Origin of the sequence: Rummeliibacillus pycnus, assembly GCF_044359855.1 — a bacterium.
In the GTDB taxonomy this organism is placed as follows: domain Bacteria; phylum Bacillota; class Bacilli; order Bacillales_A; family Planococcaceae; genus Rummeliibacillus; species Rummeliibacillus pycnus_A.
In genome coordinates this window covers 1,153,430-1,268,772 of record NZ_CP132291.1, presented here as the reverse complement: position 1 = coordinate 1,268,772, position 115,343 = coordinate 1,153,430, and the positions used below count along the sequence as shown (strand labels likewise).

General features: G+C 35.8%; 117 protein-coding genes, 1 pseudogene and 1 other annotated feature (2 of these 119 running past the window's edge). Of the genes and pseudogenes, 100 read left to right on the top strand and 18 right to left on the bottom strand.

What is annotated here, in order from left to right; translation table 11 throughout:
* The 16 genes from mnmA to mtnN all read left to right on the top strand — a co-directional run.
* Positions 1-327: the final stretch of a tRNA 2-thiouridine(34) synthase MnmA gene (mnmA, locus tag Q8X41_RS06350; protein ID WP_397539410.1), read on the top strand. The gene continues 795 nt to the left of window position 1, outside the view; only the last 327 of its 1,122 coding nucleotides appear in the window; the start codon falls outside the window, past its left edge; the stop codon is at positions 325-327.
* Positions 328-341: 14 nt separating this feature from the next.
* Positions 342-1,001, top strand: a complete 660-nt coding sequence (locus Q8X41_RS06345; protein ID WP_397539409.1) for a tetratricopeptide repeat protein — start codon at positions 342-344, stop codon at positions 999-1,001.
* A gap of 19 nt (positions 1,002-1,020) precedes the next feature.
* Entirely contained in the window at positions 1,021-3,498 is a 2,478-nt protein-coding gene (locus Q8X41_RS06340; protein WP_397539408.1) for an ATP-dependent RecD-like DNA helicase, read from the top strand.
* 88 nt (positions 3,499-3,586) lie between these two features.
* Positions 3,587-3,793, top strand: a binding site (T-box leader).
* Between the two features lie 246 nt (positions 3,794-4,039).
* The gene (alaS, locus tag Q8X41_RS06335) at positions 4,040-6,703 is read left to right on the top strand and encodes an alanine--tRNA ligase (RefSeq protein ID WP_397539407.1); all 2,664 of its coding nucleotides are present in this window, start codon (positions 4,040-4,042) and stop codon (positions 6,701-6,703) included.
* Positions 6,704-6,777: 74 nt separating this feature from the next.
* The gene (locus Q8X41_RS06330; protein WP_102691244.1) at positions 6,778-7,047 is read left to right on the top strand and encodes an IreB family regulatory phosphoprotein; all 270 of its coding nucleotides are present in this window, start codon (positions 6,778-6,780) and stop codon (positions 7,045-7,047) included.
* A complete protein-coding gene (ruvX, locus tag Q8X41_RS06325) occupies positions 7,047-7,466 on the top strand; it encodes a Holliday junction resolvase RuvX (protein WP_397539406.1) in 420 nt (139 codons plus the stop codon). Before Q8X41_RS06330 ends, ruvX begins: the two co-directional genes overlap by 1 nt.
* A gap of 9 nt (positions 7,467-7,475) precedes the next feature.
* Positions 7,476-7,766 (top strand): DUF1292 domain-containing protein, encoded by a 291-nt coding sequence (locus Q8X41_RS06320; protein WP_397539405.1) that lies wholly within the window; start codon positions 7,476-7,478, stop codon positions 7,764-7,766.
* A gap of 33 nt (positions 7,767-7,799) precedes the next feature.
* Positions 7,800-8,093: a DUF1292 domain-containing protein gene (locus Q8X41_RS06315; RefSeq protein ID WP_397539404.1), complete on the top strand. Its 294-nt coding sequence runs from the start codon at positions 7,800-7,802 to the stop codon at positions 8,091-8,093.
* Positions 8,094-8,234: 141 nt separating this feature from the next.
* Complete coding sequence (gene mltG, locus Q8X41_RS06310) at positions 8,235-9,353, top strand: endolytic transglycosylase MltG (RefSeq protein ID WP_397539403.1); 1,119 nt, start codon at positions 8,235-8,237, stop codon at positions 9,351-9,353.
* Between the two features lie 272 nt (positions 9,354-9,625).
* A complete protein-coding gene (locus Q8X41_RS06305) occupies positions 9,626-10,258 on the top strand; it encodes an O-methyltransferase (RefSeq protein WP_397539402.1) in 633 nt (210 codons plus the stop codon).
* Between the two features lie 6 nt (positions 10,259-10,264).
* Positions 10,265-11,194 carry a peptidase U32 family protein gene (locus Q8X41_RS06300; protein WP_397539401.1) on the top strand — a complete coding sequence of 310 codons (930 nt, stop codon included), beginning with the start codon at positions 10,265-10,267 and terminating at the stop codon, positions 11,192-11,194.
* A gap of 15 nt (positions 11,195-11,209) precedes the next feature.
* Positions 11,210-12,484, top strand: a complete 1,275-nt coding sequence (locus tag Q8X41_RS06295; RefSeq protein ID WP_397539400.1) for a U32 family peptidase — start codon at positions 11,210-11,212, stop codon at positions 12,482-12,484.
* Positions 12,484-13,122: a uridine kinase gene (gene udk, locus Q8X41_RS06290; protein WP_397539399.1), complete on the top strand. Its 639-nt coding sequence runs from the start codon at positions 12,484-12,486 to the stop codon at positions 13,120-13,122. The genes Q8X41_RS06295 and udk overlap by 1 nt, the downstream gene beginning before the upstream one ends.
* Positions 13,123-13,405: 283 nt before the next feature.
* Entirely contained in the window at positions 13,406-13,882 is a 477-nt protein-coding gene (gene greA, locus Q8X41_RS06285; protein WP_397539398.1) for a transcription elongation factor GreA, read from the top strand.
* A 203-nt stretch (positions 13,883-14,085) separates the two neighbouring features.
* Positions 14,086-14,910 (top strand): YrrS family protein, encoded by an 825-nt coding sequence (locus Q8X41_RS06280; protein ID WP_397539397.1) that lies wholly within the window; start codon positions 14,086-14,088, stop codon positions 14,908-14,910.
* 86 nt (positions 14,911-14,996) lie between these two features.
* Positions 14,997-15,689: a 5'-methylthioadenosine/S-adenosylhomocysteine nucleosidase gene (mtnN, locus tag Q8X41_RS06275; RefSeq protein ID WP_397539396.1), complete on the top strand. Its 693-nt coding sequence runs from the start codon at positions 14,997-14,999 to the stop codon at positions 15,687-15,689.
* A gap of 326 nt (positions 15,690-16,015) precedes the next feature.
* Here the strand turns inward: mtnN and sigK are convergent, their stop codons facing one another.
* Both sigK and pssA read right to left on the bottom strand, forming a co-directional pair.
* Complete coding sequence (gene sigK, locus Q8X41_RS06270) at positions 16,016-16,714, bottom strand: RNA polymerase sporulation sigma factor SigK (protein ID WP_397540210.1); 699 nt, start codon at positions 16,712-16,714, stop codon at positions 16,016-16,018.
* Between the two features lie 103 nt (positions 16,715-16,817).
* Positions 16,818-17,357: a CDP-diacylglycerol--serine O-phosphatidyltransferase gene (gene pssA, locus Q8X41_RS06265; protein ID WP_397539395.1), complete on the bottom strand. Its 540-nt coding sequence runs from the start codon at positions 17,355-17,357 to the stop codon at positions 16,818-16,820.
* Positions 17,358-17,449: 92 nt separating this feature from the next.
* Between pssA and Q8X41_RS06260 the strand changes: the two genes are divergently transcribed.
* The 12 genes from Q8X41_RS06260 (at position 17,450) to Q8X41_RS06205 (ending at position 27,050) form a co-directional block, all read left to right on the top strand.
* Positions 17,450-18,232 (top strand): phosphatidylserine decarboxylase, encoded by a 783-nt coding sequence (locus Q8X41_RS06260; RefSeq protein ID WP_397540209.1) that lies wholly within the window; start codon positions 17,450-17,452, stop codon positions 18,230-18,232.
* 76 nt (positions 18,233-18,308) lie between these two features.
* Positions 18,309-18,812 (top strand): YqeG family HAD IIIA-type phosphatase, encoded by a 504-nt coding sequence (locus Q8X41_RS06255; RefSeq protein ID WP_397540208.1) that lies wholly within the window; start codon positions 18,309-18,311, stop codon positions 18,810-18,812.
* A complete protein-coding gene (gene yqeH, locus Q8X41_RS06250) occupies positions 18,812-19,915 on the top strand; it encodes a ribosome biogenesis GTPase YqeH (RefSeq protein ID WP_397539394.1) in 1,104 nt (367 codons plus the stop codon). Before Q8X41_RS06255 ends, yqeH begins: the two co-directional genes overlap by 1 nt.
* 11 nt (positions 19,916-19,926) lie before the next feature.
* Positions 19,927-20,760, top strand: coding sequence for a shikimate dehydrogenase (gene aroE / locus Q8X41_RS06245; protein ID WP_397539393.1), 834 nt, complete (start codon positions 19,927-19,929; stop codon positions 20,758-20,760).
* A gap of 4 nt (positions 20,761-20,764) precedes the next feature.
* Positions 20,765-21,070 (top strand): ribosome assembly RNA-binding protein YhbY, encoded by a 306-nt coding sequence (gene yhbY, locus Q8X41_RS06240; RefSeq protein WP_397539392.1) that lies wholly within the window; start codon positions 20,765-20,767, stop codon positions 21,068-21,070.
* Positions 21,071-21,082: 12 nt separating this feature from the next.
* The gene (locus Q8X41_RS06235) at positions 21,083-21,655 is read left to right on the top strand and encodes a nicotinate-nucleotide adenylyltransferase (RefSeq protein WP_397539391.1); all 573 of its coding nucleotides are present in this window, start codon (positions 21,083-21,085) and stop codon (positions 21,653-21,655) included.
* On the top strand, positions 21,642-22,223 hold the full coding sequence (gene yqeK, locus Q8X41_RS06230; RefSeq protein WP_397539390.1) for a bis(5'-nucleosyl)-tetraphosphatase (symmetrical) YqeK: 582 nt from the start codon (positions 21,642-21,644) through the stop codon (positions 22,221-22,223). Before Q8X41_RS06235 ends, yqeK begins: the two co-directional genes overlap by 14 nt.
* Positions 22,220-22,570 (top strand): ribosome silencing factor, encoded by a 351-nt coding sequence (rsfS, locus tag Q8X41_RS06225; protein WP_397539389.1) that lies wholly within the window; start codon positions 22,220-22,222, stop codon positions 22,568-22,570. Before yqeK ends, rsfS begins: the two co-directional genes overlap by 4 nt.
* On the top strand, positions 22,567-23,304 hold the full coding sequence (locus tag Q8X41_RS06220; RefSeq protein ID WP_397539388.1) for a class I SAM-dependent DNA methyltransferase: 738 nt from the start codon (positions 22,567-22,569) through the stop codon (positions 23,302-23,304). Before rsfS ends, Q8X41_RS06220 begins: the two co-directional genes overlap by 4 nt.
* Before the next feature lie 70 nt (positions 23,305-23,374).
* Positions 23,375-24,082, top strand: coding sequence for a helix-hairpin-helix domain-containing protein (locus Q8X41_RS06215; RefSeq protein WP_397539387.1), 708 nt, complete (start codon positions 23,375-23,377; stop codon positions 24,080-24,082).
* Positions 24,083-24,171: 89 nt separating this feature from the next.
* On the top strand, positions 24,172-24,753 hold the full coding sequence (locus Q8X41_RS06210) for a ComE operon protein 2 (RefSeq protein WP_397539386.1): 582 nt from the start codon (positions 24,172-24,174) through the stop codon (positions 24,751-24,753).
* A gap of 116 nt (positions 24,754-24,869) precedes the next feature.
* A complete protein-coding gene (locus tag Q8X41_RS06205) occupies positions 24,870-27,050 on the top strand; it encodes a DNA internalization-related competence protein ComEC/Rec2 (RefSeq protein WP_397539385.1) in 2,181 nt (726 codons plus the stop codon).
* A 22-nt stretch (positions 27,051-27,072) separates the two neighbouring features.
* Here the strand turns inward: Q8X41_RS06205 and Q8X41_RS06200 are convergent, their stop codons facing one another.
* Complete coding sequence (locus Q8X41_RS06200; RefSeq protein ID WP_397539384.1) at positions 27,073-27,207, bottom strand: YqzM family protein; 135 nt, start codon at positions 27,205-27,207, stop codon at positions 27,073-27,075.
* A 165-nt stretch (positions 27,208-27,372) separates the two neighbouring features.
* Here Q8X41_RS06200 and holA point away from each other — a divergent pair, with 165 nt between their 5' ends.
* Positions 27,373-28,383 carry a DNA polymerase III subunit delta gene (gene holA / locus Q8X41_RS06195; protein ID WP_397539383.1) on the top strand — a complete coding sequence of 337 codons (1,011 nt, stop codon included), beginning with the start codon at positions 27,373-27,375 and terminating at the stop codon, positions 28,381-28,383.
* A gap of 130 nt (positions 28,384-28,513) precedes the next feature.
* Here the strand turns inward: holA and rpsT are convergent, their stop codons facing one another.
* Positions 28,514-28,762: a 30S ribosomal protein S20 gene (gene rpsT / locus Q8X41_RS06190; RefSeq protein ID WP_397539382.1), complete on the bottom strand. Its 249-nt coding sequence runs from the start codon at positions 28,760-28,762 to the stop codon at positions 28,514-28,516.
* Between the two features lie 163 nt (positions 28,763-28,925).
* Here rpsT and gpr point away from each other — a divergent pair, with 163 nt between their 5' ends.
* From gpr to Q8X41_RS06030, 32 genes are all read left to right on the top strand, one after another.
* Positions 28,926-29,933 (top strand): GPR endopeptidase, encoded by a 1,008-nt coding sequence (gene gpr / locus Q8X41_RS06185; protein ID WP_397539381.1) that lies wholly within the window; start codon positions 28,926-28,928, stop codon positions 29,931-29,933.
* 52 nt (positions 29,934-29,985) lie between these two features.
* Positions 29,986-30,819, top strand: coding sequence for a stage II sporulation protein P (spoIIP, locus tag Q8X41_RS06180; protein ID WP_397539380.1), 834 nt, complete (start codon positions 29,986-29,988; stop codon positions 30,817-30,819).
* A gap of 60 nt (positions 30,820-30,879) precedes the next feature.
* A complete protein-coding gene (lepA, locus tag Q8X41_RS06175) occupies positions 30,880-32,715 on the top strand; it encodes a translation elongation factor 4 (RefSeq protein ID WP_397539379.1) in 1,836 nt (611 codons plus the stop codon).
* Between the two features lie 286 nt (positions 32,716-33,001).
* The gene (locus Q8X41_RS06170; RefSeq protein ID WP_397539378.1) at positions 33,002-33,142 is read left to right on the top strand and encodes a hypothetical protein; all 141 of its coding nucleotides are present in this window, start codon (positions 33,002-33,004) and stop codon (positions 33,140-33,142) included.
* Between the two features lie 142 nt (positions 33,143-33,284).
* On the top strand, positions 33,285-33,515 hold the full coding sequence (locus Q8X41_RS06165; protein WP_397539377.1) for a hypothetical protein: 231 nt from the start codon (positions 33,285-33,287) through the stop codon (positions 33,513-33,515).
* A 794-nt stretch (positions 33,516-34,309) separates the two neighbouring features.
* Positions 34,310-35,443: a radical SAM family heme chaperone HemW gene (gene hemW / locus Q8X41_RS06160; RefSeq protein WP_397539376.1), complete on the top strand. Its 1,134-nt coding sequence runs from the start codon at positions 34,310-34,312 to the stop codon at positions 35,441-35,443.
* A gap of 99 nt (positions 35,444-35,542) precedes the next feature.
* Complete coding sequence (hrcA, locus tag Q8X41_RS06155) at positions 35,543-36,568, top strand: heat-inducible transcriptional repressor HrcA (RefSeq protein WP_397539375.1); 1,026 nt, start codon at positions 35,543-35,545, stop codon at positions 36,566-36,568.
* A gap of 25 nt (positions 36,569-36,593) precedes the next feature.
* On the top strand, positions 36,594-37,169 hold the full coding sequence (gene grpE / locus Q8X41_RS06150; protein ID WP_397539374.1) for a nucleotide exchange factor GrpE: 576 nt from the start codon (positions 36,594-36,596) through the stop codon (positions 37,167-37,169).
* A 45-nt stretch (positions 37,170-37,214) separates the two neighbouring features.
* The gene (gene dnaK / locus Q8X41_RS06145) at positions 37,215-39,044 is read left to right on the top strand and encodes a molecular chaperone DnaK (protein WP_397539373.1); all 1,830 of its coding nucleotides are present in this window, start codon (positions 37,215-37,217) and stop codon (positions 39,042-39,044) included.
* A gap of 433 nt (positions 39,045-39,477) precedes the next feature.
* Positions 39,478-40,596 (top strand): molecular chaperone DnaJ, encoded by a 1,119-nt coding sequence (gene dnaJ, locus Q8X41_RS06140; protein WP_397539372.1) that lies wholly within the window; start codon positions 39,478-39,480, stop codon positions 40,594-40,596.
* Between the two features lie 18 nt (positions 40,597-40,614).
* On the top strand, positions 40,615-41,553 hold the full coding sequence (gene prmA, locus Q8X41_RS06135) for a 50S ribosomal protein L11 methyltransferase (protein WP_397539371.1): 939 nt from the start codon (positions 40,615-40,617) through the stop codon (positions 41,551-41,553).
* Between the two features lie 18 nt (positions 41,554-41,571).
* On the top strand, positions 41,572-42,309 hold the full coding sequence (locus Q8X41_RS06130; RefSeq protein ID WP_397539370.1) for a 16S rRNA (uracil(1498)-N(3))-methyltransferase: 738 nt from the start codon (positions 41,572-41,574) through the stop codon (positions 42,307-42,309).
* 15 nt (positions 42,310-42,324) lie between these two features.
* Positions 42,325-43,659, top strand: a complete 1,335-nt coding sequence (gene mtaB / locus Q8X41_RS06125) for a tRNA (N(6)-L-threonylcarbamoyladenosine(37)-C(2))-methylthiotransferase MtaB (protein ID WP_397539369.1) — start codon at positions 42,325-42,327, stop codon at positions 43,657-43,659.
* An 84-nt stretch (positions 43,660-43,743) separates the two neighbouring features.
* The gene (locus Q8X41_RS06120; RefSeq protein WP_397539368.1) at positions 43,744-44,628 is read left to right on the top strand and encodes an N-acetylmuramoyl-L-alanine amidase; all 885 of its coding nucleotides are present in this window, start codon (positions 43,744-43,746) and stop codon (positions 44,626-44,628) included.
* 408 nt (positions 44,629-45,036) lie between these two features.
* On the top strand, positions 45,037-45,705 hold the full coding sequence (gene deoC / locus Q8X41_RS06115; protein WP_397539367.1) for a deoxyribose-phosphate aldolase: 669 nt from the start codon (positions 45,037-45,039) through the stop codon (positions 45,703-45,705).
* 118 nt (positions 45,706-45,823) lie between these two features.
* On the top strand, positions 45,824-45,997 hold the full coding sequence (gene rpsU / locus Q8X41_RS06110) for a 30S ribosomal protein S21 (protein ID WP_004227078.1): 174 nt from the start codon (positions 45,824-45,826) through the stop codon (positions 45,995-45,997).
* Positions 45,998-46,190: 193 nt separating this feature from the next.
* A complete protein-coding gene (locus Q8X41_RS06105; RefSeq protein WP_397539366.1) occupies positions 46,191-48,182 on the top strand; it encodes an ABC1 kinase family protein in 1,992 nt (663 codons plus the stop codon).
* Between the two features lie 214 nt (positions 48,183-48,396).
* Complete coding sequence (locus Q8X41_RS06100; RefSeq protein ID WP_397539365.1) at positions 48,397-49,026, top strand: NfeD family protein; 630 nt, start codon at positions 48,397-48,399, stop codon at positions 49,024-49,026.
* 10 nt (positions 49,027-49,036) lie between these two features.
* Positions 49,037-50,047 carry a flotillin-like protein FloA gene (gene floA, locus Q8X41_RS06095; RefSeq protein ID WP_397539364.1) on the top strand — a complete coding sequence of 337 codons (1,011 nt, stop codon included), beginning with the start codon at positions 49,037-49,039 and terminating at the stop codon, positions 50,045-50,047.
* 30 nt (positions 50,048-50,077) lie between these two features.
* Entirely contained in the window at positions 50,078-50,530 is a 453-nt protein-coding gene (locus tag Q8X41_RS06090; protein ID WP_397539363.1) for a hypothetical protein, read from the top strand.
* Between the two features lie 50 nt (positions 50,531-50,580).
* Positions 50,581-50,820 (top strand): hypothetical protein, encoded by a 240-nt coding sequence (locus Q8X41_RS06085; RefSeq protein ID WP_397539362.1) that lies wholly within the window; start codon positions 50,581-50,583, stop codon positions 50,818-50,820.
* Positions 50,821-50,825: 5 nt separating this feature from the next.
* Positions 50,826-51,944 carry a sporulation protein YqfD gene (locus Q8X41_RS06080; RefSeq protein WP_397539361.1) on the top strand — a complete coding sequence of 373 codons (1,119 nt, stop codon included), beginning with the start codon at positions 50,826-50,828 and terminating at the stop codon, positions 51,942-51,944.
* A gap of 2 nt (positions 51,945-51,946) precedes the next feature.
* On the top strand, positions 51,947-52,903 hold the full coding sequence (locus Q8X41_RS06075) for a PhoH family protein (protein WP_397539360.1): 957 nt from the start codon (positions 51,947-51,949) through the stop codon (positions 52,901-52,903).
* A gap of 232 nt (positions 52,904-53,135) precedes the next feature.
* Positions 53,136-55,265 (top strand): HD family phosphohydrolase, encoded by a 2,130-nt coding sequence (locus tag Q8X41_RS06070; RefSeq protein WP_397539359.1) that lies wholly within the window; start codon positions 53,136-53,138, stop codon positions 55,263-55,265.
* A 16-nt stretch (positions 55,266-55,281) separates the two neighbouring features.
* A complete protein-coding gene (ybeY, locus tag Q8X41_RS06065) occupies positions 55,282-55,770 on the top strand; it encodes an rRNA maturation RNase YbeY (protein WP_397539358.1) in 489 nt (162 codons plus the stop codon).
* Complete coding sequence (locus Q8X41_RS06060) at positions 55,757-56,119, top strand: diacylglycerol kinase family protein (RefSeq protein WP_397539357.1); 363 nt, start codon at positions 55,757-55,759, stop codon at positions 56,117-56,119. Before ybeY ends, Q8X41_RS06060 begins: the two co-directional genes overlap by 14 nt.
* 9 nt (positions 56,120-56,128) lie before the next feature.
* The gene (locus tag Q8X41_RS06055; protein ID WP_397539356.1) at positions 56,129-56,536 is read left to right on the top strand and encodes a cytidine deaminase; all 408 of its coding nucleotides are present in this window, start codon (positions 56,129-56,131) and stop codon (positions 56,534-56,536) included.
* On the top strand, positions 56,523-57,434 hold the full coding sequence (gene era / locus Q8X41_RS06050) for a GTPase Era (RefSeq protein WP_397539355.1): 912 nt from the start codon (positions 56,523-56,525) through the stop codon (positions 57,432-57,434). Before Q8X41_RS06055 ends, era begins: the two co-directional genes overlap by 14 nt.
* 23 nt (positions 57,435-57,457) lie before the next feature.
* Positions 57,458-58,279, top strand: a complete 822-nt coding sequence (gene recO, locus Q8X41_RS06045; protein ID WP_397539354.1) for a DNA repair protein RecO — start codon at positions 57,458-57,460, stop codon at positions 58,277-58,279.
* A 204-nt stretch (positions 58,280-58,483) separates the two neighbouring features.
* Positions 58,484-58,804 carry an ArsR/SmtB family transcription factor gene (locus Q8X41_RS06040; RefSeq protein ID WP_397539353.1) on the top strand — a complete coding sequence of 107 codons (321 nt, stop codon included), beginning with the start codon at positions 58,484-58,486 and terminating at the stop codon, positions 58,802-58,804.
* Positions 58,805-58,819: 15 nt separating this feature from the next.
* The gene (locus Q8X41_RS06035; protein ID WP_397539352.1) at positions 58,820-59,773 is read left to right on the top strand and encodes a cation diffusion facilitator family transporter; all 954 of its coding nucleotides are present in this window, start codon (positions 58,820-58,822) and stop codon (positions 59,771-59,773) included.
* A 179-nt stretch (positions 59,774-59,952) separates the two neighbouring features.
* Complete coding sequence (locus Q8X41_RS06030; RefSeq protein WP_397539351.1) at positions 59,953-60,660, top strand: class I SAM-dependent methyltransferase; 708 nt, start codon at positions 59,953-59,955, stop codon at positions 60,658-60,660.
* 21 nt (positions 60,661-60,681) lie between these two features.
* On the opposite strand, the gene Q8X41_RS06025 is transcribed toward Q8X41_RS06030, so the two are convergent.
* A complete protein-coding gene (locus tag Q8X41_RS06025; RefSeq protein ID WP_397539350.1) occupies positions 60,682-61,524 on the bottom strand; it encodes a DUF2268 domain-containing protein in 843 nt (280 codons plus the stop codon).
* A gap of 180 nt (positions 61,525-61,704) precedes the next feature.
* Here Q8X41_RS06025 and Q8X41_RS06020 point away from each other — a divergent pair, with 180 nt between their 5' ends.
* The 7 genes from Q8X41_RS06020 (at position 61,705) to Q8X41_RS05990 (ending at position 69,712) form a co-directional block, all read left to right on the top strand.
* On the top strand, positions 61,705-62,004 hold the full coding sequence (locus Q8X41_RS06020) for a hypothetical protein (RefSeq protein ID WP_397539349.1): 300 nt from the start codon (positions 61,705-61,707) through the stop codon (positions 62,002-62,004).
* Positions 62,005-62,307: 303 nt separating this feature from the next.
* On the top strand, positions 62,308-63,804 hold the full coding sequence (locus Q8X41_RS06015; protein ID WP_397539348.1) for a class I adenylate-forming enzyme family protein: 1,497 nt from the start codon (positions 62,308-62,310) through the stop codon (positions 63,802-63,804).
* Between the two features lie 759 nt (positions 63,805-64,563).
* On the top strand, positions 64,564-65,712 hold the full coding sequence (locus Q8X41_RS06010; RefSeq protein WP_397539347.1) for an acyl-CoA dehydrogenase family protein: 1,149 nt from the start codon (positions 64,564-64,566) through the stop codon (positions 65,710-65,712).
* On the top strand, positions 65,709-66,776 hold the full coding sequence (locus Q8X41_RS06005; RefSeq protein ID WP_397539346.1) for an acyl-CoA dehydrogenase family protein: 1,068 nt from the start codon (positions 65,709-65,711) through the stop codon (positions 66,774-66,776). Before Q8X41_RS06010 ends, Q8X41_RS06005 begins: the two co-directional genes overlap by 4 nt.
* 12 nt (positions 66,777-66,788) lie before the next feature.
* Positions 66,789-67,598: an enoyl-CoA hydratase/isomerase family protein gene (locus Q8X41_RS06000; RefSeq protein ID WP_397539345.1), complete on the top strand. Its 810-nt coding sequence runs from the start codon at positions 66,789-66,791 to the stop codon at positions 67,596-67,598.
* A 106-nt stretch (positions 67,599-67,704) separates the two neighbouring features.
* Positions 67,705-68,862 carry a CaiB/BaiF CoA transferase family protein gene (locus Q8X41_RS05995; protein WP_397539344.1) on the top strand — a complete coding sequence of 386 codons (1,158 nt, stop codon included), beginning with the start codon at positions 67,705-67,707 and terminating at the stop codon, positions 68,860-68,862.
* 76 nt (positions 68,863-68,938) lie between these two features.
* Positions 68,939-69,712, top strand: coding sequence for an IclR family transcriptional regulator (locus tag Q8X41_RS05990; protein ID WP_397539343.1), 774 nt, complete (start codon positions 68,939-68,941; stop codon positions 69,710-69,712).
* A 105-nt stretch (positions 69,713-69,817) separates the two neighbouring features.
* Here the strand turns inward: Q8X41_RS05990 and Q8X41_RS05985 are convergent, their stop codons facing one another.
* From Q8X41_RS05985 to Q8X41_RS05955, 7 genes are all read right to left on the bottom strand, one after another.
* The gene (locus Q8X41_RS05985; RefSeq protein WP_397539342.1) at positions 69,818-70,006 is read right to left on the bottom strand and encodes a FeoB-associated Cys-rich membrane protein; all 189 of its coding nucleotides are present in this window, start codon (positions 70,004-70,006) and stop codon (positions 69,818-69,820) included.
* Positions 70,007-70,025: 19 nt separating this feature from the next.
* Positions 70,026-72,038, bottom strand: a complete 2,013-nt coding sequence (gene feoB, locus Q8X41_RS05980; protein ID WP_397539341.1) for a ferrous iron transport protein B — start codon at positions 72,036-72,038, stop codon at positions 70,026-70,028.
* Entirely contained in the window at positions 72,035-72,262 is a 228-nt protein-coding gene (locus Q8X41_RS05975) for a ferrous iron transport protein A (protein ID WP_397539340.1), read from the bottom strand. The genes feoB and Q8X41_RS05975 overlap by 4 nt, the downstream gene beginning before the upstream one ends.
* Before the next feature lie 848 nt (positions 72,263-73,110).
* Complete coding sequence (locus Q8X41_RS05970; RefSeq protein ID WP_397539339.1) at positions 73,111-74,403, bottom strand: ABC transporter permease subunit; 1,293 nt, start codon at positions 74,401-74,403, stop codon at positions 73,111-73,113.
* A complete protein-coding gene (locus Q8X41_RS05965) occupies positions 74,404-75,501 on the bottom strand; it encodes an ABC transporter permease (RefSeq protein WP_397539338.1) in 1,098 nt (365 codons plus the stop codon).
* Between the two features lie 11 nt (positions 75,502-75,512).
* Entirely contained in the window at positions 75,513-76,385 is an 873-nt protein-coding gene (locus Q8X41_RS05960; protein ID WP_397539337.1) for an ABC transporter ATP-binding protein, read from the bottom strand.
* Positions 76,386-76,812: 427 nt separating this feature from the next.
* A complete protein-coding gene (locus tag Q8X41_RS05955) occupies positions 76,813-78,195 on the bottom strand; it encodes a glycine--tRNA ligase (RefSeq protein WP_397539336.1) in 1,383 nt (460 codons plus the stop codon).
* Positions 78,196-78,512: 317 nt separating this feature from the next.
* Between Q8X41_RS05955 and Q8X41_RS05950 the strand changes: the two genes are divergently transcribed.
* From Q8X41_RS05950 to Q8X41_RS05910, 9 genes are all read left to right on the top strand, one after another.
* A complete protein-coding gene (locus Q8X41_RS05950; protein WP_397539335.1) occupies positions 78,513-79,151 on the top strand; it encodes a helix-turn-helix transcriptional regulator in 639 nt (212 codons plus the stop codon).
* Between the two features lie 12 nt (positions 79,152-79,163).
* A complete protein-coding gene (locus Q8X41_RS05945) occupies positions 79,164-79,979 on the top strand; it encodes a pyruvate, water dikinase regulatory protein (RefSeq protein WP_397539334.1) in 816 nt (271 codons plus the stop codon).
* Between the two features lie 230 nt (positions 79,980-80,209).
* On the top strand, positions 80,210-82,033 hold the full coding sequence (dnaG, locus tag Q8X41_RS05940) for a DNA primase (RefSeq protein WP_397539333.1): 1,824 nt from the start codon (positions 80,210-80,212) through the stop codon (positions 82,031-82,033).
* A gap of 33 nt (positions 82,034-82,066) precedes the next feature.
* On the top strand, positions 82,067-83,215 hold the full coding sequence (rpoD, locus tag Q8X41_RS05935; protein ID WP_397539332.1) for an RNA polymerase sigma factor RpoD: 1,149 nt from the start codon (positions 82,067-82,069) through the stop codon (positions 83,213-83,215).
* 90 nt (positions 83,216-83,305) lie between these two features.
* Positions 83,306-83,872, top strand: a complete 567-nt coding sequence (locus Q8X41_RS05930) for a hypothetical protein (protein ID WP_397539331.1) — start codon at positions 83,306-83,308, stop codon at positions 83,870-83,872.
* A 744-nt stretch (positions 83,873-84,616) separates the two neighbouring features.
* On the top strand, positions 84,617-84,694 hold the full coding sequence (locus tag Q8X41_RS05925) for a hypothetical protein (protein ID WP_397540207.1): 78 nt from the start codon (positions 84,617-84,619) through the stop codon (positions 84,692-84,694).
* 636 nt (positions 84,695-85,330) lie between these two features.
* Positions 85,331-85,708 carry a cytochrome c550 gene (gene cccA / locus Q8X41_RS05920; protein WP_397539330.1) on the top strand — a complete coding sequence of 126 codons (378 nt, stop codon included), beginning with the start codon at positions 85,331-85,333 and terminating at the stop codon, positions 85,706-85,708.
* A 180-nt stretch (positions 85,709-85,888) separates the two neighbouring features.
* Positions 85,889-86,581 carry a tRNA (adenine(22)-N(1))-methyltransferase gene (locus Q8X41_RS05915; protein WP_397539329.1) on the top strand — a complete coding sequence of 231 codons (693 nt, stop codon included), beginning with the start codon at positions 85,889-85,891 and terminating at the stop codon, positions 86,579-86,581.
* 2 nt (positions 86,582-86,583) lie between these two features.
* Entirely contained in the window at positions 86,584-87,702 is a 1,119-nt protein-coding gene (locus tag Q8X41_RS05910; RefSeq protein WP_397539328.1) for a Nif3-like dinuclear metal center hexameric protein, read from the top strand.
* 113 nt (positions 87,703-87,815) lie between these two features.
* Here the strand turns inward: Q8X41_RS05910 and Q8X41_RS05905 are convergent, their stop codons facing one another.
* Both Q8X41_RS05905 and vrrA read right to left on the bottom strand, forming a co-directional pair.
* Positions 87,816-88,799 carry a 4-hydroxy-3-methylbut-2-enyl diphosphate reductase gene (locus Q8X41_RS05905; protein ID WP_397539327.1) on the bottom strand — a complete coding sequence of 328 codons (984 nt, stop codon included), beginning with the start codon at positions 88,797-88,799 and terminating at the stop codon, positions 87,816-87,818.
* Positions 88,800-88,878: 79 nt separating this feature from the next.
* Positions 88,879-89,811 carry a VrrA/YqfQ family protein gene (gene vrrA, locus Q8X41_RS05900; RefSeq protein ID WP_397539326.1) on the bottom strand — a complete coding sequence of 311 codons (933 nt, stop codon included), beginning with the start codon at positions 89,809-89,811 and terminating at the stop codon, positions 88,879-88,881.
* A gap of 163 nt (positions 89,812-89,974) precedes the next feature.
* Between vrrA and Q8X41_RS05895 the strand changes: the two genes are divergently transcribed.
* Entirely contained in the window at positions 89,975-91,273 is a 1,299-nt protein-coding gene (locus Q8X41_RS05895; protein WP_397539325.1) for a DEAD/DEAH box helicase, read from the top strand.
* Between the two features lie 17 nt (positions 91,274-91,290).
* On the top strand, positions 91,291-92,181 hold the full coding sequence (locus Q8X41_RS05890; protein WP_397539324.1) for a deoxyribonuclease IV: 891 nt from the start codon (positions 91,291-91,293) through the stop codon (positions 92,179-92,181).
* A 138-nt stretch (positions 92,182-92,319) separates the two neighbouring features.
* Here Q8X41_RS05890 and Q8X41_RS05885 read toward each other — a convergent pair.
* Positions 92,320-92,406, bottom strand: a pseudogene (locus Q8X41_RS05885) (N-acetyltransferase); the annotation flags it as partial.
* A gap of 100 nt (positions 92,407-92,506) precedes the next feature.
* On the opposite strand from Q8X41_RS05885, the gene Q8X41_RS05880 reads away from it, so the two are divergent.
* The 17 genes from Q8X41_RS05880 (at position 92,507) to Q8X41_RS05800 (ending at position 110,730) form a co-directional block, all read left to right on the top strand.
* Positions 92,507-94,093, top strand: a complete 1,587-nt coding sequence (locus Q8X41_RS05880) for an amidohydrolase (protein WP_397539323.1) — start codon at positions 92,507-92,509, stop codon at positions 94,091-94,093.
* Between the two features lie 177 nt (positions 94,094-94,270).
* Positions 94,271-95,029 carry an aminoglycoside phosphotransferase family protein gene (locus Q8X41_RS05875; protein ID WP_397539322.1) on the top strand — a complete coding sequence of 253 codons (759 nt, stop codon included), beginning with the start codon at positions 94,271-94,273 and terminating at the stop codon, positions 95,027-95,029.
* Positions 95,030-95,248: 219 nt separating this feature from the next.
* A complete protein-coding gene (locus Q8X41_RS05870; RefSeq protein ID WP_397539321.1) occupies positions 95,249-96,763 on the top strand; it encodes a 4-hydroxyphenylacetate 3-hydroxylase family protein in 1,515 nt (504 codons plus the stop codon).
* Between the two features lie 204 nt (positions 96,764-96,967).
* Positions 96,968-98,833 carry a XylR N-terminal domain-containing protein gene (locus Q8X41_RS05865; protein ID WP_397539320.1) on the top strand — a complete coding sequence of 622 codons (1,866 nt, stop codon included), beginning with the start codon at positions 96,968-96,970 and terminating at the stop codon, positions 98,831-98,833.
* Between the two features lie 45 nt (positions 98,834-98,878).
* Positions 98,879-99,346, top strand: a complete 468-nt coding sequence (locus Q8X41_RS05860) for a GNAT family N-acetyltransferase (RefSeq protein WP_397539319.1) — start codon at positions 98,879-98,881, stop codon at positions 99,344-99,346.
* 19 nt (positions 99,347-99,365) lie between these two features.
* Positions 99,366-100,055 (top strand): Type 1 glutamine amidotransferase-like domain-containing protein, encoded by a 690-nt coding sequence (locus tag Q8X41_RS05855; RefSeq protein ID WP_397539318.1) that lies wholly within the window; start codon positions 99,366-99,368, stop codon positions 100,053-100,055.
* Entirely contained in the window at positions 100,052-100,546 is a 495-nt protein-coding gene (locus Q8X41_RS05850) for an NUDIX hydrolase (protein ID WP_397539317.1), read from the top strand. The genes Q8X41_RS05855 and Q8X41_RS05850 overlap by 4 nt, the downstream gene beginning before the upstream one ends.
* A gap of 86 nt (positions 100,547-100,632) precedes the next feature.
* A complete protein-coding gene (locus tag Q8X41_RS05845; protein WP_397539316.1) occupies positions 100,633-101,082 on the top strand; it encodes a DinB family protein in 450 nt (149 codons plus the stop codon).
* 12 nt (positions 101,083-101,094) lie between these two features.
* The gene (locus Q8X41_RS05840; RefSeq protein WP_397539315.1) at positions 101,095-101,748 is read left to right on the top strand and encodes a hypothetical protein; all 654 of its coding nucleotides are present in this window, start codon (positions 101,095-101,097) and stop codon (positions 101,746-101,748) included.
* Positions 101,749-102,292: 544 nt separating this feature from the next.
* Positions 102,293-102,913: a TetR/AcrR family transcriptional regulator gene (locus Q8X41_RS05835; RefSeq protein WP_397539314.1), complete on the top strand. Its 621-nt coding sequence runs from the start codon at positions 102,293-102,295 to the stop codon at positions 102,911-102,913.
* A 98-nt stretch (positions 102,914-103,011) separates the two neighbouring features.
* Positions 103,012-104,154, top strand: a complete 1,143-nt coding sequence (locus tag Q8X41_RS05830) for an acyl-CoA dehydrogenase family protein (RefSeq protein WP_397539313.1) — start codon at positions 103,012-103,014, stop codon at positions 104,152-104,154.
* 34 nt (positions 104,155-104,188) lie between these two features.
* Positions 104,189-105,832: an AMP-binding protein gene (locus Q8X41_RS05825; protein WP_397539312.1), complete on the top strand. Its 1,644-nt coding sequence runs from the start codon at positions 104,189-104,191 to the stop codon at positions 105,830-105,832.
* 12 nt (positions 105,833-105,844) lie between these two features.
* The gene (locus Q8X41_RS05820; RefSeq protein WP_397539311.1) at positions 105,845-107,200 is read left to right on the top strand and encodes an acetyl-CoA carboxylase biotin carboxylase subunit; all 1,356 of its coding nucleotides are present in this window, start codon (positions 105,845-105,847) and stop codon (positions 107,198-107,200) included.
* A 75-nt stretch (positions 107,201-107,275) separates the two neighbouring features.
* Complete coding sequence (locus Q8X41_RS05815) at positions 107,276-107,488, top strand: acetyl-CoA carboxylase biotin carboxyl carrier protein subunit (RefSeq protein WP_397539310.1); 213 nt, start codon at positions 107,276-107,278, stop codon at positions 107,486-107,488.
* Entirely contained in the window at positions 107,488-108,396 is a 909-nt protein-coding gene (locus Q8X41_RS05810; RefSeq protein ID WP_397539309.1) for a hydroxymethylglutaryl-CoA lyase, read from the top strand. The genes Q8X41_RS05815 and Q8X41_RS05810 overlap by 1 nt, the downstream gene beginning before the upstream one ends.
* The gene (locus Q8X41_RS05805; protein WP_397539308.1) at positions 108,396-109,175 is read left to right on the top strand and encodes an enoyl-CoA hydratase; all 780 of its coding nucleotides are present in this window, start codon (positions 108,396-108,398) and stop codon (positions 109,173-109,175) included. Before Q8X41_RS05810 ends, Q8X41_RS05805 begins: the two co-directional genes overlap by 1 nt.
* A gap of 16 nt (positions 109,176-109,191) precedes the next feature.
* Positions 109,192-110,730, top strand: coding sequence for an acyl-CoA carboxylase subunit beta (locus Q8X41_RS05800; protein WP_397539307.1), 1,539 nt, complete (start codon positions 109,192-109,194; stop codon positions 110,728-110,730).
* Positions 110,731-110,847: 117 nt separating this feature from the next.
* Here the strand turns inward: Q8X41_RS05800 and Q8X41_RS05795 are convergent, their stop codons facing one another.
* Complete coding sequence (locus Q8X41_RS05795; protein WP_397539306.1) at positions 110,848-111,093, bottom strand: hypothetical protein; 246 nt, start codon at positions 111,091-111,093, stop codon at positions 110,848-110,850.
* A 103-nt stretch (positions 111,094-111,196) separates the two neighbouring features.
* Here Q8X41_RS05795 and Q8X41_RS05790 point away from each other — a divergent pair, with 103 nt between their 5' ends.
* Genes Q8X41_RS05790 through Q8X41_RS05780 form a run of 3 tightly spaced genes read left to right on the top strand, consistent with a single transcriptional unit; the run spans position 111,197 to position 113,257 of the window.
* Positions 111,197-111,970 (top strand): metal ABC transporter ATP-binding protein, encoded by a 774-nt coding sequence (locus Q8X41_RS05790; protein ID WP_397539305.1) that lies wholly within the window; start codon positions 111,197-111,199, stop codon positions 111,968-111,970.
* Positions 111,967-112,815 carry a metal ABC transporter permease gene (locus Q8X41_RS05785; RefSeq protein ID WP_397539304.1) on the top strand — a complete coding sequence of 283 codons (849 nt, stop codon included), beginning with the start codon at positions 111,967-111,969 and terminating at the stop codon, positions 112,813-112,815. Before Q8X41_RS05790 ends, Q8X41_RS05785 begins: the two co-directional genes overlap by 4 nt.
* Before the next feature lie 16 nt (positions 112,816-112,831).
* Positions 112,832-113,257, top strand: a complete 426-nt coding sequence (locus Q8X41_RS05780) for a Fur family transcriptional regulator (protein ID WP_397539303.1) — start codon at positions 112,832-112,834, stop codon at positions 113,255-113,257.
* 910 nt (positions 113,258-114,167) lie between these two features.
* On the opposite strand, the gene Q8X41_RS05775 is transcribed toward Q8X41_RS05780, so the two are convergent.
* Positions 114,168-114,389 (bottom strand): hypothetical protein, encoded by a 222-nt coding sequence (locus tag Q8X41_RS05775; RefSeq protein WP_397539302.1) that lies wholly within the window; start codon positions 114,387-114,389, stop codon positions 114,168-114,170.
* Between the two features lie 252 nt (positions 114,390-114,641).
* Here Q8X41_RS05775 and Q8X41_RS05770 point away from each other — a divergent pair, with 252 nt between their 5' ends.
* Positions 114,642-115,121, top strand: a complete 480-nt coding sequence (locus Q8X41_RS05770; RefSeq protein ID WP_397539301.1) for a hypothetical protein — start codon at positions 114,642-114,644, stop codon at positions 115,119-115,121.
* A gap of 60 nt (positions 115,122-115,181) precedes the next feature.
* Here Q8X41_RS05770 and Q8X41_RS05765 read toward each other — a convergent pair whose 3' ends face one another.
* Positions 115,182-115,343: the end of a hypothetical protein gene (locus tag Q8X41_RS05765; protein WP_397539300.1), read on the bottom strand. 411 nt of this gene lie beyond the right edge of the window; 162 of the gene's 573 nt are visible here — the last part of the coding sequence; the start codon falls outside the window, past its right edge — the gene reads right to left on this strand; the stop codon is at positions 115,182-115,184.

The following is a 115,343-nucleotide window of genomic DNA, read 5'->3' as shown; positions in this document are numbered from 1 at the left end:
GAAAGAAACGTGCTATTAGTTGGCCAAAACTTCTACAATGATAAGCTCTTCTCTACAAGTTTAACTGCAGTGAAAACAAGTTTTACAACGCATCGCGAAATGCCGAAGAAATTTAATGCAACAGCTAAATTCCGCTATCGCCAAAAGGATGTACCGGTAGAAGTTGAACTTGTCGGTGAAGATAAATGGCTAGTAACCTTTAGCGAACCAACTCGTGCAATTACACCAGGACAATCTGTCGTTTTATATGACGGAGACGAATGTCTAGGTGGAGCAACCATTGATGAAGTATTTAAAAATAACGATAAATTAACATATGTTGGGTAACAGAGGTGAACAAAGTGGATTATAACGAAGAAGGCGTAAAAGCAGTTCAAGAAAAAAGATATGAAGATGCTGCAAAAGCATTCACACAAGCCATTGAAGCAAATCCAGAAGAACCTGTAGGTTATATTAATTTTGGTAATCTACTAGCTTCGATGGATGATATTGAACGTGCAGAACGCTTTTTCCAAAAAGCAATAACGTTAGATGAAAATGCAGCAACAGCATATTACGGTTTGGCAAATCTATATTATAATTCTGAGCGCTATATGGAAGCAGCAAAGCTATACGAACGTTCAATTCGCAATGGTATTGAAGGAGCAGATGCTTATTATATGCTTGGCAAAAGCTTTGAACATGAAGATCAACCAAAATTAGGTTTACCTTACATGCAACGTGCAGCAGAACTTGCTCCAGAAGATTTACAAATTCGATTAGCTTACGGTATTATATTATGCACATTAGAATTATTTGAACCAGCAGAAAAAGAATTACAATATGTCATCGATACGGATTGGAACAATGCAGATGCTCATTATAATCTAGGGGTACTTTACGCTGTTTCATCTGAACGAATTGAAGATGCGATGTATCATTTAAAACAAGCATTTACTTTACAACCTGAATTTGAACAAGCTCTTTATATCCATGACATGCTTGCGATGAAAAATAACTAATTGAAAGAAGGGGACAGTGTTGACTGAAAATTTATCATTATTTACAGACGAACAGCTTTTTATCGTCGGTCGACCTGTCGTCACTATTTTTCATAACGCTCAAAATTTATTTTCAATTGTGAAATTGAAAATTCAAGAGACGAATACAGATTACAAAGAAAAAGAGATCATCGTTACAGGTTATTTTCCAACAGTTGCTGAAGAGGCTTTATATCGCTATACAGGTCAATTAAAGCAACATCCAAAATACGGCCTACAGTTTCAAGCTGATACTTTTGAAAAAGAGATTCCAGCCACTGAAACTGGGGTCGTTCAATATTTAGCTAGTGATTTATTTCCAGGTATCGGTCATCGTACTGCCGAGACCATTGTGAAAAAGCTAGGTCCTAATGCGATTAAAGTGATTATCGAAAATCCTGATGCTTTAGATGAAATTCCACGATTAACAGAAGACAAAAAGCAAACCCTTCGCTCTGTGCTCGAACAAAACCTCGGACTTGATCGCATTATGATTCAACTAAATGAGTGGGGATTTGGTGCTCAAATTGCAGTTCGAATCTATCAAACATATGAAGGCGAAACACTCCAAATATTACAGAAGAATCCGTACCGTTTAATTGAAGATATTGAAGGTATTGGCTTCCAACGTGCAGATGAGCTAGGGGCAAGATTACATATAACAGGTAATCACTCAGATCGTATAAAAGCATCTATCTTGCATCTTTTAAATGTTGCCGCATTATCAGAAGGGCATGTATTTTTAGATGCAAAAGAAATTATCCCGCAAGCGAAAAAACTATTAGAATCCAGTCAACTATGCACTATTGATTATGATGATATTTCCAGATGTATTATTGAGCTAGGTGAAGACGGCAAAGTGTGTGGAGAAGAGACAAGAATTTATATGCCTTCTCTCTACTATTCAGAAATAGGTATTGCAACTAAAATCACTGAACTTGCACAAAAAAACGAAGAACATTCTGCGTTCCCGTCATCCGAAATCCGTAAAAGAATAGGTGATGCTGAGGAACGTTTTGGTGTTTCATATGCTGAAACGCAAATTGAAGCAATCGAAACAGCGATTAATTCAGCTGTTATGATTTTAACAGGTGGTCCTGGTACTGGTAAAACAACAGTTGTTCGAGGAATTGTTGATGTATACGCAGAATTACATGGGCTATCTCTTAATCCAAAAGAATATGCTGCTAAAGACGAAGACTTCCCAATTGTTTTAGTAGCACCTACAGGTCGTGCAGCAAAACGACTAAGTGAATCGACGGAATTACCAGCAATGACAATACATCGTTTGCTGGGCTTTACCGGTCAAGAAAAAGAAGAGGATTCGGAACGTGAAGTAGCGGGCCGTCTGATTATTGTCGATGAAATGTCAATGGTAGATACTTGGCTTGCCAATCAATTATTGAAGGCATTAAACGATGATTGCCAAGTGATATTTGTAGGAGACCAAGATCAATTGCCACCAGTAGGCCCAGGACAAGTGCTTAAAGATTTACTCGCATCAAAAGCGATCCCAACTGTAGAGTTGAAGGATGTATACCGTCAATCTGAAGGATCTTCTATTATTGAATTGGCCCATCAGATGAAACAAGGTGAAATACCTCAAGATCTAACTGCTAAAACGAGCGACCGTTCTTTTATCCGTGCAGGGCAAGAACAAATTGCAGATGTTGTTGGTCAAGTTGTAAAAAGTGCGGTCAAAAAAGGCTTCTCGATTCATGATGTGCAAGTATTAGCACCAATGTACCGAGGAAATGCTGGTATTGATGCAATGAACAAAATGTTGCAGGAGCTTATTAATCCAAAAGCAAGTGAAAAGACTAAAGAGATTGCATTTGGTGACACAACTTATCGTATAGGAGATAAAGTTTTACAACTTGTCAATCAGCCGAATAATAATGTCTTTAACGGAGATATGGGTGAAGTTATTTCTATCATTAAGGCAAAGGAAACAGTTGAAAAAACAGATTTACTAGTCGTTTCTTTTGACGGTATTGAAGTGACTTACCAAAAAGGTGACTTAAATCAGCTAACTCTTGCTTACTGTTGTTCGATTCATAAATCACAAGGTAGCGAGTTCCCTATGGTTATAATGCCGATTGTTCGCAGTTATTCAAAAATGCTTCGAAAGAATTTACTTTATACAGGCATTACGCGCGCGAAGAATTTTCTTATACTTTGCGGAGAACCGGATACTTTTATTTATGGATTTCAACGAACAGATGATTTACAGAGACATACAAGTCTTTCAGATCGTTTAAATAATGATCAACCGGAAGCTGAAACGACAAAAGTTGATGAAGAAAATAGTGATGGAATTTCTTCAAAATCAGAAGAAGAACAATTAATGCAAGAAACTTCAGTAGAAGTTAACGATGGTGAGCCAGCAAAACTAACCGTAGAAAACGTCAATTTCATTCATCCTATGATTGGTATGAAAGGGATTAGCCCATACGACTTTATGGTGAATGAGAATTGACATAATGACTTGCATTTTTTAAAATAAGTATGAGTAAAGTCGGAGATAAATCGTTTTCGGCAAATGTACTATATTAAGAAACCCTATAATTAAATCGTTGATGGAAAAAAGTACTTTTTGGAAAGTGTACAGAAAGAGGTTCCTGGGCTGTGAGAACCTTCACTTACCATTTTGGAAAAGCTCGTCCTGAGTGCAGTCAAAAACTGCCGTTTACCGCGTTAAGGTCAATCGAGAGATAATAGTGCAAACTATTATAATTAGGGTGGTACCGCGAAAATTAACCTTCGTCCCTGTTACAGTGGATGAGGGTTTTTTTATTGTATTTGGTCTGTTAAATGATATTGGTGATTTTTTTATGCATCTTACTTAGGCGAAAGGCGGCGACTCCTGCGGGAAAGCGAGGCAAACGAGACCCCATAGAGAGCGTAGAGAACGAGGAGGCTCGTTGGTTCGCCCGCGGAAAGCGTCCGCCTGTAGCGAAACGGATAAAATATCAACAGTGTTGTTAAACAAAGCCATAGTATTAAAGGAGGAAATATTCATGCAAACATCTGCAGAAATTCGTCGTAAATTCATTGAATTCTTCGAAGAAAAAAATCATAAACAAGAACCAAGTATGCCACTTGTTCCAATTAATGATGCGTCATTACTTTGGATTAACTCTGGTGTAGCAACTTTAAAAAAATACTTTGATGGTTCAGTTATTCCTGAAAATCCACGTATTACAAATGCTCAAAAAGCAATTCGCACAAATGATATTGAAAACGTAGGTAAAACAGCACGTCACCATACATTCTTTGAAATGCTTGGGAACTTCTCAATCGGCGATTACTTTAAAAAAGAAGCAATCCACTATGCTTGGGAATTTTTAACTGATTCTAAATGGATGGACTTTGATGGGGAAAAATTATCTATTACAATCCATCCTGAAGACCAAGAAGCATACGATATTTGGAAAAATGAAATTGGTATTCCTGAAGAACGCTTAATCCGTCTTGAAGGTAACTTCTGGGATATCGGTGAAGGTCCAAGTGGTCCAAACTCTGAAATTTTCTATGATCGTGGCGAAAAATACGGCAATGATCCAAAAGATCCTGAACTATATCCAGGTGGAGAAAACGAACGCTATCTTGAAATTTGGAACCTTGTGTTCTCTCAATTTAACCATAATCCAGATGGTACCTATACTCCACTGCCAAAACAGAACATTGATACAGGTATGGGGTTAGAACGTATGGCTTCAGTAGTACAAGATGTCCCTACTAACTTTGATACAGATTTATTCATGCCGATCATCGGAAAAATCGAAGAATTTGCTAATCGTACTTACAAACGTCCTGGCGAAATTGAATTAAGTGAAATCTTCGGTAGTGATGAAGATATTAACACGCCGTTTAAAGTAATCGCAGACCATATTCGAACAGTAGCCTTTGCTATCGGTGATGGTGCGCTTCCTTCAAATGAGGGTCGTGGTTATGTATTACGTCGTTTATTGCGTCGTGCAGTACGTTATGCAAAACAAATTGGTATCGAAAAACCGTTTATGTTCGAACTAGTACCAACAGTTGGCGACATTATGGTAGACTTCTACCCAGAAGTAAAAGAAAAAGCAGAATTTATCGCACGTGTAATTAAAAACGAAGAAGTACGTTTCCATGAAACACTTCATGATGGATTAGCTATTTTTAACGAAGTGGTAGAAGCACAAAAAGCAAAAGGTGAAACAGAGATTCCAGGAAGAGATGCCTTCCGTTTATATGATACTTATGGCTTCCCAGTAGAGCTTACTGAAGAATATGCTGAAGAAGTTGGTATGACAGTAGATGAAGAAGGATTCAATGATGAAATGGAAGCACAACGTGAACGTGCTCGTAATGCACGTCAAGATGTTGATTCTATGCATGTACAATCAGAAGTATTGGCTAACTTAACTCAGCAAAGCACATTCGTCGGCTATGAATCATTAGAAGCCCATACAACAGTTGCTGCAATGGTTGTAGGTGGTCAAGAGGCAAAAAGAGCTTCAGAAGGTGAAGAAGTATTAGTTATTTTAGCTGAAACGCCATTCTATGCCGAAATGGGTGGACAAGTTGCGGATCACGGTACCATTTCAAATGATTCATTTACAGCATTTGTGAAAGATGTTCAAAAAGCACCAAATGGTCAAGCTTTGCATACAGTCACTATCGAATCTGGTGAAATGAATGTTGAAGATAAGGTATTGGCAAAAGTGGATCGCGCTGAACGTAATTTAACAGTCAAAAACCACACAGCAACTCACCTTTTACAACGTGCATTAAAAGATACACTAGGTGATCATGTTAACCAAGCTGGTTCATATGTAGGTCCAGATCGTTTACGTTTTGACTTCTCACACTTCGGAGCAGTTACAAAAGAAGAGCTAGAAACAATTGAACGTAGTGTCAATGAAAAAGTATGGGAAGACATTCCTGTAGTAATCGAAGAAATGTCAATCTCAGATGCAAAAGCAATGGGTGCTATGGCCTTATTCGGTGAAAAATATGGTGATGAAGTACGAGTTGTTCAAGTATCTGATTACTCAATTGAACTTTGCGGTGGTATTCACGTTAAACGTTCTTCTGAAATAGGTTTCTTTAAAATTGTTTCTGAAGGTGGTATTGGTGCTGGTACTCGTCGTATCGAAGCCGTTACGGGTCAAGCAGCATATCTTGCAGCAAAAGAAGAACAACGTATTCTTGAACAAACAGCTAGTCTACTTAAAGCAAATCCAAAAGATTTAGTTGCTCGTGTTGAAGGTTTACAACATGATTTAAGAGAACAACAACGTGAAAATGCTTCACTTTCTGCTAAAATAGCTGGTGCTCAAGCATCTAATATTCTGTCTGCAGCGCAACAAATTGGTGAAGTAACTGTTCTTGCTACAAAAGTAGATGCAAAAGACAACAACCAATTACGTCAATTAATGGACGATTTGAAAGTAAAAATGGATAATAGTATTATCGTTCTCGGCGCAACTGCTGGTGACAAAGTTATGCTTTGTGCAGGTGTGACAAAAGATATAGCTGGTGGGAACTATCATGCAGGTAATATCGTTAAACATGTAGCTGAACTTTGCGGCGGTAAAGGTGGCGGTCGTCCTGATATGGCTATGGCTGGAGCAAAAGATGGCTCTAAATTGGTAGAAGCTTTGGATTCTGTGTATAATTATGTAAAATCTATTTAAAAGGTAGTAAGAATCAGGTATACTATCAATGAACAGATTTATAATTTCAACAACTTTAAAGTGAGGTGCTGAGCATGAGTAAGTTTGATCAAACGATGAAATTTAATTTCCCGGAAGAATCTATGGAACAAGAAGTAAGAGAAACCATGCTTCATGTTCATGCAGCACTAGAAGAAAAAGGGTATAATCCAATTAACCAAATCGTTGGTTACCTATTATCAGGGGATCCTGCTTATATCCCGCGTCATCAGGAGGCTCGTAACAAAATTCGTAAGCTTGAACGTGACGAAATTTTAGAGGAACTTGTAAAGTTCTATATCAAGAAGAATAACGAGGCAAAATGATGAGAATAATGGGTTTAGATGTTGGCTCCAAAACAGTTGGAGTAGCAGTTAGTGACGCACTTGGTTGGACTGCCCAAGGTATTGAAACTGTGAAAATCGATGAAGAGAACGAAGAATTTGGTATTGAACGAATTCGAGAACTCGTCCAACAATATGGAGTGACGGAATTCGTTGTCGGATTCCCGAAAAACATGAATAATACAATTGGTCCTAGGGGTGAGGCTTCAAAGGCATATGCAAAGCTGCTAGAAGACACATTTGCTATGCCTGTTACACTCTGGGATGAACGATTAACAACGATGGCTGCGGAACGTCTGCTAATAGAAGCAGATGTTCGACGCAAAAATCGAAAAAAAGTCATTGATAAAATGGCTGCGGTCATGATCCTTCAAGGTTTTTTGGACCGAAAACAATTATGAGGTGAAAAAATGGAAGAAGAATTTGAACAACGTCACATCACAATCGTTGATGATGAAGGAAATGAACAGCTTTGCGAAGTACTTCATACATTTGACTCTGAAGAGTTCGGAAAATCATATGTACTTTATTCTGTAATTGGTTCTGAAGACGAAGATGGAATAGTAGAAATCTTTGCTTCAGCATTCATCCCTTCAGAAGACGGCACAGATGGTGAATTATCACCAATCGAAACGGAAGAAGAATGGGATTTTATCGAATCAGTCATTGAAGAACTTGATGAAGATATCGAAGCAGAATAAGTAACATAAATAATTTGAAGAGGTGACCTAATAATGGCACATGAACACGAACACGATCACGAACATATTGTTGCTGTAGACGAAAACGGAAACGAACAAGTATACGCAGTACTTTATACTTTCGATTCTGAAGACTTCGGAAAATCATATGTTCTATATTATAAAGAAGGCGCAGAAGCAGGCGAAGAAGTAGAAATTTTCGCATCTGCTGTTGTTCCAGCTGAAGATGGTGAAGGCGGAGAACTTGTTCCAATCGAAACAGATGAAGAATGGGATATGGTTGAAGAAGTATTAAACACTCTTGATGCTGAATTCGGCGAAGAGTAATTGATACAAGTCGCCAAAGCGGAATGAGTTTTTAGCATTCCGCTTTTTTTATTTGATAGCGGAGGGTGCTTTAAAAGCTAGAGTCCGTAGTTGGATAGAATAATTAAAGCGAAGTATACTCTTCTTAAAGGAGGACATGTAGTGGGTACGAACTCGACAAACCAAGATAAAATAAATAAATTAAAAGAACGACAGGCAGAAAAGAAAATCGTTAGAAAAATAACATTAACAATATCCGGGATAATAGTTGCTCTTGCACTTATTCTGGGGATAAGTATGTATTTTTACGTTTCTAGTGCTTTAAAGCCAGTAGATGAAAATGCTACTAAATCGATAAAAGTAGAATTGCCTATCGGTTCTTCAATTGATACAATTGCTCAAACATTAGAAAATAGAGGCATTATCAAAAATGCAAAGGTTTTTAAATATTACACCAAATTCAAAAACGAGTCAGAATTTCAAGCGGGTACATATAAATTGACCCAAGCTATGACGATTGATGAAATTATCCAAAGTTTGAAAACTGGTAAAGTATATCGCCAACCAGTTTTTACAATTACAATACCTGAAGGATTGACAATTGACGAAATTGCTGATCGTGTAGCAAAAAGTACGAATTACTCAAAAAAAGAATTTATGGATTTAGTGACAAGTAAAGCGTTTATAAATGATATGAAAAAGAAATATCCCAATACAGTTACAAAAGCTGTAGATAACAAGAAGATTCGCTATGCACTTGAAGGATATTTATACCCTTCAACCTATCCATTCTTTGAACAAAATCCAAAGCTTGAAGAAATAGCTGAACAAATGGTGGCTCAAACTGACGAAGTCGTTACTTCATACTCAGCACAATTGAAACAAAAACACATGTCTGTGCATAAATTCTTAACTTTTGCCTCTTTACTAGAACGTGAGGCAACAGCAAAAACCGACCGTGAAACAATTGCGAGTGTATTCTATAACCGACTTGACAAGAAAATGCCATTACAAACTGACCCAACTGTTTTATATGCACTAGGTGAACATAAATCTCGTGTTTTATATAAAGATTTAGAAGTGAATAATCCATACAACACTTATAAAAACACCGGATTACCACCTGGTCCGATTTCCAATGCCGGCAAAGAATCATTAGAAGCAACCATTAATCCTGCTGAAACGGATTATTTATACTTTGTAGCTGACAAAAAAGGAATCAACCATTTCTCAAAAACATATGATGAACACTTAAATAAAGTGGAAAAAAGTATTAAGTAACTGTGATAGAAGAAGGGCGACTCTCGCTTTTCTTCTATTTTCATGATAAGATAAAGTGTATTTTTATAAAAAAGCGGTGGTGGCTCCATTCAAGGACGATAGCCAATGTGTGCAATGTCGTGTCGTAACGGCTATCTGACTCGTATTCTGTGCCCTCCGAAGCTCATTTGAAAGTCCGAATCGAAAGTGTGTTTTAAGCTTTCGACAGAAGAACTGAGATGCCAGGAGAGTATAGTCACCGAAGCTGGAAGAAATTTAGGAGTGAGCGATGTATGGCTATTTCGGATGCATATACAAAATCCTTCATTCAACCACGATCTGTATTGCTTATGGAGATGGAACAATTTGCAGAAGAAAATTTTGTTCCTATTATGCAATTACCAGCGATTGAAATCTTACTTCAAATGCTTCGTATACAAAATCCCGCCACAATCTTAGAAATCGGTAGCGCAATTGGTTATTCAGCAATTCGAATGGCAGAAACATTGCCAAAATCTAAAATTGTAACAATTGAACGTGATGAAACACGGATTGAACAAGCAAAGCAATTTCTTTCTAGATCCACAGTGAAAGATAATATTGAGTTGCTTGAAGGAGACGCGTTAGAAGTCGATGCCCAAAGCATGTACCCATCATATGATGCTGTTTTTATTGATGCGGCGAAGGGACAGTATAAAAAGTTTTTTGAAAAATATAGCCCACTAGTAAAAAAAGGCGGTATTTTATACATCGATAATATGTATATGCACGGTCTTTCGAACTTAGATATGAAAGATGTACCGAAAAGAAAAAGAACAATGATTAGAAACTTACACCAATTTGCGGAATGGATTATTGCGAATCCAGAATATCAATCTACATTCTTCCCTGTTGGTGATGGTTTATTGATTTGTATTAAGAGGTGACCACTTATGAAGAAACCTGAATTACTCGTGACACCACAATCTGTAGAACACATTAAAGCACTTATCCAAGCGGGAGCAGATGCTTTTTTAATAGGTGAACAACAATTTGGTTTACGTTTAGCAGGAGAATTCACTATTGAACAAGTTAAAGAAGCAACAAAATTGATACATGACGCAGGTAAAAAAGTGTATGTAGCCATGAATGCGATTTACCATAATGACCGCGTTGACGGCCTTGTACCATATATGCAGAATTTAGCGGAAATTGGCGTCGATGCAATTGTCTTTGGCGACCCCGCTATTATTATTGCGAAACGTGAAGCTGGCATAGAAATCCCATTACATTGGAGTCCAGAAACAATTGCAACAAACTGGTTCCAAGCAAATTATTGGGGGAAACGTGGAGCAACTCGTGCTATTCTTGCACGTGAACTTAGTATGGAAGAAATCGTCGAGATTAAAGAGAATGCTGAAGTTGAAATCGAAGTACAAGTACATGGTATGACTTGTATGTTCCAATCAAAACGTCCACTACTTGGCCATTATTTCCTGTATGAAGGAAAAGCGATGGAAGTTGGAAATCGTAAAGAAGCACGTAATATGTTCTTACATGACAAAGAACGTAATAGCAAATACCCAATATATGAAGATTTAAATGGTACACATATCTATAGTCCGAATGATATGTGCATTATCGATGAATTAGATGAATTATTTGAAGCTGACATTGACTCATTTAAAATCGAAGGTGTATTGCAAACCGAAGACTATGTTGTAACGGTTACAGAATGTTATCGAAAAGCAATTGATGCATTTACTGATTCACCAGATACTTATTTTGATATTAAAGAAGAATTATTAGCGAAAATTGAAGAGATTCAACCAGAGCTTCGCCCACTTGATACTGGCTTCTTCTTTAAAGAAACCGTTTATTAGGAAGGAGGAGACCACATGACATTATTACAAAATGATAATATTAGTGAAATTCGTGATGGCAAGAGAGTTATCGTCAAAAAACCTGAGCTATTAGCTCCTGCAGGTAATTTAGAAAAATTGAAAATTGCTGTTCACTACGGAGCAGATGCTGTGTTTATCGGTGGACAAGAGTTCGGTCTTCGTTCCAATGCGGGTAACTTCTCAATTGAAGAAATGCACGAAGCTGTAGAATTTGCCAAAAAATATGGGGCAAGAATATATGTAACAACAAATATCTTTGCTCATAACGAAAACATGGACGGCCTTGCAGAGTATTTACGTGCTCTTGAAAATGCAGGTGTATCAGGTATTATTGTGGCTGACCCATTAATTATTGAAACATGTAAAGAAGTTGCACCAAAACTTGAAATACACCTAAGTACACAACAGTCTCTTACTAACTGGAAAGCTGTCCAATATTGGAAAGAGGAAGGTTTACAACGTGTTGTACTTGCGCGTGAAACAGGTGCAGAAGAAATCAAATTGATGAAAGAAAAAGTCGATATCGAAATTGAATCATTCGTTCATGGTGCAATGTGTATCGCTTATTCTGGACGTTGCGTACTATCTAACCACATGACAGCTCGTGACTCTAATCGTGGTGGTTGCTGCCAATCATGTCGTTGGGATTATGATTTGTATGCTGTGGAAGATGGTGAGGAAAAGCCATTATACGATGCAGGGGATGAAGCCTTTGCAATGAGTCCAAAAGACTTAAAATTAATCGAATCGATTCCGAAAATTATTGAATTAGGCATTGATTCATTAAAAGTTGAAGGACGTATGAAATCCATTCACTATATCGCAACAGTAGTCAGTGTTTATCGTAAAGTAATCGATGCTTATTGTGCCGATCCTGATAACTTTAAGATTAAAAGAGAATGGTTAGAAGAATTAGATAAATGTGCGAACCGTGAAACAGCATCATCATTCTTTGAAGGTGCACCTGGCTATGAACAACAAATGTTTGGAGAACACGGAAAGCAAACAAAATTCGACTTCGTTGGTATGGTTTTAGAGTACGATGAAGATACAAAAATGGTTACATTACAACAACGCAATTACTTCAAACCAGGTGATGAAGTGGAATTCTTCGGCCCTGAAATTGAAAACTTTACTGTTGTAATTGACGAAGTTTGGGATGAAGATGGAGTTTCACTAGATGCTGCACGACACCCATTACAAATTGTTCGCTTTAAATGTGAACAAAAACTATATCCGCATAATATGATGCGCAAGGAGATGCGATAATGGGAAGTAAACGTCCAGTTGTGATCGGCATTGCTGGAGGTTCTGGTTCAGGTAAAACAAGTGTAACCCATGCCATTCATGATGTATTTAAAGAACATTCAGTAGTTGTAATCGAACAAGATTACTATTATAAAGACCAAAGCCATTTGGAATTTGAACAACGTTTAGAAACAAACTATGATCATCCAAATGCTTTTGATACAGAATTATTAGTTGAAGATGTCAAACGATTACTTGATCGTCAAGCGATTGAAAAGCCAGTATACGACTACGCACTTCATACACGTTCAACAGAAACAATTCACATTGATCCACAAGATGTTATTATTCTAGAAGGAATTCTTGTATTGAGTGATTCACGTCTGCGTGATTTAATGGATATAAAATTATTTGTTGATACTGATGCGGATTTACGTATTATTCGACGTATTTTAAGGGATATTAATGAACGAGGACGTTCAATGGACTCAGTTATTGAACAATATCTTTCAGTTGTTCGTCCTATGCATAATCAATTTATCGAGCCAACAAAACGCTATGCAGATATAATTATTCCTGAAGGCGGACAAAATGAAGTGGCGATTGATTTAATGGTAACAAAAATAAAAACAATCCTTGAAACTGATAGTATTGTGTAATATCATGGTAATTGATTAGCAAATATACTTTTTGAAACTATGTCGCATTCTTTATGAAGTTGTGGCATAGTATTTTTATTAAGTTAGGCTATGTTAAAAGTCTTTGTTGTGAAGAAGTAGTAAACTCCTGTCGGATGATTGGCCAAACGAGACCCCGGAGTCGTACTTGCACGAAGCGGTGCATTTGAACAATTCGGCGGAATGGGAGCGGATTCTTCACAAAAACAACAGTATAAATTAACAGAGCCATTAAGTTAAGATGTAACTTAAGGAGTGAACACTATTGTCAACTGAAAAACAATATCCAATGACTGCTGCTGGTAAGCAAAAATTGGAAGAAGAATTAGATTACTTAATTACTACAAAACGTAAAGAAGTAGTAGAACGTATTAAAATTGCACGTGGTTTCGGTGACCTTTCCGAAAACTCTGAATACGATGCAGCAAAAGACGAACAAGGTTTCGTAGAAGGTCGTATTTCACTTCTTCAAACGATGATTCGTAATGCAATGATTATTGAAGAGGGTACAAGTGCTTCTGATATCGTTACAATCGGTCGTACAGTAACTTTTAAAGAACTTCCTGATGAAGATGAAGAAACTTACACAATTGTAGGTTCTGCAGAAGCAGATCCATTTGAAGGTCGTATTTCAAATGATTCACCAATTGCCAAAGGCTTAATGGGCAATAAAGTAGGAGATAGAGTGAAAATCTCAACTCCTGGTGGAGATATGGATGTTGAAATTGTTTCAATAAAATAACTTTTAATTGGTTAGAAGCTCACCTGTTTTGGGTGGGCTTTTTGTTTAGAATATTTTCTATCAAGCTTTCATATAGATGACATTAGTCGTGTTTTTGACTAGGGCTAGAAGGAGTTTCTAATTGTATGTTATGATAATCTTAAAGATGAGAAGGGTAACCTTGAACTCGTCACTATATAAAGAGATGTTTAGGGGGGATACATATGGCTGAAATTAGACGTCGATATAACCCAGGAGAAAAAAAGCCAAAGAACACAGGAAAACGAAAGATGGACAAAATTTTAAATGTGCTAATTGGTATTGTGGTCGTACTTATACTAATTGTTGCTGGTGTCATCGTTATTGGGGGTTCTAAAGACAAAGAATCTGCAAACAATAACAAAGTCGCAAATAACGTAAAACAAGACACCGAAGAGAAAGATGAAAATATAGTAGAGAAAGATTCAAAAGAGCTAGAAAAAGAGAAAGCAAAACAGGCTGAAAAAGCAAAAGAAGAATCAACTAATCAGCAAGATCAAAATCAAGGTGTAACATCTACCGAAACAAATCAAGATTCTACTAATACTAATTCTACCGAACAAAATAATACAGAAGTAGCGACTGGAAGTAACAGTAATACTTCATCAACTGGTACTTCTACAAATTCTAATTACAACTATGAGGTAAGTAAAACCGCAACTACAGAGTCATCTAATGACCAAAATGTACAAAAAGTAATTACGGATTCAAATTGGAAACCTACAAAAACTGCCCAAAAAGATGATAGCAGTACACATACATCAAGTTATGATAAAGGTTCTGTAGACTGGAAAGAAAAAATTACAACAATTGCAACAACTACAGGTTTAGATGAAAATGATATGATTGTTTGGTATGTAAAAAATGGCGGTAGCCCTGATACTTCAATAGGGATTGTTTCATCAAAAGATAAAAAGAAAAGTTACCGCGTTTCTTTGAAATGGGTAACAAATGAAGGCTGGCAACCAACGAAATTAGAAGTACTAAAATCGTATAAAGGGGCATATTAATATGCTAAGACGGTTATCCAATTCTTGACGGATAGCCGTCTTTTGTTTATCTTGAGAATAGTGTCACAAAAGAGAGGAAGAATTAGATGAAAATTGCTGTCATTGGTGCAATGGAAGAAGAAGTAGAATTATTAAGAAATACACTTGAAAATACTTCAACGAAAACAATTGCAAATAGTGAATATACAGAAGGTACATATGCAGGTCATGATATCATTTTGTTGAAAAGTGGGATTGGTAAAGTGAATGCCGCAATGTCTACGACCGTTTTACTGAATGAATACAAACCAGATGTTGTGATTAATACTGGATCTGCGGGTGGCTATGATGAAAATTTAGAAGTTGGTGCGATCGTTATTTCAGATGAAGTACGTCATCATGACGTAGATGCAACCATTTTTGGCTATGAAATAGGACAAGTGCCACAAATGCCAGCAGCATTCAAATCATATGAAAAGCTAATGAAACTTGCTGAAGAAGCGGTAACAGAAATTGGTGAACACCAATATGCAGTTGGTTTAATTACAACAGGAGATTCCTTTATGAATGATCCTGAAAGAGTTGAAATTGTACGTGGCTACTTTCCAACAATGAAAGCTGTAGAAATGGAAGCAGCAGCTGTAGCACAAGTATGTTATCAATTTGGTACACCATTTGTAGTTATTCGTGCATTATCTGATATTGCTGGAAAAGAATCGAATATTAGCTTTGATGAGTTTTTACCAGTTGCAGCTAAACATTCAACACAAATCGTATTAAAAGTAATTTCTAAATTATAATTATGTGGTTGTCATAATTTCGTCATAGATTTGACAGCAGATGTTCAAAAAGGTCCCGCTTCCATGCATCTTTAGGGTGATAAGATTAAGGTAGTTAAGGTACTTCATTCTAGGGATGTTGGGAGGGTCTAATATGACATTCATTATGGTATCTGCTGTAGCTATCACAGCAGTCTTAAGTCTTGTAATGGTATCTGAAGTTTCAACAAACTAAATAAAAAACGGAACTCGCCATTTTCTGCCGTTTTAGAAATATAAAAAAGAGTTACCCACAGCTACATTGGGTAACTCCTTTTTTTAATCCAGTTTTTTTCTTTTCTCTTCCTTCATGGTTTTTTTCGTTTGAAATGTTGATACAATTTAATAAGAGCTCTTTTCTCAATCCGACTTACATAACTTCTAGAGATATTCATTTCTTGTGCAATCTCTTTTTGCGTTTTTGCATCTTGCTGACCAAGACCATAGCGTTGTTGAATAATGGACAATTCTCTTTCATCCAGTAGATCTAAGTGTTCATATAATCTTTGTTCCTCTTCACGTCGTTCAATTTGTTGCTCAGTTGAAGGATCATCACTTTGGAGGAAATCTGCAATTTCAAGGGGGTTGCCATCCTTATCAGATCCAATTGTTTCATAAAGTGAAACATCTTTTTGTACTTTTTTCTGACTTCTCAAATGCATTAATATTTCATTTTCGATACAACGAGCAGCATAAGTAGCTAACCTCGTTTTTTTCTGTGGTGTAAAACTTGCTACTGCTTTCATTAAACCAATTGTCCCAATAGAGATATAATCATCTAATTGCTCATGTTTAGGATGGAATTTCTTTACGACGTGAGCTACTAACCGCATATTTCTTTCTATAAGCTCCAGTTTTGCCGATTCATCGCCATTTAAAAAACGCTCAAGACACTCTGCTTCTTCTTCCTTTGTAAAGGGCTGTGGAAATGATTGCCCTTTTAAATAGCCAAGAATGACAGGGAGCTCAACCCAAAGCTGTAGGATGGCTGTTAAAAGGGTACTGATTGTCGTCATCCTTTCGTGATTGTTAATAATACAACATATGACAAGAACCACCTTTTTACAACAAAAAAATGACCTGCAAAAGCAGATCACTTGAAAAAATTTCTTAAACTTTTTTTAATGAAAATGTACTAATCATAAGAATCGATAATAGCGGGAACAAAAACATATAAAATACTGTTGAAATAATCGGGATAAAGAAAAAGGATACAGTTAAAATTGCACCAGCTGCAGTAATTGGTAAACCACAGAAGTATCCATTAGATTCTGTAATATTAAATCTAGCAAGTCTGAATGCTCCACAAGCGATGTATAACACAGTAACAATCATGCCAATTGTACCATAATCCTTTAATGTCATTTCATACATCAGTAACGCAGGAGCCACACCAAATGATATAATATCACTCATGGAATCTAATTGCTTTCCTAACTCTGACTCTTGATTAAATTTCCGTGCAATTTTACCATCATAACGATCTAAAAACGCGGCAATGAAAATAAACAAGACAGCATTGTTATATGATTCATTTATGGTAGCCATAATAGAAGCACCACCGAATGAAATATTTCCGATTGTAATTAAGTTAGCTAAATGTGATTTCATTTTTTTAATTGTGGTATCCACTTTTTGAATAAGAAACAATGGACAGCACTCCTTTTTTTGTTCAGTATTATTACATTATACTGCTTTTTGGGTGTAGCTGTAAAACTTTTTAAGAATGAGGTATAAAATTGATTAGAGAAAAACTTTATCGATCAGTAGTCGAATTAACAAACGGTAGATGGTCATCCTTTCTGTTACAACATTTTACTACATCACGAATTAGTAAAAAATTAATTTCTTCTTACATTAACATATACGGTATTAAACTGGATGAGGTTTCAGAAAAACAAGAAACCTTTCAAAATCTTCATGATTTCTTTATCCGCCAATTAAGAGAAGATACACGTCTTATTGGGGAAGGGAAAAATGTATACACTAGCCCTGTTGATGCAAAAATTGAATCATTTGGAGATATTGAAAAAAATACAATTTTTTACGTGAAAGGGAAAACCTACGATCTAAAAGATTTACTAGGGAAAGAAGAAATTGTAAATCAGTATCTTAATGGAAAATATATAGTTTTTTATTTAAGTCCTGCAGATTATCATCGGTTCCATAGTCCAATTGATGCTAAGGTAGTCAGACAATTTACTCTTGGTCGGAAATCTTATCCAGTCAATAGCCTAGGCTTAACCTATGGTAACCAACCAATCTCAAAAAATTACCGACAAATTTCGGAATTGGTTACCGAAAATGGTTCACGCTGTGCATTTATCAAAGTAGGCGCGATGTTTGTTAATTCGATTCATATAACGAATACATCAGATAATTGGAATAAAGGCGAAGAAGTTGGATTTTTTAGCTTTGGTTCAACCGTAGTTATGTTGTTTAACGAAAACAGCGTACAATTTTTAGAGAATGTTGTGCAAGGCGCGCATATCCAGGTGGGTCAAGCATTCGCACATATGTTATAATTTATAAAGTTAGCTGTAGCACGTTTGAAAAAAGAAGTACATTAAGAATAGGGGAAAAAATTTGTATAAATTGATTATGCCAAAGGAATTTGCTCATTCAATTTTTGAAATAACGCCGGAAAAGCTGAAGCAAACGGGCATTAAAGGGATTATAACAGATCTTGATAACACATTAATTGAATGGGACCGACCAGATGCAACAGAAGAGCTGATTGAATGGTTCAAGAAGATGCATGATAGTGGAATTCAAATTGTTATTTTGTCTAACAATAAAGAACCTCGTGTCAAAAAATTTGCTGATCCATTAGGAATTCCTTATATTTTCAAAGCTCAAAAACCGCTTACGAGAGGTTTTAAAAGAGCGCTTGAACTACTCGAAATGAAACCAGAAGAAGTCTTGATGTTAGGTGATCAAATGCTGACAGATGTGATGGGTGCAAATCGAAGTAAACTACACACCATTTTAGTGAAGCCAGTTGCTCAATCAGATGGTTTTGTAACACGATTTAATCGTTTTATCGAACGACGTGTTTATAAATATTTAAGTAAAAAAGGTATTAAAACTTGGGAGGAAAAATAATGAACGAAATGCCACATTGTATCGGCTGTGGTACACAAATCCAAACAGAAGACAAAAACGCACCAGGATATGCACCTGTATCTTCTTTAGAAAAGGAAGATATCATATGCCAACGTTGCTTCCGCTTGAAAAACTACAATGAACTTCAACCTGTGTCATTAACAGATGACGATTTCCTACGAATCTTAAACGGTCTAGGCAAACATAAAGGTTTGATTGTGAAAATTGTAGATATTTTCGACTTTAATGGTAGCTGGTTGCCAGGTTTACATCGTTTCGTGGGTAACAATCCAGTTCTACTAATCGCAAACAAGGCGGATTTGCTTCCTAAATCTGTAAAGAAACAAAAAGTAATCAATTGGTTAAAACGTGAAGCAAAAGCACTTGGACTTAAACCAATTGATGTATTACTTGTAAGTGCCCATAAAGGCAAAGGCATGCAAGAAGCGATGGAAGCAATCAATGAATACCGTAGAGGGCAGGATGTCTATGTTGTTGGATGTACAAATGTAGGGAAGTCAACATTTATCAACCGCATTATCAAACAGGCTACAGGTGCTGGTGATATTATTACAACCTCCTACTTCCCAGGTACAACGCTTGATATGATTGAGATTCCTTTAGATGATGGACATGCAATTTATGATACGCCAGGAATCATTAATCACCATCAAATGGCACATTATTTGGATCCATCTGAATTGAAATTTATTATGCCTAAAAAAGAAATTAAACCAAAAGTATTCCAGCTAAATCCAGAACAAACATTATTTGTTGGTGCTTTAGCTCGATTTGATTTCATACAAGGAAAGAGATCAGCGTTTACTGTGCATATTGCAAATGATTTGAATATTCACCGCACAAAATTAGAAAACGCAGATGAATTATACGCAAATCATAAAGGCGAATTACTTGCTCCACCTTCTGAAAAGTATATTGATCAACTACCAAAATTAGTACGTCATGAGTTTTCGATTAAAGAAGCAAAAACAGATATTATATTCTCAGGTCTTGGGTGGATTACTATTCAAGATCCGAATGTCGTAGTTGCAGCATATGCCCCAGAAGGCGTAGAAGTTCAAGTTCGCCCTTCATTAATTTAGGGGGGATTGTTTTGAGAAGTTGGTACGCAGTTATTGGAGATCCAATCGAGCATTCGATGTCACCACTAATGCATAATGCTTGGATGGCAGAAGAAAATCGAGATGCTAGTTATATTCCGGTTCATGTTTTACCAGAGAACTTAGAACAATCCGTAGTAGCTCTAAAAACACTTGGTTGTAGTGGTTGGAATATTACAATCCCACATAAAGAGAAAATCATACCATACTTAGATGAGCTCGATGAATCAGCTCAAAAAATGGGCGCAGTGAATACTGTGGTAAAACAACTAGATGGCACATATAAAGGTTACAATACAGACGGCTTAGGCTTCGTTCGTTCTTTAGAAAAAGAAGTTGGTAATGGTCATCGAAACAAACGTGTATTAGTTATTGGCGCAGGTGGAGCTGCTCGCGGAATTGCGTTTGCACTTGTTGCTACAGGCTATACACATATTACGATTGCCAATCGAACTGTCTCAAAGGCAAAAGTTATTTGTGCTGAGCTAGACATTGAAGCAAAAGCTATTTCATTGAATGAAGCTGCAGAGCAACTAGAACAATTTGAAATTCTCGTGCAAACTACGTCAGCGGGTTTGAATAATAGTGAATTTACATTACCGTTTTCAATGAAACAATTATCGACCACTGCAATTGTTGCAGATATTGTGTATAATCCTTTAATGACACCATTTTTAAAAGAAGCAAAGAAAAAAGGAGCGACTGTTGTCACAGGGCTTGGCATGTTCATCCATCAGGGTGCACTTGCTTATAGTTACTGGACAGGGACGTATCCAAAAGCAGAAGTCGTAAGCGACTTATTGCTTGAGCAATTAGGAGGAAATTAATTACATGTTAACAGGTAAACAAAAACGTTTTTTACGTGCTGAGGCACATCATTTACAACCAATTTTCCAAGTTGGGAAGGGTGGAGTAAATGAAGCAATGCTTGTTCAGATTAAACAAGCATTAGAAGTACGTGAATTATTGAAAGTACGTATTTTAGACAACTGTGAAGAAGACAAACGCGAAGTAGCTGAACAATTAGCTGAGGGAACAAATTCAGAACTTGTTCAACTTATTGGATTAACAGTTGTTTTATATAAACAAGCATCAAAACGTGAACATCGCAAAATAGAATTACCAAAAGCGAAATAAGGATTTGATGAAATGAAAAAAGTAGGTCTTCTTGGCGGTACATTTAATCCTCCTCATATGGCACATCTCTTAATGGCAAATGAAGCATATGATGTTTTAGGATTAGATGAAGTACGTTTTATGCCGAATGCAGTACCTCCACATAAAGTAAAACCTGAGGATGCCACAGCAAAAGACAGATTGCATATGACAGAACTAGCCATTCAATCTATTCCTTATTTTAATATAGAACCGTATGAAATTGAGCGCGGTGGAGTATCTTATTCATATGATACTTTAAGAGGATTAACTTCCCTTGAACCCGATACACAATTCTATTTCATCATTGGTGGCGATATGATTGATATGCTCGATGAATGGTACCATATTCAAGAACTAACTGAGTTAGTTCAATTTGTTGGTGTGCATCGACCAGGTACTGCAGGCGTAACAAAACTTCCAGTACAGCTAATAGAAGCACCGCTTATGGATTTATCTTCTACGATGATTCGCAATCGCTTAAAAGAAGGACGAACTGTGACATTTCTAGTGCCGACAGCCGTTGAACAGTATATACGAGAGGAAGGTTTATATGGAACGCGATGAATTATTATTAGCGATGAAAGACCGTATGCCGGAAAAGCGTTATATCCATACAATTGGTGTGACGGATACAGCCATAAAGCTTGCAATGCGTTTTGGAGAGGATTCAAAAAAAGCAGAAGTAGCAGCTATTTTGCATGATTCATGTAAATATGCAGACCGTGATTGGATGAGACAAACTATTGTTGAACGACAAATGGATCCAACATTGCTTCAATATCATCATGAATTATGGCATGGTCCTGTAGGTGCTTATGTAGCTAAAACAGAATTTAATGTAACTGATGAAGATATGTTAAATGCGATTCGTTACCATACAACAGGGCGAGTAGGTCAAAGTAATTTAGAAAAAATCGTCTATATTGCAGATATGATCGAGCCTAATCGGAAATTTCCAGGTATAGATGAACTTCGAAAAGCATCAGAAGAGTTAGATTTACACGATTTGATGATTAAATGTATAGCACATTCTATTTCATTTTTAATAAGTAAACATCAACCGGTATTCCCTGATTCATTTGAATGCTATAACGATTTATTGTTGCAAAAGAAAGGACAAGTGAAAGAATGACAAATACATTATTAGATATCGCTTTTAAAGCAGCAGATGACAAACGTGCAGAAGATATTGTTGTATTAAATATGCAAGGAATCTCATTACTAGCAGATTACTTTTTAATTTGTCACGGTAATTCAGATCGTCAATCACAAGCAATCGCACGTGAAATTGCGGATGCAGCTCACAAAGCAGGTTATGAAGTAAAACGTATTGAAGGATTTGATTCAGCTCGCTGGATTCTAGTGGATTTAGGTGATGTAGTATGTCACGTTTTCCATAAAGATGAACGACAATACTATAATTTAGAACGTTTATGGGGCGATGCACCTGAAAAATTCTTAGCAGTGGATGCTGAATGAGTAGCTACGGTAGATTTGCAGAAGTATATGACACATTGATGACCGATATTCCATATGATGACTATATTCATTGGATTGCAAAGTATGCGCCAGCTACGGAATATAAAAAGCTGTTAGATATCGGTTGTGGAACAGGTACAATGGCTGCTGAATTTGCTGCATTAGGATACGAAGTAAGTGGTGTTGACTTATCTGAAGAGATGCTTACGATAGCAGCAGAACGATTTATGTTACAAGGGATCGATGTACCTTTATTTTGTATGTCAATGGACGAACTAGAAGGGTTCGAAAATCTTGATGTTATAACCATTCCAATTGATTCGATCAATTATGTACAAGAACAAGAAGAGGTACAACAAACTTTATCTCGTGTTTATCAATCACTTAGACTAGGTGGACAATTGTTCTTTGATGTGCATTCATTATTTAAAATGGACGAAATCTTTATGAATTCTCCATTTACATATGATGATGGCGAAATTACGTATTTATGGGTAACTGAAGCTGGTAATGCGCCTCATTCCGTACATCATGATATGGTGTTCTATGTACAACAAGACAATCGTTTGTTTGAACGATTCGAAGAGTATCATTACCAAAGAACTTATGATATACAAACATATGTGAACATGTTACAACAAGCAGGTTTTACTGATATTACGATTACAGCAGACTTTTCTTCAAAAGCACCGACCGAAGAATCTGAAAGAATTTTCTTCCGTGCCATAAAATAGTCTTTTCAAATATTGGAAAATCATATATATTGGAATTAGCTTCGTATAAATCGCCTTCTTAACAGAAAGGATGTGCGAGCTAATTCCTTCTTTTTTGAAGAAAAATGGCAAAAAGTATGGCATCCCCATTGCGATACTTATTTTATGTATTATTGTGTTTTATATCTCCAATCAATCGTCCACACCCCCACAGGACGAGCTTTTCTCTACAATTGAAAAAGAAAAACAACCTAATAACGAAGAACCGGAAACAAAAACTGAATCTGAGCAAAAGGTCACAACGGAACAAGGTGTCGTTGCAACAACCTCAATTATGGTAGATGTAAAGGGAGCGGTCAAAAACCCTGGTGTCTATAAACTGGATGCAGATAGCCGTGTAATTGATGCGATTCTGCTTGCAGGAGGATATGCCAAGAATGCTCAATCTAGGCAGATTAATCATGCTCAAAAACTTCAAGATGAAATGGTCATCTATGTTCCTCAAAAAGGTGAAAAAGTAGAAGAAGTTTTAGCAGTCGCTTCAGCGGAAACAACGACATCCGTTCCATCAACGCAAGATGGAACTATGAATACAGCAAAATCAGATTTAGTTAATATTAATACTGCAGACGAATCGGGCCTTACAACACTTAATGGAGTAGGACCAGCTAAGGCTAAAGCAATTATTGCATATCGAACAGAAAATGGACCATTTAAGACCATTGAAGATTTAAAAAATGTAACAGGAATTGGTGAAAAAACGTTTGAATCTTTAAAAGATTATCTAACAATACAGTAATTCAATAGATAATTAGCAATATTGACTGTTGAAAAAGATGAAGTCTATATCTAAACTGATAGAAGAAGATCTATTCAGGAGGCATTTATATGGAGCGTATTACATGGAACCAATTTTTCATGGCACAAAGCCATTTGCTAGCTTTAAGAAGTACTTGTACAAGACTATCAGTAGGTGCAACAATTGTTCGGGATAAACGGATTATTGCTGGAGGATACAACGGCTCAATTTCTGGTGATGATCACTGTATCGATAAAGGATGTTATGTAGTCGATAACCATTGTGTGCGGACTGTACATGCAGAGGTAAATGCATTGTTACAGTGTGCAAAATATGGTACACCCACAAATGGTGCAGATTTATATGTAAGCCATTTCCCATGCTTACCTTGCACAAAATCAATTATTCAAGCAGGGATCAAAAACTTATACTATGCAACTGACTACAAGAATAATCCATATGCTGTTGAATTGTTAGAACAAGCAGGGGTAAATATCGTGCATGTTCCATTCGATGAACGAAAAATTGATTTTTTAAGTAATGAGAAAATTGCACTTTATGTAGATTTATTGGCTAAACTTCGTGAACATGGTGCTACGCATAAAGAATTGGAACCATATGAACAGAAGGTGGAAGAATTATTCGGTCTATCAACATTAGACATAAAATAATTTACATTGCTCTCGTAATATTACTGGCTTCTGTAGCTGCACATCTAAATTTGTGGCTACTTTTCCTAATAATCCCTTTTAGTCTATTTTTATGGTGGAAAAAAGAACGCGCTTGGATGATTACAGCTCTTGTAATCATCTCTTTTTCTACTTACTTCTATACCTCACAAACACTACAACATAGAAACCAACCCATTCCTAAAAATACAACTTTAACATGGACAGATGCTTATACAATCAATGGATCAAAATTAAGGGGATTTGCAAAGCTTGAAAACGGTGCAAAAGTATATGCAGTTCAAACATTTCGATCACAGCAGGAAAAAGAGAAGTATGAACAAATCTCTTTAAGTGGACATACATTTCAAGTGAAAGGTGAATTAGTACCTCCTACCTTGCCAGCTCATCAATATGCATTTTCGATGGAAAATTATATTAAAAGTCATGCTGCTCAAGGAATCTATGAAATCGAACAGGCAACCTATATAAAAAGAGAGAATTCACTTGCAGCTATCTTAGCGAAACAACGATTTTATGTTAAAAAACATATTGAGAAAACTTTCCCAGAAAGTCTTGTAGCAGAAGCACAATCATTATTAATTGGTGAACAAGCAAATGTTGACCAAGACTTAAATAGAGCCTATCAAAAACTCGGTATTACCCATTTGTTTGCCATTTCAGGGCTTCATGTGGCACTCGTATCACTATTAGTCTACGAACTGCTATTAAGGCTTCATATAAGGCGAGAGCATGCTAGTTTAGTTATTATGATTGCATTACCTATCTATGCATGTATCGCTGGAGGAGCGCCTTCTGTATGGCGTTCTGTAATAGTGGTGGAAATGTTGATGATCAGTAAAGTATTCTCTTCAAAATTATCAATAGATGATGCACTGTCATTAAGCTTTATCCTATTAGTTTTATATCAACCTAGTATTATTTTTCAAATTGGATTTCAACTTTCTTATCTAGCAACAGTGGCTCTTATATTTTCGAGCGCTATCTTACAATCAACACAAAACGTCATACTACAATCCTTCTATATGACAATAGTATGTCAATTGTTAGTATATCCACTTCTCATCTATCACTTTTTCGAATTAAGTCTGTCATCTTTTTTGGCTAATATTATTTTTGTTCCGCTATTTTCATTTGTCATTTTGCCGATTAATATTATTTTCTTAGGTTTAACTTCAATATTTCAACCACTCGCACAATTACTATTTTTCGTATATGAACCTTTAAGGGAGCTTGTTACGAAGTGTATTATGTGGCTGCAAGCAATACCATATCAAATGTGGGTCACTGGAAGGCCAAGCGTGATTGTATGTTGTATGACATTTATAGGTATATTAGCGGCATTTGTATGTTTCGAGAAAAGGAATTATTTTAAGGCAACACTATGTATTATGATCCCGGTGTTAGTGATTCATATTGCACCCAGTATGCATAAGGATGTTCGCATTACATTTTTAAATGTAGGACAAGGGGATAGTGCCATAATTGAGCTACCTTATCGTAAAAAGGTTTTTGTTATCGATACAGGGGGGATTCTGAGATTTAATCAGGATCAGTGGAAACAATCGAAAACTGAATTTGAGGTGGGGCGGAGAATAGTTGTGCCTTATTTAAAAGGGCGTGGAATTCGATTGGTTAATACATTGATTATGACACATGCGGATGCTGATCATGTAGAGGGTGCTGAAGAAGTGATGGAAGAAATCCGTGTAAAAGAGATTCATATTACGCCAAGTTCATGGGAGAAGCCTGTTATGCGTGATGTGATAGAACTGGTGAAAAAGAAAAGGATTCCATTGAAAGAGAAAATGGTAGGTGAAAAATGGCGAGAGGGAGAGGTCTATTTTGAATATCTAACACCAACAGACACTCATTATGAAGGAAATAATGATTCACTTGTCCTATTGTTACGTTATGGAGCTTTTAAATTGCTTCTCACTGGTGATTTAGAAGAGGAAGGGGAATTACAACTTGTCAAAAATAAAACACAATCTATTGAGCATCTGACGATTTTAAAAGCAGGGCATCATGGTAGTAAAACATCGAGTGCAGAGCCATTTTTGGAAGCAACGAAACCAATCCTGACTATTTTTTCTACTGGATTAAACAATAGATACGGACACCCTAGTAAAGAAGTAGTTGAGCGGTACAATCGTCTGGAATTACCTACACTAAATACAGCAAAAGTTGGGTCCATAGAGATGAATGTAACTAAAAATAGGTGGGATATTATGACGACTGCTCAATTAATAGAAAAGAAAAAAGCTTTGTCCAAGTGACAAAGCTTTTTCGGGTAGACTCTTACAAATTCACGTAATCAATTACAGTTGCAATAATGAACATAAGTGCGAAGAATACGAATGATACGCCAAAGCCTACGCCTGAATCAAGAGCATCGTTTCTTTTGCATTGTACATCTTTTTCAAATGGATTCATTGATATCCCTCCTAATTCGTTTTTATTATACGGTAACGCCTACAAAAAAGCTATATTGAATGGAAAATTTAAGACATTAGGCAGGATTTGACACATTTTGTCCATACTCGCAGATTATAAAAAATGAATGTATACTAGAACTAGTGAAGTGCTAGGAGGACAAAAATGTTTTCAAAATTATGGAATGATATTCAAAAGGGAAAAATAGCACCAGTTTATTTATTAGCTGGACTTGAATCCTATTTTATAGATGAGACTATTCGACGTATTAAAATGAAACTTGAGGAAGAAGGAGAAATCGAAACGATTACCATTGATCTTGATGAAAAGCCTGTAGATTTTGTGATTGATGAGTCGGATACGATTCCTTTTTTCTCTAGTAAGAAATTAATTATTGCAAAGAATGCCTCATTTTTGAAGGCAACAGACAAGACAAAAGAAAAGATAAATCATGATTTAACAAGACTTGCAAAGTGGCTTGAATTTCCTTCAGATACATCTGTTACCATTTTCGTTGCCCCATATGAAAAGCTTGATGAACGTAAAAAGGTTACTAAACAAATGAAAGAACATGCTGTGTATATGCTGGCAGAGACGCCAAAAGAGCAGGATTTAAACGTTTGGGTGCAAAATGAGGTATCAGCTCAAGGAAAGACCATTAATGATGAAGCTATATCCAAACTTATAGAAATGGTTGGGATGGATATGTTACATTTGCGATCTGAAATTGAGAAAATTTGTTTATATCTCGGAGAAGATACTAATATCACCTTCTCTTTGGTAGAGGAATTAGTGGCCAAAACATTAGAACAAGATGCTTTTAAAATGCTTAATGCTTATATGCGACATGATGTGTCAGAAGCATTATCAATCTATCATGATTTGATACGTCAAAAGCAAGAACCTATTATGCTTGTTGCACTGTTAGCCTCTCAAGTACGTTTAATGTCTAATGTCTATTATTTACTAACAAAAGGATATCATCCGCAACAAATTTCAAAACAGCTAAAAGTAAATCCTTATCGTGTGAAAAGAATTGTAGAGGATCGACGTAGCGTATCAGATGAATCGTTGTTAAAAGCGTTATACGGGTTAAGTGAAGTTGATCTACAATTGAAATCAATGGGAGGTAAACGGGAAAGATTTTTGGAACTATTCTTGATGAAGCCATTATAGAAGTTACATATGATGTTGAGAGCTAGTGATGAGCTAGCTCTTTTTTTATATCAAAAGAATCTATATAGCTGTTGCTTGTACACAAAAAAAGACTAGAGAAATTCTCTAGTCTTTTTGAATCCATATTGGATTAAGCTTTTTTCATTAAACGAGCTTTTTGACGAGAAGCTGCGTTTTTGTGGATTAAGCCTTTAGAAGCTGCTTTATCTAATGATTTAACAGCAACACTTAAAAGTTCTTTTGCGTTATCATCTTTTGCAACTAATGCAGCATCCGCTTTTTTCACAGCAGTACGCATAGCAGATTTTACTTGTGCGTTTTGTGCGTTAGCAGTAGCGTTAGTTTTTACGCGTTTGATTGCAGATTTAATGTTTGGCATTAATGTTCACCTCCTAAAAAGGATCGAGATGAGTAAATTCTCAACTGTTTCATGTGTCTATACAACAAGCATCATTATAGCAAAATCCTAGTAGAAAAATCAAGAGAGAAATGCAAAGAATATTTACTTGACACAATGTACACACTAGGAATGAGGTGAGATTATGGAAAATTTCCAATGGTCAACGACAGACCTAGTAGATGAAACTGAAGCATATATTAAACATAAAACAGAAGAAGAACGCGCAACATTAAGGGAATCTAATGGTATAGACATACAAGAAAATTGGGAGGAAATCGTAAAAATAACACAAGTGACCGTTTCAAAAGAAGGAGAAGAGCATATTGGAAAAAAAGAAGGAACTTATGTCACATTATCAGTTCCATCATTAGAAGCATACGATCAAGAAGGACTTGAAATTTTTGAAGAAAATATTATTAAAGTGCTTCAAAAATTGCATACCAAGGAGCAACTAAAAAAAGTGCTTATTATCGGTCTTGGAAATCGCACGATTACACCAGATGCTATAGGACCCTTGACCATTGAACAGTTGCATAACCAAGATATTATGATTCAAGAGAATTGCATTATTTATGCTCCCGGTGTCACAGCACAAACTGGTTACGAAACAAGTGAATTTGTAAGGGCTCTTGCTGAAAATATTAAACCATCCTTAATCGTGGTCATTGATGCGCTAGCGACGAATTCTAGTGATAGATTGTGCAAGACAGTACAAATTACGAATACCGGTATTCAACCAGGCGCAGGAGTAGGAAATGCAAGAAAAGAAATTTCTGAAGAAACAATGGGATGTCCCGTAATCGCAATTGGATTACCAACAGTAGTAGATGGTCCAGTGTTAATAACAGATGCGGTAGAATCTTTATTTAAATATATTTCAGCAAAAATATCAGAAGGAAAGAGACCTTCATCTGCTTTGTCCGTTTCATCCTATTCGGTAGATGAAAATACACCAATATCAACAGATGCATTATTGCCGATTTTTGGCGAATGGGTGAAGTGGGAGAAAGATGAACGCCTTCAACTTTTCCAAGAAGTTTTAACTGGACAACAACGTCTTTTTGTTACTCCAAAAAATATTGATGATTGGGTTTCTGCCTACGTTAACATGCTTGCAAGCGTTTGTACAAGATGGTTGAGTGCCGCTTAGAGGTTCTAAATAAGATCCCTTCTCCATAGAGTAACAGGAGGAGGGATATAGGATGCAAAGACGGCAACGACGATGGAAATTTAGTATTTTATTCTTAGCAATCTTTTTTTCACTACCTATCATTGCAGCGAAAATCCCGCTTTGGGCAGAAGAGAAACCAGTTATTGAAACGTCAAAGCAGGATACCAAAATTGCCTATGCAGCAAACAAAACAATCGCCACAAAAGTCTCGGAGCAAAAACCAACCACTTCTTTTAAAACCTTGATTTATTTTACACACTCACATGAAGCATATTATCCTATGCTAAGAAAACGACAGCAAGCTATCACAGTAAATAATGATACGACGAATGTCCAAACCTTAGGTGATATATTTGTCAATCACTTCAAACAAAACAATATTGCTGCGGACATTCTAAACGTTGATACTATGAAAGTAATGAAACAACAGCAAATGGCATTTTACCAGGCTTATGATGCAGTCCGTCCCTATGTAAAGAAACAGATTGAAAAAGAAAGTTATGATTTAATCATGGATATTCATAGAGATTCTGCAGGAAGAAAAACGACTACAACTACTTATAAAGGAATGACGTATGCTCGAATGGCATTTGTCATCGGTGGAAAAAACCAGCAATACCAAGCAAACGAAGCATATGCTGAACAGTTATCCAAAAAGTTAAATAGTCTAGTTCCAGGGATCTCAAGAGGAGTAATTAGGAAATCAGGCGCAGGTGTCAATGGTATTTATAACCAAGACTTATCAAAACAAGTTATTTTGATTGAGCTTGGTGGTATTGATAATAACGAAGAAGAATTAAACCGTTCAATCGCGATTTTAGCAAGAGCTATTGAAGAAGCATTTGTAGAACCTACATCATCCTAACATTGCAATATAATGCGAATCACTGCTATAATTCTAGTAGTTTAATTAGGAGTGGAACGCATGAATCGAGAAGAATTGATCAAACGTCAAGAACATATAAGAAATTTCTCTATTATCGCTCATATTGACCACGGAAAATCAACATTAGCAGACCGTATATTAGAGAAAACAAACGCATTAACTGCACGTGAAATGAAAGAACAGCTTCTAGATTCCATGGATCTAGAAAGAGAACGTGGAATTACGATTAAATTAAATGCTGTACAATTACAATACACAGCAAAAAATGGAGAAACTTATATTTTACATCTAATTGATACTCCAGGACATGTCGATTTCACATATGAAGTTTCAAGAAGCTTAGCTGCTTGTGAAGGGGCAATTTTAGTTGTTGACGCTGCGCAAGGGATTGAGGCACAGACCTTAGCAAATGTTTACCTTGCTTTAGATAATGACCTTGAAATATTACCAGTCATTAATAAAATTGACCTTCCTTCAGCTGATCCAGAACGTGTTCGTGGAGAAATAGAAGATGTAATTGGTTTAGATGCTTCAGAAGCGGTTTTAGCATCAGCAAAAGCTGGTATTGGTATTGAAGATATTCTAGAACAAATCGTTGAAAAAGTACCAGCACCACTAGGAGATCCAGGAGCACCTCTACAAGCACTTATTTTCGACTCTGTTTATGATGCATATCGTGGAGTCATAACTTCTATTCGAATTGTAGAAGGTACTGTTAAGCCAGGTGATAAGATTCGTATGATGGCAACAGGTGCTGAATTCGAAGTAATTGAAGTCGGTGTACATACACCGAAAATTACACCTACTAAGTTTTTAACAGTTGGAGATGTTGGGTATTTAACAGCTTCCATCAAAAATGTAGGTGATACTCGTGTAGGGGATACCATTACATTTGCAAATAACCCAGCGTCAGAAGCATTGCCTGGATATCGTAAGTTGAATCCGATGGTATATTGCGGTTTATATCCAATCGATACTGCTAGATATAATGATTTGCGAGAAGCATTGGAAAAGTTAGAGCTAAATGACTCTGCATTACAATATGAACCAGAGACTTCACAAGCACTTGGATTTGGTTTCCGTTGTGGATTCTTAGGTCTACTTCATATGGAAATTATTCAAGAACGTATAGAACGTGAATTTAATATCGATTTAATCACCACAGCGCCAAGCGTTATTTACCATGTGCACATGACAGATGGTGAAGAAATAAAAGTGGACAACCCATCTATGATGCCGGATCCTCAAAAAATCGATCGTATTGAAGAGCCTTATGTAAAAGCGAACATTATGGTGCCAAATGATTATGTTGGAGCGGTAATGGAAATCTGCCAACGAAAACGTGGTAATTTCTTAACAATGGACTATATTGATACAATACGTGTGAATATCTTCTATGAAATTCCATTATCAGAAATCGTCTATGATTTCTTTGACCAACTTAAATCTAGCACCAAAGGCTATGCATCATTTGACTATGAATTGATTGGTTATAAACCATCAAAATTAGTGAAGATGGATATTTTACTAAACGCCGAACAAGTGGATGCATTGAGCTTTATCGTACACAAAGACTTTGCATATGAACGCGGTAAAGTAATTGTAGAGAAACTAAAAGAGTTAATCCCACGTCAACAGTTCGAAGTACCAATACAAGCTGCAATCGGTCAGAAAATTGTTGCAAGATCAACCATTAAAGCAATGCGTAAAAACGTACTTGCAAAATGTTATGGTGGGGATATCTCTCGTAAACGAAAACTTCTTGAAAAACAAAAAGAAGGTAAAAAACGTATGAAACAAGTAGGTTCCGTTGAAGTACCTCAAGAAGCATTTATGGCAGTATTGAAAATGGATGACGATCAACCTAAAAAATAAAATATTCTATCGAAAGAAGAGCTGAATTGGCTCTTCTTTTTTCTTTTGGACAATTCTAACAAATAATAACCCTAGACTGAAAATTGTTTTATAGGTACAATAGCATTTAGGTGGTTTTTATATTAGTTCTAACGTAACATTTAATGGCTATATTTACATAGTGTTTTTATATAATTGTGTTTTGTCGAATTTTGTAGAAATATTGAAAATAAAGTATATTTTAATTTTTCATTTTAGTTATTCTCTATTAGAATAGTGATTATGATATTTAGGAAGGAGTGATATTGTGGTTTTTAAAGAAGATATTGAATGCCTAGAACGATTGATGAAATCTATCGAAGTTAAGCTTGGGGCTTTTGAATGCCATATCACTCATATGCAAAATAAATTAGAAGAACTAAAACAGCAAAAACTTTTATATAAGTAGGGGGAAAGGAAGCGTATTATTACGTTTCCTTTTTTATTGAGAAGCAGAACAATCTCGATGACAAAAAGTTTCCATAAATAGACACTTTATCTACTGTTATCTCAATTTTGGATATGAAATAATAGATATGGAGGCGATACCCATGAAAAATCTTGAAAAGATAAAAAACACGCATCAATGTTTTAATTGTGGTCATGAATTTGAATGGAAAGCTGTTTATTTCAATCCACCAATCACACCAAATACAGTAAATGCGGCACGTGAAATGGAAGGTAACATTGCAAAACTTATATTTACATCAAAAGATGTAATGGAAATTGAAGTAGCTTGTGATGAGTGCTTTAACTTAAATCGGTTTACATATTCAAAATAGTAATGCCCAAAGCCGTATGTAATAAAGCATACGGTTTTTTATATCCCAATCAATTTCATAAATCTATTTTTGGTTTTTAAATACGAACATTTAGTGTTTTAATACAAATATTAATAGTATTAATCTGGTTTCTGCATGTGTGGAATTAGCTTCGCTATCCGCAGGTGAGCGTTGAGCCTCCTCGGGTTGAGGCCACTGAAAAAGTGTAGTAACACAAATATTTATAGTATATATCCGCTAATGAATGAAGTGGAATTAGCTCCGCTTTCCGTGGGCGAACTGACGAGCTCCTCGCTTGTGCTCCTGCATCGCTTCGCTAGCTTCGTCGCAGAGAAATTCTCGCTCCGGGGTCTCGTCTAGCTCGTTTTCCCACAGGAATCTCCGCTAATTCCACTTCAACAAATATAGCTATACAAGATTTTTAATATAAATTTTCATCTATTTTTACTTTTTCAGTGCGTTCACTAAATTCCTGAGGGGCTTTCAGCTCAATCTTTTCCTGTAGGACTATGAATGTACATCGTACGAAGGAAATACGAATGCATTTTCGAGGACTCGCCGTCGAAAAAGTTGCAATGAACAAAATTGGATATTATTAAATGAGGACCTAAACGTTATTTTAGTAGCTTTGAAAAGAACTTATGAGATGTTTTCAATTGGATACTTTCCATACTTTTAAGGGTTTGATAGTTCTTTATCTTCTAAAATAATTCATGACATTTTGATAATAGAGAGAAATACATTAAACTATATCTAATATTAATTTGTATGAATTTATGAAAGAAGGTTTTAGATTGGCTAGAGGTGTTTATATCCATATTCCGTTTTGCCATCAGATTTGCAACTATTGTGACTTCAACAAAGTATTTTTTAAAAATCAGCCAGTCGATGAATATATTGAATCCTTAGGCGAAGAAATGCGCTTATGGACTCGTGATCATGATTTTTCAAACATTGAAACAATTTTTTTAGGTGGTGGAACACCCACTTCATTATCACCTGAACAACTGTATAGATTATTAGAGTTAATACGTATGTATATACCGATGGAACATGTCAAAGAATTTACATCAGAAGCAAATCCGGATGAATTAACAAAAGAAAAGTTGAAAGTGCTCTATAATGGCGGTGTCAATCGTCTTAGCTTAGGTGTACAAGCATTCCAAGACGAATTATTAAAAAAATTGGGTCGAACACATTCAAATGAGCATGTTTTCAAAACAATTGAAGATGCTAAGAATATTGGATTTGAGAATATAAGTATCGACTTAATGTATGGATTACCAGGGCAAACTATGCAGCAGTGGAAGAGAACTTTAGATATTGCATTTTCACTACAGCTACCGCATTTTTCAGCATATTCTCTAATAGTTGAACCAAAAACCATTTTTTATAATTTAATGGCTAAAAGAAAATTGCGATTACCTGGAGAGGATTTAGAGGCTGAAATGTATGACGTACTGATGCAGCAAATGGAGCAACATGGTTTACATCAATATGAAATAAGTAATTTTGGTAAAGACGGTTTTTCGTCAATCCACAATCGTATTTATTGGGATAATGATGAATATGCAGGGTTTGGTGCAGGTGCACATGGATATATTAATGGTATACGTTATTCAAACCATGGACCATTAAAAAAATACATGGCAGCAATCTCAAATGGAGAAAAACCAATCAATGAAACACATACTGAAACAAAGCAAGAAAGAATGGAAGAAGAACTCTTTTTAGGTCTACGAAAAACAGCGGGTGTAAGTAAAAAACATTTTATCGAAAAGTTCAACTGTACAATAGAAAGTATTTATGAAAAACAATTACAAGAGCTTGTCCATAAAGGGTTTATAGCAATTGATGATGATTATATAAGACTAACTCGTAATGGACGTTTTGTAGGAAATGAAGTATTTGAAGAATTTTTACTATAAACCTGTGCATTTTCGTTGACATCATTATATAGAGGTGATAAATTAATAATTGTATTAGCACTCCTCGATGGTGAGTGCTAACAACGAGAGGTGATGATCATGCTAACAAATCGAAAGTTGCAAATTTTGCAAGTAATCATAGATGACTTCATAGCGACAGCGCAACCAGTAGGATCTCGCCAAATTGCGAAGAAGGAAGGCATGACCTTTAGTGCAGCCACGATTCGAAACGAAATGGCTGATTTAGAGGAATTAGGTTTCTTAGAGAAAACCCATACTTCTTCGGGACGAGTACCTTCAGAAAAAGGTTATAGATTTTATGTAGATCATTTGTTAAAGCCTCAAGTTATTACTACTCAAGATATCAAAACCATCCAATCCTTATTCCAAGATCGGATGATGGAAACGGAACAGGTTATTCGTAAATCTGCTGATATTCTATCAGATTTGACGACTTACACTTCCATTATTTTGGGTCCAGATGTTCAGCTCCATAGGGTAAGACAATTTTCAATTGTTCCTTTGACAGCTGACTCAGCCGTGGCTATTATCGTAACTGATAATGGACATGTTGAAAACCGCCTAATTTCTATTCCGAAAAGTTTTTCTCCTTCGGATATTGAGAAAGTCGTTAACATATTAAATGAACGACTTGTCGGTGTTCCGCTTGAGCAGCTTCAAAATAAGCTTGAGCAAGAGGCAGCGGCAGTGATTAAATCGCATTTAGGTACCTATGATGGTTTACTATCGTCAATCTTTGATATCAACAAATATCAAGGGGAAGGTAAAATATACTACGGTGGAAAGACGAATATGCTCAATCAACCAGAATTCCATGACTTAAACAAAGTCCGAATGTTAATGGAACTAATGGAGAAAACAAGCCAAATACAAACGATTTTTCCATTACATGAAACAGGTATTCATATCCGGATAGGCTCTGAAAACCACCATTTAGCAATGGAAGATTGTAGTGTAATTACTGCGTCTTATTCAGTTGGTGAAGAGCTAAAAGGATCTATTGCTATCATCGGTCCTACTCGTATGGATTATAAACGAGTAGTTTCAATTCTAGATTTTATGAGTAATGGTTTATCATACCAATTTACAAAAAGAATCCAGTAAGATCGACATTAGAGGAGGATGACAATTGTCTCAATCAAAAGAAGAAAAAGAACAGCTAGTTGAAAATGAAAAAACTACTGAAGAAACACTAGTAGAAGAAACAACAGCTGAAACAAACGAAACTGTCGAAGAAACAGTTGAAGATGCTGAAAAAGACGAACTAGCGCTACTAAAAGAAAAGCTAGAAAATGAACAAGAAAGTTATTTACGCCTACGTGCTGATTTTGATAATTTAAAAAGACGCACACAAATTGATCGCGTAGCACAAGAAAAATATCGTGCACAAAAATTACTTACAGATTTACTACCTGTATTAGATAATTTTGAACGTGCACTACAAGTAGAAGCAACAACGGAAGATGCCCAATCGATGAAACAAGGAATCGAAATGGTATACCGTTCATTAATAGAAGCAACAACAAAAGAAGGCTTAGAACCAATTGCAACAGAAGATGCACCATTTGATCCGAATATTCATCATGCAGTAATGCAAGAAAAAGATGAAACAAAAGAATCTGGAATTGTCTTACAAGAATTGCAAAAAGGTTATATACTTAAAGAACGTGTATTACGACCAGCAATGGTTAAAGTTAATGAATAAAACACATCATACTTTGATGAAAAGAAATCTAGGAGGAAATTCAAAATGAGTAAAATTATTGGTATTGACTTAGGTACAACTAACTCTTGCGTATCTGTATTAGAAGGTGGCGAACCTGTAGTTATCGCAAACAAAGAAGGCGCTCGTACAACTCCATCGGTTGTAGCGTTTAAAAACGGTGAACGCCAAGTTGGTGAAGTAGCTAAACGTCAATCAATTACAAACCCAAATACAATTATTTCTATTAAACGCCATATGGGTACTGACTATAAAGTAAAAGTAGAAGATAAAGAATACACTCCACAAGAAGTTTCAGCAATGATTCTTACACACTTAAAAGAATATGCTGAAGATTACCTTGGAGAAAAAGTAACAAAAGCAGTTATTACTGTACCTGCTTATTTCAACGATGCAGAACGCCAAGCTACTAAAGATGCTGGTAAAATCGCAGGTCTTGAAGTTGAACGTATTATCAACGAACCAACTGCTGCAGCACTAGCTTATGGTTTAGAAAAAATGGATCAAGATCAAAAAGTATTAGTATTTGACCTTGGTGGTGGTACATTCGACGTATCTATTCTAGAACTAGGTGATGGCGTATTCGAAGTACTTGCAACTGCTGGTGATAACCGTCTTGGTGGCGATGACTTTGACCAAAAAATTATCGATTATTTAGTTGCAGAATTCAAAAAAGAAAACGGCATCGATTTATCACAAGATAAAATGGCATTACAACGTTTAAAAGATGCAGCTGAAAAAGCGAAAAAAGAATTGTCAGGTGTAACATCTGCACAAATCTCATTACCATTCATTACTGCAGGTGAAGCTGGTCCATTACACTTAGAAGTATCGCTTTCTCGTGCGAAATTCAACGAAATCACAGCTGATTTAGTAGAACGCACAATGGTACCAACTCGCCAAGCTTTATCTGATGCGGGTCTATCAGCTTCTGAAATTGACCAAGTTATCCTAGTGGGTGGTTCAACTCGTATTCCAGCTGTACAAGAAGCTGTTAAAAAAGCAACTGGTAAAGAACCTCATAAAGGTGTAAACCCTGATGAAGTAGTAGCAATGGGTGCTGCTGTACAAGGTGGCGTACTTACTGGTGACGTTAAAGACGTAGTACTTCTTGACGTAACTCCACTATCACTTGGTATTGAAACAATGGGTGGCGTGTTCACAAAGTTAATCGATCGTAACACTACAATCCCAACATCTAAATCACAAGTATTCTCAACAGCTGCAGATAACCAACCTGCTGTAGACATTCACGTACTACAAGGTGAACGTTCAATGGCTGCTGACAACAAAACTTTAGGTCGTTTCCAATTAACAGATATCCCTGCTGCACCACGTGGTATCCCTCAAATCGAAGTAACATTCGATATTGATAAGAATGGTATTGTTAACGTAAAAGCAAAAGACCTAGGTACTCAAAAAGAACAAAACATTACAATCCAATCTGATTCAGGCTTATCTGAAGAAGATATCGATCGTATGGTAAAAGAAGCAGAAGCAAATGCAGAAGCTGATAAAAAACGTAAAGAAGAAGTTGATCTTAAAAACGAAGCAGATCAATTAGTCTTCCAAGTAGACAAAACAATCACTGACCTAGGCGATCAAATTACTGAAGATGAAAAGAAATCAGTAACTGAAGCAAAAGAAGAATTGCAAAAAGCTCTTGAAGCTGGTGAAATCGAAGGAATTAAATCAGCTAAAGAAAAATTAGAAGGAATTCTTCAACCATTAGTGATGAAAGTATACCAACAAGCTGCTGAAGCACAACAAGCTCAAGCTGGTGCAGAAGGCCAAGCTACAGATAAAAAAGACGATGGCGTTGTTGATGCAGACTTCACAGAAGTTAACGATAAATAATCATCGTTTATAAAGCAATATGAAAAGGCCAAAGACCGCTCTCGGGCTTTGGCTTTTTTAATTTAAGGTTCTGTTAAATGATATTGTTGATTTTTTTAATGCATTCTTCTTGAGAGAAAGGCGGCGACCCTGCGGGAAGCGTACGTCTGTAGCGAACCTGATGAAATATCAACATCATCGTTAATCGAAGCTGGATAAAAATAAAAGCAGAGGTGGCTCAATCAGCCCTGATGAGTCAATGTTCTTAACCTGAAGTAGCGCTTTTTGCCACATAAGGTAATGGTTATTCGACCATGAGGGGCTAGCCGCCAAAGCTGGATATGAATAAAATCGGAGGCAGACTAATCACTAGCCACAACTAGTTAGATTGCTTTTGCCATTTTGTCGATACATGGTACAATAATAATTATGTGAAAAGAGCGGAGTGTGAAAGATGGAGAAACGCGATTACTACGAAATTTTAGGCATTCAAAAAACTGCGTCTAAAGACGAGATTAAAAAAGCTTATCGTAAATTATCAAAACAATATCATCCTGATTTAAACAAGGAACCAGGAGCAGAAGAAAAATTCAAAGAAATAGCTGAAGCATATGAAATATTAAGTGACGATCAAAAACGTGCTCGTTATGACCAATTCGGTCACCAAGATCCAAACCAAGGCTTTGGTGGATTCGGTGGTGCTGAGGGCTTTGGTGGATTCGAAGATATCTTTAGTTCATTCTTTGGTGGTGGAAGAACTCGTAGAGATCCAAATGCCCCACGTAAAGGTGATGACCTTCAATATCGTATGACAATCAGCTTTGAAGAAGCTGTATTCGGTAAAGAAAAAGAAATTGAAATTCCTCGTGAAGAAACATGTGATACTTGCCATGGATCAGGTGCAAAAGCTGGAACATCTAAAGAAACATGTAATCACTGTAATGGTTCTGGTCAAATTTCTGAAACGGTCAATACACCATTTGGTCAAATGGTTAACCGTCGCACATGTAACCACTGCCAAGGTACAGGGCAAATTATTAAAGAAAAATGTTCAACATGTCACGGTGCAGGCACAGTTAAAAAGCGTAAAAAAATCAAAGTCAATATCCCAGCAGGTGTGGATGATGGTCAACAACTACGCTTAAGTGGTCAAGGTGAAGCTGGTGTAAACGGTGGACCAGCAGGTGACTTATATATCGTCTTCAAAGTTCGTGCAGATGATCGATTTGAACGCGATGGTGATGATATCTATTTAGAATTACCGATCACATTCCCTCAGGCTGCATTAGGTGATGAAATTGAAGTTCCAACAATTCATGGAAACGTAAAAATGAAAATTCCAGCAGGTACTCAATCAGGTGATCGTTTCCGCATGAAGGGTAAAGGAGTTAAAAACGTTCATGGTTATGGAAATGGTGACCAACATGTCATCGTCCAAATCAAAACTCCAAAAAAATTAACAGAAAAACAAAAAGAACTATTAAGAGAATTTGCGAATATTTCAGGGGATATACCTGAAGAACAAGGTAGTTCATTAATAGATAAATTAAAGAAAAAATTTAAAGGTGAATAATTAGAGGAGTGATTGCAAGTGAAATGGTCGGAGTTATCCATCCATACAACAAACGAAGCTGTAGAACCTATCTCAAATATCTTGCATGAGGCAGGTGCAAGCGGTGTCGTTATTGAAGATTCAGAAGATCTATTCAAGGTTCGAGAAAATGAATTCGGTGAGTTATACGAATTAGATCCAATAGATTTCCCAGTAGATGGTGTAATAGTCAAAGCCTATTTACCTGTCACAAGTTTTTTAGGAGAAACAGTAGAAGAAATTAAACTTGCAATCACTAACCTTATTAATTTTGATATTAATATTGGTGCCAACGAAGTATCTATTAGTGAAGTAAACGAAGAAGAATGGGCAACTGCATGGAAAAAATACTACCATCCAGTGAAGATTTCTAATCGTTTTACGATCGTTCCAACATGGGAAATTTATGAACCAGTGGATAGTGATGAACTAATTATTGAATTAGATCCTGGAATGGCTTTTGGAACAGGAACACACCCAACAACTGTAATGAGTTTACAAGCATTAGAAAAGTATGTGACAAAAAATTCTATGGTTACTGATGTTGGTACAGGTTCAGGTGTCTTAGCAATTGGTGCAGCAATGCTTGGGGCTAAACATGTTCATGCGCTTGATCTGGATGAAGTAGCAGTCCGATCGGCAAAACTAAATGTAAAACTAAACAAAGTCCAAGACCATATCGATATTGTTCAAGGAAACCTTTTAGACACTGTAGAAGAACCAGCTGATATAGTCGTAGCGAATATTTTAGCAGAAATTATTATGACTTTTACAGATGATGCTTATACTGTTGTTAAACCAGATGGATATTTTATCACTTCTGGAATTATCGAAGCGAAAAAAGAGGATGTGAAAGCATCTCTTGAAAGTGCTGGCTTTATTATTGATGAAGTGATGATGATGGAAGACTGGGTTACAATTATTTCTCGTAAAGCCTAAAACTAATGGAGTGTACTTATGCAACGTTATTTTATCAATGAATCATTTGACAATGAATTAGCCATCATCAGTGGGGATGATGCTCACCATATTTCGAAAGTCATGCGTATGCGTGCCGGCGATGAAATTATCGTCGTACATAATGGGGAAGCGACTATTTGTGAAATCGCCAAACTAAGTGATGAAGGAGTACATGTGCAAAAAACTCAGCGTACTCTTCCATCTCCAGAACTCCCTATCAATGTAACCATCGCATGTGGTTTACCGAAAGGCGATAAATTAGAGTTAATCGTCCAAAAATCAACAGAATTAGGAATGTACTCATTTATACCTTTTGAAGCTGAACGCTCAATTGTGAAATGGGACTATAAAAAAAGCAAAAAGAAGCAAGAACGATTGCAGAAAATTGCGAAAGAGGCTGCTGAACAATCACATCGTACACATATACCAACTATTGACGAGCCTATTAGTTTCAAAAGGCTCTTACAAGAAGTGGAAAACTATGATGTTGTCTTCCTAGCAGATGAAGAAGATGCCAAACAAGAGGTACGTACGCGATTTGCCGAACAGTTAAAAAAGGTGTATGATTATAAATCAATGCTTGTCATCTTCGGTCCAGAAGGCGGAATTGATCGAGGGGAAGCGCAAGCTCTAAAACAATTAGGATGTCAGTGTATATCACTTGGACCTAGAATATTACGAGCGGAAACTGCACCTTTCTATGTGCTTTCTGCTATTTCTTATGAATTTGAATGAAAGAGGTGAGCAGCCTTGTCTTCAGTGGCTTTTCACACACTTGGATGTAAAGTGAATCACTATGAAACAGAAGCTATTTGGCAACTGTTTAGAGATGAAGGTTATGAACGAAAAGAATTTGATCATCAAGCGGATGTATATGTGATTAACACATGTACTGTTACGAATACAGGGGATAAAAAAAGTCGTCAAGTCATTCGTCGTGCGATTCGCCAAAACCCAGATGCAGTAATTTGTGTTACAGGATGCTATGCTCAAACTTCTCCTGCAGAAATAATGGCAATCCCTGGTGTTGATATTGTTGTTGGTACACAAGACCGCATGAAAATGCTTGGATATATTGAACAATATAAACAAGAACGTCAACCTATTAATGCAGTAAAAAATATTATGAAAAATAGAGTATATGAAGAATTGGATGTACCGTTCTTCACAGACCGTACTCGTGCTTCCTTGAAAATTCAGGAAGGCTGTAATAACTTCTGTACTTTTTGCATTATTCCATGGGCTCGTGGACTAATGCGTTCTCGTGATCCAAAAGAAGTTGTTCACCAAGCGCAACAACTTGTTGATGCAGGTTATTTAGAAATCGTTTTAACTGGTATCCATACTGGTGGTTATGGACAGGACTTAAAAGATTATAATTTAGCACAACTTCTACGTGATATAGAAACCAACGTAAAAGGTTTAAAACGTCTACGTATTAGTTCTATTGAAGCAAGTCAACTAACTGATGAGGTCATTGAAGTATTACGTGATTCTAAAGTTGTTGTGAATCATTTACACATTCCAATCCAATCTGGTTCTGACACAGTTTTAAAACGTATGCGTCGTAAATATACTATGGAATTCTTCGGTGAGCGTTTAGATCGTTTACGTGAAGTGTTACCAGACCTTGCGGTAACATCTGACGTAATTGTCGGATTCCCTGGCGAAACAGAAGAAGAATTTATGGAAACTTATAACTTTATTGCAAAACACAAATTTGCTGAACTTCATGTATTCCCATTCTCAAAACGTACAGGAACTCCTGCAGCTCGTATGGAAGATCAAGTCGACGAAGAAGTGAAAAATGAACGTGTTCACCGTTTATTAACTTTAAACGACCAACTTGCAAAAGAATATGCTTCGAAATTTGAAGATCAAGTTCTTGAAGTGATTCCTGAAGAAATGTTCACAGATGGTGAAGAAGCTGGGTTACTTACAGGATATACTGCTAACTATTTGAAAATTGTATTTGAAGGTACTGAAGATATGATCGGTAAACTAGTAAAAGTCAAAATTGACAATGCCGGATATCCTCATTCTCACGCACAATTTGTTCGAGTTATGGATACTGTCGAAGCATAATTTTAGAATATGTCAAAAAGCCTAGCGACCAAAGCTAGGCTTTTTTGTTATAGTTATAAATAACAACGAATTGAGGCGATGAGGATGAAAAAATTGACCATATTATTAATCATTATGACGCTCGTTGTCTCAAGTGTTATATTGATTGTCAATCATCAAACAAATCAAGGATTATTGAATAATAGTAATACGAATCATATGAATAGTAATAGTTCTATCAGTAATATAGTAAATCAAAACAAAAAGCCATCAAAGAATTTAACGAAGCAAGTAGAGAAAACTAAGGATAAGCAAATTACCAGCAAATCTTCTGACCAGGCAAAGAAATCGAAAAATATTGTAATCACAATTGACCCTGGTCATCAAATGTATGCAAATATTGAGCAGGAACCTGTTGCCCCTGGATCTTTGGAAACAAAGTATAAAGCCACTGTCGGTTCAAGGGGGATTGTTACAAGAAAACCGGAATACGCTATCACACTAGAGGCTTCTAAGATGCTACAAAAGAAATTGAAGAAAAAAGGATATCAAGTTTTTTTGACTCGCAAATCAAATGATGTAGATTTATCTAATCGTGATCGTGCTGAAATAGCGAACAAACATAAATCAGCTTTATTCATCCGAGTGCATGCGGATGGAGCAGAGAATTCGAATGCGAAAGGATTTTCAATTATTGCACCATCTAAGAATAATCCAAACACAAAAAATGTCTTTGAAAATAGCCAAAAGGCATCCAAAAAAATTGTTCAGCAAGTAGGAAAAGAATTTCCACTCTACCAAAATGGCTTAAGTTATCGAGCAGACTTATCTGGATTTAACTGGTCAAAGGTACCTGTAATATTATTAGAATTAGGTTATGTTACAAACCCAGCGGAAGATCGCAATCTTTCTAATAAAAAGTATCTAGATAAATTAACAACTTCTATCGCAAAAGGAGTAGGAAATTATCTACATGAAAATCAAAAGTAAAATACATTATATACGTACTTAATTATGAATAGAAAACTTGCTCCTGCATCACTTCGTTATCTTTAGTTTCTGATGAATCAAAATTTAGGACTGGTCAAGTATTATAAATTGAAGGTGGACAATACATTAGTAACCCAACAATCGCAGTTCTTGATGCATGGATGGCTGCATAACAAAAATAAAATCATGATGTAAAGTAAAATAAAATGAAAACAGCAACCCGTATGTAAAAAAATCATACGGGTTTTTTGTCTAGAAAATTAATCTCTTATCTTTTGAAGATTAGAATTACTAGAAATCAGCTAATTTTGTTTAATGTTTGTTTTGCGTTATTAGTGGAAAAGATATAATAAATCATGATAGACTTGAGATGTACGTACATCTACATTATTAAAGGAGTTTTCCATTATGTCTAAAAACTATGCTTCATATATTGATCACACCTTATTGAAACCAGAAGCAACTGAAGAACAAATCAAAAGTATTTGTGCAGAAGCAAAAGAATTTGGTTTTGCTTCAGTATGTGTAAATCCAACTTGGGTTAGTGTTGCTGCAGCTGAATTAAAAGATGCAACATCAAAAGTTTGTACAGTAGTCGGGTTCCCATTAGGAGCTTCTACAAGTACTACAAAAGCATTTGAAACAAAAGATGCAATCGCAAATGGCGCCGAAGAAATTGACATGGTAATCAATATTGGTGCTTTAAAAGGCAGTCAATATGATGTAGTTGAAAATGATATAAAAACGGTTGTAGAAGCAGCTAACGGTACTTTAGTAAAGGTAATAATCGAATCTTGCCTTCTTACAGACGAAGAGAAAGTAAAAGCGTGTGAATTGTCTGTTGCAGCTGGAGCAGATTTCGTGAAAACGTCTACTGGTTTTTCAACAGGTGGTGCTACAGCAGAAGACGTTGCATTAATGCGTAAAACTGTTGGATCTGAACTTGGAGTAAAGGCATCTGGCGGTGTCAGAAGTTTAGAAGATTTAGAAGCAATGGTAGCAGCAGGTGCTACACGTATTGGTGCAAGCTCTGGTGTTAAGATTATGAAAGGTCAAAGTGCAAAAACAGACTATTAATTCGCCCAATAGTATTGACCAAAACCTAGTAATAAGTTATAATTCTTTAGTACACAACGTTATTACGTTATTACGTAATGTTGTGCTTTGACGTGTGTTCGGAGGGAGGGAAAGAGAGATGTCAAAAACTGTCGTTAGAAAAAACGAATCGCTTGAAGATGCTCTTCGCCGCTTCAAACGTACTGTTTCTAAAAGTGGTACAATTCAAGAGGTAAGAAAACGCGAATTTTATGAAAAACCTAGCGTAAAACGCAAAAAGAAATCAGAAGCTGCACGTAAACGTAAGTGGTAATTTAAATTCCTAGACAATCCCTACGTTCTAAACACGCACTATCATGATTTAATAAACTCGCAAATGATCTAAGCCGAGAAATCTTAATTGATTTCTCGGCTTATTTAGTTTGTTTTTTATGTTTTTACAAGCCTTACCAGGTAGTTTGTGCTTTAATATAAATATAGAAAATAATAACTTCGAAGGTGATTCCATGCAATATCTATGGACAGCTTTACAGCTAATTGGAATAGGGATCTTGATCTATTTTGTTAGTGGACGTCTTATAGGGACAAAACTTAATTTTATTAAAAAAGTACTTTCTGCTACGTTAAGTGTAGTCTTCACAACATTTGTTTATTGGTATTCATATTTAAGATATACCAACTTCCCAAAGCAAGACATGATTCATGAAGTAACGAATATTAGCACACTTGTTTGGATTGGTAGTATGTTGCTCATTACAATGTTATTTTATTTAATATTGGAGCTATTTGACCCGATCAAGCTAGGAGAACGTGGAGAGAGACTGACTGGCAATCGAAATATTATCACTAGGGTACGTGGTACTTGGAAACGACAAAGACGTCTCACGCAAGTTTTTAGAATAGCTTTTAAACAAGGTGTAGGGCGTACACTAAAGTACAAACGATCCTATGAAAATGACCGATATTTAGCTAGTACACTCCGCAATACGTTAGAAGAATGTGGCGGTATTTTTATCAAATTTGGACAAGTTCTTTCAACTAGGAAAGATACTTTACCACCTGCCTTTATCGAAGAACTTTCAAAGCTTCAGCAAAATGTCAAACCAATGACTGCTGACCAATTACATGATCAATTATCTATAGGTCTTCAAAAGCCACTTGAAGAGGTATTCAGATATTTTGATGAAAAGCCTTTAGCCGCGGGTTCAATTGGACAAGTGCATAAAGCAGTATTAAAAGAAACTGGAGAAGAAGTAATCGTCAAACTATTAAGACCAGATGTGGCCTCAGTAATTAACCAAGACTTAGATATTCTATTACACTTTTCAGAATGGCTTGTTGAAGAATCTTCCTGGGCGGAAAATTTAGGCTTACATCAATTAGCTACTGGATTTGCAAATAATCTTCGAGAAGAAATTAATTTTGAAATTGAAGCAAGGAATATGGAACAACTGACAAATGCTTTAAGCAAAGATAAAAAGAGTGTCAAAATTCCAAAGGTTTACAAACAATATAGTAATCGAATGATATTAGTTATTGAATTTATACATGGAGTAAGCATACGTGATAGTGCATTATTATTGAAACAACATAGTATTAAGGAAGCAGATTTATTGCGCTCAATTTATGAAACATTCTTACAGGAATTACTTGTTACTGGGGTTTTCCATGCAGATCCACATCCAGGAAATATTTTCGTACTAGAAAGAACAGGTCAAGCGTGCTTTTTGGATTTCGGCGCAGTTGGAAGAATTGGACCAATTCAACAACAGGGGCTTCGAACACTGTTCATCGGCATCGAACGGAATAACCCGCGGATAGTACTGGAAGGGCTGAAACATTTAATTCAAGATGGAGAAATTCATGAGGAGGAAAATCTATTACAAGCGCTTAGTCAGTTACTTATTCAGCTCTCTTATTTGGATAAAATTTCTGCTGAAGAATTGGTTCAATGTCTATTTGTCATCATTCAAAAATTTGAATTACGGCTATATCCAATGGTTGGAGTTGCTTTACGTGCACTTATTACATTGGAAGGTACACTAAATGTTCTTGATACAAATTATAACCTTTTCAATGAAGCAAAACGTTTTACATCAAAAAACAAAAAAGATTTTCTACCGGTATCAAGCTTTAGAGATGCCAAAGATTTGTTAGAGCAAGAACTTGTTATGCTATTGCCAACATTACAAGATTTGCCTCGTCGCTTCGAAAGTATGGCAGAAGCTATTGAAAAAGGGAAAGTGACAGTTAAATTAGATGTTTTTTCAGAAAGAGCTAGTAGTTCATTTGTCAATCAATGGTTATCTCTTTTCATGTTGTTGTTCGTGGGAATAACCTTTGGCATTATTTCAGTGTCTTTATTAGCTATCTCTCAATTCATCAACTCGGTTTCTGCAATCTATTTAAATACGGCTTCCTTCTTAGGGCTGTTCCTTAGTGCAGTAATTCTTGTTCGACTTTCTATTCACGCAATACGTAGTTCAAAAAAGGCTTAGTTGAAAATTGATGAAACTTATATCATGATCATTCGTATGTTATAGAGATGAGATAGTTTGAATGAAGGGAGGGGAGAAGAATTAGCTGATGAAAAAAGCGAATATTGTAATAGTCGCCATATTATCCGTAATATATATTGCTAGCCCATGCAATACTCTAACTGTACATGCTGCCGGGGTTGATACTAAGCAAGTTAGTGGCTGGCTTTTGTAGATGACACAACCAATTGTTGTAACTCTTTTGCTTTGTATTGCAAGTATTGGCATTGTATTACAAGTATTTTCGCCACATTTTGGTTTCGGTGGCATCATGAGTTTTTTAGCACTATTGTTCTTTTACATGATTCATATGATTGCAGGATATGCAACATGGCAAAGTATTCTTTTATTAGTATTAGGTGTCATATTAATACTTTTAGAGTTAATCGTGCCCGGCGGAATATTGGGTATTATGGGATTTGCAGCAATTATTGTGAGTTTACTTAGCTCAGGGACAGATACGATGCATATGGCTTATGCAATTTTGACAGCCTTAATCGTGGCCGTCTTAGGAATGGTGATTATGATGAAATTTTTTGGGAAAAAGTTAAATGTCTTTAACAAAATGGTTTTAAACGACTCAACTGATACTGAGAAAGGCTATGTATCAAATAAAAGTCGGGTAGAGTTATTAGGGAAGGAAGCGATTACAACGACTCCTCTCCGTCCTTCAGGCACAGCAATGCTTGGAGAAGAGCGAATTGATGTGGTATCAGAAGGTGGCTATATCGATGCCCATAAAAAGGTAACAATTATTAAAGTAGAAGGCGTTCGTATAGTCGTACGAGAGTCTCATAACGTTTAGGAGGATAAAAATGGTTTTAACAAGTAGTTTAATAGCTACAATTATCGGAATTGTAGTGGTATTTTTAGCACTTGTAGTATTATTTACGTTTGTACCAGTTGCACTTTGGATTTCTGCTTTAGCAGCAGGTGTTAAAGTAAGTATTTTCACGTTAGTGGGGATGCGTTTACGTCGAGTAATTCCTTCACGTATCGTCAATCCTTTAATCAAAGCTCATAAAGCAGGTCTTCCTGTAACAATTAACCAATTAGAGAGTCATTATCTTGCGGGAGGTAATGTTGATCGCGTTGTGAATGCACTGATCGCAGCTCACCGCGCCAATATTTCGCTAACATTTGAGCGTTGTGCTGCAATTGATTTGGCAGGACGTGACGTGTTACAAGCAGTACAAATGTCAGTAAATCCAAAAGTAATCGAAACGCCATTCATCGCAGGTGTTGCGATGAATGGTATTGAAGTAAAAGCAAAGGCGCGTATTACAGTTCGCGCTAATATTGATCGCTTAGTAGGCGGTGCTGGTGAAGAAACTATCGTTGCCCGTGTTGGTGAAGGGATTGTAAGTACAATTGGTAGCTCACAAAGTCATACAGATGTACTTGAAAATCCAGATTCAATCTCACAAACAGTATTGTCAAAAGGTTTAGACTCAGGTACAGCATTTGAAATTCTTTCCATTGATATCGCGGATGTTGATGTCGGCAAAAACATCGGTGCGGAATTGCAAATCGAGCAAGCGCAAGCAGATAAGAACATTGCTCAAGCGAAAGCTGAAGAACGTCGCGCAATGGCAGTTGCATCTGAACAAGAAATGATTGCTAGAGTACAAGAGATGAAAGCAAAAGTGGTTGAAGCAGAAGCAGAAGTACCGATGGCTATGGCAGAAGCTTTACGTACAGGAAATATCGGCATTATGGATTATATGAATTACAAAAATATTCAAGCGGATACAGGTATGCGGGATTCCATCGGTAAGATGAATCAAAATGGTTATGATACAAATAAAACAACTGATGAAAAATGATATAGTGAATGAAGAAAGGGGGATGCATTTGTGGAAGCGCTAATAATCATAATCATCTCTTCGATTATCGGCTATTTCTTAAAAAACAAAGGCGAAGAAGCTTCAGAAACACCTCCTCCAGTTAACCGTAGAATGCAACGTGTGGAACCAAAAAAACTAGAACAAACGATGCGTCGTAAGTTGGATGAAGTTACGAAAACTGTTTTACAGGATATTGAGAAAAAAGTACCTGAACCAGATGAATTGAAAAAACAAGCTACTCAAATGCTTGGAAAAGTGGAGCAATCAGTAGAGAAAAAGATATTTGAACGAGCTGATCGAACTACAACTGATCGTTCTGCAATCATGCAAACAGCTAAAAAGTCCGTTTCTAAAAAAGAAAGCACTACCTCAACTGGATTTACATTTCCAAAAAACTCAAATGAGTTAGCTCAGGCATTTGTAATGGCTGAAATTTTAGGACCACCCAAATCGAAAAGATAACACATGCCCTCCTCTCTTGAAGCATATGCTAAAAAGAGAGGGGGTTTTTTATGTCGAAAAGGCTGTTACAAGTCATGCCTCTGATCGAAATTGAAAACTTCCAGCAAATTAGAATCAGAGGAGATTTAATGCTTGAAACGATTGCAGACCACCACATGATTTTTTTGCATGAAGATTTCCGCATCAAAGTTGAAGCAGAATCCTTTCATGTAAAACTTCTTCGAGATGAATTGTTGGCACTTGAAATGAAAAACTTAAAAAAAATTGAGCTTACCAGAATAGAGGATTAGGATGTATGAAAAAAAGTCGAGAATATCGCATTGTTCGAATTCGTATTAAACGAACGAAAAGACTCCCAGCTTTTTTGAACGCTCTAACAAAATCTAAAATCGTATTGCGTCACCTCACAACAACTGAAAATGAAGTGACCTTCCACACTGTTCGAAGACATCTTCCGACCATTCGAAAATTACGCTATCAATATGGTATTTCTTTTCGGATCGAGTCATTAGATGACGATCAAGTATTACGTAAAGAGTGGATCGTCTATGCAGGATTAGTCATCTTACTTGTCATTCCTTTTTTATTTTCACAATGGATTTGGCAGGTATCTATAGAAAAAGCCACTCCAGAGCAAACCGAAGAATTATCCGCAACCTTAAAAGAAATGCACTTAGCAGGACCATTTATGAAAAAGGATAAACCAGACGATTCACTAATACGGCAATATATTTTATCAAAACATCGAGATCTATCTTGGGTTCACATTCATCGAAGAGGAAGTAAGGTGATTTTCGAGCCATTAGCTGCCCCAGCAATAGAAAACGAAGTAAACAATGATACAGTAAAAGGTAATTTAATCGCTAATAAAAGCGGTGTAATTACACATTTTAACTTACAAAAGGGAGAAAGAGTGGTTGAAGAAAATGATGCTGTCAAAAATGGTGAATTACTGGTATCAGGTGTTTTAAAACGGGGAGAAGAAGATATTGTCTATGGAGCAGAAGGAGAAGTATATGCAGATTACTGGATAGAATCAGATTTTTCAATGCCTAAAAAGATTTCTTATCAGACGATGGGAGAAAAAACATATCATTTTCGATGGGCAAATGAAAAAAAGAGTAACAAGGAATGGAAAGTTGTAAATTTACCTAAGTGGTTTTCATCGATTGGTGAGGTATATTTACAGCAAGAATTAATCGAAAAAAAAGTTACGCTTGATGAAAAATCAGTGGAAGATATCGTAATTCCCTTATTGCACCAAAAATATGTAAAAGAATTACCACCAAAAACCGTTGTAAAACGTGAAAAACTTTTGAATGTTACTATTGATAATGATACAGTTAAGGGGAAAGTATTGTTTTTAGTGAATGAAAATATTGCAATTAAACAAGCGATTAACCAAGGAGATTGAGCATGACAGAACAACAACCAATTCAATTACAAATGCAAGATCCAAATGAAGCAGTCATGCTTCTAGGCATTTCTGATGCCAATTTAAAATTAATCGAGGAAGCTTTCCAAATTCAAATGATTACCCGCGGTGATTCGATTGTCATTGTCGGAGAAGAAGAAAATAAACAACAAGCAAGTTTATTAGTACAGCAATTATTGATAGTAATCCGAAAAGGCATTAACATCAATCAGCGTGATGTGGTGTCAGCACTCGAAATGTCTAAAAATGGCACGGTTGAATATTTTTCTGAGCTTTATGATGAAGTAATTGCACGTAATACAAAAGGAAAAATAATACGTGCAAAAACAATTGGGCAAAGACAGTATATTCAAGCAATCCGTCATAAAGATTTGGTTTTTTGTATTGGACCTGCTGGAACAGGTAAAACGTATTTGGCTGTAGTCATGGCTACACAAGCATTGAAAAATGGTCATGTAAAAAGAATTATTTTAACAAGACCAGCAGTGGAAGCTGGTGAAAGCTTAGGTTTCTTACCGGGAGATTTAAAAGAAAAGGTTGACCCTTATTTAAGACCGCTATATGATGCGTTACACGATGTCTTAGGTGCAGAACAAACTGCACGTATGATTGAACGCGGAACAATTGAAATTGCCCCTCTAGCTTATATGCGTGGCCGTACGCTAGATGATGCTTTTGTTATTTTAGATGAAGCACAAAATACAACAGAAGCACAGATGAAAATGTTTCTAACGCGTTTAGGATTTGGCTCTAAAATGGTCATAACAGGTGATAAAACACAAATTGATCTACCTAAGGGTGCAAAATCCGGTCTTATTAGTGCAGAAAATACACTGCGTCATGTAAAAGATATTGAAATTAGAATTTTAGAACAAGCTGATGTTGTGAGACATCCTCTCGTTGCGAAAATTATTCAAGCCTATGAAGAACACAAATAACATAGAATAAACTGAAATCAGGGGTGCATAATTGTGCTTCTGATTTTTTTTGAATGGTAAAAGAGAGGATAGTTTAGTAAGTATGCTAATAAAAGACCAAGTAATGACAATCCTCAACGCGAAAATATTATCTAATTTATGGTAAAACAAAATAATATTACTAATTGATACTAAATAATGATGGAAAATCTTCGGACACTTGGTATGATAAAAGTAGATAGGAGGTAGTACTGTGATTAATTTCATAAAAACACTACACCAATATGTCCGTTTTCCCTTATTATTAGCCAGTTTACTAGCAATAACGGGAATTATACAATTTGTCCTTATGGTAAGAGATATAGAGGGAGAGCATTATGATTTAAAGCTATTTCAATTATCCCCTGATACAATCCGCTCTGTAAAAACAGTGGAGGATACAGAGAAAACAGATGAAGATCGAGAAAGAGTTGCTAGTGAAGTCACTCCAGTTTATTCGTTTTCTCCAGATATCGGAAAAAACCAAGCAGCCGTCATTAAATCTACATTCGACTACATAATAGAAGTGAAAGAAACGATAGGCAATGAAAAGAAAAAGTTAAATAAAGACAGTTTATTAGTAGAAGAGATTAAAAGTTTGCGAGAGAAATTAGATGAAATTGATACGAATGGACAAACTATACGATTTACTACACAAGAACTTTCAACACTATTATCACAAGATGAGCAAGATCTCATATCAACTCGAGATGCATTAACATCAATCGTATCTAAAAAGTTATCTGAGCCGATTCGTCAAGAACAAGTTACTGATGCTAAAGCAAGTGTTGAAAAATCTGTCCGAGATAGTTTTACAATACCAGATAATCTCCGAGCAATTGCTATAACAATATCGAGATCATCAATCGTAGAAACTGACAAGGTAGACAGTAAACTTACGAAGGAAAGAATAGAACAAGAAAAAGCAAATGTCGATCCGACTAGAATTTTACAAGGCCAAATTATTGTACAAGAAGGCCAATTAATCGATCGCGATGTTTATCACCAACTTGAAATAACAGGAATGTTGTCTAATAATCATTCGGTTAAGCCAATCGTGGGTTTAGGACTGTTCATCCTTTTACAGATGGCATTCTTTTATGCAGTATTTTATAATTGGAAGGCTGATACAAAACTTAAAACGCGCAATTTGATGATTACAATTATAATTTATCTTTCATCAATTGTAGTAATGAAGTTATTAGATTTAGTATCCAGTGAGTTCGATGTTATGATTGGTTTTTTATTCCCGGCAGCAGTTGTACCTATGCTCATACGAGTATTAGTTAATGAGCGTATTGCAATACTTACAACAATAATGACAGCAGCAGTTGGGGGAATTGTATTCCAAGAAGGCTATTCATCTGTTATTCAGATGGAAGTATCTTTGTATATTATATTCAGCGGATTTTCTAGTATCTATTTCATGAGAAATGCGAAAAAAAGATCCAGTGTTATGTCCAATAGTCTTTATGTCTCAGCAGTTAATATTGCATTTATCGCGTTTTATCTGCTTCTCTCACAATCAAATTATGGTGCAAAAGAATTGATTTATTATTTAATAGCAGCAATCGTTTCCGCGATATTATCAGGAGCATTAACATTAGGATTACTGCCTTTTATTGAATCAGCATTTGGTATGTTATCTACATACCGTTTAATTGAACTTTCAAATCCGAACCATCCATTATTGAAGAAAATATTAGTGGAAACACCCGGAACTTATCATCATAGTGTCATGGTAGCCAATTTAGCGGATGCAGCTTGTGAAGCAATTGGGGCAGATGGTTTACTAGCACGAGTAGGTTGTTATTATCATGATATTGGCAAAACAAAAAGACCTGCTTTTTTTGTTGAAAATCAAATGTCAGGGATCAATCCACATGATCAATTGCCAGCAAAGACAAGTAGAGATATTATTATTGCTCATGCAGAAGATGGTGCTAAAATATTAGAGCAACATAAAATGCCAAAAGAAATAGTCGACATAGCAAGACAACACCATGGAACAAGTTTAGTGAAGTTTTTTTACTATAAAGAGAAAGAAAATAACCCGGATGTGGACGAATTTGCATATCGTTATGCAGGACCGAAGCCACAAACGAAAGAAATTGCTATAATATGTGTAGCAGATAGTGTTGAAGCAGCTGTACGCTCGATGAAGAACCCAACATCAGAGGGGATTCAGCAACTCGTTCACAATATTGTACAAGACAAATTGCAGGATGGACAGTTTGATGAATGTGATCTTTCTTTCCGAGAACTTAAAACAGTAGAACATGTTTTTTGTGAAACTTTAAATGGAATCTTCCATTCACGTATTGAATATCCGAAGCCAAAATAAGCCTAGGAGGCATAAAATGAGTTTGAACATCGATTTTTTAGATGAGACAGGAAAAGTAAAGGAATCTGATATTGCATTAGTGGAAAGTCTTTTGCAACACGCAGCAAAAGTAGAAAATATTGAAGATGGTACTGAAATTTCAATCACCTTTGTAACAAATGAAGCCATTCACGAGATAAACCGTGAGTACCGCCATAAAGACGCGCCAACAGATGTGATCTCTTTTGCACTTGAAGAAGTTGGAGAAGGAGAAACACCGATTATTGCTGAAGGTATGCCACGGATTTTAGGTGATGTCATTATTTCAATAGACCGTACAAGAGAACAAGCGGAAGAATACGGTCATTCATTTGAGCGTGAATTAGGATTCCTTGCTATACACGGTTTCCTTCATGTCCTTGGATATGACCATATGGTTCCTGAAGATGAAAAAATTATGTTTGGTAAGCAAGATGCGATTTTAGAATCTTACGGTTTAACACGTGATAATAATGGACACGCGTAAGTTTTTTCATTCTTTTAAATATGCAATTGCAGGGCTAAAACAAGTAATGACTGAGCAAAACTTTCGCTTTGATTTAATGGTAGCAAGCATTGTCACTGTTGCAGGTGCATTTACAGGTTTATCTAAAATAGAGTGGATGATTCTCGTTCTAGTTATTGCAATTATGCTGTCGCTTGAAATGATTAATACGGCAATCGAGCGAGTTGTAGATTTAGCTTCTCCGGAAAGACACCCACTAGCGAAAGCTGCAAAGGATATCGCAGCAGGTGCTGTATTTGTTTTTGCATGCGCAAGTGTTATAATCGGAATACTTATATTTTTACCTAAATGGATGAATTTATGGATTTGAGGTGTTTAAATGGATAAAGAACAGTTAATGGACCTTGCAAAAGAAGGTAGAGAAAAAGCATATGTGCCCTATTCAAAATTTAAAGTTGGCGCAGCATTATTAACTGCTGATGGCAAAGTGTATAAAGGCTGTAATATTGAAAACTCAGGTTATTCAATGACAAACTGTGCTGAACGTACAGCGATGTTCAAGGCTGTTTCAGAAGGTGAACGAGATTTTGCGGCAATCGCGATCGTAGCAGATACTGATGGACCTTGTTCACCATGTGGAGCATGCAGACAAGTTATTTCAGAATTTTGCGCACCAAATATGCCAGTATACTTAACAAATATGAAAGGCGACGTGAAAGAAACAACTGTAGCAGAGTTGCTACCTGGCGCCTTTTCACCGGAGGATTTATTGAATGCAGGAAAATAAAGGTTTTAAATCAGGGTTCGTTACCATCGTAGGACGACCAAACGTAGGGAAATCAACGTTTTTAAATAATGTAATTGGTCAAAAAATTGCTATTATGAGTGACAAACCACAAACTACTCGTAACAAAGTACAAGGTGTATACACAACAGATGATTCACAAATGATTTTCATTGACACACCAGGGATTCATAAACCAAAGCATAAACTTGGCGAATTCATGTTAAAAGTATCAAAAAATGCTTTGCGTGAAGTTGAAGCTATTATGTTCATGGTCAATGCGACACAAAAGCTTGGTGCCGGTGACAAATTCATAATGGAAATGCTAGAAGGCACTAAAACACCTGTCTTTTTAGTAGTGAATAAAATTGATGCAGTACACCCTGATGAGTTATTTCAAATAATTGAATCATATAAAGATGAATTTGAATTTGCAGAAATCATTCCAATCTCAGCTCTTCAAGGTAACAATGTACAACAATTACTTGATACATTGAAAAAATATTTACCAGAAGGCCCTCAATATTACCCTGCTGATCAAGTGACAGATCACCCAGAACGTTTTATCATTGCAGAACTTATTCGTGAAAAAGTACTTCACTTAACTCGCGATGAAGTACCACATTCTATAGCAGTAGAAATTGAAAAAATTGCAAAAGATGAAGAAAAAGATTTAGTTCGTATCAATGCCTCTATAATTGTTGAACGTGACTCTCAAAAAGGGATTGTCATAGGTAAACGCGGTGCTTTATTAAAAGAAATTGGTACGCGTGCTCGCAAAGATATTGAAACGTTACTTGGAAGTAAAGTATATCTGGAACTTTGGGTAAAAGTTCAAAAAGATTGGCGTGACCGTGCATCGCAACTTCGCGATTACGGCTATCGTGATGATGAATACTAAAAAACGTTAGGAAGTGAAGACAATTGCTGAATAAATGGGAAGGCATTGTCTTAAAATCACGACCATACGGTGAGACAAACAAAGTCGTCACACTGATGACAAGAGAAGTTGGCAAAATTGCAGCCATGGCTAGAGGTGCTAAAAAGCCCTCTAGTCGATTAGCTGCCATTAGCCAACCATTTGTACATGGAACCTTTATGATTCAGCAAGGTCGTGGCATGGGGACATTGCAACAAGGGGAACCTTTAGAATCCATGCGACATATTCAAGAAGATATTGTTGCAACAGCTTACGCTAGTTATGTTGTTGAAATTGTTGATCGTTTAGTAGAATCTGATAGACCAGATCCTTATGCATTTGATGTACTATCACAAGCACTCCATGCAATTGAAGAAGGCTATGATCCAGAAGCAATTGCAACGTTTGTAGAATGGAAGATGTTACCATACACTGGTGTCCAACCAATTTTACATGCATGTGCAAGCTGCGGTGCAGTTGAAGGAGAATTCGCCTTTTCATTTACGCAAGGTGGTTTTTTATGTCATCGCTGTTTTCATCAAGATCCCTATCTCATTCGCTTAACACCAACTCAACTGAAACTAATCCGTATGTTTTATAATGTACCAATTGATCAAATTGGGAAACTGACATTAAAAAAAGAAACAAAAGGCTTTATACGCAAAATTGTTACAACAATTTATGAAGAACAAACCGGCATGCGTTTTAAGAGTCGTACGTTTATAGAGCAATTGGAAAGAACGCCATTGTTATTTGATGCACATTTTGAAAAGAAAAATATTGATAATAAAGATAAAAAAATCCAAGCAATCAATGATGAAGAATAATCATTGATTGCTTGGATTTTATTTATATTGGATAACAAGAATTGGGGATATTTTATATGAATTTTGCATTTGAATTTGATTCAATTGCACTTTATTAAGTATTAATTTTGACTTTTTTTTAATGAAGCACATATAATATGTATATATGAATAGATAATCATATACTAATTTAGTACTGTGAATTTTTTGAAAGGAGCCTTTGTTTTGAGCGAAAAAAAAATACCGTTTGAACCAGAAGACTTAGATGAAGAAATATTATTTCTAGTTTCACAAACATTTAAAGCTATTAGCGATCCTACTCGTATTCGGATTTTAAATTTATTAAGTAAAAGAGAGCATTCAGTAAATGAGATAGGTGAAACATTAAATTTAAAGCAATCTACTGTGTCTCATCAATTGAGTTTTTTAAAAAATTTAAGATTAGTAAAATTTCGTCGTGAAGGAACGACTCTTTATTATTCACAAGATGATGAGCATGTCATGGCAATCCTGCAGCAAACTATTGATCATGCAAAACATAATTAGGGAGTGAAGTAGTTTATGGGGCATTCACATGAGGGGCATAGCCATGATCATACACATGGCGCAAACAAGAAAACATTACTTATAGCATTTATCATCATTACAGCTTATATGATAGTTGAGGTGATTGGAGGATACGTCACAAATAGTTTAGCGTTATTATCAGATGCTGGACATATGATAAGTGATTCGATTTCTCTTGGAATTGGTGTATTCGCATTTTCTATCAGTGAAAGGGTAGCGAGTTACCAAAATACGTATGGTTACAAACGATTTGAAATTTTAGCTGCGGTTTTAAATGGTGTGACATTAATTTTGATTGCTATTTTCATTTTTATCGAAGCAATTCAACGTTTCGCAAATCCTCCGGAGATAGCTTCAAATGGGATGTTGATTATTGCCGTCATAGGACTATTAGTGAATATTCTAGTGGCTTGGATATTAATGCGTGGTGGTGATACACATGATAATTTGAATATGCGTGCAGCTTTTTTACATGTAATTAGCGATATGCTTGGTTCTGTTGGAGCTATTTTAGCAGCATTATTCATCATGTTCTTTGGCTGGGAATGGGCTGATCCATTAGCAAGTATCATTGTTGCGGTACTGGTATTAATGAGTGGATGGCGAGTTACAAGAGATTCAGTTCATGTACTAATGGAAGGTACGCCTTCTAATGTAGAAATGGACGATATTATTCGTACATTACGTGAATCAGATGGGATTACTGACTTACATGATTTACACATATGGACGATTACAAGTGGGCAAAATGCTCTTTCTTGTCATCTTGTCGTTGATGGCTCATTAACTATAAAAGAGAGTCAAGATATTCTTCAAGTACTCGAGCATAAATTACATCATTTAGGTATTGGTCATATGACAGTCCAGCTTGAGATGGATTCTCATAAACATGAAAATACAATTTTATGTAATTTAGATTCAAAGCACGAGCATCATCATGAACATTAATTCATTTATAATAGTATTGAAAAAGAATTCATCTAGAGATATTCTAGATGAATTCTTTTTTATGGATATATACTGATAGGATCATGTAATTAAACAATTAACTTAAGGTTCATTGCCTATCGATACCAATCTGTAGCATGCATACAATAGAAATAAAAATAGAGGGAAGGGAATAATTAATGTCAAACAGCTATTTAGATTTATTGGCCTATTTTGGAATTGGCGGGGCACATCCAGGCGGGTTTCCTCTTACTATTGAAATTTTTGAAAAAGAATTGATCCAGCCTAATCATCATGTTCTTGATATAGGATGTGGCACCGGACAAACCGCGGCTTTTTTAGCGAATCACTTTGGCTGCAAAGTAACAGCCATAGATATTAATCCAATCATGATTGAAAAAGCGAAAAAGCGATTTGAAAATGATGAACTTGATATCAAAGTAATTTTAGGAGATATACAAGATTTGAGTTTTGAGGATCATTCTTTTGATTTAATTGTTTCTGAATCAGTTATTTCATTTACTGATATTGATAAAACTTTATCTGAGCTATCGAGAGTATTAAAAGAAGATGGTAGCATGATGATGATTGAAATGACAGCAGAACAAACCTTGTCTGAAGATTTACAAGAAAAGGTAAGCAATCTCTATGGTATTAATAAAATTTTAAACGAAGATGAGTGGATCTTCCATTTGCAGCTAAAAGGCTTTACAAAAATTGATAAGCTGAGAATTCCATCCGTACTAATTCCTAGTGATATTGATGATATGGATATGTCGGACAACATTTCGATTGACTTATACGATTTGTGGGAAAAACATAATCAATTTATCGAGCAAAATGGGCATCTCATTAGATACCGTGTATTTAAATGTCACCTAACTTGATGTTCAGAAATATTGAATGGTTCATTCCTTTGTAGGGAATTTAGAGCCATTAATAAAAGTATCTGTTGATATTTTATATAACTCGTTATTCTTAAAAGGACCATTCTTTTCCTGATAGCTATTAACAATTTGATAACCAATATAATACCCGATCCATTTTGGAAACGGGCTGCCTTTTTGGCCATACAAATATGGTTGGTGATTTTTTACTCCCATCATATTTAATGATGGTAAAAAGTGGCGTTTCCAAATATCTACAGCCTTATCAAATGGATAAAGATTTGTCCATGGTGCTAACAACTTTTCTCCATGCAATTCCTTTACTGCATACTCCCCAAGACCTTCAATAATGAGTGAATCCTTAAGAGGTGTTCTATCCGGAGCTAATTTAATATGATTTATCCGACAAACATGGTTGTATTCATGTGCTAACATTGCCTTTACTTCTTCTTTTGAGAGCTCGGTCGATAAAAATAGAAAAATAGCTTCCTTATATGCAACGCCGTTTTTACGCAAATGCTTACGGAACCCTAACATTCCTTTTTTTATTGGGAAAATATAGATTGGTACATTAGGTCCATTCCACAATTTACTTAAATATTGATATTCTTTTTCGATTATTTTCCAAATGTTTTGTTTTTCCATTTCTTTTACAATTGCTTCGGTTTTAAACCATTCATAAGGCTCGAATAATCCATGATTTAAAAGTTCATATTGCATAGCTTGAGGATTTACTTTCGGAAATACCTTTTTTAAAGGATTACAGAGGATTTCACATTGTATAGATGCCATATCCATAATTGATTTTTCCTTACATCGATCTACAAAATCATAAAGCCACTTTTGAGTTTGAATAACTGACAAATACCTCATCCCTTTTAACCTTTTATTTGTATCATATGTAGCAGTAAGCACTTTGTTTTTGAAAAATAAGTTGTATAACAACTTTTAGATGTCTAGACCGTTGTCCATTTGGCAGTATGATTCACTTCATATAATAGCAAGGCATACTTGTATGTAAAAAAATATGGAGGGGGGATAATAATGAATCCGTCTAATGTATATAATTTATGTTGTCAACATCATGGAAAAGTGGTGAGAATTAGATGTAGGGATGGTAGTGTTCATGTGGGAGAGATTACACGTGTTGATCGCGATATGGTCTGGATTCGCCCGCGTGGAAATATGGGAGGCTATGGTTTAGGATTTGGGTTAGGCGGACCGGGATTCGGTTTCAATACACCGTTTTTTGGTTTCCGTAGACGTCGTGTTGCTGCATTCGGTATTGGTATAGCACTTGGTACAATTATTGGAATTGGTTTAGCTTCAGCATTTTTATGGTAAGTAGCAGGAGATTTTCCTTAAGTATTTAATATGTAATATCCCTAATTTAGAAAAGTTTCGATAAATTTAACATCTAAGTTTAATCATACAATGAAATCTATTGTGTGAATGCAACATAAACAGCGTCCGTACTATTATAACTTCACCTACTAAAAATAGGTGGAGTTAATTTTTTTCTACAAAATAAAACTTTCAGGAAAAATAGCATACTAAGTAAAACTCATAAATATAATAGTTTCAAAATAGAAAATAAAGAAATGTAGTGAAGTAATTTATGAAAAATACACAAAGGGGGATTTAAAGATGTTCGTATCAGAAAAATTGGCATTATATGCAAAAGAACAACCAAATCATTTGATCACTCAGTTTAATGGTAGAAATACAACCTATGCGAAGTTTTACGAGCAAGCAAAAAGATTAGCTGGTTATTTTCAAATGAAAGGCTATAAACAAGAAGACATAATCGCGGTGTACTTACTTAACTCAGATTATTTTTTAACATGTTACTATGCTTGCCAACTCGGTGGCTTTACAGTAATGCCAGTCAATACGAAATTAACTGCAACAGAGATTGACTATATCTTTAATCATTCGGAAGCAAAGGCACTGATATATGATGTCCGTTTAGAATCTATATTAAATGAATTACCTGAGACTATTAATAATTTTCAAGATTATTTACAGGTAGGTGGTCAAGAAACACTGGAAGCGGTATTGAATGATGAGATGATTTCATATAAAGAAGTTGATGTCGATGCAGATACGACAACAGTTGTTTTTTATACTTCTGGCACGACTGGAAAACCAAAAGGAGTCATGCTTACAGCGGGCAATGTAAGTGCAGCTGCAGAAATTTGGGGACAAGCAATGGATCTTAATACGAAAGATCGTATGCATATAATTGCACCATTATTCCATTGCGCAGCAAGTCATGTGTTTTGTATTCCTGTTATTTACGCAGGAGGAACGATCGTTATCGAGGAGGCATTTTCACCTGAGCAAACGATAAATACGTTGGAAAAAGAGAATATTACTATTTTCTTTGGAGTACCATCTATGTACAATATTTTATTAAATATACCAAAGATGGAAAGTTTGAACTTACCTAATCTCCGTTTGTTTACTTATGGCGCTGCTCCAATGCCATTTGAATTAGTACGTAAAATAAAGGCACTTTATCCGGGAGTAAAGGTCCAAAACTTATATGGTCAAACAGAAAATTCACCAGCTGCTTCTACGCTAAAAGATCATCATGCACTTGAAAAAGTTGGATCTGTAGGGGAGCCGTTACCGTTGACAAAAGTACAAGTAGTAGATGAGTTTGGTCAACCCTTACCAGTTGGTCAGGTCGGAGAAATAGTTGTAAAAGGGCCGCAAGTTATGAAAGGTTATTTGAAAAATGAAGAGGAAACAAGACGAACAATTCAAAATGGCTGGTTATACAGCGGGGACTTAGGAAGATTTGATGAGGACGGATTATTATATATTGTAGACCGTAAAAAAGACATGATTATTCGTGGCGGAGAAAATGTATATCCAGTAGAAGTGGAAGAAGTGTTGTATCAAATTCCTGAATTATTAGAAGGTGCAGTTGTGGGTATTCCTCATGAAATTTATGGAGAAGTGCCGAAAGCTTTCGTCGTATTAAAAGAAGGTAAGCTATTAACTGAAGGAGAAATTATTGCATTTTGTTCTAAGAAATTAGCGAAGTATAAATTACCGGAAGAAATAGAATTGGTGGATACTCTCCCTAGGAATGCTAGCGGGAAAGTATTGAAAAACTCATTACGCAACAGGTAAGTAATTAGCCATTTACTTGTAGGATTAGAATGCAATAAAGCTTTAGAAAAATTATTAACATAAAAAAAGAGAAACAACTTTTGTATGAAACAAACCTTACTTCAATTTGCACGATGAATTAGAAGAATAAATAGAGCATTCACTGTGTGTAAAACACAAGTGAATGCTTTTTTTGATAAATTTTCCGGTTTAATCAATTTCATAATACAAAGTTTATAGAAAGTAATGATATCCAACTTTGGTCATTACAACGCTTTCGACGGGGAGTCCTTGAAAATGCATTCGCATTTCCTTCGTGCGACGAAGCTAGCGAAGCGATGCAGGAGCACATCTTTTAGGAACAAAGCCTAAGAACGCCACGTCCTGTGGCAATGGCTTCGTGACCAACATCGTGTTGGCCCGAGGAGATTGAAGCCAAGCCCCGTGGAAAACGCCGTCTGTAGAGGAAGATACAAATCTGAATATGGGAAAGTTAATGTTTTAAAATGTTCGTATTTAAAAACCGAAAATGGACTTATGAAATTGATTCAATTAGGGTGGAAAAGAAAATTTATTAGAAATTAATTTATTTTAGTATATTATTTCGAATTCAAGAAAGTGGACATTTAAGGTTTTACTAAATCTAACTTAAGAAAATAAACTTTTTCTAAATAACTATTTCAGAATTTTCTGAAAAAATAAATTGTGCGAACCTCAAATTATTGGTAAAATACGCATATACAATAATAGTTACCGTATAACGGTAAAAGGAGGAGCTAAATGGTTAAGTTGCCAACAGTACAATTTACAGAAGAGCAAGAAAAATTCCGCTTAGAAGTACGTTCTTTTTTGCAAAAGGAGCTTGAAAAAGGAACATTTAATACAAAATGTGATTCATGGTTAAGTGGTTGTAATCCATCTTTTTCTAAGTTAATCGGTGAACAAGGTTGGATTGGTTTGACGTGGCCCCAAAAATATGGTGGCCAGGAACGTAGCTCAATTGAACGTTACATCTTAACAGAAGAGTTTCTAGCAATAGGTGCACCGGTTGCTTCACATTGGATCGCTGACCGACAATCGGGACCACTTCTTTTACGCTATGGTACAGAAGAGCAAAGAGAGTTTTTCTTACCAAAAATCACAAATGGTGAATGCTTTTTTGCTATTGGTTTAAGTGAGCCTAATAGTGGTTCAGATCTAGCATCAGTAAGTACAAAAGCTGAAAAAGTAGATGGTGGTTGGATTGTCAATGGTTCGAAAACATGGACAAGTAATGCTCATGATGCTCATTATATGATCACACTTGTAAGAACGGAGCCATTTGATGGAGTCAAAAAGCATAATGGTTTAAGCCAACTCATTATAGATTTACATGCAGAAGGTGTTAGCATTGTACCGATTAAATATTTAACGGGAGAGCATCATTTTAATGAAGTATTTTTCGAAAATGTTTTCGTTCCGGATAACAGAGTTGTTGGAACACTTGGCAACGGATGGAAGCAGGGCCTTGCTGAGTTAGCATTCGAACGTAGTGGTCCTGAACGAATTTTAAGTACTTTCCCACTCCTAGAAGAATTAATCGCTGAATTAAAACGTCAAAATGATATAGAAGGATTAACCCAGGTATCAAAACTGGTTGCACAATTATGGAGTTTAAGAAATTTATCAATCGGTGTTGCAAAAGTACTTGAAGAAGGTGGGGAAGTTGCAATCCCAGCAGCATTAGTGAAAGCGATTGGAACAAAATTTGAGCAAAGTATCCCTGAAATTGCACGTTTATTAGTAGCAACCTATCCACGAAAAGATGCAGATCGTAAACTGGATCGCTTACTCGCAGAATCCATTTTACATTCTCCTGGTTTTACAATTCGGGGGGGGACAACAGAAATACTATATGGAATCATTGCGAAAGGGGTTGTTGCTGGATGAGTGAAATTAAAGATATGTTGATCGATGTAGTAGAGAAAATTTTTAAAGACCATGTACAGAAAGAAACTGTTGACCTCGTTGAGGAAGGAAAATGGGCAGAAAACGTATGGTCTATATTAAATGAAAATGGAATGTTGGGCATTGCTATATCTGAAGATGCAGGTGGTGCAGATGGGGATTTAGAAGATCTACTGAACATTTACCGTCTAGTTGGAAAATATGCTGTTCCAATTCCATTTGTTGAATATACATTTGCCAACTTTTTATTGGAGCTTGTTAAACTTCCTGTAACAGATCGAAAAGTAACGTATACAGTAAATACCAATGAGAAATTAGTTTTCACAGGCGATCAAACGGTAAGAGGTACATTGACGAATGTCCCTTGGGCTCGACATGCTGATGAGCTTGTCGCAATTGCAAAAGGGGAAGAAGGCGAATATCTAGTAAAAGTTGCCCTAGCAGATACGATTTTAGAACAAAATATAAATCTATCTTGCGAACCCAGAGATACAATAATACTTGAAAATGTAAAAGTATTACACAAAAGCGTTGTAGCCCTTACACCAGAACAATTGCAAACTATTATGCATGTTGAAACAGCTACGAAGGTTGCCTTGATGGCAGGTATAATTGAAAAAATTAATGATTTAACGGTACAGTACACGAAAGAACGAGAGCAATTTGGACGTCCAATTCATCGCTTCCAGCTTGTACAACAACATCTAGCATTGTTAGCTGGTGAAACTGTAATTATTAGATCAGCTGTAGATAATATGATTGCAGCGTTAGTAGAAAATCGTCATCAAAATGAAGTAATTCTTACAAGAATTCGTATAGATGAAGCGACTAAAACTGTTTCTACTTCAGCACATCAAGTTCATGGGGCAATCGGTGTTACGCATGAACATAATTTACATCAATATACGCGACGACTATGGTCTTACCGCGATGAAGGTGTTCCTCAATCAGAGTGGAGTGAAATTTTGGCAAAAGAACTACTCCAATCAGATGAAAGTCTTTGGGAGAGTTTAACAATTGCGAAGAAAGTTTACCAAACATATTAAGGGGGATTATAGATGACTGACTTATTATTTGATGTCCAGGATCATATTGCCACAATCACTTTAAACCGTCCTAACAGCATGAATGCTTTTAGTGAGGAAATGATATTAAATTGGATTCACGCATTGGAAACTGTTCGCGATTCGGATGATATCCGGGTTTTAATCGTAAAAGGGAATGGTAAATGCTTCTGTGCAGGTGGCGATATTAAGGCGATGGGGGCTGATAAGGGCTTCTTTGAAAGTTCTGATGATGTAACATCAACAGCACTTGCACGAAAAAATTCTTTATGGAAGAAAATTCAGCGTGTGCCCTTATTACTAGAAGAAATCGATAAGCCAGTGATTGCACAAGTTCATGGTTTTGCCTTTGGAGCAGGATTAGATATGGCTTTAATGTGTGATATTCGAATTGTTGCAGAGACTACTAAATTATCAGAAAGTTACGTTAACGTTGGCATTGTCCCTGGTGATGGTGGTGCCTATTTTCTACCGAAACTTGTTGGAATTGATCAAGCATTAGATATGCTTTGGACTGCACGAGTATTAACTGCTCATGAAGCAAAAGAGAAAGGGCTTGTTACTTTTGTCGTTCCAGATCACGAGCTTGAACAATATACACTTGAATATGCAACGAAATTAGCAAATGGACCAGCAACAGTCATCCAACTCACTAAACGAGCTGTGTACCAAAGTCAATCTATGAGTTTACGTTCGTCCTTAGATTATATTTCATCGAAAATGGGGCTAGTGACAGAATTACCTGATTACAAAGAAGGCGTAAAAGCAGTGGTTGAAAAGAGAAAATCGGTATTCAATAAGTAATTCATAGAGGCGTTATTTTCGTCTACGCTCTATGTTATTAGAATGCGGAAGCAGCTTGTATTGACAATAAGAGAGCTACAGAAAAATCAATGAGAGTAGGTGATAAATGATGAAACAGCCATTAGAAGATGTACGTATTTTAGACTTATCTCGTGTCTATGCAGCACCAGCAGGATCAATGATCTTGGCAGATTTAGGAGCAGAAGTCATTCGTGTGGAGCATCCAAATGGTATGGATAGTACGCGTGATTGGGGACCGTTTACGAATGACCAAAGTACGTACTATCTTTGTGCGAATAGAAACAAAAAGTCAATCATATTAAATTTGAAAGAAGAAAATGATCGTCAAGTTTTTAAAGAGTTACTGTTAGATGCAGATATCATTCTTGAAAATTTCAAAACAGGCGATATGGAAAGAATGGGCTTAGGATATGAGGACTGTAAGAAAATAAATCCGAGAATCATTTATTGCTCGGTTACTGGATTTGGTCATACTGGTCCATTGGCTACTGAACCGGGTTTTGATCCAGTTATTCAGGCAATGAGTGGATTAATGGATGTAACTGGTGCAATAGATGGGGATCCAACAAAAGTAGGCATACCGATTGCTGACATTTTGACATCACATTATGTAGCTATCAGTATTTTAGCTGCATTACGAATGCGTGATATTACAAATGAGGGCCAATGTATTGATTTATCCTTATTAGATGTACAAATTAGCAACTTGGCGAATGTCGCAAGTAGTTATTTAAACGGAGGAACAATTTCGAAAAGGCTTGGAAATAGCCATAATAATGTTGCACCCTATCAAGTATTTCAATGTTCAGATGGTCCTTTAATGGTCTGTGTCGGAAATGATCGTCAATTTGAAAAGTTTTGTAAGATGATTGACAGAGAACAATGGGCTCAAGATGAGCGTTTCAAAACAAATACGAAAAGGAAAGAGAATGAAAGGGAGCTAGTAGAAAAAATAGCAGAAATCCTACTTCAAAAAACGAGAGATGAGTGGATTGAACAATTACAAAACTTTAAAATTCCAGGTGGTCGCGTAAATACAATTGCAGAAGCTTTAGAACAGCCTCAACTCGTTGCACGGGATATGATTGGAGAGATTGAACATCCACAGTATGGGAAAGTGAAATTTATCAAGAATCCTATGCAATTTTCAGGTTTAAACATTGACTATAAATTAGCACCGCCGATTCTTGGTGAACATACCAATCAATTCTTACCTTTAACTTCAGAGAGTAAAAATGGATAATCTTTTATTATTTAACTAATCATCGAATAACTCTGATATAGTAAGAGAAGATAAAAGATAGAGAGCCGGTGGTTGGATGAACAAAGAAAATAATAGCAATAACTACACCATGCAGTCTGTACAGAAGGCTATTAAAGTATTAAATGCTTTTAGTAAAGAAGAGCCACAGCTTTCATTGACTGAACTGCATAAAAAAACAGGTATTGCGATATCCAGTCTACAACGATTCCTTACTACACTAGTATGTGAAGGATTTCTTCATAAGGATGAAAGAACGAAACAATATCAATTGGGATTATCCTTACTTTTTCTAGGAAGACTTGTAGAAGAAGAATCAAGCTTATTAACAGTAGCAAAACCAATATTAAGCAAATTAAATGAATCAACGGGTGAGAGTGTATCTCTAAATGTAATTGATGGAAACGAGCGTAGATGTATATTAAATTTTGAAAGTACATTTACCTTAAGCACAAAAACTTATGTAGGGGATTCATCTCCACTTTATGCTGGTGCTTCTTCAAAAAGTTTGCTTGCTTTTTTACCTATAGAAGAGTTTGAACAATATTTAGAGGAAGTTGATTTAATTGAAATAACGGAAAATACGATTATTTCCAAGGAACAGTTAAGGATGAATTTACTGGAAATTCGCCAACAAGGTTATGCGATCAGCAATAGTGAACGAGTAAAAGGTGCATTTTCTGTTAGTGCCCCTATTCGATTAGCTGATGGTCGACCAGTAGCTTCCATTACTATTGTTATTCCAGTTGTAAGAAACGATGATTATGATAAAACGCAACTAACAGAAAGTGTACTTGCGGCATCGAAAGCAATTGAATCACAACTTTATTAAAAACTGATACTTCTACCGAATACAATTTTCTTATCAGATTAATAAAAGTAATAGCAAAAAGCTCCCCTCTTCCGAAATAGAAGAGGGGAGCTTTGATTTTAATAATTATTTATTTAATGATTCAAAATGGTTTTTAGAATTAGATTGCAATGCGCTGATATCACAACCACTTTTACAATTATTTTTCAATTCACAAGCTCCACATTTACCTTCTTTACTTTTTTGAACATGACGGTAAATTGTCCAACCGGCATATCCAAAAATGATAATACCTATTATAAAACTGGCAATCATTTGTCCCGCTTCCTTTCAGTTAGAATCCTAACAACTTACCGCATTGGTAAATGATCAGTGTAATAATATAGGCTAGTATCAATGCGTAAATAATTGAAAAGTATGTCCACTTTGTCGAACCTGTTTCTTTTTTGATCGTACCAACAGTAGCCAAACAAGGTATATACAACAGTATGAATACAATAAAAGAGAATGCAGAAAGTGGTGTATAAGCCTGTGTTAATAAGGCTTGTAGACTATCCATGTTCGGTGCATGATAAATAATGTTCATACTTGATACAACTACTTCTTTTGCCAAAAATCCAGTTAACAGAGATGCCCCTGCTTGCCAAGTACCAAATCCTAGTGGTGCAAGTATAGGTGCAAATAATCCACCAATTATAGCAAGAAAACTATCATCCATCTCTACGCCTAGTCCATTCGGGCCCGCATAAGATAGTAACCAAATGATTACAGAACCACCGAATATGAAGGTACCAGCTTTACGGATAAATCCTTTTCCTTTATCCCAAGTGCTACGAAGTAATGTCTTTGTTTGTGGGATTCGATAAGGTGGTAATTCTACAACAAATATAGATGTTTCGTTTTTTAGTAATATTTTAGAGAATATTTTAGCCATAAGAAGTGCTAAAACAATTCCTAATACATAGAGGAAAAACACAATCATCGTTTGATATTTAGCAAAAAAAGCTCCTACAAATAATGCGTAAACAGGTAATCTTGCTGAACACGACATTAAAGGAGTTAACAGAATGGTGATTAATCGCTCTTTCGGCTGTTCAATTGTTCTTGCTGCCATAACACCTGGGACATTACAGCCAAAGCCGATAATCATTGGAATAAAAGCCTTACCGTTTAGTCCAACTGATTCCATTAACTTATCCATCACAAGTGCTGCACGTGCCATATACCCGGAATCTTCAAGAAATGAAATGAAGAAAAATAAAATGAAAATTTGCGGTATAAACACGATTACTCCACCGACACCAGCTACAATTCCATCTAATACTAATGACTGAATAAAATTAGAAGTCCCTAAACTTTGAAGTAATGTGGAAATCCACGAAGTTAATGGACCTGATATAAAATAATCTAGTGAATCTGAAAGCGGAGTTCCTAACCAATCAAATGTTAGTTTAAACATAAACAACATACATATTAGAAAGATTGGAATTCCAAAAAGTTTATTTGTAACAATCGCATCTATTCGATCAGATAACGGAACTTGATTTGTACGTTCTTTTTCTAGAGATTGATCTAAAATAGAAGAAATATAATCCTTTCTAACGCTATAGATCCATTGTGATAGACTTTTTATATTGCTAGAATTCTTTACTTGATTTTCTACTTTTTCAAATAGTTCATCCAATTTATCGCTAGAAGTAAGCGTATTTAAATAGCTCCGTACGATTTGATTACCTTCAAAGAATTGCAATGCGAGCCATCGAAGTGGAAGGTTTTGGACTGTTTGTGATGGAATTAGATAAAAAAACTCGTCAATCCCATTTTCCAAAATTTCACCATAATCAAGTTTAAGAGGTTGTTGATCCTTTGTTTCGATAGTTGAAATTTGATCCATCATTATGTTACAGCCCTTACCGGAACGAGCAACTATCGAAATGACAGGTACTTTCAATTCTTTTGAAAGTTTTTCTTCATTTAATGAAATTCCTCTTTGTTTTGCAACGTCTGACATGTTCAAGCCAATCACAATTGGTTTTCCATATTCAAGGAGTTGAATCGTCAAAATTAAATTACGTTCTAATTGGGATGCATCAACTATATTTACAATGCCATTAAAGGATTCAGAAATAAAATAGTTTGAAACAACACTTTCATCTTTTGATAATGGGCTTAAAGTATAAATACCTGGAAGATCAATGAGATGTCCAGTTTTATTTTTTAAGGTGCCAACTTTCTTTTCAACTGTAACTCCGCTCCAGTTGCCAACAAATTCATATGAACCAGTTAGATAATTAAATAGTGAGGTTTTTCCTGTATTTGGGTTTCCGACTAATGCAATATTTATCATGATGGTTTAATCTCGATTAATGTTGCTTCTTTAAAACGAATTCCCAAAATTTGCCCATTATGCTCAAGCATAAAAGGACCATGAAATGGCATACGATTTTTTAGCACTATTTCTTCACCTTCTAAAATTCCAAAATCTAACAATCTTCGTTTTACATATCTATTTAAATTAGACAGATTAATAATTACCGCTTTTTTTCCAAGTTCTAACTCATTAAGTGACATTTGAATTCCTCCAACAGGAAAGGATATTACTTTTCGATTCTTATGATAACATTTCTCAATTAGATAGTCGATACTAGAGGGGAATTTTTTTTAGAAAGCATTATTTTTGTTATGCAACATACATGAATCAATTTCATAAATGTATAGTTAAAATTACGAATATTTTCTAAATAAACAACTCAATAATTCGGATAATATTCCATTTCCAGTATTTGCTTAATATACCGCTCCAGATGGCGCTTTCCGCGGGCGAGCGTTGAGCCTCCTCGGAAGCCCGTACCGGTCTTCACTGCGGGGTCTCACCTGTCTCGCTTTCCCGCAGGAGTCGCCATCTTCCGCTTCATAGACAATATTCTAATAGATATGGTATAGGTACTTATAAGATATATTTAGAAAAAAATAAAAGCCTTGCTGTGTTATTTAGCAAGGCTTTTTATTTACTTTTATACAAGTGGAACTAGGGGACCAAAGATTGATATTTAATTTATTAAATTAACATGCGTGTTGATTATCCTGTTTTATCTATTTAAAAATAGATGATCAACTGATACCCGCTACGGATTGTTCACTTTCCTGTAGGTGTGCGCTGAGCCGCTTCGGGGCAACAGGATGTTGGTCACGGAGTCGTTGCCACAGGACGTGGCGTTCTTAGACTCCGTTCCTTAAACGCTACCGTACAGGGTCTTAGGTGCCACGCATTTCCCGCGGGAGTCGAGCAATCCTCCGCTACAATCAATGAACAATGATAACCTTGAAAGTAAGAATACAGAAGAATATTCTTCCTATTTTATCCTAATCAGCACGCTTGATAAATTAACTGAATCCACTATGATAACATCTAAAATTATTCAAAAGTAATAATTTTTATTTACTTTTTTGAATAAGAAATAACCAATAATGCTTGAAATACACCCCATTATTACTAAGATAGATAAACCATTTTGAAGATTTATAGACGCCTTAAATAGTGTTGTTGAAAGTTCGCTATTTATAATTTTATGAAGATCCATGTAAGTAAAAGGGTTAAAGACTGTCGGGTAAAGCTTCATTGCACCAAAAGAAATGATACTTACTAAACAAACTGAAACGATTGAATTTCTTATTATTGTGGAAAGCATGAAATAAAAAGAATATAAAAAGAGTACTAACATTATTGCTAAAGGAATTAGTTGCTTTAAATAATCCTTTAGTTCAATAAAATGGAATTGAGCTTTTGTATCATCTATAGTGCCGAAAAGATTAGGTTTAATGATTTCATACACTAGAACAGGGGAGTGTGGACTACCAATTCCCCCTGAAAATAAGCTACATATAAGAGGAGTAATCGTTGTGACCAACACAAAGCCCATAGTAAAAGTTATCCCACTTAAGTATTTAGCAAAATATAACTTTCTTTTATAGATTGGGAGGGTAAAATAAAAATTTAGCCCTTTTTTCTTAGAATTTGTGTCAGATGAAATGGTATTCGCAAAAATAAAACATCCGAGTAAAATTACAATCGGTATGAAGTATTGTTGAATCAATAGAAATAATAAGGACAATCCATTTGTAGCGTAACGCTCCGTCGTAGTCTTCCATTCATCTAATACACTACCTGTAAAATGATCATAAATTGACGCTACATAAGGCGTATAAACTGTTTTTTGGATAAAAGGTTCTACATTTTTCTTTTGTAGCCATGTTACTTCTGCAAAAGTAGCTTTTATAGTAAAGTTTGATATTTCCTGATTTTCAATAGAGCGAGGAGATATATTGGGATCTGGAGATAATTGTTCCTCTAAAGAAGTCGCTTCATTTGAATAAATTTCTTGCCAATTACCTTTTATTAAATTTTCTTTCTGTGTTTCATACTTCTTAATGCTTTTCTTTAATCCTTTAATTTGAGTTGACAACATCTTCACATTTTCTACGTCTTTATTTTGTTCAGCCTTATCTTTTTCACTGTTTATATCAAGAATCATTTTTTTATAAGATGAAATGATATAGTTAAGCTTATTAATATTTTGACTTTTAATATTTTCAGATACTGACATACTATAAAAATAAAGACTAATCACAGCTATGATAGATAGCAAGCAAGTTATCCATGTAACTTTCTTTTTTAAAATTTTCTTACATTCGAAGAGAAAGAGTTTCGACATTCATATCCCTCGCTTTCGATTTAGCACAAGTGTAATGAAAATTAGGCAAATCATAATAATCAACAATGGAAGTAGGCTTATCGGATAATAAGAAACTGTGTTAATAACTGCTTGATCGATGTTTTGGTAAACGAAGGGATTCCAAAAGCTTTCCGCACTATTCTTTGTAATGATTACTGCACCACCCAAAACAAATGCAATAATTAAACTTGCAATCACTAGATTTCTAACGGAAAAGCTTACTAATAAAAGAAAGGCTACTACAAAGCTCATAAAACAAATGCTAGAAACAATAGCCCTCATCAAATATTCACCTGAACTTACAAAGTCACCAGAATTTGCGTACAAAGGATAATTAAAGACATCCCCAATATTTTCACCGAATATTGAAGGAATAACATAAGATAAGATGAAAATAACTCCTAACCAAATAATACCAGTAAGTAGTAAGCTTACATACTTTATGCAAATATATTTTAACTTTGAAATGGGGAGAGAATATACTAATTTCATATTTTGTTCTTCAAATTCTTTCGTAATAAAAATACTTAATATGACAAGCAGAATGATAAAAGGAATTGGAGTAAGGAGAAAAGACACTATTTTTTTCATAAAAATAGACGTTTGTATGGAATAATCTAAATCTTCCTTTGGTAATCCTCTAGCTAGTAATTCATTATTATAACGCATGGTTTTTTTCATATCTTCTTGACTCATTAAAAAACTACCATCTACATTTTGAAATTGCATCGCTGAAATATAAACCTTATTTTCTAATTGAAGTTCCTTTTTCCATTTAGCAGCTTCTATTGCTTGGGTCAATTCTTTTAGTTGATCGTATAAAGTTCCTGCTATATCAATTCTTTTTTCTATTTCGGGATTTGGCCCCTTTTCAAGAATTTTTTGATCACCTTGAAATTGGGAGAGAACATGACTAGCATGTTTTGAAAACTGTTCGATTTTCTTTGATGAAATAGCTTCTTGATGGGCAACATTGGAGATGAAAAAAATAGTAATGAGAAGTGCAGTAATTAAAAGAAATAGTGGGAAAACTTTAGAACATACAATTTTCTTAAATTCGAATAATATGAGCTTCATATTCGTCAACCTCACACTTCAAATAATTCTTCATATCTTTTTTCAGAGCCAGCTACTTCTTTATACATGTCCAATATTGTAATCTCAGCTGCTTTTAATTCATCAAGTAAACGTTGAAGTTGATAGTTGCCTAAATTTACTTTAAGACCATTTTCAAATTGTTCTACTGTATAATGTAGTTCTTCTAACATTTTTAACGCATGAAATTTGTCATTGACTTCAAAATAATAATAGGTAATTTCGTAAGATTGCATATTTTCTTCTATTAATTCACCATTCTTTAAAAATAGTATTTGAGATGTAACACGATCAATTTCGGCTAAATTATGAGAAGATAATAAAATAGTTGTTCCACTTTCAGCTAGTTCAAGTAAAATTTTTCGAACTAATATAGCACTTGTAGGATCGAGTCCATTCAGAGGCTCGTCTAATAATAAAAGTTTGGGTTTATTTATAATGGCCATCGCTAGAAGAAGATGCTGTTTCATACCTAGAGAATAATTACCTACTCGTTTTTTTATATAATGTTCCATTCCTACGTATTGCGCGACTTCATGGATTCGTTTTTTATTGATTCCCTGTACATCACAAATGTATTTTAGATGATCATATCCGTTTAAATAATCAAATAACACGGTATTATCCTGCAAAAAGGAAACTTCTTTAAAAACATTTGAATCTGTATTAGATTTACCTACCAATTCAATTTTTCCCGAAGTGGCAGGAAGCAAATTCGAAATCGTATTTAAAAAGGTAGTTTTACCAGATCCATTTGGACCAACTAATGCCCAAATTCCTGGAGAGTCAATGTGTAAATCTATATTCTTTAAAACTAGGTGATTTTTATAGGTCTTAGATAGATTTTTGATTGAAAGAATGGTCAATTATATCCCCACCTTATCTATTAAAATTTATATAATTTATTATTAAACCAAATATTACCTCAATAGTATAATAAAAGTAAATTAAAAAATCAGTAAATTCAAATAATAATACATTAGGTCGGTATTGTTTGATAACAATTTTTCAGTTTTGTGAAGGGGAGAGTTGTTTTACTGTATTACCTATGCTTTACGTTGTGTTTGGATAGACGCTTTAACTGTTCTTTACCTTTCTTCTTAAACATCCATCTTTTGATTGTAAAGAAATAATCGATATACTTTTTTAAGTCTATGTAATGGCTACATTTAAACTTTAGAGCACCTTTCGAAAAAAAGGGAGGTGACATTTAACGTCACCTCCCTTAATGGATGTTGGTTTTAACTTATCTAGTTGTAAGTGAAAAGAGTTAGGTCTGTTTAAGTTTAGAAATTAGAATGCAAGATACTGTTCAATATAAGCCTTTACTTCAGCAATCGGCATACGTTTTTGTTCCATAGAGTCACGATGACGAACTGTTACTTGACCGTCTTCAACTGAATCGAAATCATATGTGATACAGAATGGTGTACCGATTTCGTCTTGGCGACGGTAGCGTTTACCAATTGATTGTGATTCATCATAATCTACTGGGAATGCTTTACGTAATTCAGCCCATACTTCTGTGGCTTGTTCTGCTAATTTCTTAGAAAGTGGTAATACAGCTGCTTTGAATGGTGCAAGTGCAGGGTGGAATCGAAGTACTGTACGTGAATCTCCGCCTTCTAATTCTTCCTCATCATATGCATCACATAAGAATGCTAATGTTACACGGTCAGCGCCAAGTGATGGTTCGATGCAATATGGTACATAGCGTTCGTTTGAAATTGGATCAATGTAAGTGAAGTCTTCACCAGAGTGTTCCATATGTCGTTTTAAGTCGAAATCTGTACGAGATGCAACGCCCCATAATTCGCCCCAGCCAAATGGGAATTTAAATTCAATATCCGTTGTAGCATTTGAGTAGTGAGAAAGTTCTTCATCTTCGTGATCGCGAAGGCGCATAGAATCTTCATTCATGCTTAAGTTTAATAACCATTTTTTACAGAATTCTTTCCAGTATGCATGCCATTCTAGTTCTGTACCTGGTTTGCAGAAGAATTCGAGTTCCATTTGTTCAAATTCACGTGTACGGAAAGTGAAGTTACCTGGAGTAATCTCGTTACGGAATGATTTACCAACTTGTGCGATACCAAAAGGAGTACGTTTACGCATAGAACGTTGAACGTTTTTAAAGTTAACGAAAATACCCTGTGCTGTTTCTGGGCGTAGGAAAATTTCGTTTGTTGATTCTTCTGTAACACCTTGGAATGTTTTGAACATAAGGTTGAATTGACGGATTTCAGTGAAATCTTGTTCGCCACAATCAGGGCAGTGAACGTCATATTGTTTTAAGACTTCGGCCATTTTATCGAAAGGCATACCATCAACGATAATTTCTTCACCTTTAGCTAGTGCTGCGTCTTCGATTAATTTATCTGCACGGTGACGAGCTTTACAGTGTTTACAGTCAATCATCGGGTCGTTAAAGTTACCAACGTGACCAGATGCTACCCAAGTTTTTGGGTTCATTAAGATAGCAGCGTCAAGACCAACATTATATTGTGATTCTTGAACGAATTTTTGCCACCATGCTTTTTTTACATTGTTTTTAAGTTCAACACCAAGTGGACCGTAATCCCAAGTGTTTGCTAAGCCTCCATAAATTTCTGAACCAGGGAAGACGAAGCCACGATGTTTGGCTAAGCTTACGATACTTTCCATTGTTTTTGTCATTAGATTATCCCTCCATTAAATAATAAAGCACCCGTCTCCGGGCACATATTTGTACCCGGGGACGAGTGCTATTGACCCGCGGTTCCACCCCGATTGATTACCAAAGTAATCCTCTTTCAAAAAGTTAGCTCCCGGCTGCCTTTTTCTGATTTCGTGTAGACTTTCACTATCTCTACTCGCTTTATGATGAAATCATACTTATTGACCGTTCATCGCTTATTTGTTTTGTTGACATTGTAACATGCGATTCTTTTCTTCGCAATATATTCGAAAGTAGTATATAATAATTAGGAATGAGTATAACACTTTTTGAGGCGGTGAGTCCAATAGAACTCAACAAACGTCAGGAAGAGATCTTAGAAATTGTTAAGGAAAATGGCCCTATAACTGGGGAACAAATAGCTGAGCGTCTTTCACTGACTAGAGCGACACTTAGACCAGATTTAGCCATTTTAACAATGGCAGGTTTTTTGGATGCTAGACCGCGTGTTGGTTATTTTTACTCTGGTAAAAAGACAAACCAAGCTGTTGTCGATAGCATGACGAATATGAAGGTGAAAGACTTCCAATCGATTCCGGTTGTAGTTTCTGAGAATGTTTCTGTATATGATGCCATTTGTCAAATGTTTTTAGAAGATGTGGGTACATTATTTGTCGTAGATCATAATTCTTATTTGACTGGTGTGCTTTCAAGAAAAGATTTACTTCGCACAAGCATAGGTAGTCAAGATTTAAATCATATTCCCGTACATATTATCATGACGAGGATGCCAAATATAGCATTTTGCTTTAAATCAGACGGTTTAATTCAGGCAGCTCATAAACTTATTGAAAGACAAATAGATGCATTACCTGTCGTAATCGAACATCCAGATGGCTTAGAGGTCATAGGTCGTTTGACAAAAACAAATATTACACGAGCGTTTCTATCGCTTGCTGAAAATCATGATTTGTGAGGTGATGCTTCCATGAATAATTTATCCGTTTTTATCATTTCAGATTCTGTGGGAGAAACTGGTGATCTAGTAACAAAAGCAGCTATCAGTCAATTTAGACCTGGTATGCAGGATACGAAGATACAACGTTTCCCCCATGTGGAAAGTAAAGAACAATTAACTGAAATTGTTCATCTTGCATTAGAGCAGGATGCAATTATTGTTTACACATTAGTAAAAGAAGTTATGCGTGGATTTTTACGCAATATATGCATTGAAAAAGAAATTCCAGCCGTTGACCTTATGGGACCAATTATGGAAATGCTAGGGGAAACACTTCAAATTGAACCTTTGGAAGAGCCAGGATTAGTCCGTAAATTAGATGATGACTATTTTCAAAAAATAGAGGCGATTGAATTTGCAGTAAAATACGACGATGGTCGTGATCCAAGAGGATTACTAAAAGCCGATATCGTATTGATTGGTGTGTCTCGTACTTCTAAAACACCACTTTCGCAATTTTTAGCACATAAACGCTATAAAGTAGCGAATGTCCCACTTGTACCAGAAGTGGAACCGCCAGAAGAATTATTCTTAGTGGATCCGACTAAGTGCTTCGGTCTTGTGATTTCTCCTGAAAAACTAAATAGCATACGCAAAGAACGTTTACTTGCATTAGGATTAAATGATGGTGCTCACTATGCAAAACTTGAACGTATTAATGAAGAAATAGTACATTTTAAAAGTGTAGTTGATCGTATTGGGTGTCAAGTTATTGATGTTACAAACAAAGCTGTTGAAGAAACAGCAAATGATATTATCCATCGTATTCAATCATCACACCAATGATATGAGTGTGGAACCCTCCTTAAGGGGAGGTTTTTTTGTGTTTTATCAACAAAATATCAAAAAAGTGATAGAATTTTCAAGTGAAATGTTTTATAATAAAAAATTGTGGTAAAAATAATTACAAGGATTTTGCCCATACTAGCTTAAATAAAAAATTTTTTGTCGAAAAATGAAGGACTTTATAGTAATTATCTCGAAATCAGTTATGAGCAAAAAAAGATGGTGATGGAATGGCGCAAAAAATACCTGAAGAGATTATTGAACAAATACGTTCAAAAGCGGATATTGTAGACGTTGTTGGCGACTTTGTACAGTTGACAAAACGTGGAAGAAACTATTTTGGATTATGTCCGTTCCACGGGGAGCAAACGCCTTCTTTTTCTGTATCTACAGATAAACAAATATTCCATTGCTTTGGCTGCGGCGCTGGGGGAAGTGCCATTACATTTTTAATGGACATTGAGAATATTTCTTTCCAAGAGGCTACAGCTAAACTTGGTGAACGTGTCGGCATCCATGTCGAAGTTTCATCAACACCGGAACATCATACGCAACCGATTTCTCCAGAAGAAGGACGTATGAAGGATGCCCATGCTTTTGCTGCTGAATATTATCGGCACTTACTTTTAAATACTGAAGAAGGCGAGCAAGGGCTTAACTATTTGCAACAAAGAGGGTTTACAAAAGAGGAAATCGAAACAAATGGAATTGGTTATTCTCTGCCCCATTGGGATTCGTTAACTCAACTTTTAACACGAAAAGGCTTTAGTTTAGAAGAAATGGAACAATGCGGATTAATTATTAAACGAGAGGACGGATCAGGCTATTTTGACCGTTTCAGAAGCCGCGTAATGTTTCCAATTCGGGATGAACAAGGTAAGATTATTGCGTTCTCAGGTCGTATTCTGGATAGTGGAGGCGAAGATGCTAAGTATTTAAATAGCCCAGAATCTCCAATTTTTCATAAGGGACAAGTATTATATAACTTGGACCAAGCTAGACCTATTATTCGAAAAGAACGTAATGTTGTGTTATTTGAAGGTTTTATGGATGTGCTCTCTGCAAAAAGAGCAAGTGTCTTTAACGGGGTTGCAACGATGGGAACTGCCCTTACGATGCAACATATGACAAAGTTAAAGCGTCTTACTGATCATATAATTGTTTGCTATGATGGCGATAAAGCTGGATGGGAAGCTGCAAGAAAAGCTGCTGAAATGTTACACGCAGAAAGAATAAACGTTGAAGTTGCAGTTCTTCCAACAGGTTTAGACCCAGATGAATATATACAGCAATTTGGTCCAGAAGCTTTTAAAGAAAAAGTAATAAGTGAACCGCAAGCATATGTCGCATTTATGCTGATGTATGTAAGACGTAACAAAAATTTTCAATACCAAAATGATATATTGCAATATGTAGATGAGGCTTTGAATTATTTAGTTGAAGGAATTTCACCCATTGAAAAAGAATTATATATCAAACAGATTTCAATGGACACGAATATTTCTGAAGAAACTTTACAACTGCAATTACGTCAAAAGGAAGCACAGATAGCAAAAGGCTCTAAAAGAATTGAGCAACAAGTGCTACCCAAAACTGAACAGCTTACTCTTCAAAAGAAAAAAATCACAGCGACTGATCGTGCGGAAAGATCACTCTTAGCACATATGTTACACAACATTGACGTTGTAGATAGAATTCGCCAAGAAGAGAATGCAAATCCCTTTGTACGGGATGATTATATGGCTATCTATATTCACCTTATTGGATTTTATGAAGAACATCAAAAAGCGGATTATCAACGCTTTGCAGAAGTTATTGGTGATAGAGAGCTACGTAAAATCATTATGGAAGCTGCTCTTGTAGAGCGTGATCCGAATCATGCTGAAGAGGAAATTTCTGACTGCTTGAAACAGGTGAAGAAATTTAGAATCGAACAACAAATACAAGATAAAAACCATGCTATAAAAGAAGCAGAAAAGATGCATGACATGAGAAGTGCATTGCAGCTTTCACAAGAAGTTATTGATTTAAGGAAATCACTATCAAGAGTGTAATTGGATAGTGATTGTTAGAAGGAGGAAACACCTGTGGCGGACAAGTCTAAACGTTCAAACGAAGAAACAGAAGTAAAAGAAATAGATCTGGAACATACTTTAGAAGAAACAAAAAAATTCTTACTAGAAACAGGTAAGAAAAACGGTGAATTATCTTATGCAGAAATTGCAGATAAACTGCAAACCTATGAAATGGAAGCTGATGCAGTAGAAGAATTCATCGAAAAACTTGAAACTAATGGTATCGAATTAGGTGGTAAAGACGGTGATGAAGAAAATTTAGATCGTCTACTTAAAGGTAAAGACCATGAAGAAACGTTTGACTTGAATGATTTAAGTGTTCCACCAGGCGTCAAAATAAATGACCCCGTTCGTATGTATCTAAAAGAAATCGGTAGAGTTGACCTATTAAGTGCAAAAGAAGAGATCGCACTTGCTGAACGTATCGAACAAGGTGACGATGAAGCACGCAAACGATTAGCAGAAGCAAATTTACGTCTTGTAGTTAGTATCGCAAAACGCTATGTTGGCCGTGGTATGTTATTCCTTGATTTAATTCAAGAAGGTAATATGGGTCTAATCAAAGCTGTAGAAAAATTTGATTACCGTAAAGGTTTCAAATTCTCAACTTATGCAACTTGGTGGATTCGCCAAGCGATAACTCGTGCAATTGCTGACCAAGCACGTACGATTCGTATTCCAGTGCATATGGTCGAAACCATAAATAAATTAATTCGTGTTCAACGTCAATTACTTCAAGATTTAGGACGCGAACCAACACCTGAAGAAATCGGTGAAGAAATGGATTTAACACCAGAAAAAGTTCGTGAAATCCTAAAAATCGCTCAAGAACCAGTATCATTGGAAACACCAATTGGTGAAGAAGATGATTCGCATTTGGGAGATTTCATCGAAGACTCAGAAGCTCAATCACCATCAGATCATGCAGCTTATGAACTTTTAAAAGAACAATTAGAAGATGTCTTAGATACACTTACTGATCGTGAAGAAAATGTTCTACGTTTACGTTTCGGTTTAGATGATGGCCGTACGCGTACACTTGAAGAAGTAGGGAAAGTATTTGGTGTCACAAGAGAACGTATTCGTCAAATAGAAGCGAAGGCTCTAAGAAAATTGCGCCACCCATCACGAAGTAAACGTTTAAAAGACTTTCTAGAATAGGATAAAAGACACTCCAATTTGGGGTGTCTTTTTTCGTCGAATAAGGTAAAATTATGGGTGAAAATGGTTTCTAAAGCTGGGGGCGTTTAAGTGAACAGTCAAAAGAAAGAAATTATCCTAAATGAGATCCTATTCTGGAAGAAGAACAAGCTATTACCGGAACACTATTGTGATTTTTTAACAACTTTATATTCTCAAGGGGAAGAAGTAGAGGATTGCACAAAGTTGGAAGTTAACGCATCAAAGTCCATATTATCAGAAAATTCGACAAAGAATAATTTGAAAATGATATTTTTATCAATTGGTACAGCTGTTTTATTAATCACATTATTTGTATTAAAAGCACCATTTGTTCTTATTCCTGTAATATTAAGTATAAGTGTAATTATCGGTCTTTTATTATTTCTTTTTAAATATACACAAAATAAAACAATTATTACTACCTTTTCCTATGCGACAGTAGCGTTGCTGATTTTGGGTGTCTCAATTAAACTCGAAAATCTATTCTCATACGAAAAAACACTAGTACTCTATGGTGTACTAATAGGGAATTGTCTTTTATGGTTGATTTCTGGTAAACTATTGAATTTAATTTATTTTAAAATTTCGGGAGTAGTCGGTTTAATTATTATAATTTTTTACATATTATTCAAGTGAATCAGTTTCATAAATCCATTTTTGGTTATTAAATACGAACATTTCATCACATTGATTCAGTAAGCCGCTCCAGATGGCGCTTTCCGCGGGCGAGCGTTGAGCCTCCTCGGAAGCCGCCTTTGCTCCTGCGGTTACTCGTCGCAGAAAATTCTTTTTGCAGAGCAAAAAGAATTTTCACTGCGGGGTCTCACCTGTCTCGCTTTCTCGCAGGACTATGAATAGACCTCTCTGAATTAACATCGCACGAAGGAAATGCGAATGCATTTTCGAGGACTCGCCATCTTCCGCTTCATAGACAAATTTCTAATTGATATACGGCATATAAAAATAGCCCATTTAATGGTCGTATTTTTTATTAAATCTTTGAATTATGAAATTGATTCATCTATGAGTTCGAAATTCATATCAATTACTTCCTAAGTAAATACCGGAAATGGAAATATTTATGTGTTATTGAGTTGTTTATTTAGAAAATTTTCGCATATTTAACTAGAAAAATAGTTACGAAATTGACTCAGATAAGAAAATTGTAAAATGTTGCAGAAGATGATGAAAGAATTCGTCGATTAAGTTGTTGCACCTGGTACAGTTAACAGAGAACGTACAAACAGATTGTAAAATAAATTTTCTAACAATTATGTAAAATGTGAATAATGGAATTGCTTTTGAAGAAAATTAAGATAAAGAAGGTGCAGATGGTTTTAATCGTAAGGGAAAAATGAGTGGAGTTCATCTACAGGAATTATGTATTCTGCTCATATTTCATTAGGAGGTGCTCCACTCCATTTATTTGGAACGAAAGAACAAAAGGGTAAATTCTAACATTGATTTGTACAGGAGAGACCTTAGAGGGATGATTTTTTTTAACAGAACCTAATACTGGAGGTACTGAGAGAATTGCAATGCTTGCGAATGGTTATATTTAATTAATGAAAGGTACAAATGTAAGCTATTAAAAACATCACATCTTGCATTAAAAGCTATGTGTAGGGAATATTAAGGTGCAAAAGCACATTAGTGCAATATCGGTTGCAAGTCATGGATTTACAGTTCTTGTACCATATAACAAATAGATTTGAATATAGGATGTGCAAGTTTCAAAAGAGTATTTAATGAATAAAGAAGGATTAGGGATTTAACAACTTATTGTATCTAAAATTGAGATGGAATAGCTCGAAACCATCCAAATGCACGAATAGAATTACATGAAAAATTTTAAATTAGAACATTATTTAAGGTAGTAAAAACTGTTATAAAATAGAAAATTTTCACCTAAAGTTGAAAGAATGGTAATAGCAAGATAAATTGGATGTTAATATATCTTTTGTGTCATATTTGTCACAAACCAGGGAAAACTTATTCAGAAGGCCTTTTCGTTTTACCAGTTATGAAGTACAATATTAGTGTTGACTGATTCTATTTATAGAAATAGATTGAACTTATTAGGGAGGGTAATTGATGAAAAAGAATCCTATTATTCCGTATATCTTAATCATGGCATTCGGTCTAGGTTTAATCTTCTTCATGTCTATTGACGGAGCGGATAAAAAAGCCGAAATTGCAAAAGGCGGAAAAGAAGCAAAAACTGAACAAACAGCTGGTAAAGGTGAAACTGCAGGTGCAGCAGATCCAGAAGCAATTGCTAAACAAAAATGTATTTCTTGTCATGGTGATAACCTTAAAGGTAATGTAGGTCCAAACTTACATGGTACAGGTTTATCGGAAGCACAAGTAAAAGATGTTCTTACAAAAGGTAAAGGCACTGGTATGCCAGCTGGACTTGTTTCAGGTGCAGACCTTGATGCTATGGCTAAATATATCTCTGGATTAAAATAATTAATTCTTATATATTTTCCAAACCCTTATCCTCGAATCGGATAAGGGTTTTTCTATGTAAAAGTTAGCCATAGCAGCTAGATTTATGAATTTAACATAAATGAATGGATTCTTTATAACAATATTCTATGCAAAAAGTGATTTTTTTCGTTACAATACTACAAGAAGGAGGGCTATTACTTGAATGCTCAAAAATTATCAAAACGACTAGAAAAAGTAGCATCATTTGTACCACAAAATGCGATTGTTGCTGATATAGGAAGTGATCACGCATACTTACCGTGCTATTTAGTCCTAAACAACCTTGTCACAAGTGCAATTGCTGGTGAAGTTGTAAAAGGCCCTTATGAATCAGCGTGTCATGAAGTACAACAAGAAGGTTTACAAAAACAAATTAATGTACGACTAGCAGATGGCTTACAAGCAATAGAACAAGCAGATCATGTAACTGCCATTACAATTGCAGGTATGGGTGGACCGTTAATCGCATCTATTTTGGAAAAAGATGTAGAACGATTAATCGGTGTAGAACGTCTAATTCTTCAACCGAATATACATGCGATTGCCATACGAGAATGGGCTATTCGCCGTAATTGGAAAATAGTTGATGAAGCAATTTTAAAAGAAGATGACAAAATCTATGAAGTATTAGTGCTTGAACCTGGAGAAGATTCACTAACTGAAGAGCAGCTATTATTAGGTCCTGTTTTAATGAGACAACAAAATGAAGTATTCAAAGAAAAATGGAATCGTGAAATTCAACAATGGCAACATGTATTAAGGGCAATTGAAAAAGCAGAACAATCGGTTGAAATTATTGAAAAAGCGAAAGAATTGCAGCATCGGATTGAAATGGTGAAGGAGGTTTTATAACTATGAAGCAAACAAATGGACAAGAAATTATCCAGCTTTTTGAATCATGGTCTCCGAAGAAAATTGCAGCAATGGATGGGGATCCTATTGGCTTAGCAATTGGAACATTAAATAAGTCTGTTTCAAAAGTATTAGTCACTTTAGATGTAAATGAAGATGTTGTAGATGAAGCAATTGAAAATGGCTGCGAATTAATCATTGCCCATCATCCACCAATTTTTAGCAAATTAGCAAATGTACGTACTGATCTCCCTAAGGGAAAACTAATCGAAAAATGTATCAAGAATGATATCGCCGTCTATTCTGCACATACAAATTTGGATGTAGCAGAAGGTGGGGTAAATGATCTTCTAGCAGAAGCAGTGCAATTGAAAAATTGTGAAGTACTAGTACCAACTTTTTCTGAGAAAATGTATAAGCTAGCAGTTTTCGTTCCTGAAGACCATGCAGATGAGTTACGCCAAGCATTAGCAGGTGCTGGTGCTGGACAAATAGGAGACTATGATTCATGTAGTTACACCATTTCTGGGCAAGGAAGATTTAGAGCATTAAATGGTTCACAGCCTTATACTGGAGAAATCGGGAAATTGCATACTGAAGCTGAAGTGAAAATAGAAGTGGTTGTTGCAGAAACGAATAAAAACAAAGTCTTGCGTGCAATGCTAAACCATCATCCGTATGAAGAACCAGCATATGATTTATATGCTCTAGAAACACCTGCAAAAGAAATGGGTATAGGACGAATTGGTACAGTGGACACTATGACTTTAAAAGAATTTGCTGAACATGTGAAGAAATCATTAAATGTACCAAAAGTAAGAGTTGTTGGTGATTTGAATTCAAAGGTTTCGAAAATTGCTGTCCTTGGTGGTGATGGTAACAAATATATCTATGCTGCAAAACGAGCAGGTGCTGACGTATTTGTAACAGGAGATATGTACTTCCATGTGGCTCAAGATGCGGAAAGTATAGGGTTGCATATTGTTGATCCAGGTCATCATGTTGAAAGTGTGATGAAAGTGGGTGTTGCACTAAAAATGGCAACCCTTTGTAAAGAAAACAAAGTTGAATGTGCATTTATTGCTTCAAAACTTTCAACAGAACCTTTCCAATTTATATAATAATATTGTAAAACAAAAGAGCATCTAATTAGTCTGAAAGGACTAATTAGATGCTCTTTTTGCTATCAAAATAATCATCTTCTTATTAGGTTAAGAAGATGTGAAGTAACTTTCTATTTTTTTGATAAATTATAAGGTAAGATTTTCTCAACAGGTTTTGGTTGTTTTATCTTAGGTAAAATTTTGTCCAGTGTAACTGTACGAGTTAAGTTATGAGTTGTTTGATCATTTGGATCATATTGTTCCAAGAATTTGATAACCTCTTTAACAATTGGCGTTGGGGTAGAAGCACCAGCAGTTACACCGACTTTTTCAATGCCTTCAAGCCATTCTAATTTAAGTTCAGATAAATCTGCAATACGATAAGAATTCGTATGAGCAATTTCTTCAGAAACTTGAGTTAAACGATTAGAGTTATTACTTTTAGGATCACCAACAACAATCAGCAAATCAGCATCACCTGCTTGTTTTGCAACAGCTTCTTGTCGAACTTGAGTTGCTAAGCAGATTTCTTGATGGACTTCAATATTTGGGTATTTTTCTTTCAAATGGTCCATTAAATGAGCAACGTCCCATTGGCTCATTGTTGTTTGATTTGTTACGAGAATTTTATCTCGTGTTAATTGTAATTGATCAACATCTTCAATACTTTGTACTAAAAACACATGGTCTGGAGCAACACCGATTGCTCCTTCTGGTTCGGGATGACCTTTTTTCCCGATATAAACAATATCGTAGCCATGAGATGATTTTTCTTCTATTAAATCATGTGTAACTGTAACATCAGGACATGTTGCATCGATGGCAATTAACCCTTTTTTTCGTGCTAATTCACGTACTTCGGGAGAGACGCCATGAGCAGTGAAAATTACAGTACCTTTATCTACTTTTTCTAAAATTTCTAAGCGGTCTTTACCGTCTAATGTGATGATGCCATCTTGTTCGAATGCATCGGTTACGTGTTTATTGTGAACAATCATACCAAGAATATAGATGGGTCTTGGTAATGTTTTGTCTAAGGCTGCATTGCGTGCGATGACCATAGCATCAACAACGCCGTAGCAGTAACCTCTTGGTGTGATTTTAATGACTTCCATGATTCGAACTCCTTTCAATGCTCGCTACGTATTATTATAACGGACTCAGGAATTGAATACAAAATAATCGTCTAGTTCGTTAAAAAGGGGGTTGGAATATACGAGGAGTTGAAGGGCGAGTTTGTTGTGTAAATTGCTGAGGTTGCTGTGATCGTTGTGATTGCGATTGAGGTTGTTGTTGTTGTTGTCTTCTATTTCTTCCAAGTATATATTTTAAAGGTCCTCTTGGTTCTTTTCCGCCACCTTGAGCAGGGGCTGTTGGCGAGTTCGCATTAGGAATTGACTGGAAGCCTTTATACATCCGGTAAAGTGCAGGCAAATTTTGGAACATAGGAGAGAATTGCTTCACCATAGGAGTGAATTTTTGAGCTGTGTTAAAAAATTGATCAGCTGTGTTTAAATATTGCTCAATCTTAGCAAAGCTTCCAAGAGAGTTTCCTGCACCTCCGGCCGCATTTGCAGCATTCGCCGCATTTGCAGCAGCATTCGCTGCCTCGGCAGCTCTAGCAGCTCTAGCCGCACCACCAAAACCCATATCTCTAGCAAATGCTCTTGCTGATCCCGCAGCATTCCCTGCTGCATCCGCCACTTTTCCTGCATTATTAAAATTAGTTACACCTCTTGCTAACGCTTGAGCGGGACCTGCAAAATTACCTGGTCCTCTAGGGGGAGCTTGAGCGGGACCTGCAAAATTACCTGGTCCTCTAGGGATAGCTTGAGAGAGACCTGTAAAATTGCCTGGGCCCCTAGGGATAGCTTGAGCAGGACCTGCAAAATTACCTGGGCCCCTAGGAATAGCTTGGGCTGCATTAGCAAAATTACCTGGCCCTCTAGGAATAGCTTGAGCGGCATTACCAAAATTACCAAAACCTCTAGGAGTAGCAGGTGGACCACTAGCGACATTACCAAATCTTCCTGGTGAAGGCATTGGCCGCATCATTTGTTGCATAGGATATGGATTAAAACTTCCTTGATAAGGATTACCGTAAGGGAAATAGGATGGGTAAACCATAAGATTCTCCTTTCATTTTTAAAAAAATAAACGAATCAAACAATATAGGAAAAATCGTCACGAGGAATTGACGAATGTTCTATTAATAGATATCATATGCAAATGGTCTACTTAATGTACGAATCGTGTTACAATGAATGTAGTAAGTTAGGAGGGACAATATATGTCCAAATATACAGATTATAATTTCCAGCCCTTTTTACGAGAGGCTATAGAGAAATTAGGCTTTACAGAGCCAACCCCGATTCAAAAAGAAATGATTCCACTAATCCTCAAAGGTAAAAGTGCAATCGGCCAAGCCCACACAGGAACAGGGAAAACACACAGTTTCTTAATCCCAATCGTTGAACGAATCCGACAAGATAAACAAGAGGTACAAGCTGTTATTGCTGCTCCTACTCGTGAGCTTGCATCACAAATTAATATCGAACTTCAAAAGCTAATTGAAGGAACAGATATTCACTCAAAATTATTTATCGGAGGAACGGACAAGCAACGTTCTATCGACAAACTAAAAACACAACCACAAATTGTCGTTGGTACACCAGGACGAATTCGTGATTTAGTTAAAGAACAAGCGTTACTTGTGCATACAGCTTCAATGCTCGTTATAGACGAGGCAGATCTTGCATTTGATATGGGCTTTATCGAAGATATTGATCAATTTGCATCACAAATGCCTGAAAATCTTGAAATGTATGTGTTCTCAGCAACAATTCCAGAAAGCTTACAACCTTTCTTGAAAAAATATATGACATCACCAATCCATGTACATATGGATGATAAACGCCCTGTTGCAGAAAACATTGATTTCTATTTAATTCCAACACGTAGTAAATCAAAAAATAGTAAATTACTTGAAACAATGAATACTATTAATCCTTACCTAGCAATTATTTTTACGAATACACGTAAACAAGCTGATTATGTTGCTGATTTCCTTTCAAATAATGGACATCGTGTTGGACGTATCCATGGTGATTTAACACCACGTGATCGTAAAAAAATGATGAAACAAATTCGTGACCTAGAATTCCAATACATCGTTGCAACAGACCTAGCTGCTCGTGGTATTGATATTCCAGGGGTTAGCCATGTTATTAACTACGAATTACCACAAGATCTTGAATTCTTCATTCACCGTGTTGGTCGTACAGCACGTGCGGGTAATAAGGGTGTTGCGATCACAATTTTCGAACCTTCTGATGAAGATGCAATTGCACGCGTAGAAAAAATGGGTATTCCATTTGTTGCAAAAGACATCAAAAATGGCGAGATCGTTGAAATGAAAGAACGCCATGCACGTGAAAAACGTGAGAAAAAATCAGATGAAATCGACCGTATTGCAAAATCAAAAGTACGTAAGCCGAAAAAAGTAAAACCAGGATACAAGCGTAATATGCGTTGGGAAATGGAAGAAATTAAGAAGAAAGAACGTAAAAAACGTCGCCGCCAACGCTAAAAGGAGGATATACCCATATGTTAATTGGTTCTCATGTATCGATGAGTGGTAAGAAGATGCTCCTTGCTTCAAGTGAGGAAGCAGCTTCTTATGGTGCTTCTACCTTTATGATTTATACAGGAGCGCCTCAAAATACCCGTCGTAAACCTATTGAAGAATTGAACATCGAGGCAGGACTTCTGCATATGCAACAGCACGGTTTATCGAATATCGTCGTTCATGCTCCGTATATCATTAATCTTGCGAACACTACCAAACCTGAAGTATTTGCGCTTGGTGTGGAATTCTTGCAAAAAGAAATCGAACGTACTTCGGCAATTGGTGCTACGCAAATCGTATTACACCCTGGAGCTCATGTAGGTGCTGGTGCTGATGTTGGAATCGCGAAAATTATTGAGGGCTTAAATGAAGTACTATCTGCCGATTACCCAGTTCAAATTGCATTAGAAACAATGGCTGGTAAAGGTTCAGAATGTGGCCGTACATTCGAAGAATTAGCGAAAATTATTGATGGTGTTACAAATAATGAACGCCTATCTGTATGCTATGACACTTGCCATACTCATGATGCAGGGTACGATATTATTAATGATTTTGATGGTGTATTAGAACATTTTGATAAAGTCATTGGAGTCGATCGTATTAAAGTACTGCATATCAATGATAGTAAAAATGTTTGTGGTGCAGCAAAAGACCGTCACGAAAACATTGGATTTGGCCATATTGGCTTTGATGCTCTACATCGTATTGTACACCATGATGCCTTTACAGGAATTCCTAAAATCCTTGAAACACCATGGGTAGGAACAGACGCTAAAAACAAAAAAGCACCATATGCATACGAAATTGAAATGTTCCGATCAGGAAAATATACGCCAGAGAATATCGACGCATTACGCGGAGAATAAACAAATCGTACTATTTAGCTACCTAACTGTTGAGTTAAAAATACAACAGAAGGTAGCTTTTTTATTAGGCTCTTTTAGATATTTATAAAAAATCAAAAGGATCAAATGGTCCTTTTTCTTCTCTAATAAATCTAGCTATTATCTATGCCCATCTATACGTGCTTGTATATATCCGTAATAAGCACAGGTTCCATTTTTAGATAAGTCTTTTACTTCAAAACTACATCAAAAAACAGAATGAGATTTCTTGCTGAATTAAAAGAAAAATAGGATAATTTATACAAAGATGATAGCTTTTAAAACTATGGATAGAAAGGAGTCTATAATGAAACAACTTTGGTATGGTGGAACTATTTATACAATGGAAAAGGAAAATGAAACCGTTGAAGCGATACTTGTTGAAGGTGGTAAAATTATTGCAGTCGGTTCAATTGATGAATTAAAAGAACAAGCAGATGATCAAATTGATTTGAAAGGTGCTACGATGTATCCAGGCTTCGTGGATAGCCATCTTCATATGATTTTCCAAGGCGAAAAATTAATTCGACTAGATTTAACAAAAGCTAATTCTGCTGAAGAGATGTTAGAAATGGTGAAAGAAGCAGCGAAGACAGCATCCCCTGATCAATGGTTATTTGGTGAAGGATGGAATGAAAATAACTTCACTGATAAACGTATCCCAACAAAAGAAGAATTGGATGCCGTTCGTGAAGAACCGATTCTATTAACGAGAATTTGCCATCATGTAGTATTAGGCAATACAGCAACGCTTGCAGCAGGCGGAATTACAGAACAAAGCATATCTCCCGCAGGCGGTGAAATTGGAAGAGCAAAAGATGGTAAGCTAAATGGATTGCTATATGATAAAGCTTCAGAACTTGTGACTGCAGCAATCCCAAGAGAAGGGGAGGCATATATTGATTCATTGACAGAAGAACTAAATCTAACTGTAGATAATATGCTGTCATATGGCTTAACTGGCGGACATACAGAGGAAATGTATTATTTCGGTGAATTTATGAATCCGTTAACTGCATATCGTCGTGTCATTGGTGAAAAGCATCATTTCAGAGTCAACTTACTGCGTCATAATGCTGTATTTGAAGAAATGATGGACGCCAATATAGAGTTTGATGAACCTTTTATTGAACCGGGCGCAATGAAAATATTTGCAGACGGTGCTTTAGGTGGTTCAACAGCTGCGCTTTCAGAACCATATGCAGATAATCCTGAAAATAGTGGATTACTTATTCAAACTGATGAAGAACTAGAAAACCTTGTGAAAATGGCACGTAAATATGATGAAGTAATTGCTGTACATATGATCGGTGACGCTGGTACAGAACAAATTTTGAATGTCATCGAAAAATACCCAGCACCTGCAGGTAAACGAGATCGCTTAATCCATGTTTCTGTCTTACGTAAAGACTTAATAGAAAGAATAGCAAAATTACCAGTTGTTGTAGACGCACAACCAGCATTCGTACCATCTGATTTTCCTTGGATTATTGATCGCCTTGGTGAAAATCGCTTAGACTTTGTTTATCCTTGGAAAACGCTTTTAGACAGTGGCGTAATGTGTGCTGCAGGAACAGATGCACCAATTGAAGACATCAATCCACTTCAATCTATTTATGCAGCGGTAGAACGTAAAAAGCCATATGCAGACAATGATGGCTATGTACCTGAACAAAAAGTGACTCGTTTTGAAGCTATTCGTATGTATACAGTCGGCAGTGCACAAGCCATTTGCAAAGAACATGAACGTGGCTTGATTAAATCAGGATATGTTGCTGACTTTTCAATTTTCGACCGTGATTTATTTGAAGGAACATCAGAGGACATGCTTGAAGCAAAAGCTGTGAAGACCGTTGTCGCGGGACGCGTAGTATTTGATCGTGCTGATGCATAGCCAAAAATAAATTGCTACCTAAGAACATAGATTGGCTTGGCAAACAGTAGTTTGCTAAGTCTATTTGTTTTTGTTTAAGTATGAAACTGCGGTTATATAAAATGTCGGATATTTTACTTGTTTAGGAAAAATTTAGTGTGCGAAAAGCTATGTATTATTTGAAGAATAGGAGAGTATATGAAACATTTAAACATATTATTAGAAAAATATTTGGAACCACCATTAGTAATAACAAAAGGTTCACAGCAAGGATGGACTTCAACTGTATTTGAAGTTAGGAATACTGAAGGCTCATATATTTTGAAAATATGTGAAGAGCCAAAATATAAAGATTGGCTTAGAAAAGAAGCAAAAGTTTTAGAGATGGCCAGAGAAAGCTATAGGAATGTTGTTCCTAAGTTGATTGCATTTCTCTATGACAAAGGCCAGGCATATTTGCTAATGTCCAAAATACCTGGCAATAGTCTTACTCAAGCAATAAAGTTGGACGAAAATGATAAAGAGAAGTTTCAATTGATAGAAAGCTTTGGTACATTTTTATGCCAGTTACATGAACAACCAATCTCAAGTTATGATGTATCTCAGAATTGGTTAGATACTCAATTACAACAAGCTAAATTCTATGCTGAAAAAGGAATATGCGATGGTTCATTAGATCTTTTGCAGGAGCTTTATAATAATCGACCAAAATCAGTGCCACAAACGATGATTCATGGTGATTGCACGACTGATAATGTTATGGTTTATAAGGGTAAAGTTATGTCTTTTATCGATGTTGGTTTTATGACAATCGGTGATCCACGTTATGATGAAGCGCTGGCTATACGAAAATTCACAGAACAAGAAAAAGTGGCATTTTATAAAGGTTATCCACGATATAAAATTCATGATACAGAATTTACCTATTTCAATGGTGGGTTATATGAATTTTTTTAATCCATATTTTTGCGAAATGTAGAGACTAGAAAAGGAAGCCATGTAGCATCAGATCAATTTATCTAAGTTTGCGATAAATTAGATAGTTTTTGTTGGAAATTGATACATGAAACAGACAATATAATTTGTAGAAAAGAAAGATACATCTCCGTTAATATTTAATTAAGTATTTAGAATATTAAGAGTCTAAATAACTAATTGGGCAATGGAGGGTATGGTATGTATAATGGCAAAGAGTATTTAGAAAGTTTAAATGATGGCCGAGTTGTATATTTAAATGGTGAAAAAATCAAAAATGTTGTAGAACATCCAGCATACAGAAATTCAGCACGTTCGATTGCAAGACTCTATGATGCGCTTCATGATCCTGAAAAGTCAGCTACTTTAACAACGGAAACTGAATTTGGTTTCCGTACCCATAAATTTTTTAAAGCCTCAACTAGCGTGAAAGAACTAATTGGAGCACGGGATGCTATGGCAGAATGGGCACGATTAAGTTATGGTTTTATGGGTAGAACTCCCGATTATAAAGCTGCTTTTACGGGTTCACTTGGACCTTATGCTGATTTTTATAAAGGATTCGAAAACAATGCAAGAAGATGGTACCGTAAAGCACAAGAAGAATTACCTTTTTGTAACCATACTATTATAAATCCACAATTAGATCGTCATAAACCTTTACATGAAAACAAAGAAGTATTTGTCCGAGCTGTTGCAGAAAAAGATGATGGTATTATTGTAAGCGGTGCCAAAATGGTTGGTACTTCAGCTGCATTAACTCATTATAATTTTGTTGCAAACTATTCTCCGCAAGATCTTGGGGGTGGTGATCAAAGCCATGCACTTATTTTCTTTGTACCAATGAATGCCCCTGGTTTAAAGGTAATTAGTCGTCAGTCCTATGAAGAAATGGCAGTGAAATCAGGCACACCGTTTGATTATCCTTTATCAAGTCGATTTGACGAGAACGATGCAGTTATAGTTCTTGATAACGTATTTATTCCTTGGGAAGATGTATTGGCGTATAAAAATGTTGATATTGCCAATGGATTCCGCCCGAAAACGGGTTGGGTAAACCGGTATACATTCCAGGGGTGTACCCGTTTTGCAGTAAAACTTGATTTTATGGTTGGACTGTTATTAAAAGCAACTGAACTGGCTGGGACGAATACGTTTCGAGGTGTTCAAGCAAATATTGGTGAAGTAATTTCATACCGCAATATGTTTTGGGCGATTTCTACTGCTATGGCAACTCAGCCTGAAGAAGCTCCAAATGGATATTTACTTCCAAACTCAACTTATGCAACAGCATACCGTACATTTGCACCTGTTGTCTGGCCGAAGATCAAACAAATTTTCGAGCAAGTCGTGGCTGGAGGATTAATTCAATTACCTTCTAGTTCAAAAGATTTCTTGAACCCAGAACTTCGACCATACTTAGACCAATACTATAAAGGTTCAGGTGGAGCTAGTGCAGAAGAACGTGTCAAAGTTTTAAAATTGGTGTGGGATGCGATTGGCACAGAATTTGGTGGGCGAAACGAATTATACGAAATTAACTACGCTGGAAATCAAGAAGGCATTCGATTAGATGCATTAAAAATGGCTGATGCTTCAGGTCAAACAGCAGCATATAAAAGCTTTGTTGACCAAGCATTAAATGATTATGATTTGAATGGATGGACAAATGAGACTTGGATTAACAATTACAACACCGAAAAATTACCGCTATAGTAAATTTGAGAAAGCTAACAATTAAAAAAACATTTTATCGTCTCAAAAATATGTAATCCCGAGTAGTATTTCATTGCTATTCGGGTTTTTTATTTGAAAATAGGAGTAGCTCATTTTGATCTAAATAGATAACTTAGATTAATGCTAAAATATTTAAATATGGTAGAATTAAATCAGAAAATTCTGTGTTCATGGAGGAATAAGATGAATAATAGCCCGTTTTCATGGATAAAAGAGTATACGGATGGTGAAGGGCGGATTGTCTTAGAAGGCGAGCGGATGATTGTCACATCTTCGATTATTTTTGGTATTCTTCGAAAAGAATTAATCGAAAATATTTCAAAAGAGCGGATGAAGGGATTCCTTATTCGGTATGGATGGAATCTAGGGCAAAGTGATGCCAATAAAGCAATGAAAAAGAAATATTCTTCTTTTGAAGATTTACTTAGCCAAGGCCCCCACATGCATCTATTACGTGGATTTACATTAGCACAGCGTTCCAAATTGGACATTGGCTATTCAGATGATCAAAAAGTAGAAACGATACATGTAGAAGGAAGATGGATTGCTTCTTATGAAGCGGAGGAACATTTAACTCAGTTTGGACTGTCAGATTTACCTGTTTGCTACACTTTAATTGGTTATGCTAGTGGTTATTATTCTACGATATGCAATAAAAAAGTCTTGTTTAAAGAAGTTAACTGTATAGCAAAAGGGGATAGTGAATGTTCTTATGTCGGTAAAACGCTTGAGCAATGGGGAGTTGCTATTTTGAGTGAGCTTCCGTATTTTGAAGAGGCAACAATCGTCCAAGAGTTACACTCCACCTATGATCAGCTTTTAGATGAACGAAATAATTTATCGAAGGCGATTTCAATACATAATCGTTTAACAAATGAATTAGCAGCAGAAGGAGAATTACAGTCTATCGTAAATATTGTTTATGAAGAATTGAAGTTACCAATGATGATTGAAGATATGTATGGAAATATAATGTATACAGTGGGTGTCTCTAATTTATTCATGGAGATTGATTATTTAACGATAACCAAGGCTTTACGAGATAGAAAAAGTCATTTTGGATCATCTCAAAAGAAAATTAAAATTGATGGTGAAATTTACTATTGTCTATGTATTCCAATTATTATTAAACAACGGAGTTACGGCAATTGCTTTTTAATATATGAAAAAGGACAAAAGATTTCAAAAATTGATCAAGTGATATTAGAAAATGCTGCAACAATTTGTTCCATCTATTTACTCAACGAAAAAAACGCATTTGAAGCAACTGAACGGGTAAAGGGGTATTTTCTTAATCAAATTCTTGACAGTAACTTTTCGAAAGAGCACGAAATTATTCAAAAAGGCAATTATATTCAAATGAATTTAAAGCTACCATATTATATTATTGTTCTTACATATAGAAACAAACATAATGATTTCGACGAAGAACTTATGCTTTCTGAACAAATTTTTGAAGAGGTTATTCAATTTACTAAATCCATGAATGATATTTTAATAGGGAAAAGGGAAGGGAAATTAGTATTATTCATACAAGAGAATCAAATGAAAATAATAAAATCTGAGTGTATTAAACTTTTAAAGCATTTAAACAAACATTTCAGACATAATTATTTTTCAATTGGTATTAGTTCTCAGGGATTAAACATCGAGCAAGCATCCATTCACTTTGATGAAGCACTCATATCCTTACAAATGGCACATATTAATGAATCGCTTGTACTTTTTGATGAACTCGGGATTGTTGGACTTATGCTCCATAGTGACAATAAGGACATGATTAAATTAAAAGCAAAACAGACGTTAGGACAACTATTATACAAAAACAATTTGAAAAGTGAATTATTATATACTCTCTATGTATTTTTAAAAAATGGCGGGAATTTAGAAAATACACGGATGAAATTATCTTTGTCAATGAGTGGTTTACGTTATCGATTAGAGAAAATAGAATTATTAGTTGGACAAGATTTGCGGGATCCAACTGTAAATTATCAGCTTTTATTAAGTTTACAAGTGCTAATTGCTAGTGGAGATATTTCATTATAGAACGAAAGTAAATGTAGTTTAAAAATTTTTTATGGGGGTATTTAAATGGAGCTAAATATATATACAGATCAGCACAATAAATTAATTGAAGATTACAAATTAGCAGAAGACCAGCTGAGATTTACTGGTACTCCAAAAGAATGTATTGAACAATCAAAGAATGACGAAGAGCGCTCTTCCATTTTAGCAATTGAACAAGAACAATTAGTCACATTCTTTGTTCTTCACAAAAATGAAGGTGTCAAACCATATAGCCAAAATCCTAATGCAATATTATTAAGAGCTTTTTCAACTGATGCTAGACAACAGGGAAAAGGCTATGCCAAAAAAGCTTTGCAACTATTACCACAGTTTGTCAAAAATAATTTTTCTGGTATTAATGAAATTGTATTAGCGGTTAATGTTGCAAATGTAGCAGCGCAATCTTTATATAAGAAATGCGGATTTGTCGATGAAGGGGTAAGAACTATGGGTGAAAAAGGCGAACTAATTATAATGAGCTATTATTTATAGGATGAATGGAGGAAGGTTGATGAAACAAATCATAGCAATGGGTGGCGGTGGATTTTCAATGGAGCCTGAAAATCCTTTGTTAGATCAATATATACTAAGTCAATCGAAGAAAGAGAGCCCTAAAATATGTTTTATACCAACAGCAAGTGGAGACTCTGAAAATTATATTAAGAGGTTTTATGATTTTTTTAGAAAGCAAAATTGTATTCCTTCACACCTATCGTTATTTAATCCACCAACTAGAGACTTAGAAAATTATTTACTTGAAAAAGATATTATTTATGTAGGAGGAGGAAGTACCAAAAATTTACTAGCACTTTGGAAAGATTGGGGGATAGATCAAATCTTACGAAAAGCTTGGAACCAAGGCATCATTTTAGCTGGCATTAGTGCAGGTTCCATTTGTTGGTTTGAAGAAGGGGTAACAGATTCATTTGGGGATGGGCTCGAACCAATACAATGTTTAGGTTTTCTAAAAGGGAGTAATTGTCCTCACTATGATGGAGAAGAGGATAGAAGACTCTCTTATCAAGATCTAATTGGAACAAGTAGGATGAGACCGGGCATAGCAGCTGATGATGGTGTTGCGATTCACTATTTCGATCAAGATATTAAAGAGATTGTTAGTTCAAGACCAGCTGCAGGGGCTTATAGGGTGACTTTTGAAAATAATGTGATGGAAGAGTCACTTCCTGTGAGGTATTTATGATGAAATCAATATCTGTTGATTGGGATGGTCAAAAAGTAAATTTAACCTGGATACCTAAATATCTATTGCGAAATCAAGATATCATTACAAGTGTCCATGCAATTTGTATTCAAAATGATAAAGTATTACTCTCTAAAATAAAAAATAGAGGATTTAACTACCCTGGTGGTCATATTGAAAAAGGCGAATCACCAGAAGAAGCACTACATCGAGAGGTCTATGAAGAAGCCTATGTCAAAGGGGATATTACTTATTTAGGGTCTATAGAAGTTAATCATAAAGAAAATCCGTATTTTGATACCTATGGTAAATATCCAATTGTTGGATATCAGGTGTTTTACAGAATGGATATCAAAACTTGTGATTCATTTTTAAGGGAAAATGAGGCAGAAACTCGTATTTGGGTAGAACCTTCAGAAATTCCTTTTGTAATCGACGATCATGAGATAGCATCAGTCATTCTTGAAAATGCTTTATCTGATGTTAAATGATTTATTCTTACTGATTGAAATATATCGCTATTAAAGGGGGATCTATCATATCAAAAGAGAGCATTCTAAAACATTATAAAGAATCTATGGAATTTGTAAAAAGCATTAATTCTAAATCTGTTATAACATGGCATACTTCTGTCGCAGAGGGCAAATGGTCTACCTGTGAAATAATTGGTCACTTAATCCCTTGGGACCGATTTGTCATTGAAAAGAGATTACCTTATTTATTCATTGAAAATAAGGAGTTAGAAAGCCCAAATGTACAAGAAATGAATAGTCGTGCGGCTCTAGAAAGTAAAGGAAAGAAGAAAGAGGAAGTTATCGAGGAATTCTTAGAAGAAAGATGTAATTTAATAAGAAAACTTAATAATTTGTCACAAGAAGTATATAATCAAACTTTCACATTTGGTAAAAGCAATTTGACGTTAGCTTCATATTTTGATGGTCTGATTGAACATGACCTGCATCATTTTCAGCAAATTCAAGATTTCTTAAATTATTTTGAAGAAGACACAATAGAAAAAAATTTGTAGGGAAGAGACAAGATGAAGACACTAGGATGTTTGCACGCGCATTATTCAAATATACACTACATAGAAAAAGCCCTTTCAGAATATCCAATTACTCTTCAACATTTTGTAGATCCTGGATTAATGGTGCGAATTACAAATGATCCCACCTTCAAACCTGAAGAATCTAAGAAAAAGGTAATGGAACAAGTCGATTGGATAGTAGCAAGCGGAGTAGATGCTATAGTTATTACATGTACAAACTATATTGCCATATTAGATGATACAATTAAGTGGAGTATTCCTATCATTAAAATTGACGAACCGTTTTTTAAAGCTTTTTCACAGTTACCTTCCCCACAAACCCTGGTTTTTACAAATCCTAAAACTGTTGAGGGAACAACCGGAAGACTTAATCACTACTTACATCGACTAAATAAACCTATTGACTATTGTATAGAAATGATACCGAATGCATTTGAATATTTGATGAATGGCAATATCAAAGAACATCATGAAATAGTTGTTAAGAAATTAACTGAATTTAAAAATAATAACACTGACTTTGTAGCTATTGCTCAGCTATCAATGGTAGAAGCCGTGAAAAATACTCAAACGGGAATATTAAATCCATTAGATCCTTTAATAGATGAAATTCTCGTACAGTTGCATATTTCAAAATTAAAGTAAGAATGTAAATCCCTTAATCTCACTGGAGGTTAAGGGATTTTGTGTTTGATATCGCGTTAAAAACATCATGATAGTTTAAGGGGAATTACGGTGCTATTATAACTTAAATAATTTTAGTTTCGGATTTTAATTTATGTGAGATTCGTGAAGCGGCCATTGAGGCATTCTAAAAAAGTGTCAAAGATTTAACTGTTTTTGGTCATAACTTTTAATGGAAATGAATATATAGAGGAGCGTAGAGTATTTTGGAATCTCGAATTTGTAAAATGTAGGAATTTATAATAATCAGGAAATCTCGTGTACAAAAACAATCACAACGAAAAGATTCTAATGGGTTATTAAGCGTTATGAAATTATGAAAATAGTAGCGTAATATAGATTTTTTTGTCTTTTTAGAGAAAAAATAATACATGTTATAGATTTTAGTTTGTGAGAATGATATATTTTAATTGTAATATATGTGCTAATTTTCGGAAAAATCTATTATTTAACTAAATTGATGCGTTTTATGCATAGGGAGTGATTTACGGATGGGGAGATATTTATGTCAAAGCAATCTGTAAAGGAACGTATTCTTGAAACAGCTTTAGATTTATTTCAACAAAAAGGGTATCACGGTGTATCCGTTGATGAAATTGTTGAAAAAGCAGGAACATCAAAAGGCGGGTTTTACCATAACTTTAAATCAAAAGATGCCCTCCTATACGAAATTCATGATGTGTTTATTTCATTTGTTTTAAAACAAACAAAAGTAGCGTATGACAAGTACGATAACCCGATTGAAAAAGTGTGTGCAATGTTGTATGCATTTACAAATGTATTTGATGTATACAATCGGCATATTACCGTATTTTATGATGAAGGAACCTATTTACCACCTACCTATAAATTAATCATTAAAGAAAAACGTACTGAATATCGTAAGCTGATTGAACAAGTGATTGAAGATGGTAAGTTGAGTGGGGACTTTCGAGAAGAAATTTCTGTAACAATTACGGCAATGGCGATTATAGGATTAGTGAACTGGACATATAAATGGTACAAGCAAAACGGTCCGTTAACTATGGAGCAAATTACATTGCATTTTAATGATTTAATACTTAGAGGAATTGTGACAGATAAAGGTTATGAAGAAGCCTTATCATATCAACATTTACTCAGCTAGTGTGAGCAAGCTAAATAGGAACTGCTTTTTTTAAACAAAGGGTCAGACCGACTAGTCGGTACTACAAAATAGATGGGAAATTGAAAGGGGAATTAATCATGAATTTTGAATTAACGAAAGAACAGCAAATGATTCGTGATATGGTACGTGATTTTGCAAAGGCAGAAATTGAACCACATGCACGAGAACTTGATGAAACACATGCATTCAGAAAAGAAAGCTTTGACAAAATGGCTGATTTAGGACTTTTCGGTATTCCGTTCCCGGAACAGTACGGTGGCTCAGGAGGAGATACCATTTCTTACGCGCTAGCTGTTGAAGAAATTGGTCGTGCTTGTGGTGGGACAGGGTTAAGCTATGCAGCTGCAGTCAGTTTAGGGGCTACCCCTTTTTATAACTTTGGTACAGAGGAGCAAAAGCAAGAATTTTTAGTCCCAATGGCGCAAGGGAAGACGCTAGGATCATTTGGGTTAACTGAACCAAATGCCGGTTCTGATGCTGGTGGTACTAGAACTAAAGCGCACTTAGATGGTGACGAATGGATGATTAACGGAGAGAAATGTTGGATTACAAATGCTGAATATGCTCGCCAAGTCGTTGTAACAGCTGTGACAGGTCAAAATGAAAAAGGAAAAAATATTATTTCGGCCATTATTGTCCCAACTGACACTCCGGGAGTAACAATTCGCTCTGATTATAAAAAAATGGGTGTTCGTGCATCGAATACATGTGAAATCATTCTTGAGAATGTCCGTGTTCCAAAAGAAAACGTGCTTGGTGATGAGAAAAAAGGATTTGGTCAGTTTTTAAACACTTTAGATGGTGGACGTATTTCCATTGCAGCTCTATCCGTCGGGATAGCACAAGCAGCATTTGATAAAGCATTGGCTTACTCAAAAGAGCGCAAACAATTTGGTCAGTCTATTTCAAAATTCCAAGGGATTAGCTTTAAATTAGCCGATATGGCGATGGAAATTGAGTTAGCGCGCAATATGGTGATGAAGGCAGCTTGGTTAAAGGATCATGGAAAGCCATTTAAAAAAGAAGCCGCATTCGCAAAATTGTTTGCATCTGAAATGGGCTTTAGAACATGTAATCAAGCCATTCAAATTCATGGGGGATCCGGTTATATGGCGGAATACGATGTAGAACGTCATTTACGTGATATTAAGCTAATGGAAATTGGTGAAGGTACTTCTGAGATTCAACGGGTTGTCATTTCTCGTATTTTAGGATGTTAGTTCTTTGAAAAAGGAATCTATGGGAGGAATAGGTATGGCAGAACTAGTTTATCAAACGATTGGCGAGCTATTGGAGGAAAAAGTTGCATTGACTCCGGATAAAGAAGCACTTGTTTATGCGGATCGTAATTTTCGCATGACATATGCACAGTTTAACCATCATGTTGATGAGGTGGCAAAAGCCTTAATAGCAATCGGTCTAGAAAAAGGTGACCATTTTGCAGTTTGGACGACAAATGTACAAGAGTGGCCAGGATTACAATTTGGATCTGGGAAAATGGGAGCACCACTAGTGACAGTTAATACAAATTACCGTACTTCAGAGTTAGAGTATTTATTGAAGCAATCTGATTCACGTGCAATTGTATTAATTGATCAGTTACGGGACTACTCATTTATCGAAACACTTTACGAAATATGTCCAGAGCTAAAAACAAGTAAGCCTGGACAACTTGAAAGTGCTCGTTTACCACTCTTGAAAACCGTTGTCGTAATAAGTGATAAACACTATCCTGGTACGTTTAGCTATGAAGAATTTTTAGCAAATGGTCAAATGATTTCGGATGAACAACTTTCAGACCGTAAAAAATCCCTATCCTACGAAGATGTCATTAATATTCAATATACATCCGGTACAACAGGCTTCCCAAAAGGTGTAATGTTACGTCATTCTAATCTAATCAATAATGCGATTAATATTGCGGAGTGTATGAAACTTACACAGGATGATAAGCTTTGTATTCCAGTACCATTTTTCCATTGCTTTGGATGTGTGATTGGTACATTAGCGATTGTCTCTGCTGGTGGAACGATGGTGCCAGTGCAGGAATTCCACGCAGAAAAAGTATTACGTACTGTTGAAAAGGAAAAATGTACAGCACTTCACGGTGTACCAACGATGTTTATAAATGAGTTGAATTTACCGAATATTCAAGAATTCGATCTATCTTCTTTACGTACGGGCGTAATGGCCGGATCCAACTGCCCGGTTGAAGTAATGAAAGATGTCATTCATATTATGGGAATGAAAGATATTACGATATGTTATGGACAAACTGAATCCTCACCTGTATTAACACAAACAAGAACAGAGGATCCTCTTAATTTAAAGGTGGAAACAGTTGGTCGTGCTTTACCAAATGTTGAAGTGAAAATTACAGAGCCTGGTACAAATACTGAACTTCCTCGAGGTGAGCAAGGTGAAATTTGTGCCCGCGGTTATGTTGTCATGAAGGGTTATTATAAAAACCCGGATGCTACAAGAGAAGCAATTGATGAAGATAATTGGTTGCATACAGGAGATCTTGGGACCATGGATGAAGAGGGATATGTACGAGTAACTGGGAGACTCAAAGATATGTTCATCCGTGGAGGCGAAAACATTTATCCACGTGAGATTGAAGAGTTTTTATACCAACATCCTAAAGTACTAGATATACAGGTTGCTGGTGTACCAGATGAGAAGTACGGGGAAGAAGCAGCTGCATGGATCATTTTAAAGGACGGTCAAACAGCAACTGAAGAAGAGATTCGAGCATTTTGTGATGGTGAAATTTCTCGTCATAAAATACCTCGTTATATTTACTTCGTCGACCATTATCCAATGACAGCATCAGGAAAAATCCAAAAGTTTAAGCTACGAGAACAATTTCAAGGATTTACAAAATCCCTAAAATGAGGAGGTTTCGCTATGTTTAAAAAAGTGCTCATTGCAAATCGAGCTGAGATTGCAAGAAGGATTATCCGAACGTGTGAAAAACTCGGAATTGAAACTGTTGCAGTTTATTCTGAAGCTGATGAAAATAGTTTGTATGTAAAAGAGGCAACAGAAAGCTACTGTATCGGGAAGCCACCCGTATCACATAGTTATTTAAATATAGAAGCAATTCTTGATGTGGCAAAAAAGACTGGAGCCGAAGCGATTCATCCAGGTTATGGATTATTATCTGAAAATGCCACATTTGCAAAGCAAGTAGAGGAAGCGGGGCTCATATTTATTGGTCCTAAATCCAAAGTTATTGAGGCAATGGGGAGTAAGTTAGAAGCGCGCAGAACAATGGCAGCAGTTGGCGTACCCATTGTACAAGGTGTTAATGAACCGATTGCAGATACAGACGAAGCAGCGAAAATCGCCCATGAAATTGGTTATCCCGTTATGTTAAAAGCCTCAGCCGGTGGTGGTGGAATTGGGATGCAACTCGTCCGTGATGAAGTTGAACTTCGCAACGCATTTGAAGGAAACCAAAAACGTGCACAAAGCTTTTTTGGAGATGGCACGATGTTTATCGAAAAATTTATTGCCGATCCACATCATGTAGAGGTGCAAATTTTAGCAGATCACTATGGACATATTATTCCAGTTTTTGAAAGGGAATGTTCCATTCAGCGTCGAAATCAAAAAGTTGTAGAGGAAGCACCTTCACCGTTTATTTCACAGGAAACTCGTGAAAAAATGCTTGATGCAGCAGTGAATGCAGCGAAAACAATTGGCTATACGAATGCAGGAACGATTGAATTTTTAGTAGACGGTGCGCAAAACTTCTATTTTCTAGAAATGAACACAAGATTACAAGTCGAGCACCCTGTTACAGAAGAAATTTCAGGACTCGATTTAGTAGAAGAGCAATTAAAAATTGCAAATGATGAAATTTTAACGATTTCTAGACAAGATTTAAAGAAAAATGGTCATGCGATCGAAGTACGAATTTATGCAGAGCATCCGGTTACATTTTTCCCTTCACCAGGAAAGATTACAAAGCTAGTGTTACCAACAGGCGATGGCATTCGCCATGAAGTGGCAGTCGAAACAGGTAGCGTAGTTACTCCATTTTATGATCCAATGATTGCCAAACTGATCGTACGGGCTCCGACTAGGAAAGAGGCTTGTGAAAGATTAATAGATGCACTATCTAACTATATCATCGAAGGGATTCAAACGAATATCCCGATGCTATTAGATGTTGTAAAGCACGAACAGTTTAAAAGTGGCGTAACAACGACGAAATTTGTAGAGCAATATTATTTACCGGAAAACTCAACAATTTGAAAATAAAGATGAAATGGGGGCACATCAAATTAGTGCCATTTATAGATAATATTTTTAAAAGTGGAGGGATAATATATGACAATAGTAAAAGCAAGTATGGCGGGTACTGTTTGGAAAATTCTTGTTGTTGAAGGGGATCAAGTAGAAGCTGGGCAAGATGTTGTGATTTTAGAATCTATGAAAATGGAAATTCCAATTGCAGCAGAAGAGGCAGGAACAGTCAAGCGAGTGATTGCAGCAGAAGGCGATTTCATTAATGTGGATGATGATTTAGTGGAGATTGAGTAATGATAGCACTTCCAATGAGCGTTCAAATTAAAGAAGTTGGTCCACGTGACGGTCTGCAAAACGAAAAAAGTTTCATCGAAACAACAGACAAAATTGCTTTTATTGATCGCTTAAGTGAAACAGGGCTCGATTACATAGAGGTAACGAGCTTTGTTCATCCTAAATGGATTCCGCAATTAGCGGATGCAGTTGAGGTGTTAAAGGCTATAAAGCGACAAAAGGATATTACATATGCTGCACTTGTGCCAAATCGTAAAGGTTTGGAGCGAGCTTTAGAAACTGGTGTAGATGAAGTAAGTGTCTTTATGTCAGCTAGTGAGGGACATAATAAAGCGAATATCAATAAAACCATTGATGAAACATTTCCTGTTTTAAAGGAAGTAGTAGAAGGTGCATTATCTGCGGGTAAGACAGTACGTGGTTATATTTCAACGGTGATTGGTTGCCCGTACGATGGTTATGTAAAACCTACTCAAGTGGTAAAAGTGGCTGAAAGGCTATTTGATATGGGGATTACGGAAATTTCCCTTGGAGATACAATTGGCGTTGGCGTACCAACACAAGTCGATTCCCTTCTAGCCGAGATGCTACAGCATTTTAAGGTCAATCAATTAGCCATGCATTTTCATGATACACGAGGAACTGCATTAGCGAATGTGATGACAAGTCTATCACACGGGATTACAAAGTTTGATAGTGCTATTGGAGGATTAGGTGGCTGTCCATATGCAAAAGGTGCATCGGGTAATGTAGCGACAGAAGATTTGTTGTATTTACTTCATGGGATGGGCATTGAAACAGGGATCAGTCTAGATAAAATTCAGCAAACAGCTTTATTGATAGAACAAAAGCTTGGAAAAAGATTAGATTCAAAGCTAGTGGCAGTTGCACGAGGGGAGGAACATTGATGTTACAGTTCGTACAACTAGATATTGACCAAGGTGTCGCCATATTAACATTATCAAGAGCTGAAGCGGCGAATGCATTATCTGTTCAAATGTTAAAGGAGATTAAAGAAGCACTTGATACGATTCAATACCATCATGATGTTCGCGTCGTAATTGTCACAGGACAAGGGGAAAAGGCTTTTTGTGCTGGTGCAGATTTAAAGGAACGAAACGGAATGACTGAAATAGAAGTAAGAAAAACCGTTGCAATGATTGGGCAAACTGTAAATGTTTTTGAATCATTAGCCCAACCAGTCATTGCGGCCATCAATGGTGTCGCGTTTGGTGGAGGATTAGAATTAGCACTAGCCTGCGATATTCGTATAGCAAGTAGCAAAGCAAAACTTGGTCTTACAGAAGCTTCTCTTGGCATTATTCCAGGCGCTGGAGGTACGCAGCGACTCCCAAGATTAATCGGTATTGGTAAAGCAAAAGAGCTGATATATACAGCGCGTCGTTTATCTGCTATAGAAGCTAAGGAATATGGGATTGTTGAACACGTTGTAGAGCCTGAAGAGCTGCTTATAAAAGCAAAAGAACTTGCAAGTGAAATGGCAAAAAATGCACCATTATCTCTTGTTCAGGCGAAGACAGCGATAAATCAAGGTATGCAAACCGATATTTCAACAGCACTGCAAATTGAATCTTTAGCTTATAGTCGTTTGCTCCATACAGAGGACAGACTTGAGGGTCTTAATGCTTTTAAGGAAAAACGAACACCAGTTTATCAGGGGAAATAAAAGGGGGATGGGAGAAATGGCAGAATTAACAACTGAAAACAAACATGCTCAACTAAAAGATACAATTCTTAAAGGTGGCAAAGCAAAATATCACGAAAAAAATAAGGAGCAAGGTAAACTTTTTGTTCGTGAACGATTAGCGCTTTTATTTGATGAGGGGTTACTCGTGGAAGATGGAACGTTTGCCAATATACTTGCTGGAGATTTACCAGCAGATGGCGTTGTTACAGGGATTGGGAAAATTCATGGTCGTACAGTATGTGTAATGGCAAATGATTCAACCATAAAAGCAGGATCTTGGGGAGCACGTACAGTAGAAAAAATCATTCGCATTCAAGAAACGGCTGAAAAGCTTGGGGTTCCGTTATTTTATTTAGTTGATTCTGCTGGTGCACGCATTACCGACCAAATAGACATGTTCCCAGGTCGTCGTGGTGCGGGACGTATTTTCTACAATCAAGTAAAATTATCAGGACGAATTCCACAAATCTGTTTACTATTTGGCCCATCTGCTGCAGGTGGAGCCTATATACCAGCATTTTGTGATGTCGTTGTTATGGTAGAGGGCAATGCATCTATGTATTTAGGCTCTCCTCGAATGGCTGAAATGGTAATTGGGGAGAAGGTAGACCTTGAGACAATGGGTGGCGCTAAGATGCATTGTTCTATATCAGGGTGTGGAGATGTTTTAGCAAAGACAGAACAAGAAGCAATTGCTTATGCACGTCAGTATATCAGTTATTTTCCAGACAATTTCAAAAATAAGCCAACAATAGAACAACCTAAATTGCCCGCTACATTTGAAAAATCGATTGCAGAATTGATTCCAGAAAATCAAAATGTTCCATTTAATATGTACGATTTAATCAATCGGTTTATTGATGAAGAGTCATTTTGTGAAGTAAAAAAATTATTTGCTGCGGAGATTATTACTGGATTCGCACGGGTTAATGGGCAATCTGTTGGAATCATTGCAAACCAACCACGTGTAAAAGGTGGTGTGCTGTTCCATGATTCAGCTGATAAAGCAGCTAAGTTTATAAGTCTTTGTGATGCCTTCCATATTCCTTTAATTTTCCTAGCAGATGTGCCAGGCTTTATGATTGGTACGCAGGTAGAGAGAATGGGTATCATTCGTCACGGGGCGAAGATGATTTTTGCGATGAGTGAAGCAACTGTTCCTAAAATTACAGTGATTGTACGTAAGGCATATGGTGCAGGATTATATGCGATGGCAGGTCCAGCATTTGAACCGGATGTTTGTATTGCATTAACATGCGCCCAAATTGCTGTTATGGGTCCGGAAGCAGCAGTCAATGCAGTTTATGCAAATAAAATTGCGCAGTTGCCAAAAGAAGAGCAAGCATCATTCATTGAGGCACGTCGCAATGAATACCGCGAGGAAATTGATGTGTACCGATTAGCATCTGAGTTAATTATTGATGATGTTATTGAGCCAAATGAGCTTCGGAAAACATTAGAGACAAGGTTAGAGGCTTATCGATCAAAGGAACTTACATTTACAGATCGTAAGCATGGGGTTAGTCCAGTCTAAGGCTTGTTTAAAGCTTAATTAAATCTACTTAATGTAAACAGGCGAAATGCTCATAAAAAAGCATTTCGCCTATTTTGTTCGATATAGAGCTTTCCAAATTTGTCTATAATTCTTTGGCTAAATATACCTTCCGTATTTTCCTAGTAACTCTTTTGTTTTCTGTTTTCCAAGTATTTTTTCAATTTCTTTCATTACATGATCGGGTATACCAGTTAATACCCATTGGATCGAAAACGATGAAAGAAGTGGGCGGAGTTTTTGTATTTCTTTTTTCGAAAGTGGAATCTGATAAGTTTTGGCATACTCAGCAAGCTCCTTATCTGATTTGCGATTAATTTCACTTAATAGAGCTAGGTAATCCATTTACTCATCCTCTCAGGTAATTGTCCTTTACAAAGCGTAGGTAATCTATTATACTAAGTTTTTGTAAATCGTAATGATTATGAATTAGAAAGAAGCGAAGTATATGGCACAACAGCCGTTAATTGAATTACAAGATGTTTCATTCCAATATGAATATACGCAAGTGTTAAACAATATTACTTTATCTGTTCGAGAAGGTGATTTTTTAGCGTTACTTGGCCCCAATGGCTCTGGAAAATCTACATTGCTGAAGATAATTTTAGGTCTATTAAAACCTACAAAGGGCACTGTTAAGTTGTTTGGCGAACCTAGTTCAACTTTTAAACAAAGAGAGTGGATTGGCTATGTTTCTCAAAAATCCAATTCATTTAATTCAGGATTCCCTGCCACTGTAAAAGAGGTTGTAGCGAGTGGGCTTACTAAAAAAATCGGCCTATTCAAAAGACATTTACCAAAACAGCAAGCACGTGTGATGGAGTCCTTACAAGCTGTTGGTATGGAGCAGTTTGCGAATCGTAATATTGGTGAACTTTCAGGTGGTCAGCAACAACGTGTTTTTATCGCTAGAGCACTAGTCGCAGAACCAAAATTGCTTATTTTAGATGAACCAACCGTCGGAATTGACCACGAAAATGTGCAGTCATTCTATGATATGCTTACTGAACTGAATGAGCAACTTCATATGACCATGATTTTGGTGACACATGATGTGGATACAGTATCCAATACGATTAGCCATGTGGCTTGTTTAAATCAAAAAATCCACTTTCATGGCTATAAAGATGATTATGATTCCTTATCTGATGATCAATTAAATGCATGGTATGGCCATGCAGTACGTAAAATTCATCATAACAATAAGGAGAAACAAAGATGATCGAATCTATATTACATTATGACTTTTTGCAGAATGCCTTTTTATCGGGAATTATCATAGGGGTTATCGCCCCATTATTGGGCGTTTTTATCGTTGTTCGCCGATTATCACTAATTGCTGATGCATTAAGCCATGTTACTTTAGCTGGAATTGCGGGTAGCTTATACTTAAGCCAAAGTGTTGCAGCATTCGCAACATTAAACCCTATTTATCTAGGAATTATTTCTGCGGTAGGGGGTTCTGTCTTAATTGAACGGCTCCGCAGTTTATATAAACATTTTGAAGAATTGGCGATTCCAATTATCATGTCTGCTGGTCTTGGTTTGAGTGCAATTTTCATCTCATTAGCGCAAGGTTTTAGTACCGATTTATTTAGCTATTTATTCGGTTCAGTTTCAGCAGTTAGTAGACAAGATATGTGGATTGTACTTGGAATTGCTGTATTAGTGATAACATTTATTAGTCTTTTTTACAAAGAACTATTCGTTTTATCATTTGATGAAGAATATGCAAAGGCAAGTGGGCTACCAGCCAAAACAGTCCATTTAATGTTTATGGTAATGACAGCACTTGTGATTGCTGCAAGTATGCGAATTGTAGGTATCTTACTTGTATCATCTTTAATCACATTACCAGTAGCTGCAAGCATTCGAATCGCTAAAGGATTTAAACAAACTATTTTCTTTGCCATTCTATTTGGAGAATTAGCAGTAATTATTGGGTTAATTGCTGGATTCTATTTGAATTTGGCACCGGGTGGTACGATCGTAGTAACATCAATTTTAATATTATTACTTGTTATTATTGGAAAGAAAATTGTGATGGCAATACGCGCAAAAGATTGAAGGGAGTACTAGGGTAATGAATTTGACAAAAGCATGGGAAATTTTAAAAGATAGCGGCTTTAAAAAAACAGATAAACGTGAACAAATTTTAGAAATGTTCGAAGCAACGGAGAAATATTTAACTGCCCGCGACTTACTTGCTGTGATGAAAAAAGACTACCCCGGTATGAGCTATGATACAATCTATCGCAATTTAGCCACATTTGTAGATTTAGGTATACTGGAAGAAACCGAGTTATCAGGTGAACGTCACTTCCGTATGCAATGTGAAACCGAGCATCACCATCATCACTTCATCTGTATGGAATGCGGTAATATCAAAGAAATTCACCTTTGCCCAATGGACATGCTCCACGAACAACTTCCGGAGTATGAGATTGAGGATCATAAGTTTGAAATTTATGGAAAATGCCCAGAATGTATAGAGAAAAGCCTGTCATAGCAACGTTTGACAGGCTTTTTACTTTGGATGGTAAACCTCTTAACTTTTTGTGTTTTTAAAAACAGTAAGTATGTCCGCTTTAACCTTAATGCCTTTCTTTTTAGCTTCATTATAGAGTTGTTCAGTTATTTTAGCTCTTTTTTTAAGTTTAGGCTTGCAGCTGAGATAAGTTTTAAATAACTATTGAATATTCTGAAGAAATGGTCGAATTATAAAATCCTTTTTAATCGAATAAGCTTATGCTAAGTAAAGTGTTACTAAGTCAACAATTATTGTTGACTTTTTTATTTAATTCTAGACATTACAGATGAACTAGATGATTACAAATTTAAAAAACAAAGAAAAAGTTAACAATTTTCTATTTATTTGATATATGAAAGTTCTAAATAAGCTTTTAAGGTATTATTATGTCCTGAAATTTAAAAAATTAATTAGAATAATTAATCGAATTATATTCAAACTAAGTTCAATCTGATGAAGGTTTTTGCCATCAAAAAACAAGTAGTTAACTCATAATTGATTAACTTAGCACTAACAGTAATTTCTTACATTGTAGGAGAATTGTATATATTCCCGAAATCATGAAATCGCAAAGATATTAGAAGAAATACAATTACGTAATTTTTGGATGCAATTTTAGCTTTTGTAATAATTTATTTTGAAGGAGTGCTTTTAAATGATTATAATAACACTGACATTCTTGGTTCAGCTTTTGCTTCGGCTCTGGTAATTGGGGATCTCTGCTCCGGTAGATGCTTACATCGCGGATGGGGAGCCAAGAAGGTTCATTGAAGTGGCTGTAAATACAAGAAAAACAAAAGGTAACGAGAGTGCATTCCTCTCGAAACCTTTTGTCGACAATCTAAGTTCGTCTAGATAAATAGACGAACTTTTTATTACTACTCAAATGCTAATTCTCAAATGGAAATTCAATTAAATAACCTAATCGAATATCACATTCTTTTAGTACTGGTATTGATAAAATGACAATTGCTGAAATCACAAGGCAATTGATCAACATTTTAGTTAAAAGATCTTTCCGTGAAGTTTTAAAAAAGCTCAAAATATATTGAATAAAGAAGAGGAAAATAAAACAGTTTGCAAAGAGATTGATAATATATTGCCAATCCATTATTTTTCACCGCTCTCCTTGATATTGAATAATTTACTACACCAACATTATACAAGAGCTTTAGCATTTATAGTAGTTTAACTGCTCAAAAATGCAAAACAATAAGATTATTACATCGCAGCATAATTGATAAAGTTGTGACAATAAGGTTTGCCAATCTTGTTACAACTTGATGATCATTAAACGTATTCTTTTTTTTACAAGTATAATGTTAAAAGGGGAATTTATTGTAGGAAAAAGGAGAGTTTTGCTATGAAATTTTTGAAAACTTTATTATTATTAATAGCGTTGGTAATTGGCTTAGTAGGTTGTGATAATAGTAGCTCCAAAGCGAATACGAGAGAGATTATTATTCCTAAATCTGAATTTTATCAATATCTATACATTCAAAGTGTTAATGATCGAGGGGTTTCGACGAAAGAAACTGGGAAATTAATCAAAGCCCCTGCAACAGTGCAGGATTTTATACGACTTGTAAATCGTTCTGTTGTTATGGTGCCAAAAACGGAAAAGCAAGCAGAGGTTGTTAAGCAATTGGACAAACAAGGTAGCTATATTATAGCTCTTGGTGATACCAAGTCTATGGATAAGCTTACTTATAAAATTTATATGCTAAAAGATGGTACAATTTTCTTCCAAGATACGATGAAAAAAGAAATGACATATATGACAGTCAAAAAAGAACCTGAAAAATTAGAAAAAGCAAAGAAATTGTTAGATATTAATTTTTAAAATCATACAAAAAAGCGAAAGAACACAATTATGTGATCTTTCGCTTTTTCTTATAATCTATTATATACCGAATTCTTTTTTTACCCAATGTTCGGCTTCTACCCAGTTGTTTATGCGAATAACACCATTTGGGATTGGTTCACGATTGTATGGGGCATCAAATAGCAAAACGGGTATATCTAATTCTTCATGGAGATGAACAGCATTATCGTGTTTATCCTC

Coding starts and splice junctions, on each gene's coding strand:
- alaS (WP_397539407.1), top strand. CDS start 4,040: ATGCAAACATCTGCAGAAATTCGTCGTAAATTCATTGAATTCTTCGAA.
- Q8X41_RS06330 (WP_102691244.1), top strand. CDS start 6,778: ATGAGTAAGTTTGATCAAACGATGAAATTTAATTTCCCGGAAGAATCT.
- ruvX (WP_397539406.1), top strand. CDS start 7,047: ATGAGAATAATGGGTTTAGATGTTGGCTCCAAAACAGTTGGAGTAGCA.
- Q8X41_RS06320 (WP_397539405.1), top strand. CDS start 7,476: ATGGAAGAAGAATTTGAACAACGTCACATCACAATCGTTGATGATGAA.
- Q8X41_RS06315 (WP_397539404.1), top strand. CDS start 7,800: ATGGCACATGAACACGAACACGATCACGAACATATTGTTGCTGTAGAC.
- Q8X41_RS06305 (WP_397539402.1), top strand. CDS start 9,626: ATGGCTATTTCGGATGCATATACAAAATCCTTCATTCAACCACGATCT.
- Q8X41_RS06300 (WP_397539401.1), top strand. CDS start 10,265: ATGAAGAAACCTGAATTACTCGTGACACCACAATCTGTAGAACACATT.
- Q8X41_RS06295 (WP_397539400.1), top strand. CDS start 11,210: ATGACATTATTACAAAATGATAATATTAGTGAAATTCGTGATGGCAAG.
- udk (WP_397539399.1), top strand. CDS start 12,484: ATGGGAAGTAAACGTCCAGTTGTGATCGGCATTGCTGGAGGTTCTGGT.
- Q8X41_RS06280 (WP_397539397.1), top strand. CDS start 14,086: ATGGCTGAAATTAGACGTCGATATAACCCAGGAGAAAAAAAGCCAAAG.
- mtnN (WP_397539396.1), top strand. CDS start 14,997: ATGAAAATTGCTGTCATTGGTGCAATGGAAGAAGAAGTAGAATTATTA.
- Q8X41_RS06255 (WP_397540208.1), top strand. CDS start 18,309: ATGCCAAAGGAATTTGCTCATTCAATTTTTGAAATAACGCCGGAAAAG.
- yqeH (WP_397539394.1), top strand. CDS start 18,812: ATGAACGAAATGCCACATTGTATCGGCTGTGGTACACAAATCCAAACA.
- yhbY (WP_397539392.1), top strand. CDS start 20,765: ATGTTAACAGGTAAACAAAAACGTTTTTTACGTGCTGAGGCACATCAT.
- Q8X41_RS06235 (WP_397539391.1), top strand. CDS start 21,083: ATGAAAAAAGTAGGTCTTCTTGGCGGTACATTTAATCCTCCTCATATG.
- yqeK (WP_397539390.1), top strand. CDS start 21,642: ATGGAACGCGATGAATTATTATTAGCGATGAAAGACCGTATGCCGGAA.
- rsfS (WP_397539389.1), top strand. CDS start 22,220: ATGACAAATACATTATTAGATATCGCTTTTAAAGCAGCAGATGACAAA.
- Q8X41_RS06220 (WP_397539388.1), top strand. CDS start 22,567: ATGAGTAGCTACGGTAGATTTGCAGAAGTATATGACACATTGATGACC.
- Q8X41_RS06215 (WP_397539387.1), top strand. CDS start 23,375: ATGTGCGAGCTAATTCCTTCTTTTTTGAAGAAAAATGGCAAAAAGTAT.
- Q8X41_RS06210 (WP_397539386.1), top strand. CDS start 24,172: ATGGAGCGTATTACATGGAACCAATTTTTCATGGCACAAAGCCATTTG.
- Q8X41_RS06205 (WP_397539385.1), top strand. CDS start 24,870: ATGATTACAGCTCTTGTAATCATCTCTTTTTCTACTTACTTCTATACC.
- Q8X41_RS06200 (WP_397539384.1), bottom strand. CDS start 27,207: ATGAATCCATTTGAAAAAGATGTACAATGCAAAAGAAACGATGCTCTT.
- holA (WP_397539383.1), top strand. CDS start 27,373: ATGTTTTCAAAATTATGGAATGATATTCAAAAGGGAAAAATAGCACCA.
- rpsT (WP_397539382.1), bottom strand. CDS start 28,762: ATGCCAAACATTAAATCTGCAATCAAACGCGTAAAAACTAACGCTACT.
- gpr (WP_397539381.1), top strand. CDS start 28,926: ATGGAAAATTTCCAATGGTCAACGACAGACCTAGTAGATGAAACTGAA.
- spoIIP (WP_397539380.1), top strand. CDS start 29,986: ATGCAAAGACGGCAACGACGATGGAAATTTAGTATTTTATTCTTAGCA.
- lepA (WP_397539379.1), top strand. CDS start 30,880: ATGAATCGAGAAGAATTGATCAAACGTCAAGAACATATAAGAAATTTC.
- Q8X41_RS06165 (WP_397539377.1), top strand. CDS start 33,285: ATGAAAAATCTTGAAAAGATAAAAAACACGCATCAATGTTTTAATTGT.
- hrcA (WP_397539375.1), top strand. CDS start 35,543: ATGCTAACAAATCGAAAGTTGCAAATTTTGCAAGTAATCATAGATGAC.
- dnaK (WP_397539373.1), top strand. CDS start 37,215: ATGAGTAAAATTATTGGTATTGACTTAGGTACAACTAACTCTTGCGTA.
- dnaJ (WP_397539372.1), top strand. CDS start 39,478: ATGGAGAAACGCGATTACTACGAAATTTTAGGCATTCAAAAAACTGCG.
- Q8X41_RS06130 (WP_397539370.1), top strand. CDS start 41,572: ATGCAACGTTATTTTATCAATGAATCATTTGACAATGAATTAGCCATC.
- Q8X41_RS06120 (WP_397539368.1), top strand. CDS start 43,744: ATGAAAAAATTGACCATATTATTAATCATTATGACGCTCGTTGTCTCA.
- deoC (WP_397539367.1), top strand. CDS start 45,037: ATGTCTAAAAACTATGCTTCATATATTGATCACACCTTATTGAAACCA.
- rpsU (WP_004227078.1), top strand. CDS start 45,824: ATGTCAAAAACTGTCGTTAGAAAAAACGAATCGCTTGAAGATGCTCTT.
- Q8X41_RS06105 (WP_397539366.1), top strand. CDS start 46,191: ATGCAATATCTATGGACAGCTTTACAGCTAATTGGAATAGGGATCTTG.
- Q8X41_RS06100 (WP_397539365.1), top strand. CDS start 48,397: ATGACACAACCAATTGTTGTAACTCTTTTGCTTTGTATTGCAAGTATT.
- floA (WP_397539364.1), top strand. CDS start 49,037: ATGGTTTTAACAAGTAGTTTAATAGCTACAATTATCGGAATTGTAGTG.
- Q8X41_RS06085 (WP_397539362.1), top strand. CDS start 50,581: ATGTCGAAAAGGCTGTTACAAGTCATGCCTCTGATCGAAATTGAAAAC.
- Q8X41_RS06080 (WP_397539361.1), top strand. CDS start 50,826: ATGAAAAAAAGTCGAGAATATCGCATTGTTCGAATTCGTATTAAACGA.
- Q8X41_RS06075 (WP_397539360.1), top strand. CDS start 51,947: ATGACAGAACAACAACCAATTCAATTACAAATGCAAGATCCAAATGAA.
- ybeY (WP_397539358.1), top strand. CDS start 55,282: ATGAGTTTGAACATCGATTTTTTAGATGAGACAGGAAAAGTAAAGGAA.
- Q8X41_RS06060 (WP_397539357.1), top strand. CDS start 55,757: ATGGACACGCGTAAGTTTTTTCATTCTTTTAAATATGCAATTGCAGGG.
- Q8X41_RS06055 (WP_397539356.1), top strand. CDS start 56,129: ATGGATAAAGAACAGTTAATGGACCTTGCAAAAGAAGGTAGAGAAAAA.
- era (WP_397539355.1), top strand. CDS start 56,523: ATGCAGGAAAATAAAGGTTTTAAATCAGGGTTCGTTACCATCGTAGGA.
- Q8X41_RS06035 (WP_397539352.1), top strand. CDS start 58,820: ATGGGGCATTCACATGAGGGGCATAGCCATGATCATACACATGGCGCA.
- Q8X41_RS06030 (WP_397539351.1), top strand. CDS start 59,953: ATGTCAAACAGCTATTTAGATTTATTGGCCTATTTTGGAATTGGCGGG.
- Q8X41_RS06020 (WP_397539349.1), top strand. CDS start 61,705: ATGAATCCGTCTAATGTATATAATTTATGTTGTCAACATCATGGAAAA.
- Q8X41_RS06015 (WP_397539348.1), top strand. CDS start 62,308: ATGTTCGTATCAGAAAAATTGGCATTATATGCAAAAGAACAACCAAAT.
- Q8X41_RS06010 (WP_397539347.1), top strand. CDS start 64,564: ATGGTTAAGTTGCCAACAGTACAATTTACAGAAGAGCAAGAAAAATTC.
- Q8X41_RS06005 (WP_397539346.1), top strand. CDS start 65,709: ATGAGTGAAATTAAAGATATGTTGATCGATGTAGTAGAGAAAATTTTT.
- Q8X41_RS06000 (WP_397539345.1), top strand. CDS start 66,789: ATGACTGACTTATTATTTGATGTCCAGGATCATATTGCCACAATCACT.
- Q8X41_RS05995 (WP_397539344.1), top strand. CDS start 67,705: ATGATGAAACAGCCATTAGAAGATGTACGTATTTTAGACTTATCTCGT.
- Q8X41_RS05990 (WP_397539343.1), top strand. CDS start 68,939: ATGAACAAAGAAAATAATAGCAATAACTACACCATGCAGTCTGTACAG.
- Q8X41_RS05985 (WP_397539342.1), bottom strand. CDS start 70,006: ATGATTGCCAGTTTTATAATAGGTATTATCATTTTTGGATATGCCGGT.
- feoB (WP_397539341.1), bottom strand. CDS start 72,038: ATGATAAATATTGCATTAGTCGGAAACCCAAATACAGGAAAAACCTCA.
- Q8X41_RS05975 (WP_397539340.1), bottom strand. CDS start 72,262: ATGTCACTTAATGAGTTAGAACTTGGAAAAAAAGCGGTAATTATTAAT.
- Q8X41_RS05970 (WP_397539339.1), bottom strand. CDS start 74,403: ATGTCGAAACTCTTTCTCTTCGAATGTAAGAAAATTTTAAAAAAGAAA.
- Q8X41_RS05965 (WP_397539338.1), bottom strand. CDS start 75,501: ATGAAGCTCATATTATTCGAATTTAAGAAAATTGTATGTTCTAAAGTT.
- Q8X41_RS05955 (WP_397539336.1), bottom strand. CDS start 78,195: ATGACAAAAACAATGGAAAGTATCGTAAGCTTAGCCAAACATCGTGGC.
- Q8X41_RS05945 (WP_397539334.1), top strand. CDS start 79,164: ATGAATAATTTATCCGTTTTTATCATTTCAGATTCTGTGGGAGAAACT.
- dnaG (WP_397539333.1), top strand. CDS start 80,210: ATGGCGCAAAAAATACCTGAAGAGATTATTGAACAAATACGTTCAAAA.
- Q8X41_RS05925 (WP_397540207.1), top strand. CDS start 84,617: ATGTATTCTGCTCATATTTCATTAGGAGGTGCTCCACTCCATTTATTT.
- cccA (WP_397539330.1), top strand. CDS start 85,331: ATGAAAAAGAATCCTATTATTCCGTATATCTTAATCATGGCATTCGGT.
- Q8X41_RS05910 (WP_397539328.1), top strand. CDS start 86,584: ATGAAGCAAACAAATGGACAAGAAATTATCCAGCTTTTTGAATCATGG.
- Q8X41_RS05905 (WP_397539327.1), bottom strand. CDS start 88,799: ATGGAAGTCATTAAAATCACACCAAGAGGTTACTGCTACGGCGTTGTT.
- vrrA (WP_397539326.1), bottom strand. CDS start 89,811: ATGGTTTACCCATCCTATTTCCCTTACGGTAATCCTTATCAAGGAAGT.
- Q8X41_RS05895 (WP_397539325.1), top strand. CDS start 89,975: ATGTCCAAATATACAGATTATAATTTCCAGCCCTTTTTACGAGAGGCT.
- Q8X41_RS05890 (WP_397539324.1), top strand. CDS start 91,291: ATGTTAATTGGTTCTCATGTATCGATGAGTGGTAAGAAGATGCTCCTT.
- Q8X41_RS05880 (WP_397539323.1), top strand. CDS start 92,507: ATGAAACAACTTTGGTATGGTGGAACTATTTATACAATGGAAAAGGAA.
- Q8X41_RS05875 (WP_397539322.1), top strand. CDS start 94,271: ATGAAACATTTAAACATATTATTAGAAAAATATTTGGAACCACCATTA.
- Q8X41_RS05870 (WP_397539321.1), top strand. CDS start 95,249: ATGTATAATGGCAAAGAGTATTTAGAAAGTTTAAATGATGGCCGAGTT.
- Q8X41_RS05865 (WP_397539320.1), top strand. CDS start 96,968: ATGAATAATAGCCCGTTTTCATGGATAAAAGAGTATACGGATGGTGAA.
- Q8X41_RS05860 (WP_397539319.1), top strand. CDS start 98,879: ATGGAGCTAAATATATATACAGATCAGCACAATAAATTAATTGAAGAT.
- Q8X41_RS05855 (WP_397539318.1), top strand. CDS start 99,366: ATGAAACAAATCATAGCAATGGGTGGCGGTGGATTTTCAATGGAGCCT.
- Q8X41_RS05850 (WP_397539317.1), top strand. CDS start 100,052: ATGATGAAATCAATATCTGTTGATTGGGATGGTCAAAAAGTAAATTTA.
- Q8X41_RS05845 (WP_397539316.1), top strand. CDS start 100,633: ATGGAATTTGTAAAAAGCATTAATTCTAAATCTGTTATAACATGGCAT.
- Q8X41_RS05840 (WP_397539315.1), top strand. CDS start 101,095: ATGAAGACACTAGGATGTTTGCACGCGCATTATTCAAATATACACTAC.
- Q8X41_RS05835 (WP_397539314.1), top strand. CDS start 102,293: ATGTCAAAGCAATCTGTAAAGGAACGTATTCTTGAAACAGCTTTAGAT.
- Q8X41_RS05830 (WP_397539313.1), top strand. CDS start 103,012: ATGAATTTTGAATTAACGAAAGAACAGCAAATGATTCGTGATATGGTA.
- Q8X41_RS05825 (WP_397539312.1), top strand. CDS start 104,189: ATGGCAGAACTAGTTTATCAAACGATTGGCGAGCTATTGGAGGAAAAA.
- Q8X41_RS05820 (WP_397539311.1), top strand. CDS start 105,845: ATGTTTAAAAAAGTGCTCATTGCAAATCGAGCTGAGATTGCAAGAAGG.
- Q8X41_RS05815 (WP_397539310.1), top strand. CDS start 107,276: ATGACAATAGTAAAAGCAAGTATGGCGGGTACTGTTTGGAAAATTCTT.
- Q8X41_RS05810 (WP_397539309.1), top strand. CDS start 107,488: ATGATAGCACTTCCAATGAGCGTTCAAATTAAAGAAGTTGGTCCACGT.
- Q8X41_RS05805 (WP_397539308.1), top strand. CDS start 108,396: ATGTTACAGTTCGTACAACTAGATATTGACCAAGGTGTCGCCATATTA.
- Q8X41_RS05800 (WP_397539307.1), top strand. CDS start 109,192: ATGGCAGAATTAACAACTGAAAACAAACATGCTCAACTAAAAGATACA.
- Q8X41_RS05795 (WP_397539306.1), bottom strand. CDS start 111,093: ATGGATTACCTAGCTCTATTAAGTGAAATTAATCGCAAATCAGATAAG.
- Q8X41_RS05790 (WP_397539305.1), top strand. CDS start 111,197: ATGGCACAACAGCCGTTAATTGAATTACAAGATGTTTCATTCCAATAT.
- Q8X41_RS05785 (WP_397539304.1), top strand. CDS start 111,967: ATGATCGAATCTATATTACATTATGACTTTTTGCAGAATGCCTTTTTA.
- Q8X41_RS05780 (WP_397539303.1), top strand. CDS start 112,832: ATGAATTTGACAAAAGCATGGGAAATTTTAAAAGATAGCGGCTTTAAA.
- Q8X41_RS05775 (WP_397539302.1), bottom strand. CDS start 114,389: ATGGATTGGCAATATATTATCAATCTCTTTGCAAACTGTTTTATTTTC.
- Q8X41_RS05770 (WP_397539301.1), top strand. CDS start 114,642: ATGAAATTTTTGAAAACTTTATTATTATTAATAGCGTTGGTAATTGGC.